Origin of the sequence: Amycolatopsis sp. La24 (genome assembly GCF_029087445.1) — a bacterium.
Taxonomy (GTDB): Bacteria; Actinomycetota; Actinomycetes; order Mycobacteriales; family Pseudonocardiaceae; genus Amycolatopsis; species Amycolatopsis nivea.
The window spans coordinates 1-114,322 of record NZ_JARACH010000023.1 but is presented as its reverse complement, the minus strand read 5'-3'; the positions used below and the strand labels follow the sequence as shown (position 1 = coordinate 114,322).

Annotated in this window: 107 protein-coding genes (1 of these 107 cut by a window edge); 55 read left to right on the top strand and 52 right to left on the bottom strand. The window is 67.6% G+C overall.

Translation table 11 applies throughout. From position 1 onward, the window contains the following. Both PUT80_RS22615 and PUT80_RS22610 read left to right on the top strand, forming a co-directional pair. Positions 1-390, top strand: partial view of a PadR family transcriptional regulator gene (locus PUT80_RS22615; protein WP_037716279.1) — the 3' portion only. The gene continues 168 nt to the left of window position 1, outside the view; only the last 390 of its 558 coding nucleotides appear in the window; the start codon falls outside the window, past its left edge; its stop codon occupies positions 388-390. 66 nt (positions 391-456) lie between these two features. Beyond that, on the top strand, positions 457-1,545 hold the full coding sequence (locus tag PUT80_RS22610; RefSeq protein WP_037809059.1) for an inositol-3-phosphate synthase: 1,089 nt from the start codon (positions 457-459) through the stop codon (positions 1,543-1,545). A gap of 64 nt (positions 1,546-1,609) precedes the next feature. Here the strand turns inward: PUT80_RS22610 and PUT80_RS22605 are convergent, their stop codons facing one another. Together PUT80_RS22605 and PUT80_RS22600 are read right to left on the bottom strand one after the other, a co-directional pair. Next, on the bottom strand, positions 1,610-2,467 hold the full coding sequence (locus tag PUT80_RS22605) for an SAM-dependent methyltransferase (protein ID WP_275293349.1): 858 nt from the start codon (positions 2,465-2,467) through the stop codon (positions 1,610-1,612). A gap of 107 nt (positions 2,468-2,574) precedes the next feature. Then, on the bottom strand, positions 2,575-3,213 hold the full coding sequence (locus tag PUT80_RS22600; protein WP_275293348.1) for an HAD family phosphatase: 639 nt from the start codon (positions 3,211-3,213) through the stop codon (positions 2,575-2,577). Between the two features lie 85 nt (positions 3,214-3,298). Here PUT80_RS22600 and PUT80_RS22595 point away from each other — a divergent pair, with 85 nt between their 5' ends. From PUT80_RS22595 to PUT80_RS22570, 6 genes are all read left to right on the top strand, one after another. After that, on the top strand, positions 3,299-3,784 hold the full coding sequence (locus tag PUT80_RS22595) for a MarR family transcriptional regulator (protein ID WP_275293347.1): 486 nt from the start codon (positions 3,299-3,301) through the stop codon (positions 3,782-3,784). Continuing rightward, a complete protein-coding gene (locus PUT80_RS22590; RefSeq protein WP_037809052.1) occupies positions 3,781-5,001 on the top strand; it encodes an MFS transporter in 1,221 nt (406 codons plus the stop codon). The genes PUT80_RS22595 and PUT80_RS22590 overlap by 4 nt, the downstream gene beginning before the upstream one ends. A 160-nt stretch (positions 5,002-5,161) precedes the next feature. Beyond that, entirely contained in the window at positions 5,162-7,243 is a 2,082-nt protein-coding gene (locus PUT80_RS22585; RefSeq protein WP_275293346.1) for a PhoX family phosphatase, read from the top strand. A gap of 54 nt (positions 7,244-7,297) precedes the next feature. Then, entirely contained in the window at positions 7,298-8,695 is a 1,398-nt protein-coding gene (locus tag PUT80_RS22580) for an SdrD B-like domain-containing protein (protein WP_275293345.1), read from the top strand. 79 nt (positions 8,696-8,774) lie between these two features. Next, positions 8,775-10,457 (top strand): hypothetical protein, encoded by a 1,683-nt coding sequence (locus PUT80_RS22575; protein WP_275293344.1) that lies wholly within the window; start codon positions 8,775-8,777, stop codon positions 10,455-10,457. Between the two features lie 52 nt (positions 10,458-10,509). Beyond that, the gene (locus PUT80_RS22570) at positions 10,510-11,187 is read left to right on the top strand and encodes an SDR family oxidoreductase (protein WP_037809047.1); all 678 of its coding nucleotides are present in this window, start codon (positions 10,510-10,512) and stop codon (positions 11,185-11,187) included. 180 nt (positions 11,188-11,367) lie between these two features. Here the strand turns inward: PUT80_RS22570 and PUT80_RS22565 are convergent, their stop codons facing one another. The 3 genes from PUT80_RS22565 to PUT80_RS22555 are packed head-to-tail and all read right to left on the bottom strand — an operon-like array spanning position 11,368 to position 15,158. Next, on the bottom strand, positions 11,368-12,675 hold the full coding sequence (locus PUT80_RS22565; RefSeq protein WP_275293343.1) for an amidohydrolase: 1,308 nt from the start codon (positions 12,673-12,675) through the stop codon (positions 11,368-11,370). Positions 12,676-12,705: 30 nt separating this feature from the next. Then, on the bottom strand, positions 12,706-13,359 hold the full coding sequence (locus tag PUT80_RS22560) for a response regulator transcription factor (protein ID WP_037809045.1): 654 nt from the start codon (positions 13,357-13,359) through the stop codon (positions 12,706-12,708). Continuing rightward, positions 13,356-15,158 (bottom strand): histidine kinase, encoded by a 1,803-nt coding sequence (locus tag PUT80_RS22555; RefSeq protein ID WP_037809044.1) that lies wholly within the window; start codon positions 15,156-15,158, stop codon positions 13,356-13,358. The genes PUT80_RS22560 and PUT80_RS22555 overlap by 4 nt, the downstream gene beginning before the upstream one ends. Before the next feature lie 187 nt (positions 15,159-15,345). Here PUT80_RS22555 and PUT80_RS22550 point away from each other — a divergent pair, with 187 nt between their 5' ends. Both PUT80_RS22550 and PUT80_RS22545 read left to right on the top strand, forming a co-directional pair. Then, complete coding sequence (locus tag PUT80_RS22550; RefSeq protein ID WP_037809043.1) at positions 15,346-16,041, top strand: ABC transporter ATP-binding protein; 696 nt, start codon at positions 15,346-15,348, stop codon at positions 16,039-16,041. Next, positions 16,038-18,308, top strand: a complete 2,271-nt coding sequence (locus tag PUT80_RS22545) for an FtsX-like permease family protein (protein ID WP_275293342.1) — start codon at positions 16,038-16,040, stop codon at positions 18,306-18,308. The genes PUT80_RS22550 and PUT80_RS22545 overlap by 4 nt, the downstream gene beginning before the upstream one ends. A gap of 747 nt (positions 18,309-19,055) precedes the next feature. On the opposite strand, the gene trmB is transcribed toward PUT80_RS22545, so the two are convergent. The 8 genes from trmB to PUT80_RS22505 form a co-directional block, all read right to left on the bottom strand. Further along, positions 19,056-19,763 carry a tRNA (guanosine(46)-N7)-methyltransferase TrmB gene (gene trmB / locus PUT80_RS22540; RefSeq protein WP_081684824.1) on the bottom strand — a complete coding sequence of 236 codons (708 nt, stop codon included), beginning with the start codon at positions 19,761-19,763 and terminating at the stop codon, positions 19,056-19,058. Between the two features lie 20 nt (positions 19,764-19,783). Further along, positions 19,784-20,278 carry a hypothetical protein gene (locus tag PUT80_RS22535; RefSeq protein WP_220507610.1) on the bottom strand — a complete coding sequence of 165 codons (495 nt, stop codon included), beginning with the start codon at positions 20,276-20,278 and terminating at the stop codon, positions 19,784-19,786. Positions 20,279-20,496: 218 nt separating this feature from the next. Further along, entirely contained in the window at positions 20,497-21,240 is a 744-nt protein-coding gene (locus tag PUT80_RS22530) for a hypothetical protein (RefSeq protein WP_275293341.1), read from the bottom strand. Beyond that, positions 21,237-22,145, bottom strand: coding sequence for an ATP-binding cassette domain-containing protein (locus PUT80_RS22525; RefSeq protein ID WP_037809036.1), 909 nt, complete (start codon positions 22,143-22,145; stop codon positions 21,237-21,239). Before PUT80_RS22525 ends, PUT80_RS22530 begins: the two co-directional genes overlap by 4 nt. Before the next feature lie 155 nt (positions 22,146-22,300). After that, positions 22,301-23,047, bottom strand: coding sequence for an ABC transporter permease (locus tag PUT80_RS22520; RefSeq protein ID WP_037809034.1), 747 nt, complete (start codon positions 23,045-23,047; stop codon positions 22,301-22,303). A 28-nt stretch (positions 23,048-23,075) separates the two neighbouring features. Beyond that, complete coding sequence (locus tag PUT80_RS22515) at positions 23,076-24,011, bottom strand: ABC transporter ATP-binding protein (RefSeq protein WP_037809032.1); 936 nt, start codon at positions 24,009-24,011, stop codon at positions 23,076-23,078. A gap of 235 nt (positions 24,012-24,246) precedes the next feature. Next, positions 24,247-24,903, bottom strand: coding sequence for a response regulator transcription factor (locus PUT80_RS22510; RefSeq protein WP_009085178.1), 657 nt, complete (start codon positions 24,901-24,903; stop codon positions 24,247-24,249). Then, on the bottom strand, positions 24,900-26,108 hold the full coding sequence (locus PUT80_RS22505; protein WP_275293361.1) for a sensor histidine kinase: 1,209 nt from the start codon (positions 26,106-26,108) through the stop codon (positions 24,900-24,902). Before PUT80_RS22505 ends, PUT80_RS22510 begins: the two co-directional genes overlap by 4 nt. Positions 26,109-26,274: 166 nt before the next feature. Between PUT80_RS22505 and PUT80_RS22500 the strand changes: the two genes are divergently transcribed. From PUT80_RS22500 to PUT80_RS22440, 13 genes are all read left to right on the top strand, one after another. Then, positions 26,275-27,819: a dynamin family protein gene (locus PUT80_RS22500; protein ID WP_037809030.1), complete on the top strand. Its 1,545-nt coding sequence runs from the start codon at positions 26,275-26,277 to the stop codon at positions 27,817-27,819. Between the two features lie 32 nt (positions 27,820-27,851). Further along, complete coding sequence (locus PUT80_RS22495) at positions 27,852-28,445, top strand: hypothetical protein (RefSeq protein WP_037809029.1); 594 nt, start codon at positions 27,852-27,854, stop codon at positions 28,443-28,445. A 79-nt stretch (positions 28,446-28,524) separates the two neighbouring features. Further along, complete coding sequence (locus tag PUT80_RS22490) at positions 28,525-29,004, top strand: hypothetical protein (protein ID WP_275293340.1); 480 nt, start codon at positions 28,525-28,527, stop codon at positions 29,002-29,004. A gap of 7 nt (positions 29,005-29,011) precedes the next feature. Beyond that, positions 29,012-29,614 (top strand): TetR/AcrR family transcriptional regulator, encoded by a 603-nt coding sequence (locus tag PUT80_RS22485; RefSeq protein WP_275293339.1) that lies wholly within the window; start codon positions 29,012-29,014, stop codon positions 29,612-29,614. Between the two features lie 69 nt (positions 29,615-29,683). Next, entirely contained in the window at positions 29,684-30,148 is a 465-nt protein-coding gene (gene grpE, locus PUT80_RS22480) for a nucleotide exchange factor GrpE (RefSeq protein ID WP_275293338.1), read from the top strand. After that, on the top strand, positions 30,145-31,971 hold the full coding sequence (locus PUT80_RS22475; RefSeq protein ID WP_134664224.1) for a dynamin family protein: 1,827 nt from the start codon (positions 30,145-30,147) through the stop codon (positions 31,969-31,971). The genes grpE and PUT80_RS22475 overlap by 4 nt, the downstream gene beginning before the upstream one ends. A 7-nt stretch (positions 31,972-31,978) precedes the next feature. Further along, positions 31,979-32,530 carry a hypothetical protein gene (locus PUT80_RS22470; protein WP_275293337.1) on the top strand — a complete coding sequence of 184 codons (552 nt, stop codon included), beginning with the start codon at positions 31,979-31,981 and terminating at the stop codon, positions 32,528-32,530. 96 nt (positions 32,531-32,626) lie between these two features. Beyond that, positions 32,627-33,325 carry a hypothetical protein gene (locus PUT80_RS22465; protein WP_275293336.1) on the top strand — a complete coding sequence of 233 codons (699 nt, stop codon included), beginning with the start codon at positions 32,627-32,629 and terminating at the stop codon, positions 33,323-33,325. Between the two features lie 437 nt (positions 33,326-33,762). Next, positions 33,763-35,583 carry a phosphoenolpyruvate carboxykinase (GTP) gene (locus PUT80_RS22460; protein ID WP_275293335.1) on the top strand — a complete coding sequence of 607 codons (1,821 nt, stop codon included), beginning with the start codon at positions 33,763-33,765 and terminating at the stop codon, positions 35,581-35,583. An 86-nt stretch (positions 35,584-35,669) separates the two neighbouring features. Next, positions 35,670-36,563 (top strand): TIGR03621 family F420-dependent LLM class oxidoreductase, encoded by an 894-nt coding sequence (locus tag PUT80_RS22455; RefSeq protein ID WP_275293334.1) that lies wholly within the window; start codon positions 35,670-35,672, stop codon positions 36,561-36,563. Continuing rightward, a complete protein-coding gene (locus tag PUT80_RS22450) occupies positions 36,560-37,165 on the top strand; it encodes an ABC transporter ATP-binding protein (protein ID WP_343076896.1) in 606 nt (201 codons plus the stop codon). The genes PUT80_RS22455 and PUT80_RS22450 overlap by 4 nt, the downstream gene beginning before the upstream one ends. Further along, on the top strand, positions 37,159-38,427 hold the full coding sequence (locus tag PUT80_RS22445; RefSeq protein ID WP_275293332.1) for a DUF6297 family protein: 1,269 nt from the start codon (positions 37,159-37,161) through the stop codon (positions 38,425-38,427). Before PUT80_RS22450 ends, PUT80_RS22445 begins: the two co-directional genes overlap by 7 nt. A 46-nt stretch (positions 38,428-38,473) precedes the next feature. After that, positions 38,474-39,049, top strand: coding sequence for an EndoU domain-containing protein (locus PUT80_RS22440; protein ID WP_037809021.1), 576 nt, complete (start codon positions 38,474-38,476; stop codon positions 39,047-39,049). 4 nt (positions 39,050-39,053) lie between these two features. On the opposite strand, the gene PUT80_RS22435 is transcribed toward PUT80_RS22440, so the two are convergent. Continuing rightward, positions 39,054-39,767, bottom strand: a complete 714-nt coding sequence (locus PUT80_RS22435; RefSeq protein ID WP_275293331.1) for an SDR family oxidoreductase — start codon at positions 39,765-39,767, stop codon at positions 39,054-39,056. Between the two features lie 76 nt (positions 39,768-39,843). Between PUT80_RS22435 and PUT80_RS22430 the strand changes: the two genes are divergently transcribed. The 3 genes from PUT80_RS22430 to PUT80_RS22420 all read left to right on the top strand — a co-directional run bounded on the left by PUT80_RS22430 (position 39,844) and on the right by PUT80_RS22420 (position 41,414). Next, positions 39,844-40,689, top strand: a complete 846-nt coding sequence (locus PUT80_RS22430; protein ID WP_275293330.1) for a LysR family transcriptional regulator — start codon at positions 39,844-39,846, stop codon at positions 40,687-40,689. A gap of 135 nt (positions 40,690-40,824) precedes the next feature. Beyond that, positions 40,825-41,040: a hypothetical protein gene (locus tag PUT80_RS22425; RefSeq protein WP_043831689.1), complete on the top strand. Its 216-nt coding sequence runs from the start codon at positions 40,825-40,827 to the stop codon at positions 41,038-41,040. Then, entirely contained in the window at positions 41,037-41,414 is a 378-nt protein-coding gene (locus tag PUT80_RS22420) for a hypothetical protein (RefSeq protein WP_275293329.1), read from the top strand. The genes PUT80_RS22425 and PUT80_RS22420 overlap by 4 nt, the downstream gene beginning before the upstream one ends. A 303-nt stretch (positions 41,415-41,717) precedes the next feature. Here the strand turns inward: PUT80_RS22420 and PUT80_RS22415 are convergent, their stop codons facing one another. After that, positions 41,718-41,987: a helix-turn-helix transcriptional regulator gene (locus tag PUT80_RS22415; RefSeq protein ID WP_037809018.1), complete on the bottom strand. Its 270-nt coding sequence runs from the start codon at positions 41,985-41,987 to the stop codon at positions 41,718-41,720. Between the two features lie 304 nt (positions 41,988-42,291). On the opposite strand from PUT80_RS22415, the gene PUT80_RS22410 reads away from it, so the two are divergent. Continuing rightward, on the top strand, positions 42,292-42,570 hold the full coding sequence (locus PUT80_RS22410) for a DUF3311 domain-containing protein (RefSeq protein ID WP_043831686.1): 279 nt from the start codon (positions 42,292-42,294) through the stop codon (positions 42,568-42,570). Then, positions 42,567-44,231 carry a sodium:solute symporter gene (locus PUT80_RS22405; protein WP_275293328.1) on the top strand — a complete coding sequence of 555 codons (1,665 nt, stop codon included), beginning with the start codon at positions 42,567-42,569 and terminating at the stop codon, positions 44,229-44,231. Before PUT80_RS22410 ends, PUT80_RS22405 begins: the two co-directional genes overlap by 4 nt. A gap of 7 nt (positions 44,232-44,238) precedes the next feature. Here PUT80_RS22405 and PUT80_RS22400 read toward each other — a convergent pair whose 3' ends face one another. After that, complete coding sequence (locus PUT80_RS22400) at positions 44,239-44,889, bottom strand: hypothetical protein (RefSeq protein WP_275293327.1); 651 nt, start codon at positions 44,887-44,889, stop codon at positions 44,239-44,241. Positions 44,890-44,971: 82 nt separating this feature from the next. Between PUT80_RS22400 and PUT80_RS22395 the strand changes: the two genes are divergently transcribed. After that, positions 44,972-45,547 (top strand): peroxidase-related enzyme, encoded by a 576-nt coding sequence (locus tag PUT80_RS22395; protein ID WP_037809430.1) that lies wholly within the window; start codon positions 44,972-44,974, stop codon positions 45,545-45,547. Here the strand turns inward: PUT80_RS22395 and PUT80_RS22390 are convergent. The 5 genes from PUT80_RS22390 to PUT80_RS22370 all read right to left on the bottom strand — a co-directional run bounded on the left by PUT80_RS22390 (position 45,535) and on the right by PUT80_RS22370 (position 49,499). Beyond that, entirely contained in the window at positions 45,535-45,822 is a 288-nt protein-coding gene (locus PUT80_RS22390; protein WP_037809011.1) for a hypothetical protein, read from the bottom strand. The genes PUT80_RS22395 and PUT80_RS22390 overlap by 13 nt on opposite strands. Continuing rightward, on the bottom strand, positions 45,823-46,752 hold the full coding sequence (locus tag PUT80_RS22385) for a bifunctional helix-turn-helix transcriptional regulator/GNAT family N-acetyltransferase (protein ID WP_037809429.1): 930 nt from the start codon (positions 46,750-46,752) through the stop codon (positions 45,823-45,825). A 261-nt stretch (positions 46,753-47,013) separates the two neighbouring features. Then, on the bottom strand, positions 47,014-47,163 hold the full coding sequence (locus PUT80_RS22380; RefSeq protein ID WP_162836041.1) for a hypothetical protein: 150 nt from the start codon (positions 47,161-47,163) through the stop codon (positions 47,014-47,016). A gap of 256 nt (positions 47,164-47,419) precedes the next feature. Continuing rightward, the gene (locus PUT80_RS22375; RefSeq protein ID WP_275293326.1) at positions 47,420-48,610 is read right to left on the bottom strand and encodes an ATP-binding protein; all 1,191 of its coding nucleotides are present in this window, start codon (positions 48,608-48,610) and stop codon (positions 47,420-47,422) included. A 130-nt stretch (positions 48,611-48,740) separates the two neighbouring features. Continuing rightward, a complete protein-coding gene (locus PUT80_RS22370) occupies positions 48,741-49,499 on the bottom strand; it encodes a MerR family transcriptional regulator (protein WP_275293325.1) in 759 nt (252 codons plus the stop codon). 185 nt (positions 49,500-49,684) lie between these two features. Here PUT80_RS22370 and PUT80_RS22365 point away from each other — a divergent pair, with 185 nt between their 5' ends. Further along, positions 49,685-50,191 (top strand): DoxX family protein, encoded by a 507-nt coding sequence (locus PUT80_RS22365; RefSeq protein ID WP_009085133.1) that lies wholly within the window; start codon positions 49,685-49,687, stop codon positions 50,189-50,191. 54 nt (positions 50,192-50,245) lie between these two features. Here PUT80_RS22365 and PUT80_RS22360 read toward each other — a convergent pair whose 3' ends face one another. Next, positions 50,246-51,535 carry an acetyl-CoA C-acetyltransferase gene (locus PUT80_RS22360; RefSeq protein WP_037809004.1) on the bottom strand — a complete coding sequence of 430 codons (1,290 nt, stop codon included), beginning with the start codon at positions 51,533-51,535 and terminating at the stop codon, positions 50,246-50,248. A gap of 95 nt (positions 51,536-51,630) precedes the next feature. On the opposite strand from PUT80_RS22360, the gene PUT80_RS22355 reads away from it, so the two are divergent. Further along, the gene (locus tag PUT80_RS22355) at positions 51,631-52,965 is read left to right on the top strand and encodes a 3-oxoacyl-ACP reductase (RefSeq protein ID WP_037809002.1); all 1,335 of its coding nucleotides are present in this window, start codon (positions 51,631-51,633) and stop codon (positions 52,963-52,965) included. 3 nt (positions 52,966-52,968) lie between these two features. Next, positions 52,969-53,808, top strand: a complete 840-nt coding sequence (locus PUT80_RS22350; RefSeq protein ID WP_275293324.1) for a MaoC/PaaZ C-terminal domain-containing protein — start codon at positions 52,969-52,971, stop codon at positions 53,806-53,808. Between the two features lie 233 nt (positions 53,809-54,041). On the opposite strand, the gene PUT80_RS22345 is transcribed toward PUT80_RS22350, so the two are convergent. After that, complete coding sequence (locus tag PUT80_RS22345) at positions 54,042-54,698, bottom strand: TetR/AcrR family transcriptional regulator (protein ID WP_134664251.1); 657 nt, start codon at positions 54,696-54,698, stop codon at positions 54,042-54,044. Between the two features lie 121 nt (positions 54,699-54,819). Between PUT80_RS22345 and PUT80_RS22340 the strand changes: the two genes are divergently transcribed. Together PUT80_RS22340 and PUT80_RS22335 are read left to right on the top strand one after the other, a co-directional pair. Next, positions 54,820-55,464: an SCP2 sterol-binding domain-containing protein gene (locus tag PUT80_RS22340; RefSeq protein ID WP_037808997.1), complete on the top strand. Its 645-nt coding sequence runs from the start codon at positions 54,820-54,822 to the stop codon at positions 55,462-55,464. 29 nt (positions 55,465-55,493) lie between these two features. Beyond that, a complete protein-coding gene (locus PUT80_RS22335; protein ID WP_205673037.1) occupies positions 55,494-56,072 on the top strand; it encodes an SCP2 sterol-binding domain-containing protein in 579 nt (192 codons plus the stop codon). On the opposite strand, the gene dcm is transcribed toward PUT80_RS22335, so the two are convergent. From dcm to PUT80_RS22300, 7 genes are all read right to left on the bottom strand, one after another. Continuing rightward, complete coding sequence (dcm, locus tag PUT80_RS22330; protein WP_275293323.1) at positions 56,069-57,184, bottom strand: DNA (cytosine-5-)-methyltransferase; 1,116 nt, start codon at positions 57,182-57,184, stop codon at positions 56,069-56,071. The two genes, PUT80_RS22335 and dcm, sit on opposite strands and share 4 nt — an antisense overlap. 10 nt (positions 57,185-57,194) lie before the next feature. Beyond that, on the bottom strand, positions 57,195-57,623 hold the full coding sequence (locus PUT80_RS22325) for a very short patch repair endonuclease (protein ID WP_107050910.1): 429 nt from the start codon (positions 57,621-57,623) through the stop codon (positions 57,195-57,197). 13 nt (positions 57,624-57,636) lie between these two features. Continuing rightward, positions 57,637-58,104, bottom strand: a complete 468-nt coding sequence (locus PUT80_RS22320; RefSeq protein ID WP_037808993.1) for an FxsA family protein — start codon at positions 58,102-58,104, stop codon at positions 57,637-57,639. Positions 58,105-58,285: 181 nt separating this feature from the next. Continuing rightward, entirely contained in the window at positions 58,286-60,082 is a 1,797-nt protein-coding gene (locus PUT80_RS22315; protein ID WP_275293322.1) for a DUF1998 domain-containing protein, read from the bottom strand. Then, complete coding sequence (locus PUT80_RS22310; RefSeq protein WP_275293321.1) at positions 60,063-63,236, bottom strand: helicase-related protein; 3,174 nt, start codon at positions 63,234-63,236, stop codon at positions 60,063-60,065. Before PUT80_RS22310 ends, PUT80_RS22315 begins: the two co-directional genes overlap by 20 nt. Then, on the bottom strand, positions 63,233-64,753 hold the full coding sequence (locus PUT80_RS22305; protein WP_275293320.1) for an NERD domain-containing protein/DEAD/DEAH box helicase: 1,521 nt from the start codon (positions 64,751-64,753) through the stop codon (positions 63,233-63,235). Before PUT80_RS22305 ends, PUT80_RS22310 begins: the two co-directional genes overlap by 4 nt. Continuing rightward, on the bottom strand, positions 64,750-69,456 hold the full coding sequence (locus PUT80_RS22300) for a DEAD/DEAH box helicase family protein (protein ID WP_275293319.1): 4,707 nt from the start codon (positions 69,454-69,456) through the stop codon (positions 64,750-64,752). The genes PUT80_RS22305 and PUT80_RS22300 overlap by 4 nt, the downstream gene beginning before the upstream one ends. A 372-nt stretch (positions 69,457-69,828) precedes the next feature. On the opposite strand from PUT80_RS22300, the gene PUT80_RS22295 reads away from it, so the two are divergent. Beyond that, positions 69,829-70,914: a DNA cytosine methyltransferase gene (locus PUT80_RS22295; RefSeq protein WP_275293318.1), complete on the top strand. Its 1,086-nt coding sequence runs from the start codon at positions 69,829-69,831 to the stop codon at positions 70,912-70,914. 63 nt (positions 70,915-70,977) lie between these two features. Here PUT80_RS22295 and PUT80_RS22290 read toward each other — a convergent pair whose 3' ends face one another. The 8 genes from PUT80_RS22290 to pdhA form a co-directional block, all read right to left on the bottom strand. Next, complete coding sequence (locus PUT80_RS22290; protein WP_275293317.1) at positions 70,978-71,475, bottom strand: DNA topology modulation protein FlaR; 498 nt, start codon at positions 71,473-71,475, stop codon at positions 70,978-70,980. Between the two features lie 11 nt (positions 71,476-71,486). Continuing rightward, the gene (locus tag PUT80_RS22285; RefSeq protein WP_275293316.1) at positions 71,487-72,677 is read right to left on the bottom strand and encodes a hypothetical protein; all 1,191 of its coding nucleotides are present in this window, start codon (positions 72,675-72,677) and stop codon (positions 71,487-71,489) included. Beyond that, positions 72,674-73,258 (bottom strand): ATP-binding cassette domain-containing protein, encoded by a 585-nt coding sequence (locus tag PUT80_RS22280; protein ID WP_275293315.1) that lies wholly within the window; start codon positions 73,256-73,258, stop codon positions 72,674-72,676. The genes PUT80_RS22285 and PUT80_RS22280 overlap by 4 nt, the downstream gene beginning before the upstream one ends. A gap of 31 nt (positions 73,259-73,289) precedes the next feature. After that, the gene (locus tag PUT80_RS22275) at positions 73,290-75,224 is read right to left on the bottom strand and encodes an ABC transporter ATP-binding protein (protein WP_343076895.1); all 1,935 of its coding nucleotides are present in this window, start codon (positions 75,222-75,224) and stop codon (positions 73,290-73,292) included. A 20-nt stretch (positions 75,225-75,244) separates the two neighbouring features. Beyond that, positions 75,245-75,817, bottom strand: a complete 573-nt coding sequence (locus tag PUT80_RS22270) for a TetR/AcrR family transcriptional regulator (protein WP_275293359.1) — start codon at positions 75,815-75,817, stop codon at positions 75,245-75,247. Between the two features lie 106 nt (positions 75,818-75,923). Next, positions 75,924-77,303 (bottom strand): dihydrolipoamide acetyltransferase family protein, encoded by a 1,380-nt coding sequence (locus PUT80_RS22265; RefSeq protein ID WP_134727728.1) that lies wholly within the window; start codon positions 77,301-77,303, stop codon positions 75,924-75,926. Between the two features lie 16 nt (positions 77,304-77,319). Further along, positions 77,320-78,312 carry an alpha-ketoacid dehydrogenase subunit beta gene (locus PUT80_RS22260; RefSeq protein WP_037808984.1) on the bottom strand — a complete coding sequence of 331 codons (993 nt, stop codon included), beginning with the start codon at positions 78,310-78,312 and terminating at the stop codon, positions 77,320-77,322. Beyond that, positions 78,312-79,517, bottom strand: a complete 1,206-nt coding sequence (gene pdhA, locus PUT80_RS22255; protein ID WP_037808983.1) for a pyruvate dehydrogenase (acetyl-transferring) E1 component subunit alpha — start codon at positions 79,515-79,517, stop codon at positions 78,312-78,314. Before pdhA ends, PUT80_RS22260 begins: the two co-directional genes overlap by 1 nt. Before the next feature lie 360 nt (positions 79,518-79,877). Between pdhA and PUT80_RS22250 the strand changes: the two genes are divergently transcribed. Further along, positions 79,878-81,299 carry a M20/M25/M40 family metallo-hydrolase gene (locus tag PUT80_RS22250; protein WP_238603755.1) on the top strand — a complete coding sequence of 474 codons (1,422 nt, stop codon included), beginning with the start codon at positions 79,878-79,880 and terminating at the stop codon, positions 81,297-81,299. A 94-nt stretch (positions 81,300-81,393) separates the two neighbouring features. Here the strand turns inward: PUT80_RS22250 and PUT80_RS22245 are convergent, their stop codons facing one another. After that, positions 81,394-82,407: an ABC transporter substrate-binding protein gene (locus PUT80_RS22245; protein ID WP_275293314.1), complete on the bottom strand. Its 1,014-nt coding sequence runs from the start codon at positions 82,405-82,407 to the stop codon at positions 81,394-81,396. Between the two features lie 62 nt (positions 82,408-82,469). Here PUT80_RS22245 and PUT80_RS22240 point away from each other — a divergent pair, with 62 nt between their 5' ends. Together PUT80_RS22240 and PUT80_RS22235 are read left to right on the top strand one after the other, a co-directional pair. Next, complete coding sequence (locus PUT80_RS22240) at positions 82,470-83,486, top strand: iron chelate uptake ABC transporter family permease subunit (protein WP_037809425.1); 1,017 nt, start codon at positions 82,470-82,472, stop codon at positions 83,484-83,486. Then, positions 83,483-84,463, top strand: a complete 981-nt coding sequence (locus tag PUT80_RS22235; RefSeq protein WP_051728647.1) for an iron chelate uptake ABC transporter family permease subunit — start codon at positions 83,483-83,485, stop codon at positions 84,461-84,463. The genes PUT80_RS22240 and PUT80_RS22235 overlap by 4 nt, the downstream gene beginning before the upstream one ends. Here the strand turns inward: PUT80_RS22235 and PUT80_RS22230 are convergent, their stop codons facing one another. The 3 genes from PUT80_RS22230 to PUT80_RS22220 are packed head-to-tail and all read right to left on the bottom strand — an operon-like array spanning position 84,464 to position 87,926. Continuing rightward, positions 84,464-85,306, bottom strand: a complete 843-nt coding sequence (locus tag PUT80_RS22230; protein ID WP_037808975.1) for a transglutaminase family protein — start codon at positions 85,304-85,306, stop codon at positions 84,464-84,466. Beyond that, positions 85,303-86,250 carry an alpha-E domain-containing protein gene (locus tag PUT80_RS22225; protein ID WP_009085091.1) on the bottom strand — a complete coding sequence of 316 codons (948 nt, stop codon included), beginning with the start codon at positions 86,248-86,250 and terminating at the stop codon, positions 85,303-85,305. The genes PUT80_RS22230 and PUT80_RS22225 overlap by 4 nt, the downstream gene beginning before the upstream one ends. Before the next feature lie 14 nt (positions 86,251-86,264). Beyond that, positions 86,265-87,926, bottom strand: coding sequence for a circularly permuted type 2 ATP-grasp protein (locus PUT80_RS22220; protein ID WP_037808973.1), 1,662 nt, complete (start codon positions 87,924-87,926; stop codon positions 86,265-86,267). Positions 87,927-88,092: 166 nt separating this feature from the next. Here PUT80_RS22220 and PUT80_RS22215 point away from each other — a divergent pair, with 166 nt between their 5' ends. The 3 genes from PUT80_RS22215 to PUT80_RS22205 are packed head-to-tail and all read left to right on the top strand — an operon-like array spanning position 88,093 to position 90,760. After that, positions 88,093-89,007 carry an ABC transporter substrate-binding protein gene (locus PUT80_RS22215; RefSeq protein ID WP_043831651.1) on the top strand — a complete coding sequence of 305 codons (915 nt, stop codon included), beginning with the start codon at positions 88,093-88,095 and terminating at the stop codon, positions 89,005-89,007. 23 nt (positions 89,008-89,030) lie between these two features. Then, entirely contained in the window at positions 89,031-89,990 is a 960-nt protein-coding gene (locus PUT80_RS22210) for an amino acid ABC transporter permease (protein WP_037808969.1), read from the top strand. Continuing rightward, positions 89,987-90,760 (top strand): amino acid ABC transporter ATP-binding protein, encoded by a 774-nt coding sequence (locus tag PUT80_RS22205; RefSeq protein WP_037808968.1) that lies wholly within the window; start codon positions 89,987-89,989, stop codon positions 90,758-90,760. The genes PUT80_RS22210 and PUT80_RS22205 overlap by 4 nt, the downstream gene beginning before the upstream one ends. A gap of 126 nt (positions 90,761-90,886) precedes the next feature. Here the strand turns inward: PUT80_RS22205 and PUT80_RS22200 are convergent, their stop codons facing one another. Genes PUT80_RS22200 through PUT80_RS22185 form a run of 4 tightly spaced genes read right to left on the bottom strand, consistent with a single transcriptional unit; the run spans position 90,887 to position 94,265 of the window. Then, positions 90,887-91,636, bottom strand: a complete 750-nt coding sequence (locus PUT80_RS22200; protein WP_037808967.1) for an ESX secretion-associated protein EspG — start codon at positions 91,634-91,636, stop codon at positions 90,887-90,889. 27 nt (positions 91,637-91,663) lie between these two features. Beyond that, positions 91,664-92,893: a hypothetical protein gene (locus PUT80_RS22195; protein ID WP_275293313.1), complete on the bottom strand. Its 1,230-nt coding sequence runs from the start codon at positions 92,891-92,893 to the stop codon at positions 91,664-91,666. Position 92,894: 1 nt separating this feature from the next. After that, the gene (locus PUT80_RS22190; protein WP_238603759.1) at positions 92,895-93,476 is read right to left on the bottom strand and encodes a DUF3558 domain-containing protein; all 582 of its coding nucleotides are present in this window, start codon (positions 93,474-93,476) and stop codon (positions 92,895-92,897) included. Between the two features lie 27 nt (positions 93,477-93,503). After that, positions 93,504-94,265 (bottom strand): hypothetical protein, encoded by a 762-nt coding sequence (locus PUT80_RS22185; protein WP_275293312.1) that lies wholly within the window; start codon positions 94,263-94,265, stop codon positions 93,504-93,506. Positions 94,266-94,382: 117 nt separating this feature from the next. Between PUT80_RS22185 and PUT80_RS22180 the strand changes: the two genes are divergently transcribed. Both PUT80_RS22180 and PUT80_RS22175 read left to right on the top strand, forming a co-directional pair. Continuing rightward, positions 94,383-96,686: a hypothetical protein gene (locus PUT80_RS22180; RefSeq protein ID WP_037808961.1), complete on the top strand. Its 2,304-nt coding sequence runs from the start codon at positions 94,383-94,385 to the stop codon at positions 96,684-96,686. A 17-nt stretch (positions 96,687-96,703) separates the two neighbouring features. Beyond that, on the top strand, positions 96,704-97,159 hold the full coding sequence (locus PUT80_RS22175) for an SRPBCC family protein (RefSeq protein ID WP_275293311.1): 456 nt from the start codon (positions 96,704-96,706) through the stop codon (positions 97,157-97,159). Positions 97,160-97,162: 3 nt separating this feature from the next. Here PUT80_RS22175 and PUT80_RS22170 read toward each other — a convergent pair whose 3' ends face one another. After that, entirely contained in the window at positions 97,163-97,735 is a 573-nt protein-coding gene (locus PUT80_RS22170) for a hypothetical protein (protein WP_037809419.1), read from the bottom strand. Positions 97,736-97,904: 169 nt separating this feature from the next. Here PUT80_RS22170 and PUT80_RS22165 point away from each other — a divergent pair, with 169 nt between their 5' ends. Genes PUT80_RS22165 through PUT80_RS22155 form a run of 3 tightly spaced genes read left to right on the top strand, consistent with a single transcriptional unit; the run spans position 97,905 to position 101,931 of the window. Continuing rightward, a complete protein-coding gene (locus PUT80_RS22165) occupies positions 97,905-99,734 on the top strand; it encodes a thioredoxin-like domain-containing protein (RefSeq protein ID WP_275293358.1) in 1,830 nt (609 codons plus the stop codon). Between the two features lies 1 nt (position 99,735). Then, positions 99,736-100,068 (top strand): co-chaperone GroES, encoded by a 333-nt coding sequence (locus tag PUT80_RS22160; RefSeq protein WP_037808959.1) that lies wholly within the window; start codon positions 99,736-99,738, stop codon positions 100,066-100,068. 24 nt (positions 100,069-100,092) lie between these two features. After that, positions 100,093-101,931 (top strand): VanW family protein, encoded by a 1,839-nt coding sequence (locus PUT80_RS22155; RefSeq protein WP_275293310.1) that lies wholly within the window; start codon positions 100,093-100,095, stop codon positions 101,929-101,931. On the opposite strand, the gene PUT80_RS22150 is transcribed toward PUT80_RS22155, so the two are convergent. Further along, the gene (locus PUT80_RS22150) at positions 101,921-102,253 is read right to left on the bottom strand and encodes an MmcQ/YjbR family DNA-binding protein (protein WP_134727717.1); all 333 of its coding nucleotides are present in this window, start codon (positions 102,251-102,253) and stop codon (positions 101,921-101,923) included. The genes PUT80_RS22155 and PUT80_RS22150 overlap by 11 nt on opposite strands. A gap of 92 nt (positions 102,254-102,345) precedes the next feature. Next, a complete protein-coding gene (locus PUT80_RS22145; RefSeq protein ID WP_275293309.1) occupies positions 102,346-104,034 on the bottom strand; it encodes a bifunctional UDP-sugar hydrolase/5'-nucleotidase in 1,689 nt (562 codons plus the stop codon). Positions 104,035-104,138: 104 nt separating this feature from the next. On the opposite strand from PUT80_RS22145, the gene PUT80_RS22140 reads away from it, so the two are divergent. Both PUT80_RS22140 and PUT80_RS22135 read left to right on the top strand, forming a co-directional pair. Beyond that, the gene (locus PUT80_RS22140; protein ID WP_037808952.1) at positions 104,139-104,330 is read left to right on the top strand and encodes a hypothetical protein; all 192 of its coding nucleotides are present in this window, start codon (positions 104,139-104,141) and stop codon (positions 104,328-104,330) included. Positions 104,331-104,433: 103 nt separating this feature from the next. Further along, positions 104,434-105,075 carry a VanZ family protein gene (locus PUT80_RS22135; protein WP_134727715.1) on the top strand — a complete coding sequence of 214 codons (642 nt, stop codon included), beginning with the start codon at positions 104,434-104,436 and terminating at the stop codon, positions 105,073-105,075. Between the two features lie 248 nt (positions 105,076-105,323). Here PUT80_RS22135 and PUT80_RS22130 read toward each other — a convergent pair whose 3' ends face one another. Further along, positions 105,324-105,869 (bottom strand): class I SAM-dependent methyltransferase, encoded by a 546-nt coding sequence (locus PUT80_RS22130; RefSeq protein ID WP_275293308.1) that lies wholly within the window; start codon positions 105,867-105,869, stop codon positions 105,324-105,326. Positions 105,870-105,898: 29 nt separating this feature from the next. On the opposite strand from PUT80_RS22130, the gene mug reads away from it, so the two are divergent. From mug to PUT80_RS22110, 4 genes are all read left to right on the top strand, one after another. Then, entirely contained in the window at positions 105,899-106,477 is a 579-nt protein-coding gene (gene mug, locus PUT80_RS22125) for a G/U mismatch-specific DNA glycosylase (RefSeq protein ID WP_134727713.1), read from the top strand. Between the two features lie 275 nt (positions 106,478-106,752). Beyond that, positions 106,753-107,511 (top strand): response regulator transcription factor, encoded by a 759-nt coding sequence (locus tag PUT80_RS22120; protein WP_238603767.1) that lies wholly within the window; start codon positions 106,753-106,755, stop codon positions 107,509-107,511. A 159-nt stretch (positions 107,512-107,670) separates the two neighbouring features. After that, complete coding sequence (locus PUT80_RS22115) at positions 107,671-109,515, top strand: acyl-CoA dehydrogenase (protein WP_134727712.1); 1,845 nt, start codon at positions 107,671-107,673, stop codon at positions 109,513-109,515. 158 nt (positions 109,516-109,673) lie between these two features. Continuing rightward, positions 109,674-109,949 (top strand): hypothetical protein, encoded by a 276-nt coding sequence (locus PUT80_RS22110; RefSeq protein WP_037808945.1) that lies wholly within the window; start codon positions 109,674-109,676, stop codon positions 109,947-109,949. Between the two features lies 1 nt (position 109,950). On the opposite strand, the gene PUT80_RS22105 is transcribed toward PUT80_RS22110, so the two are convergent. Continuing rightward, positions 109,951-110,481 carry a GNAT family protein gene (locus tag PUT80_RS22105; protein WP_037808942.1) on the bottom strand — a complete coding sequence of 177 codons (531 nt, stop codon included), beginning with the start codon at positions 110,479-110,481 and terminating at the stop codon, positions 109,951-109,953. A gap of 12 nt (positions 110,482-110,493) precedes the next feature. Beyond that, on the bottom strand, positions 110,494-110,871 hold the full coding sequence (locus PUT80_RS22100) for a nitroreductase family deazaflavin-dependent oxidoreductase (protein ID WP_037808940.1): 378 nt from the start codon (positions 110,869-110,871) through the stop codon (positions 110,494-110,496). A gap of 114 nt (positions 110,872-110,985) precedes the next feature. Here PUT80_RS22100 and PUT80_RS22095 point away from each other — a divergent pair, with 114 nt between their 5' ends. From PUT80_RS22095 to PUT80_RS22085, 3 genes are all read left to right on the top strand, one after another. Beyond that, complete coding sequence (locus PUT80_RS22095) at positions 110,986-111,654, top strand: hypothetical protein (protein ID WP_199817328.1); 669 nt, start codon at positions 110,986-110,988, stop codon at positions 111,652-111,654. 2 nt (positions 111,655-111,656) lie between these two features. Further along, entirely contained in the window at positions 111,657-112,307 is a 651-nt protein-coding gene (locus tag PUT80_RS22090; RefSeq protein ID WP_275293307.1) for a hypothetical protein, read from the top strand. A 128-nt stretch (positions 112,308-112,435) separates the two neighbouring features. Further along, positions 112,436-113,818: an amino acid permease gene (locus PUT80_RS22085; protein WP_037808936.1), complete on the top strand. Its 1,383-nt coding sequence runs from the start codon at positions 112,436-112,438 to the stop codon at positions 113,816-113,818. Positions 113,819-114,322: the final 504 nt, after the last annotated feature.

Here is a 114,322-nt window from a genome sequence, read left to right as displayed (position 1 = left end):
GACGAGGCGGACGACCGGGCGTGGTCCCGGCGCGGCCGCCGCGTCTACAAGCTCACCGCCGAGGGCAAGGAACGCTTCGCCGAACTGCTCGGCGACGCGGGACCGCAGACGTGGGACGACGAGGGATTCGGCGTCCACCTGGCGTTCTTCTCGCGGACACCGGCCGACGTCAGGATGCGAATCCTGGAAGGCCGCCGCCGCCGCGTCGAGGAGCGGCGCGAAGGCTTGCGGGACGCGCTGGCCAGGGCCGAGGAGAAGATCGACCGCTACACCCGCGAGCTGCACCGGCTGGGGCTGGAGTCGAGCGAGCGGGAGGTGCGCTGGCTCAACGAGCTGATCGCGCACGAACAAGCCGAGCAGCGCGGCCCGGAGCAGCCGGGACCGAGTTGAGCGGCGGGCCGCAACGGGGCGGCAGACCTGCAGATGCAAGTGAATGAGATTGAAGGAGAAACCGGCATGGGCGAGAACCGCCGCGTTCGGGTGGCCATCGTGGGCGTCGGCAACTGCGCCTCGTCGCTGGTCCAGGGTGTGCAGTACTACCGCGACGCGGATCCCGGTGCGCGCGTCCCCGGTTTGATGCACGTCCAGTTCGGCGACTACCACGTGCGCGACATCGAGTTCGTCGCCGCGTTCGACGTCGACGCGAAGAAGGTCGGCCGGGACCTCTCGGAGGCGATCTCCGCCAGCGAGAACAACACGATCAAGATCGCCGACGTGCCGCCGCTCGGCGTCACCGTCCAGCGCGGGCACACCTTCGACGGCCTCGGCCGCTTCTACCGCGAGACCATCGAGGAGTCCGACGAGGCTCCGGTCGACATGGTCGCCGCGCTGCGCGACGCGCGGGTCGATGTGCTCGTCTCCTATCTTCCCGTCGGATCCGAAGAGGCCGACAAGTTCTACGCGCAGGCCGCGATCGACGCGAACGTCGCGTTCGTCAACGCGCTGCCGGTGTTCATCGCCTCCGACCCGGAGTGGGCGAAGAAGTTCGAGGACGCGGGCGTCCCGATCGTCGGCGACGACATCAAGTCCCAGGTCGGCGCCACCATCACGCACCGCGTGCTGGCGAAGCTGTTCGAGGACCGCGGCGTGCAGCTCGACCGCACGATGCAGCTCAACGTGGGCGGGAACATGGACTTCCTGAACATGAAGGAGCTCGAGCGGCTCGAGTCGAAGAAGATCTCGAAGACCCAGTCGGTCACGTCGCAGGTGGACCGCGAGCTCGGCAAGGGCAATGTCCACATCGGACCGTCGGACTACGTGCAGTGGCTCGACGACCGCAAGTGGGCCTACGTCCGCCTCGAGGGCCGCGCGTTCGGCGACGTGCCGCTGAACCTGGAGTACAAGCTCGAGGTGTGGGACTCCCCCAACTCGGCGGGCATCATCATCGACGCGGTGCGCGCGGCGAAGATCGCCAAGGACCGCGGCATCGGCGGCCCGATCCTGTCCGCCTCGTCCTACTTCATGAAGTCGCCGCCGGAGCAGTACGACGACTCGACCGCCCGCGACGCGGTCGACGCCTTCATCCGCGGCGACGTGGAGCGCTGATCCCAGCCTGACCGTCCGTGAAGGACTCCTTGCGGGAATGCCTGCAGGGAGTCCTTCTCGGCGTTTAGGGCAGGTCGGCGGTGACCAGTTCGGTTTTGGTCATGGCGTCGCCGAGCGGGTCGGGCAGGTGTTTGCCGTAACTGGCGGCGAGATCGCCCGCGCGGTCGACGGTCGTCTGCCAGCCTTGCCGGGCGAGCCATTCGACCGGGTTGCGGCGCGGTTCGGTCGAGAGCACGTCGTTCACGTCGAGGCCGAGCCGCGCTCCGGCGTCCGACGACCGGATGGTGTCGAGGATGTCGGTGCTGCCGAGGTCAGGGATGTGCTCGATGCCGATCCGGCTGCCCGGCGCGCTGCGGGCGTGCACGAGGTCGAACAGCAGCTCCTCCGCCCGCGGGGGCAGGTACGGCAGCAATCCCTCGGCGATCCACACTGCCGGGCGGCCGCGGTCGAATCCGGCGTTTTCCAAGGCGGCGGGCCAGTCCTCGCGCAGGTCGGCTCCGATCGCGTGGCGGCGGCAGCGCGGGGCCGCGCCGAGTCCGTCCAGGACGTCCTGTTTGAACGCGAGCACTCGCGGCTGGTCGACCTCGAAGACGTCGCGGCCGGACAGGTCCAGCCGGTAGGCGCGGACGTCGAGCCCGGCCGCGAGGATCACGACCTGCGGTGCGTCCGTGCCGGTGACCACCTCGTCGAAGAACCGGGACCGCACCGCGAGATACGCGGCCATCGCCGTCCAGAGCGCGTCGTCGACCGGTTCGACCGGCATCGGCCGCGGCGGGTTCGCGGCGCGGACGAACTCCGCCGCATACGGGTCTTCGATCAGCGGATCCGGGGACACCGTCGCGATCGCCCGGCCTGCCGCGACCCCGAGCGCGGTCAGTCCGACGCTGCTGACGATGTCCCAATCCTGGTCCGGTGCAGCCATTTCCACCCCTTGTGCCGATCTTGTTGGCAAGCGTTCAGGATGGCACTGCGCGACCGGGCGGATACCGGCTGCGACCGATTTGGGGTTATTTGCCGCTGTGGGCTGCGTCACTCACGGAGCGCGGCGGGCAGGGCGGCCAGATTCGGCAGCACCGTGGCGTCCCGCAGTGCCTCCGGGTCCGGCGGGAAATGCGGGTTCGGCACCGCGAACACCTTCATGTCCGCCGCGAACGCCGCGCGCAGGCCGTTGGTCGAGTCCTCGACAGCGGCGCAGCGGGACGCTTCGACGTTCAGCAGCATCGCCGCGCGCAGATAGACGTCCGGCGCCGGCTTGCCCGCAGCCACTTCCTCGCTCGACACCGCGACCGGGACCAGCGACGTCAGGTCGCACGCGGTCAGGAACGAGTGGATCAGCACCGGCGGCGACGAACTGGCGATCGCGACCGGCCAGTGCCGGGAGATCTCGCGCACGACCTGGTCCGCGCCGTCGATCACCGGCGGCCGGTCGGCGTAGCGGGCGGCCATCTCGTCGATCACCGTGCGCGCGATCTCGTCCGGGGTGAGCTGCGCACCCAGCGTTTCCACCAGGTAGTTCGCCCATTCCGGCGTGCTCATCCCCTGCTGGGCGCGGGTCGCCTCGGGCCGCCAGGTACCGCCGTGCTCGGCGACTACCGCGCGGCGCACCTCGTCCCACGTCGTCTCGGAGTCCACCAGTACGCCGTCGAGGTCGAAGATCACCGCATCCACTGGTCCAGCCTAGGGGCCCTGGACTGGACCACCTTGTGAGCCGAATTACTTCGCCACCCTAAATAATTTTTGTTAGCCTAGCTAAGTGACTTCCTCGATGGGCGATCTGGCGCACCGGCTGCGGCCGGTGGTGTTCCGGCTGTACTACCTGGTGCGCCGCGAATCCGCGCAGCTGCTGACCCTGACCCAGGGGTCGGTGCTGTCGGAGCTGGTCGGCCGGGGACCGAGCCGGATGAGCAGGCTCTCGCGCCTCGAGCGCGTGCGGATGCCGTCGATGACCGACGTCGTGCGCAGGCTCGAACGGCTCGGCATGGTGACCCGCCGTCCCGATCCCGACGACGGGCGCGCCGTGCTCGTGGAAGCCACCCCGGAAGGCGAGCGGTTCTACGCCGAGATGATCGCGGGCCGGGAGGCGGAGCTGCGGGCGCGGCTCGACCGGCTCGACCCGGACGAGCGCGCCGCCATCGACGCCGCGCTCCCCGCGCTCACCAAGCTGATCGCCGACTTCCACCGTGACGACCCCGCCGCGGAACTCGCTGTTATGTCTGAAGGAGGAACTGATCCGCGATGAGCGCTGAGCACCACTCGAGCCTGCTGGACGCGGTCAAGGGCCAGCCCAAACAGGTGTGGATCACCGCGTTCGCCGCGGTCATCGCGTTCATGGGCATCGGCCTCGTCGACCCGATCCTGCTGTCCATCGCCAAGGGGCTGAACGCTTCGCCGTCCCAGGTCACGCTGCTGTTCACGTCGTATCTCGGCGTGCAGGTGATCGCGATGCTCTTCACCGGCGCGATGTCCGCCCGGTTCGGGGCCAAGCGGACCGTGCTGGTCGGGCTGACCCTGATCGTCGCCGCGACCGCGCTGTGCGCCGCGGCGGGTTCGATCGAACAGCTTGTCGGCCTGCGCGCGGTGTGGGGGCTGGGCAACGCCTTCTTCATCGCCACCGCGCTGTCGGTGATCGTCGGCGCGGCGACCGGCGGCCAATCCGGCGCGATCCTGCTTTACGAGGCCGCGCTCGGCGTCGGTCTCGCGGTCGGCCCGCTGCTCGGCGCGCTGCTGGGCACGATCTCGTGGCGCGGTCCGTTCCTCGGCACCGCCGTGCTGATGATCGCCGCGCTGGTGCTGTGCTCGATCTTCCTGAAGAGCGACTCGCACGAGAAACGCGAACCGATCAAGCTGCTCGACCCGATCCGCGCGCTCAAGCACCCCGGTCTGCTGCGGACGTCGATCGCCTCGGCGCTCTACACCGCCGCGTTCTTCGCGGTGCTCGCCTGGTCCCCGTTCGTGCTCGGCTGGAACGCGATCGCGGTCGGCCTGATCTTCTGCGGCTGGGGCCTGTGCGTGGCGATCGCCGGCGTGGTGCTCGCGCCGAAGATGGCGGCCCGCTTCGGCGAACGGCACGCGGCCGCGCTGGCGGTGACCGGGTACACGGTGCTGATGCTGGTCCTCGCCATCCCGAGCAAGCCGGTGGTGGTCGTCGGGATCATCGTGTCCGGGCTGGTTTCCGGGCTGTTGAACACGCTCTTCACCGGGACCGCGATGTCGATCAGCGACGCGCCGCGGCCGGTCGCGAGCGCCGGGTACAACTTCTGCCGCTGGTTCGGCGGCGCGATCGCGGCGACGCTCGTCGGGCACGTCGCCGAGTGGATGGGCTGGGAGCAGGGTCCGTTCCTGGTCGCCGCCGTGCTCTGCGTGATCGCCGCCGTGCTGCTTTCGCAGCGCGAGAAGAAGGCCGACCCGCACACCGTGCCGAAGGAGGCCGCGCTCGTCGGCGACGAGGAGTTCTGAGCCGTTTCGCGACACTCGGCGATCGCCCCCGGACTGTCTGTTCGGGGGTGATCGCCGTCTTTGCGCGAATACATCCGCCGTTAACCTTTTGGTCTGATTCAGGGGGTTTTCGCCGCATACGGTCGCCGGGTTCCCACCGAGAAGCGACCCTGGAGGCCCCGTGTCCCTGGAGCCCGGACGACTGCTGCCCTTGTTCACCGCGCATTCCGGCGGCCGGTCACCGATCACCTGCGAGTACCGCTGCGGCAACGCGTGCGCGCACGAGGCCCCGAACCCGACCGGCAACGAATACTTCGGCGACATCGCCAAGGGCGTCTCGCGGCGCGGCGTGTTCAAGGCCGGCGCGGTGATGGCCGCGGCCGCGGGCGGGTTCGCCGCGCTGTCCGGCACCGCCGCCGCGGCCACGCCGAGCAAGGCTCCGGCGCCGTTGGCGAAGGGCCGCACCGTGCCCGGCACCGACTTCACGCCGGTGCCGCCGAACAAGCTCGACGCCGTCAGCATCCCCGACGGGTACGCCCAGCACGTGGTGATCCGCTGGGGCGACCCGGTGGTCCCCGGCGCGCCGAAGTTCGATTTCCGCAAGCAGACCGCGGCCGCGCAGGCCAAGCAGTTCGGCTACAACAACGACTTCGTCGGCCTGATCCCGCAGGACCCGCTCGGCCTGCGCAATCTGCTGGTGGTCAACCACGAGTACACCACCGAGGTGCACCTCTTCCCGGCCGATCAGTACGACCCGGCCAACCCCACCGAGGAGCAGGTGAAGATCGCCTGGGCGGCACACGGACTGTCGGTGCTGCAGACCCTGCGCGACCCGATCGGCGGCGCGCTGCGCACCGTTCCGAGCCCGCTGAACCGGCGGATCACGCTCGACACGATTTTCGAGGTGCGCGGTCCGGCGGCCGGTTCGAAGTACCTCAAGACGTCGGCCGACCCGTCCGGCAAGCGCGTGCGCGGCACGCAGAACAACTGCTCCGGCGGCGTCACGCCGTGGGGCACCGTGCTGTCCGGCGAGGAGAACTTCCACCAGTACTTCGCGCACGCGGACAAGGTGTCCGACCCGGCGCAGGCCGCGCGGCTCAAGCGGTACGCGATCGGCACCGGCGAGAGCACGCGCAAGTGGGAGCGCTTCGACCAGCGCTGGGACGTTTCGCGCGAGCCCAACGAGCCCAACCGATTCGGCTGGGTCGTGGAAATCGACCCGAACGACCCGCATTCGACGCCGGTCAAGCACACCGCGCTCGGCCGGTTCAAGCACGAGGCCGCGAACGTCAAGATCACCGCGGACGGCCGGGTCGCGGTGTACTCCGGCGACGACGAGCGGTTCGAGTACATCTACAAGTTCGTGTCGAAGGGCAAGTACAAGAAGGGGCATTCCGCGCTCGCCCGGCGGCACAACTCGGCGCTGCTCGACGACGGAACCCTGTACGTCGCGAAGTTCTCCGGCGACAGCCCGGGCGAGATCGACGGTTCCGGCAAGCTGCCCGCCGACGGCGAGTTCGACGGCACCGGCGAGTGGATTCCCCTTGCCAGCGGCGACAAGTCCTTTGTGGACGGATTCACCGCGGAGGAGGTCTACGTGTTCACCCGCCAGGCCGCAGACCGCGCCGGGGCGACCAAAATGGACCGTCCGGAGGACATCGAGCCGAACCCGGTCAACGGCCGGATCTACGCCGCGCTCACCAACAACTCCGACCGCGGCGCGGCGGGCAAGGCCGCACCGGACGAGGCGAACCCGCGCACCCGCAACAAAAACGGGCACGTCCTCGAATGGGACGAGGACCGCGGCGACGCTGCCTCGACCCGGTTCTCCTGGCGGCTGCTGCTCGTCTGCGGCGACCCGGCCACGGCCGACACCTACTTCGGCGGTTTCCCGAAGGACCAGGTCAGCCCGATCTCGTGCCCGGACAACGTGGCCTTCGACCCGCACGGCAACCTGTGGATCTCGACCGACGGCAACACCCTCGGCGCGAACGACGGCCTCTTCTCGGTCCCGGTGGCCGGGCCGGAGCGCGGGCACGTGAAGCAGTTCCTGTCCGTGCCGGTCGGCGCCGAGACGTGCGGTCCGGTCGTCACCGAGAACCTGGTGCTCGTCGCGGTGCAGCACCCCGGCGAGGACGCGCCGAGTTCGGCGAACCCGACCTCGCACTGGCCGGACGGCGGAAGCGCCCAGCCGCGGCCCGCGATCGTGTCGGTCTGGAAGAAGGGCGCCTTCGGCTTGCCCGGTCGGATCGGGCGCCGGTAACACTTTGGGGTGTTTCTTACCGCCGATCGGGCTTGCTGGGTCTAGCTTCACCGCGTGAGGCGGGCAAGGAAAGTCGCGATCGGACGCACGGCGGGCGCGGCGGCGGGCACTGCGATGCTGGTCGGCGCGCTCGCCGTCGTCACTCCCGGGTCGGCTCCCGCCGAGGGGGCTCCGGAGTGCGGCGGCATCGCGGCCAACCCGAGCGTGGAGGACGCCGGTTCGCCCGGCGGAGCGCCGAGCGGGTACCTGTTCAGCCCCGCCGCGCCGGTTCCGCGCAGCACCCCGCCGGACCGGGTGCCGAAGCTCGTCACCAGCACCGCGCACGCGGTCGACGGGCACGTCAACGCCCAGATCCAGACGCCGGACGGCCGGGTCAGCTCGGCTGCCCAGCAGGTGAAAGCGGTGCCTGGCGGGCAATACTCGCTGTCGGTGTGGGCGGGGACGGCGCAATCCGGCCTCGGTTCGCGCGCGAGCGCGACCACCGGGCTGCGCTTCGCGGACCGCACTGGGCGCGTACTGGCGGAAAAACCGCTCGCGGTGACGCACGACGTCGCGTCCGACGGCAGGCTCGCGCAACAGCAACTGCCGCCGTTCACCGCACCGGACGACACCGCGGCGGTCTCGTTTTTCGCCAGCACCAACCACAACTGGGTGCTGTGGGACTGCGTGCACGTGGCCCTCGCCGCGTTCGCGGTGAAGATGGAGGTGCGGAATCCGGCGGACGGAACGTGGGGCCCGTCGGCTGCCATCCCGGCCGGCGACGCCGCGCACTTCCGCATTTCCGTCTCCAACACCGGGTCCCAGCCGCTCACCGGATTGCTCGTGAAGGACCCGTGGTGCTCCGGTCTCCCCGGCGCGTTCGACCTCGCCGCCAACGCGTCGCGGGAACTCACCTGTGACCACCCGAACCTCACCGAGGACGACAACGGGCACGTCAACACCGCGAAGGTCACCGGCACCGGTCCGGGCGGCCCGCTCGCCGAGCAGAAGGCCACCGCGACGGTCACCGTCACGCCGCAGCCCGCGGTCGGCAAGATCGGCGACCGCGCGTGGAAAGACCTGAACCGGAACGGCACGCAGGACGACGACGAACCCGGCTTCCCGGAGCTGCCGGTCACGCTCAAGGACGGCGCGGGCGGCACCGTCGCCACCGCGCGCACGAACGCCGACGGCAGTTACCTGTTCGATCAGCGCAAGGACGGCACCTACCAGGTGTGCTTCGACATCTCGAAGCTGCCGGACGGGCTCACCGTCACCCAGCGCGGCGCGGGCGCACCGGGTCTGGACTCGGCCGTCGACCCGGCGACCGGCTGCACCTCGCCGTTCACCCTCGGCGGCAAGGAACGCGAGCGGATGGACCTGGACATCGGCCTCGCCCCGCCGGCGCCGACCGTCCCGCCCGCGCCGAGCCGGCCGCCGATGCCGACCGCCTCCGCCTCGGCCGACCGCTGACGGCGACCGCGCGGCGTCGCTTCCCGGCGGATGCGAGACTGTGGCTGCACGTCACGTCTCGGGGAGGTCTGGACCAATCATGACCGCGGCCGCCGGCCTGCCCGCCGACCCGCTCCCGTGGTACCGCCGCCCGATGACCTGGACGTGGGCCGCCGCCGGGGCGGTTCTCGTGCTGTACATGGTGCTCGCCTGGCAGCGCCGGTGGATGAGCGACGACGGGCTGCTCGTGCTCCGCACCGTCCGGCAGATCCTCGCCGGGAACGGTCCGGTGTTCAACGTCGGCGAGCGCGTCGAGGCGAGCACGAGTCCGTTGTGGACCTGGCTGCTCGCCGGAATCGGCACGATTCCCGGACCGCCGCTCGAATGGATCGCGGTGATCACCGGCCTGCTGTGCGCCGTCGGCGGCCTGTTCTTCGGCCTGGACGGCGCCCGTCGGCTCTACGCCGGACCGGTGGCTCCCGCCGGTGCGCTGATCGTGTGCGCGCTCCCGCCGTTCCGCGATTTCGCGACTTCCGGGCTGGAAACCGGACTGGTGTTGCTGTGGCTCGGACTGAGCTGGTGGCTGCTGGTGCGCGGCAAAACGCCGGTCGCCACCGCGATCGTGCTCGGACTCGGCCCGCTCGTCCGGCCGGACCTGGCGTTGTTCAGCATGGTCGGCTTCGTCGCCCTGGTGCTTTTGCTCCGCCCGCGATGGCTTGCCGCACTGGGCTGGCTCGGCGCGGGAATCGCGATTCCGGTGGCGTACCAGGTGTTTCGGATGGGCTACTACGGTCTGCTCACGCCGAACACCGCGCTCGCGAAGGAAGCGGCCAACAGCGACTGGCCACGAGGCTTCGCGTATCTGGCTGACCTGATCAGCCCGTACGTGCTGTGGATTCCGTTGCTGCTGCTGGTGATCGCCGCGGTACTGGTGCGCCGGTCGCGGATCCTGTTGCTGACTCCGTTGATTGCCGCGCTGTTGCTCGCGCTGTACGTCGTGCGCGTCGGCGGAGATTTCATGCACGGCCGGATGTTGCTGCCCGCGTTGTTCGTGCTGCTGCTTCCGGTCATGGCGATCCCGCTGACCCGGAAGACCATCGCGTTCGTCGCCGGGGTCGCCGCGTGGTCGGTAGTCGCGGGCGGCTGGCTGCGCGTGCCGTACGAAGGCACCCACCAAGCGGTGAGCGTCACCGACGAACACGGCTACTGGGCCTGGGCGACCGGACACGAACATCCGGTGCTGGCGACCGATTACCTCGGCCAGGACATCATCCGCCACGCCGTCGACGCGGTGCAGGCGACGAAGCAGCCAGCCGTGCTCGTCTACAGCTACGGCGACGTGAAGCAGTGGTTCCGCTTCCCGACCACCCGGCCGTACGTGACCATGGCGGCCGACAGCATGGGTGCGATCAGCAACATCGTGTCCCTCGACGTGCGCATCCACGACGGCTACGGCCTGGCCAGCGACCTGGCCGCGCACTCGTCGTCGATCCCCAATGGCCGTCCTGGGCACTCGAAGTGGCTGGTCGCGGCCTGGGAAATCGCCGAAGCCGGGTACGGCGACTACGCCACCGACGGCGAGATCCGGATGTTCCAGCCCGCCGAAATCGACGCCGCCCGTGTAGCGCTTCGCTGCCCCGACGTGCAGAACGTTCTGGCCTCCACCCGCGAACCGCTCACCTGGAGTCGGTTTATCGACAATTTCACCGGCTCGTGGGACCGAACGGAGATCCGCTACCCGCGCGACCCGTGGGCCGCGGTTTCCTGCGCCCCGGCGAAGTGATCGCCGACTCCCCGGGCTGGCGATTCAGCGGCGGACGCCTACCGTGGCCGGTATGACCGACCTTCCGCTCGCCCTGATCACCGGTGCCTCGCGGGGCATCGGCGCGGCTATCGCGCATCAGCTCTCCCCGACGCACCGTCTTCTCCTCGGCGGCCGCGACACCGACGCACTCGCGAAGGTGGCCGAGGAACTGCCCGGCGCCGAGCCATGGCCGGTCGACCTCACCGACGCCGCTTCCCTGGAAGCCGCGGCCAGCAAGATCGACCGCCTCGACGTGCTGGTCCACTCCGCGGGCGTCGGCAAGATCGGCACGGTCGCCGACGCGCCGTCCTCGGTGTGGCGCACGAACCTTGAGGTCAACGTCATCGCGGTCGCCGAGCTGACCCGCCTGCTGCTGCCCGCCCTCCGCAACGCGAACGGCCACGTCGTGGTGATCAACTCCGGCGCGGGTTACACCGCCCGCCCCGGCTGGGGACCTTACGCGGCAAGCAAATTCGCCGTCCGGGCGTTCACCGACTCACTCCGCGCGGAAGAACCGGACCTGCGCGTGACGTCGGTGTTCCCCGGGCGCACCGACACCGACATGCAGCGCGAGGCCCGGGCCCAGGAAGGCGGCGAGTACGAAGCCGACAAGTACCTGCGCCCGGACTCCGTGGCGACGGCCGTGCTCACCGCGGTGACCGCCACCCCGGAAGCCCACTTCACCGAGATCCAGGTCCGTCCTCGCTGACCGATTCTGTGGGCAGAACCCTCAGGGTCGGCGGCTGCAAGGGACCGGGACGCCCGCGCTGGCCCTTTGGCGAGACGCTCGCTGTCCATAGAGGACACAGGTCGTGAGGGGAACCCTGAGGGAATCAGATTCCCTCAGGGTTCCCCTCACGACCCGCGATGTGCGAGGCACGAGCCGAGGTCAGGCCCGCAGCCGGGCGGCGGTGTCGGCCACCGCCGCCTGGACCTCGCGGCGGTCGACCCGCGTCGGTTCGGCGTCGGCGACGACCTGCTCGCCCGCGACCCACACGTCGCGCACCCGGCGCGACCCGGCCGCCCACACGAGGTTCGCCAGCAACTGCTCGTCCGGCACGTCGAGACCGGCGGCGAAGGCCGGGTCGTCGAGGTCGACGTGCACCAGGTCGGCCCAGCGCCCCGGCTCCAGCGCGCCGAGGTCGGGGCGGCCGAGCGCTTCGGCGCCGCCGCGGGTGGCCATCAGGAACACGTCCTTCGCGGTCACCACGGTCGAATCGTCGTTGGCCAGCCGAGCCAGCATCGCGGTCAGCTGAAGCTCTTCCCACAGGTCGATGTCGTCGTTCGACGCCGGACCGTCGGTGCCGAGCCCGATCGCGACCCCGGCCGCCCGCAGATCCTTGATTCGCGCGATCCCCGAAGCCAGCTTCGCGTTCGACCCGGGACAGTGCGCCATCCCGACCCCGCGGGCGGCGAAGATCGCGATGTCCTCGTCCGACAAATGCACCGAATGCGCCGCCAGCGTCCGTCCGTTGAACATGCCCAGCGAATCCAGCAGCTTCGGCACCGACCCGTGCTCCTTGCGCTGCTCCAGGTCCTCCGCGGCCGCCTCGGCCACGTGGATCTGCACCAACGCTCCCCTGGCCGCCGCGGATTCCGCGGTAGCGCGCAGGCCGTCCGGGTTCAGCATGTACGCCGAATGCGGCCCGTAGCCCAGCTCGATCCGCTCGCCGGGACCGAACCGCAGCCCGTCGGCGTCGATCCACCGGTCGATCGCCGCGAGCGTCGAGCGCCAGTCCAGCCCGGGCAGTTCGATCACCGGCGGCGCGACGAGCACCCGGCCGCCGGTGGTGAGCACCGCGTCGACGAGCTGCTCGCCCTCGAAATACATTTCCGCGCTGGTCGTCACGCCGTGCCGGAGCATTTCGACCGAGCCGAGCAGCATGCCGGTGCGCACGTCCGCGGGCTTCAGCTTCGCCTCGGTCGGCCAGATGATCTCGCGCAGCCAGCGCAGCAGCGGCAGGTCGCCGCCCATGCCGCGCAGCAGCGTCATCGGGCTGTGCGCGTGCGAGTTCACCAAGCCGGGCAACAGGATTCCGGTCAGCCGGGTCACCTCGCCGGCGAACTCCGGCGCGGTCGAAGCCGGTCCGACGAACGAAATCCGGCCCTCGTCGTCGACATCGACGACGGCGTCGCGGAGCAGCGAGCAGGACGGGTCGGCGGGCAGAACAACCGGGGCGTGGAATCGACGCGACATAACGAGATAGTACGGGCGTCCCAGTAGCGGTTAATCGACTACGCCGCTACGCCAGGCCCAAGCCGCGATTTCCACTCGGTTGCGCGCGCCGACTTTGCCCTGCACCGAAGCCAAATGCGTCTTGACCGTCGACAGCGACAGGAACAGCTCCGCGCCGATCTCGGTGTTGGTGAGCCCGCGGGCGGCCGCCTTCACCACGTCCAGTTCGCGCGCGGTCAGCGGCTCCGACGGCGCCGGGGCCTCGCGCTTGGCGGTGGTCCCGCCGTCGAAATGCTTCAGCAGCCGCACGGTGATCTGCGGAGACACCAGCGCGTCGCCGCGGTCGGCCGCGCGCACCGCCTCGATCAGCAGGGCCGGTCCGGCGTCTTTGAGCAGGAAGCCGCTCGCGCCGTTGCGCAGCGCGGTGTGCACGTATTCGTCGAGGTCGAAGGTGGTGACCACGACGACCTTCAGCGGGTCGGCGACGTCCGGGCCGGCCAGCTGGCGGGTGACCTCCAGCCCGTCCAGGCCCGGCATGCGGATGTCGAGCAGGCAGACGTCCGGGCGCAGTTCGCGCGCCTTGGCGACCGCGGAGATCCCGTCCGGCACGTCCGCGACCACCTCGATGTCGTCCTGGGCGTCCAGGATCATGCGGAAGCCCATCCGCACCATTTCCTGGTCGTCCGCGATCAGTACCCGGATCACCTGTCTGTCTCCCCGTTCGCCTCGAGCGGCAGCCACGCCTCGACCCGCCAGCCGCCGTCCGGCTCGCGGCCTGCCGAAAGCCTGCCGTGCAGCAACGCGACGCGTTCGCGCATGCCGACCAGACCGTATCCGCCCGACCCGCCCGCCGGACGGTGAGTCTGCCCGGTGCCGTTGTCGGTCACCCGCAAGTGCAGTTCGCCGTCGACGACCTCGGCCAGCACGAGCGCCTCGGTGGCGTCCGAGGCGTGCTTGCCGACGTTGGTGAGCGACTCCTGGATCAGCCGCAGCGCGGACCGGCCGACCTCGTGCGGCAGGTCGGCCGGAAGGTCGAGCCGCAGCTGCGTCGGGATGCCGTGGTTGCCCGCGTCGACGAGTTTGCGCAGGTCAGCGGCCAGGTCCGTGGTCGCCTGCTCGTTGAACTCGCCGGATCCGGCCTGTGCGTCGCCGCGCATGCTGCGGACCAGGCGGCGCATCGCGGCGAGCGCCTCGACGCCCGCGTTCTCGATCCGGCCCATCGCCTCCAGCGCGAGCTCCGGGTTCTTCTCCCCCATCATCCGCGCGGCCTGCGCCTGCACGACGATGCCGGTCACGTGGTGCGCGACGACGTCGTGCAGTTCCCTGGCCAGCGCCATCCGCTCGGACGTCTGCGCGTCGGTGACCGCCGATTTCACCACCTGCGCGCGCTCGGAATCGCGCGAACGCAGGTAGAGGCCGATCGCGATGGCGATGCCGAGCAGCAGGACCGCGACGGTGGCGAGCATCCCGAGCGTGATCGGGTCGGTGAGCAGCCGTCCGGTGCGGTACTGGCTGAAGTTCAGCACCGCGCCGACCGCGACCACGCCGGACAGCAGCACGATCCGCGGCCAGGCCCGCGCGAGCGGCACCGCGCGCACCACGTTCACCACGACGCCGAACGCGGCCACGATCTGCGTCGGCGGGATGCCGCCGAGCAGCTGGTAGCTGTGGCTGGGGTGCAGGAACGGCGTCGCGAGCGCGGAAAGCAGCAGAAGCCCGGCCACCACCAGGATCGAATCGCGTGGCCGGCGCGGCGACAGCGTGGTCACCGCGGCGGCACCGATCGAGCAGGCCAGCAGCGGGAACCCGCGGCTGCCGCTTTCGTAGGTGTAGCCGAATTCGATCAGCACGCCGATGCTGAGCATGCCGATCAACGGCCACTGGCCGCGCACCAGTTCGGTGAACCGGTGCATGCTGCGCAGGCGTTCCGCCGTCGCCGGATCCCGTTCGCGGCGCGGGCGGCCGACCACCCCGGTGAGCACCGCCGCGACGAGGAACAGGAAACCGAAAAGCAGCGCCTGCACGATGGCGCTGCCGTAGAGCCTGCCGTCGTATTCGCGGCCGAACACCGCGGTGAGCGCGCCCATCACCAGCGCGCAGATCACCGCGAAGGCGACCCCGGGCCGGGCCCGGCGGGCGAGGAAGTAGACCATTTCTACCCCGGCCACGACCTCGGTGATGGTGAGGTTCGCGAGCACGCTGGAGTAGGTCGGGATGTGCAGATAGCGGATGGCGAAGGTACAGAACATCAGCGTCAGCGCACCGAATACGCCCGCGACCGCCGCGCGTTTGCGGGCCCAGAACGCGCACGCCGCCATCACGAAAATGCCGGGGAAAAGACCGAGATCGACGAACCTCGGGCCCACGTTGTCGAGTGCCGCGTCGGTCACGAACACGAGGTCGAACGCCAGTGCGCCGAACAACACGAGCACGGACATGTCGAGGCGGCGGGCGAGTTCGGTCGCCCGCGCGGCGAACGTTTTCGACGGCGGGGTGTGCGGCACACCGTGACGGTAGATGATCCGCGGCCTCGCGCACCTTGGCCACGTGGTTCGTCGCCATCGGCCGATCGGCCGATGGCGGGCCCGCGGGTACCGGCCGTCTGCCTGAAGTGGACACCCGCCCGGATCCGCGAAGCTGCTTTCCGTCGCAGCCGAAGACGCATGACGGAGACAGGGAGAGAGCTGGCGGATGACGAATCCACAGTGGAGCGCCGGACCGGTGTTGTCGGGGCGCGGGCTGGTGAAGCGCTACGGGCAGCAGCACGCGCTGGCCGGAATCGACATCGACGTCCAGCCGGGCGAGGCGATCGCCATCGTCGGCCCGTCCGGCTCCGGCAAAACGTCGCTGCTGCACGTGCTGGCGGGCATCCTGCGCGCCGACAGTGGCGAAATCTGGTTGCAGGGACAGCGGATCGACCAGTTCGGCGAAAAGCGGCGCAGCGAACTGCGGCGCACCGAATTCGGTTTCGTGTTCCAGTCCGGAATGCTGGTGTCCGAGCTGACCGCCGAAGAGAATGTCGCACTTCCTTCGCTGCTGGCCGGCGGAACTCGTGGCGAAGCCATTGCCGCGGCACGGGAATGGCTCGGCAAACTCGGCTTGGCAGGCAAGGAAGCGCGCCGTCCAGGAGAGCTTTCCGGCGGCGAGGCGCAGCGCGTGGCGATCGCCCGCGCGCTCACCCACCGGCCGAAGGTGATCTTCGCCGACGAGCCGACCGGTGCCCTCGACACCCGCACCGGCCGCGAGACGATGGACGCGCTGCTGGCCGCCGCGCAGGCGTCCGGGGCCGCGGTGCTCGTGGTGACGCACGACCGGGAACTCGCCGAATCGATGCCGCGCACCGTGGCGATCCGCGACGGCCTGATCGCGACGAGGCTCGCGGCATGAACCCGTTCCAGCTCGCCCTGCGGGTGCTGCGCGGCGACCGGCGGACCCGCACCTCGGCGATCCTCACCGCGGTCGGCGTCGCCGTCGCGACCGGGCTCGTCCTGCTGCTGGCGACCCTGCCGTACGCCACCCAGGCGCGCGAGCAGCGGGCGCTGTGGCAGAGCAGCGGCCGCTACGACTCCGGCCAGCAGAACGCCCTGCTGGTCAACTCGTCCAAGGACTACTTCGAGGGCAAGCAGGTCGCCCGCGTCGACATCGCGGTCACCGGCCCGGCCGGCTCGCTGCGCCTGCCCCCGGGCATCCCGCAGCTGCCCGGCCCCGGCGAGACGATCGTGTCGCCCGCGCTCGGGAAACTGCTCAACACCACCCCGGCCGACCAGCTCGGGAACCGCTTCGGCAAACCGGTCGCCGCGTTCGGCGACGAGGCGCTGCGGTACCCGGAACAGCTCGTCGCGCTCGTCGGGCACAGCCCGCAGGAGATGCGCCCGTACGGGCACAAGGACCAGCCTGGCCAGGACGCTTTCCCGGCCACGGCCTTCCCGACCGGGCAGGGGCATCCGGACGGCCTGCTGACGGTGTTGTCCTGGGTCGGCATCATCGTGCTGCTCGTGCCGAGCCTGGTGCTCGTCGCGTCGTCCGCCCGGCTCACCGCCGCCCGCCGCGAACAACGGCTCGCCGCGATCCGCCTGGCCGGTGCGACCCCTGGTCAGGTGACCGCGATGGTCGCCGCCGAGACCGGATTGTCCGCGGGCGTCGGGGCCTTGCTCGGCCTGCTGCTGAGCCCGGCACTGCGCGGTTTGGCCACGTTCGTGCCGTGGGACGGCGGAACCTGGCTGGCCTCGGACTTCGCCCTGCCGGTGGGACTGACCGTGCTCGCCGTGCTGCTGGTCCCGCTGCTCGTGGTGCTCGCCGGGGTGCTCGGCCTGCGCCGGGTGGTGCGCACGCCGCTGTTCGCGACCGGCGGGCACACGGTGAAGCCGTTGCGCTGGTGGCGGCTGCTCGCACTGCCCGCGGCCGGATTGTTCTTCTTCTACACCGTTTTCGGCGCACGCAGCGGCGGCAGCGGCAACCTGGTGCTGTTCGGTCTGCTGCTGGTGGTCGCCTCGGCGATGGTGGTCGGACCGTGGGTGACCTCGGCGGTCGGCGGCACATTCGTCCGGATCTGGCGGCGGCCGTCGTCGCTGCTGGCCGGACGTCGGCTGCGCAACGACCCGAAGGGTTCCTACCGGGCCTCGGCCGGGATCGTGCTCGCGGTGTTCACCGGGTCGATGGCGCTCACCCTGCTGCCGTCGATCGAATCCCTCGCCGGCGGCGGACGCCAGTACGTGGACTCGGCGCTGTACGTCGACGTCACCGCGGACCGGGCCCCTGAGGCGATCGAGCGGACCAACGCCACGCTCTCGAAGGCGGGACTGTCCGAACGCGTCATCCCGGTGGCCAGCGTCTACGTGATGCAGGGCGAGGGGAACTACCAGTCGATGCAGCGTGCATACGTCATGACCTGCGCCGACGCCGCCAAGCTGACCCGGCTGGGGATTACCGAGCAGGACTGCAAACCGGGCGTCGGCCTGTACGCCCCGTACCAACTGGACACGAACAACCTGCGAGTCGCGCGGTACGGCGGCGAGGACAGCACGGGCACCCCGCTCGGCGCGGTCAACCTGAGCACGTATCACCCGGAACGGCACAACAACTTCGGCGAATACGTGATCGACCCGTCCGCGGTGCCGGCCGGGGTCAAACCGAGCCAGGTCACCCTGGTCGTGCCGACCGCCGAGACCAACCGCGAGAGCGTGCGAACCGCACTGGTGCCGAACGCGGTCGGGGCGGAGATCGGCAGCCGCGAGCAGCACCTCTACGGACAGCAAGTGCAGCTCAGTGACCTGCGCCGGGTCACCGTGATCGGCCTCATCGCAGCAGGCATCCTGGCCGGCTGCAGCGCCGCGGTCGCGACGGCGGGATCGGTCATGGACCGCCGACGGACGTTCGGCGCCCTGATGGCGGCTGGTACGCCGGTGCGAGTGCTGTCCCGCGCGCTGCGAATGGAAGCCGCCCTGCCCGCGCTCGTGGCGACCATCGGCGCCGGCGTGGTGGGCGTCGCGGTCGGACTCGGGTTGTTCATGGCAACCATGGAACGGGGTTCGGTCGTGTTCAGTCCGTGGATCGCCGCGCCGGTGGTGCTGGGCATCGGGGTCGCTCTGCTCGGTGCGTCGGTCTGCACGCCCGCGCTGAAGCGAGTGCAAGCGGAGCCACTGGCCGACGAATAGCTGGCCGCCGCCCCTCGTCGGGGGAGGGGCGGCACCGGGGGTGAAGGAAACGAAGGGCCGTCACCGGGGATGGGAACCCGGGGGCGGCCCTTCGTCGCTTCCTGTTGCTTCGCTCGGTGAGCTGGCTACGGCTTGCTTGACCTGCTGCACTGGCTTCGCCTGCTTCGCTGCTTCGCGGTTCTCGGGCGCGTGACCGCACAGCCGATGCTCGCCAGCGTCGCGTGCGTCGCTGCTTCGCCGCCGGGGTCGTTTCGCCGCTTCACCAACTCGGCGCGTTTCGCCGCTTCGCCAGCCTCGCGGCGTTGCGGGTGTTTGCCCGCCGGGCTTGCTTCGCTGCTTCACCCGCGCGGCCCGGTTCGCTGCTTCGCCCTTCGCTGCTTCACCCGCGCGGCCCGGTTCGCTGCTTCGCCGTTCTCGGGCGCGTGACCGCACAGCCGATGCTCGCCAGCTCCGTCCGCGCGGCCGACTTCGCCTCGCAGTCCGCCCCAATGCCGCATTGGGTGCGCTCAACGCAACGAACGCCACATTGGGTGCATGCGACGCACCCAATGTGGCATTGGGGCGCTTCGGACCCAGCCAGCCCCGCCAGCCTCAGCCCCCCGCCAAGACTCGCCAACCCGAGCCCAGCCCCGTCCGCGCCCAGTAGAAAGACCAAGCCGAGCTCAGCCCGGCGCCCAGCTGAAAGACCGACCCGAGCCCCGCCCGGCACCCAGGCGAAAGACCAACCCGGGGCCAGCCCCCAACGAATCAGCGCTTCTCAAAGATCAAATCGTGCGAAACCCGCCCCTCCCGGTCCGCTCGTTGTTCGAACTTCGTCACCGGCCGCCATTCCGGCCGAGGGGCCCACCCGCCAGGCTCGTCGGCATACCGGTTCCGCAGCGCAGGCTCCGCCGAGCAAACCTCCAGCATCTGCTCCGCGTAGTGCTCCCAGTCCGTCGCCATGTGGAACGTCCCACCCGGAGCCAGCCGGGACGCGATCAGCGCCACGAATTCCGGCTGCACGATCCGCCGCTTGTGGTGGCGTTTCTTCGGCCACGGGTCCGGGAAGAACAGCCGTACGCCGGATAGCGTGTCGGGCGCGACATGCGACGTCAGCAGGACCACCGCGTCACCGTGCATGAGCCGCAGGTTTGTCACTCCGAGCTTCTCCGCGCGCAGCATCAGCTGCCCGAGCCCGGGGTCATACACCTCGGCGGCCACGTAGTTCAGCTCCGGCGCGGCGGCGGCCAGTTGCGATGTCGTCTCGCCCATGCCGGAACCGATCTCCAGCATGACCGGCGCTTCGCGGCCGAACCATGCCGTGAAGTCGACTGGTCCGGGCGGCAGTTCCGACACCGTCCGGCCGAGTCGCGGCCAGTGTTCTTCCCAGGCTCGCTGCTGGCCGACGGTCATCCGCCCGCCGCGTTTGACGTAGCTGACCACGCTGCGCAGCCGTGGCTGGTCCTCGTTTTCCACCCGGACAACATACGGGCGCGTCAGCGGACCGCTTCGAACTCCCCGAGCCGGGAGCGCAGTCCGGCGAGTCCGGCGACCGCGACCGGCTCCGGTGCGCGGGCAGAGTGCGCAGGCAAGACGTCGATCCAGCCGTCGTGCCGGTCCGTGTTCAGCACGGTCGTCGGGATGGAATGGCCGGACTTGCCGCGTTCGGACGGCATGAACTCCCAGTACCCGGATTCGCCGTCGGCCGCCCACGGGACGAACTCCCAGCCCATCCGCTTGCCGAGCAGCTGCGCCACCCGGTCTTCGATGCGGAAGCCGAGTTCGCGCGATTCGAGCCGTCCGCTCGCGACCGCGCGCAGCCACCACGGTGCGGGCAGTGCGTCGTCGGCTCCGCTCGCCCGCCGGTACAGCCCGAGCACCGCGTCCTCGGGTGCGCGGTGCACCCACGCCTGGCGCAGTTCGGCGGGCCGGGTCGCGGGCAGCGCGAACCGGGGCAGTTCGATCGCCTGGGACCATTCGAGGTCCAGCATCGGCTCGAGCCGAGGGGTTGGTACCGCAGCGTCGCGGGAAACGAGATTCTGATCAACGTCCACCGTCACGGTTCACCTCCGGAGAGCTGAGACGGGGCTCTGCTGTGAATATCCGTGGCTTTCCGACAGTATGTCCGCTCCCTGTGAGAGAAGCCACACCGGTTTACGCGAATTTAATCCGATTGCCTGCCGCGCAATCGGGAATGTGCACGTGCAGGTCAGGCGTCGCGCCGATTCGCGGTCGCCACGCCCGCGGCGAACAACACCACGCTGATCGCCGCGAAATACGCGAGATAACCCCCCGGTCCGAAAGGCGGCGACAGTTTCAGCGTCGTCCTGGTGAAATCGCCACCGGCGAACTGCGAGGCGGCGTAGAACGGCATCCACTGGTAAAGATCGCTGCCGATCTTGGGGATCAGCAGCACCAGGCCCTCGACCAGCTGGGTCCACACCAGCACGATCGCCAGCGCCAGCGCGGAACTGCGCAGCAGCAGTCCGACGCCGACGCCGAGCAGTCCGGTGAGCGCGAAGGTCAGGATCTGGCCGAACACGATGCGCCAGTCCGCTCCGGAGTGCAGGCTGAGGTCGGCGTCCGGGCGCACGAGATGTGCCATGCCCCACGAGCCGACGCCGGCGAGCAGGCCCAGCGCCGCGCACGTCGCGAACGCCACGGCGCCCTTGGCGAGCAGCGCGGGCGTCCGCGTCGGCACCGCCTGGAAGGTGAGCCGCAGCGTGCCCCAGTTGAAGTCGGCCGTCGCGGCGAGCACCGCGAGCACCAGCGCGACCGTGCGGCCGGTGCTCGTGGCGAGCTGGGTATTGCTCACGTCCGCGGTGATTTCGGCCCCGGAAAGCCCGAGGAACAACGCGGTGAACGCGATCGGCGCGGCCACCGCGATGAGCGCGCACCACCACGGCGCGCGAGTGCTGAAAAGCTTGATCCGTTCCGCCCGCAGCACATTCACCGCGCACCTCCACTGGTGAATTCGGCCGCCTGGCCGGTCAATTCGAGGTAGGCGTGCTCGAGCGAACCGGCCAGCGGGCTCAGCTCGTGCAGCGTGGCGCGCGCGGCGAAAGCGAGTTCGCCGATCGCGTCACTGTCCATTTCGGACACCAGGAACGCACCGGAATCCTCGGTGAAAACCGCGCGCGCTTCGGTGAGCGCGGTGCGCAGCGCGTCGGCGTGCGGCGTGCGCACCCGGACCCCGCGCGATCCGGCGCGCTCCACGAAATCGGCCATCGTGCCCTGATAGATCAGCTGGCCGCGGCCGATCACCACGAGATCCTGCGCGGTCTGCTCCATTTCCGGCAGCAGATGGCTCGACACGAACACCGTGCGGCCTTCCGCGGCGAGCCCGTGCAGCAACTGGCGGACCCAGTGCACGCCTTCCGGGTCGAGGCCGTTGACCGGTTCGTCGAACAGCAGCACGCGCGGGTCGCCGAGCAGTGCGCTCGCGATGCCGAGCCGTTGCAGCATGCCGAGCGAGAAGGTGCCCGCGCGTTTGCGTGCCACCGCGGACAGTCCGACGAGCTCCAGCACCTCGTCGGCACGCCGGTCCGGCAGCCCGTTCGTCGCGGCCAGGAAGCGCAGGTGCTGCCGGGCGGAACGACCCGGATGCCGCCACGTCGCGTCGAGCAGCGCGCCGACCGTGCGCAGCGGATCGGACAGCTGCCGGTACGGCTTGCCCTCGATGTGCGCGGTGCCCGCGGTGGGCGCGTCGAGCCCGAGCAACAGCCGCATCGTGGTGGATTTGCCTGCCCCGTTCGGACCGAGGAATCCGGTGACGCGACCGGCCTCCGCGGTGAATGTCAGGTCCCGCACCGCGACGGTGTCGCCGTAGGACTTGGTGAGTCCAGTCGCTTCGAGCACGCCGTCCCCCTTCTCGTGGCACCGAACTCTACCGAAACGGAAAGATCCGGGCCGCCCCCCGAATGGCGACCCGGATCTTGTTCCCCTTTTCCCTTTTTCCCCTTGTTCGGCTCCGCCGGCCCCCGCCTGACTCGCCCGAACGCCCCTGTGGGTCTTTACGCGTCGCGCTTCTTCGCGACGCCGATCGCGATGGCCAGCAGCACCACGGCCACCCCGGCGAAGTAGGCCAGCGAGCCCCACTGCGACAGGACCGCGTCCGGCATGCCCGGTCCGCGCGAGGAAGCCGAACCGCCGAGGAAGCGTTCCGCGACGTTGAACGGCATCCACTGGTGGATCTTCGGGCCGATGGTCGGGATCAGCTGCACGAGGCTTTCCACCGCCAGCACGTAGATCAGCAGCAGCGAGAGCGCGCCGGCGCTGTGCCGGATCAGCGTTCCGACGGCGACCGCGATGACCGCGGCGAAGGCGAACACGACGCCGACTCCCGCGACATTGATCCAGTCCGCGGAGGTGTGCAGCGCCACCGAGTCCGACGGGCGGATCGCGTAGCCGAGCGCCCACGCGCCGAAGGCGGCGATCTCGCCGATCACGAGCGACAGCAGCGCGACGACGGTGGCCTTGGCGACGAGCACCGAACCCCGGTGCGGCACCGCCTGGAACGTGGTGCGGATCGTGCCGAAGCGGTACTCGGTGGTGACCGACAACGCCGCCAGCACCATGATCACCGCGATGCCGAACTGGTGTCCGGCCTGGGTGTTGGCGACCGAGATCGTTTCCCCGCTCGGCAACGCGGTGGCCATGAGGCCGGCGAAGCCGACGGTGAGCGCGACGGCGATGAGGGCGCACCACCACGGCGACCGGGTGGTGAAGAGCTTGATGCGTTCGACCGCGAGCAAAGTCATGAGTTTTCTCTTCCCAACGAGAGTGTGGTCAGCGGATGGCCGCGGCCTGCTGCGCCTCAGCTTCGAGCCCGGTGTGGTACTCGACGGAGTCGCCGGTGATCTGCATGAAGGCTTGTTCGAGCGAGCCGGTCTGCGGGCTCAGCTCGTGCAGCACGAGGTTCGCCGAAGCGGCGATCTCGCCGATCTTCGCACTGTCCATTCCGGACACGATGAGCGCTTCGCCGGAATCGGTGACCTGTGCGCTGGCGGAGATCAGCTGCTGGCGCAGCGCCGGAAGCTGCGGCGAGCGCACCTTCACGGTGTTTTCCGCGGCCCGCGCCACGAATTCCTCAGTGGTGGACTGCGCGATCAGCTGGCCCTTGCCGATGACCACGAGGTCGGTCGCGGTGAGCGCCATCTCCGAAAGCAGGTGGCTCGACACGAACACGGTCCGGCCCTCGGCGGCGAGGCGCTGCATGAACTTGCGGATCCAGAGGATGCCCTCCGGGTCGAGGCCGTTCACCGGCTCGTCGAACAGCAGCACCTCCGGGTCGCCGAGGAGTGCGGCGGCGATGCCGAGCCGCTGCGACATGCCGAGCGAGAACCCGCCCGCCCGCTTGCCCGCGACGCTGGTGAGGCCGACGGTGTCGAGCACCTCCTCGACCCGCGAGGCCGGGATCCGGTTGGACCGGGCCATCCACTGCAGGTGGGCCCGCGCGGAGCGGTTGGGGTGCACCCATTTCGCGTCGAGCAGCGCGCCGACCGTGCGCAGCGGGTCCTTCAGCTCGCGGTAGAGCTTCCCGCCGATCCGGACCTGGCCCGCGGTCGGGTTGTCCAGGCCGAGGATCATGCGCATGGTCGTGGACTTGCCGGCGCCGTTCGGGCCGAGGAATCCGGTGACTTTCCCCGCTGCCACGCTGAACGACAGGTTGTTCACCGCGAGCGTGCTCCCGTAACGCTTGGTGAGACCTGTTGCCTCGATCATCCCCTGCTCCCTCTACGGCGGTGCTAACGGAATCCATCCTGTCTCAGCGCGGCCGTTTTCGCGTCATCCTGTGGATCGAACCGGCTACCCGACCTGAGTAGTACTCAATCGTGTCGCAGGGTGGAGCGCGATGGGGGATGCCCCTGAGCCGACCCTGAACTTTCCCCCGTACGCGCGGACCCCGCTGCGAAATCCGCGGCGGGGTCCGGTGTGGACAGTGTCCGAACGGGACGGTTCAGCCGATCCCCGGCCGGGCGAGCCCGGTCTCGTACGCGAGGACGACCGCCTGCACGCGGTCGCGCAGGTCGAGCTTCGACAGGATCCGCCCGACGTGGGTTTTCACCGTAGCCTCGGAAAGGAACAGGGTTTCGGCGATTTCGACGTTCGACATGCCTTTCGCGATCAGCACGAGCACTTCGCGTTCGCGGTCGGTCAGCACGTCGAGTTCGGCCGGATCGCGCATTTCCGAACCGCCCGAGCCGACGAACCGGTCGAGCAGCCTGCGCGTGACCGACGGCGACATCACCGCGTCGCCGTCGGCGACCGAACGCAGCGCGGACACCAGGTAGTCCGGCTGGGTGTCCTTGAGCAGGAAGCCGGACGCACCGCCCTGCAGCGCGGCGTAGACGTACTCGTCGAGGTCGAAGGTGGTCATCACGAGCACCCGCGCGGTGCCTGCCGCGACGATCTGTTTCGTCGCCTCGACGCCGTCGAGCACCGGCATCCGCACGTCCATCAGCACGACGTCGGGCCGCAGTTCGGCGGCCATCCGCACGGCTTGCGCGCCGTCGCCCGCCTCGCCGACCACGTCGATGTCGGCCTGCGCGCCCAGCACCATCCGGAACCCGACGCGCATCAGTTCCTGGTCGTCGACGACCACCACTCGGATCACGAGTTCAACCTAACCGGCAGCACCGCTCGCACCTGCCAGCCACCGCCGGCGGCGGGGCCTACCTCCAGTGTCCCGCCGTACACGTGCGCCCGCTCCCGCATCCCGATCAGCCCGTTCCCGCCCGCGACCGACAGCCGCGGCGTCGGCTGCCGAACCGTCGCCGCCGTCGCCGACCCGGTCGCTCCATTCGCGCCCACCTGTTCCAGCCGCCGCGCCCGGCCCGCGCCGTCGTCGCGCACGAGCACTTCGACCTGGTCGCCGGTCCGGTGCACCCGGACCGCGGCGCTCGCCCCGGCCCCCGCGTGCTTGAGCGTGTTGGTGAGCGATTCCTGGACGATCCGGTAGATCCCGAGCGACACCCCGGCGGGCAGTTCGTCCAGTCCGTCGCCGAGGGCGAGGTCGACCGGGACGCCCGCGGCGCGCATCCGCTCGGCGAGGTCGCCCAGCGCGGTCGCGTCCGGCTGCGGCACCCGGGGTTCGTCGTCGCCGCGGTCGTTGCGCAGCACGTCGAGCAGCCGGCGCAGTTCGCCGAGCGCGCCGCGGCCGGTTTCGGAAATCGTCCCGAGCGCGCGTCCGGCCAGCTCCGGATTGGACTTCAGGGCGAGCGCCGCGCCGTCGGCCTGCACGACCATCACGCTCACCGAATGCGCCACCACGTCGTGCAGTTCCCGGGCGATCCGCCCGCGCTCCTCGGCCACCGCGATGCGCGCGGCCTGGTCGCGTTCGGTCTCCAGCAGATGCAACCGGGCCTCCAGTTCGCGCTGGTAGGCGCGGCGGGCGTACATGAATTCGCCGAGCAGCCAGCAGAAGGCGATGGTGAAGGCGCTGAACACCAGCTGCGCCAGCATCGACGGCTCGGGCTTGACGATCGCGGTGACGATCATGGCCACCACGAACGCGCCGCCGTAGAGCAGGCCCTGTTTGCGTCCGACGTAGACCTGGACCGAGTAGAGGCTGATCGCGAGCGCGGCCAGACCGGACACTCCGAGGTCCAGCGCGCCGTGCGCGTACGAAATGACGTACACGATGTACGCGGCGAGGACCGGCCGTTTGCGGCGGAAGACCAGCGGCGCGACCACGGCGAGGTCGATCGGGATCGCGAGGTACCACTTCGGGCCGGGCAGTTCGGGGTCGAGGCTGTTGGTGGCGAACACCAGGATGTCGAACGCCGCGAGGAACAGCGCGAGCAGCGAGTCCCCGACCATCGGGTGAGCACGCATCCAGAGGCTGAGCCGTCGCACGACTCAACAGTAGGTCGCGTCCCGGGCGGCCGCGTCGGTCCCGGGTAGCACCTTCGGTGCGACCGAAGGATGACCGGCATGCGACGATTCCTGCTCGGGTGAGCGAACGAGCCGGAAGGGGGCCGGGGCGGTGACGGCAGCGGCGGAACGGGGACGACTCGCCGGCCCACTGTCCGCGTCGGTGGCGGAGCTGTGCCACCGGCTGCGGTCCCAGGTGTCCCCGCGCACCGCCGCCGGGTTCGCCGAGGTGCTGCGCAGGCTCGGTGCGCCGTTGCAGGTCGCGGTCGCCGGGCGGATCAAGTCGGGCAAGTCGACGCTGGTCAACGCGTTGATCGGGCGGCTGGTCGCACCCACCGACGTCGGCGAGTGCACGCGGCTGGTCACGCGGTTCCAGTACGGCACCGTCGACCGGGTCGAGGTGGTGTTCCTCGACGGCCGCAAGCAGGTGCTTCCCTTCGCCGCGGACGGTTCGATCCCGGCCGAGCTCGGCGTCGACATCGCCGAGGTCTCGCATCTCGAGGCCTACCTCACCAACGCGGTGCTGCAGGACATGACGGTGATCGACACCCCCGGCCTCGGCTCGCTGGACGCCGCGTCGGTGTCGCGGACCGAGCAGCTGCTGGGCGCGGCCGAGCAGGACGAGGGTTCCGACGACCTCGACGACACCTCGCGCAACGCCGTCGCGGGCGCGGAGGCCGTGCTTTACGTGGTGACCCAGGGCGTGCGCGCGGACGATCAGCAGGCGCTGGCCGCGTTCACCGCCGCGACCGCGAGCCGGGACGCCGGGCCGGTCAACGCGATCGCCGTGTTGAACAAGGCGGACACGGTCGTCGCGGAAACTGTCGAAGGCTCCGGCGGAGACGTCTGGAAGGCCGCGCAGCTGCTCGCCGAGAAGCAGGCCGCGACGCTGAAGCCGCGTGTCGCGGACGTGCTGCCGGTGATCGGCCTGATCGCCGAATCGGCCGAGTCCGGCGGGTTCACCTCCGCCGACGCCGAAGCGCTCGGCCAGCTCGCCGCGCTCGACGACGACGTCCTCGAAACCATGCTCATCGCGGCCGACATCTTCACCAGCTGGGAGTGCGACATCCCGACCGGAATCCGGTTGCGGCTGCTGGAGAAACTGGATCTCTTCGGAATCCGCTGCGCGGTCGACGCGATCCGCGCGGAACCGGAGATCACCGCGGGAGCGTTGCGCCGCAAGCTTCTCGACATCTCCGGACTCGACGCGGTCCGCCGCCGGCTGTCGATCGTCTTCGCCGCGCGCGCGGACGGGATCAAGGCCGCGGCCGCGCTGGCGTCGGTGACCGCGCTGGCGCACGCGTCCGGCGACCCGGGCGAACGGCAGCGCGTGCACGACGCGATCGAGGTGCTGCTGGCCCGTCCGGAAGCGCATCAGCTGCGGCTGCTGGAAGCGTTGACGCTCGTCGCCTCTGGCGCGGTCGAGATGCCGGAAGACCTGGCGGAAGAGGTGCTTCGGGTCGGCAGCAACGCCGACCTCGGCGCGCAGCTCGGCCTTCCCGGCGCCTCGCGGCCGGAGCTGGCGGCGCACGCGCTGGAACGCGCGGGCTGGTGGCGGTCTTTCGCGTCGTTCGGCGCGACTCCGGCGCAAAGCCGCGTGGCCCACGTCGTGCACCGCGCCTATTTCCTGATCTGGCAACAGATTCGCGAACAGTAAACAACCCGTCCGCGACGCGTAGGCTGAATGTCGTGCGGCTGGAGGACACCACCTCGTGGCGGGTGAACTGGGGGAGCGACCACGACGTCGACGTGGCGTTGTTCCTCCGGGACGTGCTCGCGCTCTCGATCGCCGACGGCCAGCTGCTGCCGCCGGTCGAACCCGCGGTGCCGGTGCACGTCCCGCCCGCCCTCGACCGCGCGGCGGTGCAGGCGCAGTGGGAACCGTGGTGGAACGGCCTGCTGACCTTCCTCCGCGAACGCGGTTCCGCGCGCACCCGCCGGAAAAGCCCTGCTCCCGGCGACGGATCGGCGATCGACCTCGCCGCGCAGCACTTCGCCCCGGCCGCCGCCGAACACTTCGCCGCGGCCCGCCGACCGGTCTCGTCCGGCTTCCACCGCCGCCAGATCCTCGCGAGCGAACGGATCGGCCGGCTCGTCCGCGAAACCGAGGTCGAGCTGGGCCGCCGCGCGCGACCGTTCCGGCTGTCCGTGCTGGAGATCCCGGTCGCGGGCCGGGTGTGGCTGCGGACAGCTGAGCACCAGCTGCTGGTCTCGTCCCAGCTGGCGGCGGACGTCCCGGCGCTCGACCAGGCGATGCGCTCGCTGATCCACGAACTCGCCTGACCCTCGCGCAAACGCTTGCCCCAGGGGTTTCGCGCACCCTGTTTTGATAAACCGAGCACTCGGTCTAATAATAGTCCTCATGGAGACAGTGGTCGACGAACCGGCGTGGGTGCGCCGCGGGTCCTGGCTGGTCTGCCCGGTCGCCGGGGCACTGCTGGGTTGGGGCGTGCAGGCGCTCGCCGACTGGATCACGTCCTTGCCGTGGTTCCCGGTGCAAGGCCCGTTCCGGCTGCTGCATTCGGTGCCGCAGCCGTGGCGGCTGGTCGGCGCGGTCGTCGTCGGCCTGCTGCTCGGGGTCGCGTTCGCCTGGTTCTGGGCGTGGGACCGGCTGATCGTCACGGTGTCCGCCACGCGCGTCACGTTCGAACGGCGCGAGCGGCGCCGGCGCATCGACACTCCCCTCACCTCCGTGTTCGTCGACGACGGCAAGCTCGTGCTGCTCGGCGAAAACGACCGGGAAATCGCCAGGGAGAAGACAGACCTGTCGCGGCGGCAGTTGGCCGAAGCGTTCACCGCGCACGGCCGCCCGTGGCTCGACGAACCGCCGCCTGAGCGATGATGTTCTCGTGGTGAGGACCGTCGATCCGGAAAAGCGCGCGGCGAAACGACGCGCGATTCTCGACGCGGCAGCGGGATGCTTCGCCCGCGACGGGTTCGAAAAGACCTCCACCGCGGACATTTGCCGCGCCGCCGGGATCAGCTCCGGCAGCCTGTTCCACTACTTCCCCAGCAAGCGTGCGGTCTTCGTCGGCATTTTCGAGGCGGACACCGCCGACAACGAGGAACTGCTCGCCACCGCGGTGGACATGGCCGACCCGTGGGAAGGCGTGCTCGCGGTCGTCGAGCGGATGACGGTGGCGATCGTGCTGCCCGGCGTCGTGCGACTGATCCTCGAAGCGGCCGCGCAGGCCGCGCGCGATCCGGAGTTCAACGAGCTGATCCGCAGCAACGACGACCGCATGCGCGTCGGTCTCGCGGACTTGATCGAGCGCGGGGCCCGGACCGGCCGGTTCTCCCCCATGCTGTCCCCCGTCGACGCGGGAAACTGGGTCGTCGCGCTGGTCGACGCCCTGCTTTCCCGCGCGAGCCTCGACCCCGACCTGGACGTCGAGCACGAGCAGGCGGTGCTGCGGCAGTTGCTGACCCGGATTCTCGGCCCGTCTGAGTGATCCGCCCCCGCCGCGCACCGCATTGCCGCAAACTGGTGAAATCACCCGGACGACCAGGGGAGGGTCTCAATGGCGTGGTTCGGCCACGAGGAACCTGCCGACGCGGCCGAAGCGCCGACCGGCGAGATCAGCGCGGAGGCTCTCGCGCGGATCATCGCCGAGGCGGACGGAACCGCCGCCGCGGCGGATGCGTCGGATCCCGATGTGGACCTCGTAGCTGCCCCGGGTGACCTCGAACGCGCGCTTTCCGACCGGCAGGCGCTCATCCAGCTGTGCCTGTACGCGCTGGACCGCGCCCGCAGCAGCGGCGTCGTGGAACGGCTCGAACACGGGCTCGCCGACATCGGCGTCACCGCGTTGCGCGCCGAGGGCGAACGCTTCGACCCGTCTCGCCACGAGGCCGGCGGCGCGGTGCCCACCGACGATCCGGAGCTGGAAGGCGTGGTCGCGGAGACCGAGGTCGTCGGGTTCGCCGACCAGGACCGGCTGTTGCGCGCGCCGATCGTCACCGTCTACGCGAAGCGGGCGCAGTGACCGCACCGACGCTTCCCGCTCAGGTCCAGGCCGCTCGCGAACAGCTGCTCGGCGTCGTCCGCGAGGCCGATCCGCAGGCCGCCAAATGGGTCGAGGACCAGCGCAAGGCCCGGTCGGAGAAACCGTCCGTGGTGGTCGTCGGAGAGACGAACCGCGGGAAGAGTTCGCTGGTCAACGCCCTGCTCGCGACCCCGGGACTGTCCCCTGTGGACGCTGACGTGGCCACCGCGACCTACCTCGTTTTCGAGCACGCGCAGCAGTGGGGCGCGCAGGCCTGCTACCCCGGTCAGCTGGCGTCGGTGCCGTTCGACCTGACGCAGCTGGTCGACTGGGTGTCCGCCGCGCACGAGCTGCCGCCGGGACAGCTGCCGCCGCGCTACGTCGAGGTGTCCGGCCCGGTCCCGCTGCTGGAACGGCTGACGCTGGTCGACACCCCGGGCGTCGGCGGGCTCGATTCGCTGCACGGCGAGCTGGCCAAGGAAGCCGCCGCGGGCGCGACCGCGCTGGTGTTCGTGGTCGACGCGTCGGCCCCGTTCACCTCCACTGAGCTGCAGTTCCTGCGCGAGGTCGCGGACCGCGTCGAGACGGTGGTCTTCGTGCTGGCCAAAACCGACGCCTTCCGCGGCTGGCGCGAGATCCTGGAAGCCGACCGGCAACTGCTCGCCGAACACGCGCCGCGCTTCGCCGACGCGGTCTTCCACCCGGTGTCGGCGCGCGTGTTCGAGACCGCCGCGAAGGCGCCGAACGCGCAGGTCGCCGCGATGCTGCGGGAGAAGTCCGGCATCGCCGCGGTGCAGGTGGCGCTGCAGGAACTGCTGGTCGGCCGCTCGATGATGCTCAAGGAAGCCAACACGCTCCGCTCGCTGTCGAGCGCGCTGGCCGGGATCAAGGCGAAGCTGCAGGGCGAAAGCCGGGCCCTGTCCGCGGGCGAAGCGGAAGCCGAACAACTCCGCGCCCGCCGCGACGATCTGCAGTCCCAGCGCCGCACCTCCACCCGCGGCTGGCAACTGCGCCTGCGCGGCGAAATCCAGCGCACGCGGGTCGAGGTCGGCCACGAGAGCAGCCGCGAAATGCGCGAGGCGCAGGCGCATTTCCGCCAGCGCATCGACGCGGCCAAACGCGACGAACTGGCCGCGCTGCCGCAAGAAGTCGACATCGCGCTGCAGACCGCGTCGCAGCGGGTGTCGATGCAGTTGTCGAGGCGGCTGAACCAGGTGACGAACACGGCGCTGTCGGAGCTGTTCTCCGCCGAGGAACTTGACGTGATCCGCGCCCAGTTCGCCCGCGCCGGCGGCCCGCCGGTGGTGCTGCGCCCGCCGGACAAGAAACCGCCGACCGCCGAAGACAAACTGCTGGTGTTCATGGGCATTTCCGGCGGCGTCGGCGCCGGGAAGATCGCCGCGTTGCCGCTGGCGGGCGTCGCGATCCTCAACCCGGTCGTGCTCCCGGCGACAATCGTGATCGGCCTCGGCGCGGGCTGGTGGATGGCCCGCACCCGCAAACACGCCTCGGACAAACAACATCTGAAGCAATGGCTGGTCGAAGCGATCGCGGACGCCCGTTCGACGCTCGACCAGCTGATCGCCGAACAGCTCATCGAGGCCGAGCAGCAACTGTCGCTCGCTCTCGACGAGGCACTCGGCCGCCGCATCGAGGCGATCGAAGCGGAGCTGAAGGAGGTGGACCAGACGATCAAGATGAGCGCGCAGGAGCGGGCGAAGAAGATCGCGATCGTCTCGAAACGCCTCAAGGACGTGACCGAGGGCCATACCCGGGCCGAAACTCTGCTTTCCCGCATTCGCACGGTCCGCGATCGGGCATGATCAGCGGGTGACGTACGGACCTGGATCGCCGCAACCACCGCAGTGGGGTGCACCGCCGCCCGCTCCGCAGTGGGGCGGCCCGCCGCCGCAACAGTGGCAGCCACCGCAACCGCCGAAGAAGCGCCGCCGGATCGGGCTGATCATCGGGATCTGCCTGGGTGCCGTCGTGCTTCTTGCTGGTGGCGGCGTCGCTGTCTTCATCGTCGCGACCGACGACAGCGTCGAGGTGCACCGCCCGGCAGGCGGGCCCGAGGTCGTGGTCAAGGCGTACGTCGACGCGGTCAACAGGCGCGACCCGATCGGCCTGCAGAACGTCGACTGCCACGCCTCCACTGAGTATCCGGCGACCCGGTCGGTCCAGAGCTTCGACGAGGACAACGTCCGGATCCGCCTCGGCAAGCCGACCACCGGCCCCGGCGACGGCGCGTTCTTCGAGGTCGAGGTCACCCGGAACGCCCATCCGGCGACGACCACGCGGCTGGATCTGAACCGCGAGGAAGCCGGGACCTGGTGCGTTTTCGTCACCGGCGGCGGGCTTCCGGCCAACCTGCCGCCGTGAGCACGTGATCGGCTTGTGGACGGGAACCGAACCGGCCTAACGTGAGTCATACCGAGCGAGAAACGGCAGACCCGGCGTACTAAGGGGGACCAACCCATGTGGGTCGACGAGAGCGGCGGCACCGACGCGACCGGCCCGGAGGCCTTGACCGTCCACGTCGACGGCCAGGAGTACCAGGCCGAGGTCAACTACGACACAGACCACGACGGGGTCTCCGACACCGCGGTCGTCGAGCACGACGACGGCTCCGCGCAGGCGTTCGCCGACACCGACCACGACGGCGTCGCCGACCACTACGCGGTGCTCGATTCGACCGGGCACGTCGTGGACCAGGCGGTTTACGACGAGCAGAGCGGCAGCTGGGTCGAATCCGGCCACGGCCAGTCCGGCTCCGACGGCACCGACACGCACTCGCAGGACACCTCGACCACCGGGCACATCCACGCCGACCTGCCGGACGGCAACGTCGACGCCGGGGTCGCCACCATCGACACCGACCACGACGGGCACAACGACACCGCCGTGGTCGAGACGAAGTCCGGCGGCACGATCGCGTTCACCGACACCAACGGCGACGGCCAGGCCGACGTCGCGGTGCAGGTCGGCGCGGACGGCTCCACCCACACGTTAGAGCACACCGGCCAGGGCCAGTGGACCGAGGCCGACGGCGGCTCGAACCACGCGGCCGCGGCCGACCCGGGCAGCGACTCGGCCTGGGGCGGCGAGGGCGCCCAGCTGCTCAGCGGCGTCGCGAAGATCGACAGCGGAACCGGGCAGTGGATCAGCCCCAACTGAGCACTCGGTAACTGACGTCACACGAACGGGTCCGGCCGCGCGCCGGGCCCGTTTCGCTGTCTCCGGGGCCGCCAAATCCCGACGCGATCCGCCCGGCTCCAGCGAACCGGCGCCCGGCAGCGTCCGCGCAAGATCGGAACTGCTCAGCCCCTCTCCCGGCATCCGGCACGAATGCGACGCGGGCCACGCGGAAAGATTTTCGGCGCTGGCCCGTTCCGGTGAAACTGAATCGATTCCCTTATCGTTCTTGTGAGAGAACCGACAGGTCAGCTCTCGGTTACCTGCCGTCCATCCGGCTACAGTCGGGGAATCCCAAAACCCGCACACCGGTCTTCCGCCGGTGTGCGAAGCCATTCGGTCGCCGGCAACGAAGCCCGCACCAAGAACACTGTCGTTCGCGGTGTGGGCTCTTTTGTCGTCGGAAGTCAGGAGTAGAGATGACCGCAGTCGCCATCCCCGGACTGGACAACGCGCCGACGACGCACAGTGGCGTGCTGTCCTGGGTCCGGGAGGTCGCCGAGCTGACCACCCCGGACCGCGTGGTGTGGGTCGACGGGTCTGACGAGGAAGCCGCCCGGATCAACCAGGAGCTGGTCGACGCCGGCACCTTCGTGAAGCTGGACGCCAAGCCGAACTCCTACTGGGCCACCTCGGACCCCGACGACGTCGCGCGGGTCGAGAACCGCACCTTCATCTGTTCGAAGGAAGAGAAGGACGCGGGCCCGACGAACAACTGGGTCGACCCGGCCGAGATGAAGGCCACCATGACGGAGCTGTACCGCGGCTGCATGGCCGGGCGCACGATGTACGTCATCCCGTTCTGCATGGGCCCGCTCGGCGACGAAAACCCCAAGCTGGGCATCGAAATCACCGACTTCGCCTACGTCGTCGCGTCGATGCGCGTGATGACCCGGGCAGGCAAGGCCGCGCTGGACAAGTTCATCGCGCCGGACGGTTCGGAGCGCGAGTTCGTGCCCGCGCTGCACTCGGTCGGCAAGCCGCTGGCCCCGGGCGAGAAGGACGTCGCCTGGCCGTGCAACGAGACCAAGTACATCTCGCACTTCCCGGAGGAGCGGCTGATCTGGAGCTACGGCTCTGGCTACGGCGGCAACTCGTTGCTGGGCAAGAAGTGCTACTCGCTGCGCATCGGCTCGGTCATCGCCCGTGACGAGGGCTGGCTCGCCGAGCACATGCTGATCCTCAAGCTGATCTCGCCCGAGGACAAGGTCCACTACGTCGCGGCGGCGTTCCCGAGCGCCTGCGGCAAGACCAACCTCGCCATGCTGCAGCCGACCATCCCCGGTTGGCGCGCGGAGACCCTCGGCGACGACATCGCGTGGATGCGCTTCGGCGAGGACGGCCGCCTGTACGCGGTCAACCCGGAGTACGGCTTCTTCGGCGTCGCGCCGGGCACCGACAACCACACGAACCCGAACGCCATGCGCACGATCGAGAAGGGCAACACGGTCTTCACGAACGTGGCGCTCACCGACGACGGCGACGTGTGGTGGGAGGGCATGGAGAACAAGCCCGCGCACGCCACCTCGTGGAAGCACCAGGACTGGACGCCCGACTCGGAGGAGAAGGCCGCCCACCCGAACTCGCGTTACTGCGTGCCGATGTCGCAGTGCCCGATCCTCGCGCCGGAGTGGGACGACCCGAAGGGCGTGCCGATCTCGGCGATCCTGTTCGGCGGTCGGCGCAAGACGACGGTGCCGCTGGTGAACCAGGCCCGCGACTGGCAGCACGGTGTGTTCATGGGCGCGACCATGTCGTCGGAGACCACCGCCGCTGCGGTCGGCGTGGTCGGCAACGTGCGCCGCGACCCGATGGCGATGCTGCCGTTCCTCGGCTACCACGCCGGCGACTACTTCAACCACTGGCTGGACCTGGGCAAGAACGCCGACGCGAACAAGCTGCCGAAGATCTTCTACGTCAACTGGTTCCGCCGCGGCGACGACGGCCGCTTCCTGTGGCCGGGCTTCAGCGAGAACTCGCGCGTGCTCAAGTGGGTGCTCGAGCGCGTCGAGGGCAAGGGCAACGCGGTCGAGACCCCGATCGGGTTCGTGCCGAACGCCGAGGACCTCGACCTCGAGGGCCTTTCCGAGCCGGTCGAGGACATCCAGGCCGCGCTGGAGGTGCGCAACGAGGAGTGGCGCGAGGAACTGCCGCTCATCGAGGAGTGGTTCGCGAAGATCGGCGAGGTGCCGTCCTCGCTGCGCGACGAGCTGGACGCGCTGGCCCAGCGTCTGGGCTGACGCCACAGCCGCGCCTGAGAAGGGGACGTTCGCACCGGGCGCGGACGTCCCCTTCTTCGTCGCCGGGAAACGGTAGCGTGGGCCGCATGGCCTCTGTTGGGGAGAAGACTTTCCGGTTCGGCGTGAACCTGGTGCGGCCGGGCCCGCGTGACGAGTGGGTCGTGAAATGCCGCCGGGTCGAGGAACTCGGCTACGACGTGCTGAGCGTGGCCGACCACCTCGGCATCGCGCCGCCGTTTCCCGCGCTCGTGCTGGCCGGTGCGGTCACCGAACGGGTGCGGCTCAACACTTTCGTGCTCAACGCGCCGTTCTACAACCCGGTGCTGCTCGCGCGCGAGGTCGCGGGCACCGACCAATTCGTGTCCGGACGGCTCGAACTCGGGCTCGGCGCCGGTTATGTCAAAGCGGAGTTCGAAGCGGCCGGAATGCCGTTTCCCAGTGCGGGTGCCCGAGTCGATCACCTCGAACTCGCGATCAAGGAACTCGCGCGGCTGTACGCGGATTCGGAATACGCGCCGAAACCCGTGCAGTCCGGCGGTCCCCCGTTGATGATCGGCGGCCGCGGCGACCGGTTGCTTTCGCTCGCCGCCGAACACGCGGCGACGATTGCCTTCAGCGGCATGGCAAAGGTGCGCGACGGTGCGCCGCTGATGCTGGCGACGGCGGACGCGGTGGAAGAACGCACGCGGTTTGTCACTGAGCGGCTCGCCGGCCGCGACGCGGAATTCAACCTGCTCGTGCAATTCGTCCAGATCACTGATGATCGCGAAAGCGCGCTGCGCGAAATCCATGCGCGCCTCAGCGACACGCTCACGCTGGACGAATTGGCTGAAGTGCCCACAGTCCTGGTCGGCACCGTCGAGGAAATCGCCGAGCAGCTCGTCGCGCATCGCGCTCGGTTCGGTTTCAGCTATTTCACTGTCCTCGAGCCGAATCTCGAAGTGCTGGCCCCGGTGGTGGAGCTGCTGTGTCGCCGATAGTGGACGCGCGCGGGCTCGGCGTGAAGGCCGGTGACCTGTGGCTGTTGGAGGATCTCGATTTCTCCGTCGACCCCGGCGAATGCGCCGTGCTCGTCGGGCCTAACGGCGTCGGGAAATCCACCTTGATGCGGTGTCTGTACGGGATGCAGGAACCGCAGCGGGGCCGGGTGCTGATCGACGGAGCCAAACCGGACGAACGCAGTGTTTCCTTCCGTCGCAAGGTTTCCGTGCTCTTCGACGATTCCGACTTCTTCGCCGAACTGACTCCGATGCAGCACCTGGAACTGCTCTCCGGCTCGTTCGGCGAAGACCTCGGCGATTACGACGAACTGCTCGCGGACGCGGGGCTCGGTGAACGCGCCCGCGTCACCGCCGGGCATTTCTCGGCCGGGCAGCGTCGCCGGTTGCTGCTGCTCGGCGTCACCGCGCGGCCGCATCGCGTGCTGTTACTGGACGAGCCGGAACGCGCGCTCGACACCGCGGGCAAGGAATGGCTGGTCAAGCTGATCGGCCGCTCCACCGCGGCGGGGGCGGCAGTTGTCGTTGCCACGCATCATCAACCGTTGCTGGACACGGCAGACAGCGTGCTCGAACTGTGGTGACCCGGTTGCGTGTGCCCGGCCGTAAACGGTTCGGTGGCATTTTCAGCGGTGACAGTCCTACGTTCGTGCTGATCTTCGGGGTCGGCTTCCTGTTCACCGCCTTTTTCCGCACCGACGCCTGGCATCGAGTCCTTTTTGGACCGTCCGCAGTGGACTACTCGGCGGTGCTCGGCCTGGTCGCGTTGTGCGCCGCGGTGGGCTGGCGAAGCCTGTTGCGCCGCGGGTTCGTCTGGGCCGAACCGGCCGAGCTGACCTGGATGGATTTCGCGCAGGTGGACCGTCGCCGCGTCGTGGCGACCCGGCTGGCCGGCGTGCTCACCGGATTCGTGGTGGTGATCGGATATCTCGCCGCGCTGATGCTGGCGGTCGGCGGCAGTTCGGTCGACTGGTGGCGGGCCGCCGCGGCCCTCGTCGCGGGCGGCACGATCCTCGCGTTCACCACCGCGCGGCGCACCGCGTTCCTTTTCGAAGCCGCTGGACCGCTGCTGCTCGCGGTGGCCGGCGTCGTCATCGCCGCGGCGAGGCTCGACGCGATGGCGGTGCAGTACGTCGGCGCGGCGCTCGCGTTGTGCGGGCTGTTGCTGGCTTTTGGCGGCGAAGCGGTCAGCGGCGCCGGTCGCGCGGTGCTGCTGGACGGCTGGAACGCGCGGGTCCTGCGCGCGATGGCGGTGACGTTCCTCGACCCGATGATGATGCTGCCGGAGTCCGCGTCCGCCGGTTCGTGGTCGCTGCGCCCGCCCACCGCGTTCCGGCTCGCGTGGGTCGGAATCGTCGGCCGTTCCCGGTACGCGGGCGCGGTTTTGTTAGTGGCTTTCGCGGTAGCCGTCGGACATGTTGCTGTTCCCACTCTGCCGGGACCGGTGCTCATCGGCATCGGCGCGTACGTCGCGCTTACTCCTTTCGGGGCCGGTCTCGGCGTGCTGTGGCGGAATCCGGGTCGGCGACGGTGGCTGGGCTCGTCGTCGCAGGAGCTGGTGATCGCCCACGGTGTCGCGCTGACGGTGGTCGCCCTGGTTTGGTGCGTTCTGCTCTCAGTGGCGCTTTTGGCTTTGGGCACCGCGTTTTCGCCGCTCTCGTGGGTGACCGTCGCCCTGGCGGTGCTGTCGGTGTTGCGCACCGTCACGCGGCAACCGGTCGACTACAGCAGCGCGGGTTTCGTCGACACCCCCGCTGGCCCGATGCCGGCAAACCTTATGCGGCAACTGTTCCGCGGTCCGGACCTGCTGGCGGTCGGAATCCTGGTGCTGGCACAACTCGGCTGAACGGCGTAGTCCGGGTTAGGCTCCGTGCCGACGAGAGGAGCCGAACGTGGGCGGTGGACACGCTTCCGGCATCGGACGCAGGGCGACGTGCGAGTTCCCGCCCGGATGGAGCGACGAGCAGATCATCGCGGTGGTCAAGGACGTCGCCAACGATCCGGGCGAACCCCGGCGGCAGCAGTACAACGGCCGCTGGCGCTGCGTCGGCGAACGCTACGGCGTGCGCGTGGTCGTCCTGGTCAACGGCGACGGGAACGTGCACACCAGCTACCCGCTGCCGGGCCCCGGCGTCGTCCGGAACGCGGACGCCGCGCGAGACCCGGCGAACCCGACCGTCGACGACCGCGCGGGCAACCGGATCAGCTACTTCGTCGACAGCGTCCTGCGCCTGCTCGCCGACCGGATGCCTGCCGAAGACCTCGAGCACTACCGCGATCTGCAGTGGTCCGGCGAATGGGAGGAGCTGGCCGACACCCTGGCCGCGCACTTCGAGGTGACCGGCATCCAGCTCAACCCGGACGAGTACGCGGACTTCGAGAAGCTGCTGAACTCGTTCGAACTGCCGGTCCGCGACTGCCGCTACCTCAACGACCGCGAACGGGTCCTCGCCGACCTGCGCGGCTGAGGCGTCACCAGGGGACCTCACCCGCGTCGTCGAAGAATCCGCCGCGCGGCCCGTCGTCCGGCAAGGTCGCGAGTTTGACCGCGATCGCCGCGCCCTGCTCGGGCGTCCTGGTTCCGGCGTAGCCGTTGAAATCCGTTGCCACGTAACCGGGACACGCGGCGTTGATGATGACGTTCGTGTCGGCGAGCGCGCGGGCGTACTGCACGGTGATGCTGTTGAGCATCGTCTTCGAGGGCGCGTAAGCGGCGAGGATCGGTCCGGTTCGCAGCTTCAGCGAACCCATGTTGCTGGACAGGTTGACGATGCGCGGCGACTCGGCGCGGCGTAGCAGCGGCAGCATCGCGTTCGTGACCCGGACGACGCCGAAGACGTTCGTGTCGAGGACCGTGCGGAGGACGTCGAGGTCGAGTGTCGTCGGATCCTGGGCACCGCCGTCGAACGGGCCGCTGATGCCGGCGTTGTTGACCAGGACGTCGAGCCGTTCGATGGACTTGGCCGCGGCGGCGACGCTGTCGTCGGAGGTGACGTCGAGCGCGACCCCGAACGCGTCGATGCCCGCGCCGCGCAGCTCTTTGACGGCCTGCTCGCGGTTGTTTTCGTCCCGCGCACCCACGGCGACGGTGAAGCCGATCGAGCCGAGGCCGTGCGCGATGGCGAGGCCGATTCCCTTGTTCGCGCCGGTGACCAGCGCGGTCTTCGTGTCGTTCACTCCTTCCATGGTCGGCGCGGGTTCCTGTCGCGTCCAAGATCAAGTGAGTCCGCTGTGATACCCGCGGGGTATTACGCTGGCGCTGGTGGATGACCTCGAGACCCGCGAACTCCGCTACTTCGCCGCGGTCGCCGAAGAACTGCACTTCGGCCGCGCCGCCGAACGGCTCGGGATCGCTCAGCCGCCGCTCTCGCGCGCGATCGCCCAGCTGGAGCGACGGCTCGGCGTCCAGCTCCTCGAACGCAACCGCCGCGGCGTCGCGCTGACCGAGGCAGGCCGGGTCCTGTTGCGCGAATCCCGGCTGGCCCTCGCCGCCGTCGCGGCCGCTGCCCGGCGTACGCGTCGAGCCGGGAATCATCCGCTGGTACTGGCGACCAAAGCCGGAGCGTCGCACGACCTCCTGCAGCGGCTCTTGGCCGCGGCTCCGCCGGTCGAGATCCTGCTCTGCGAGGTCGGCGAGCAAGCCGGACTGCTGCGCGACGGTTCGGCGGACGTGGCGATCATGCACCGCCCGTACGACGACCTCGCCGGCTTCGACACCGAGGATCTCCAGGTCGAGGGCCAGGTCGCGATCCTGCCGGCCGCCCATCCGCTCGCCGCGCGGGAAACGCTGACCCTGGCCGAGGTCAGCGACGTGCCGGACCTGCCGATCGCCCGCTGGCCTCGCCTCGACGGCAGCTACCCGGACGGTCCTGGCCCGGAGGTGCGCACCCAGTCGACGCTCGCCCAGCTCGTCGCGCTCGGCCGGACACTGCTGGTAATCCCCGCGTCGAGCCGGGCCTGGCAGTGGCCGGAACACGTCGCGGTCCCGGTCGTCGACGCCCCGGACGTCACCACGGTGATCGGCTGGCCGCCGAACAGCCGCTCCCCCGAGGTGGCCGCACTCGTCCGCGCCGCGGTGGCGCTACGCGAGGAGTCGCCGGTCAGCTGAGCTGCCGGACTTGTCCACAGGGGAATCGTCCGGCCAGCGGTTGCCTGTTCTCAACACAGTGACAACTTCACTCGATCAAGTTGATCGTCTAGCCCGCCCTTGATGCTTGCCTCTACCCCGGGCTAGACATACGATGTGAAGAGGCGTGAAGTCATCAAGAAAATCGCTGCTGCGGCCAGAAGGCAGGAGGCGGAGTGGATCTTGGCGCGAGAAGGTGCCAATCACACCGTCTACACGCTGAATGGCGTGGTGGTGCCGATCCCGCGCCACAACGAGCTGGGCGAGATCTTCTCGGTTGACATCTTCAAGGAGTGCGAGTGCGTCCTGGGGAAGGGATGGTGGAAGAAATGAAGACCTACCACGCAGACGTCACCCGTGACGGAAAGTTCTGGCTCATCCGAGTTCGTGAGATCGACCGATCCACCCAAGCTCTCCGTTATAGGGACGTCGCAGCGATGGCGAACGACCTCATCGAGATCATGGAAGACCTTCGCGGCGACGAGTACGACCTTCATCTCACGGTGCATCTGCCTAGCTCGGTAAAGGATCACCAAGCTCGCGCCGAGGTGCTCCGCGCGGAAGCTCAGCGCAAGCAGGCAGAGGCGGCAGCCGAAAACCGTGCAGCGGTACAAGAACTGCTCTCGTTGGGACTTTCCCAGCGGGAGGCAGGCGATGTACTCGGCGTGTCGTTCCAGCGTGTCAGCCAGCTGGCGAAGTCATCCTGAGGCAACCCTGTCACTCGTGACGGACGTCACCAAGTGACAGCGGAGGGCGTGACCGGGCAGTAGCGCACCCGGAACCTCGCGCTACGACGGAGATCAGAACGCTCCCGCGCGGCGCAACGACCGTGCTGACCAGGCCGCACGCCACATTTGCCCGCAGCCGACACCGTGACATGGACTAAGCAACTATCACTTCTCATTTCGAACTTCGGTTGCCCGTTCTGCTTGCTGCGCTGCCCTCGACGGCAGGATCCACCCGATCTGCCTCAACCGTCCCGCGGTACTGCCCGATCAGCCTGGAAAACCTCAGCTGGCCTGCGAAAACGCCGCCGCGTCGCCCTCGCACGCGACGCGCACCCGGTCCAGCGGCATCCCCACCGCGTCAGCGATCGCGGCGACGGTGAAGAACGCGGGCGTCGGGATCCGTCCGGTCTCGATCTTGCGCAGGGTTTCGACCGAAATGCCCGCTTCTGCGGCCACGTCGACCATGCTGCGTCCGGCCCGGGCGGCGCGTAGCACCAGGCCGAGCCGCTCGCCGCGGGAGCGTTCTTCGTCGGTGAGGGGCACGCGGACCATGCCGTTCAGTTTAGCCACAGAGTTGTCCACTGCCTGTGGATAACTCTGTGCACAAGCTGCCCAACCCCGTGGACAACCGCCGTCTGGCACAAGCTCTTGGGGCATTCGGGGCGGCCCGGTCCCGCCGATAGGGGTAGCGAACGGCTCGAAGGGGCCGCGCGGAAGCGGGTTGTCCCCGAGGTTGTCCACACCCTGGAACGTGTTCGTAGTGCTGATCGAATCGATATCGAACTCGTATGACGGCGGGATGACCGGGGTCTAGGGTCAGGCGGTCGCGTGTCACGTGAGTGTTAGGTGAGGTTCGATGTCCACTGCCAAACCGGGCGGTCGGGTGCGCGGGTTCCAGTTCAGTGCCTGGAACCTGCTGTTGCTGATCCCGTTGCTGATCCTGGTCACGCCGCTGTTCAACTTCGACGGGCCGCGGCTGTTCGGCCTTCCGTTCTTCTACTGGTTCCAGCTGGCGTTCGTGGTGCTGGGCGTGCTGTGCACCGGCATCGTCTACCTGGCCACCAAGAACAAGCCGCGGGGCGGCGGCCGGGACGAGCTGAGCGTTGACGACCTGGACGAGGGGGACGCCCGATGAGCAACATCCAGTGGGTCGAACTCATCGTCTTCGCGTTCCTGTTCCTCGTCGTCACCGTGCTCGGCTTCGTCGCCTCGCGGTGGAAGGCCGGCGGCGGCCTCGACCACCTCGACGAATGGGGCCTCGGCGGCCGCAAGTTCGGTTCGTGGATCACCTGGTTCCTGCTGGGCGGCGACCTCTACACCGCGTACACCTTCGTCGCCGTGCCCGCGCTCGTGTTCAGCGCCGGCGCGCTCGGCCTGTACGCGCTGCCTTACACGATCGTCGTCTACCCGATCGTCCTGCTGCCCGCGCTGCGCATGTGGTCGGTCAGCCGTTCGCGCGGCTACGTGACCCCCGCCGACTTCGTCCGCGGCCGCTTCGGTTCGCCGACGCTGGCGCTGCTGGTCGCGATCACCGGCATCGTCGCGACCATGCCGTACATCGCGTTGCAGCTGGTCGGCCTGGAAGCCGTGCTGCGCACGATGGGCATCAACGGTTCCGGCATCGTCGGGCACCTGCCGCTGCTGATCGCGTTCGTGATCCTGGCGCTCTACACGTATCAGTCCGGCCTGCGGGCCCCCGCGCTGATCGCGTTCGTCAAGGACATCCTGATCTACATCGTGATCATCGTGGCGGTCATCTACCTGCCCTCGAAGCTCGGCGGCTGGGACCACATCTTCAACACCGCCAAGGAAACGCTCGCCAAGCCGAATCCGAAGACGGGCAAGCCGTCCGGTTCGATCCTGCTGACCTCGAGCAACCAGCTGCAGTACGCGACGCTGGCGCTGGGTTCGGCACTCGCGCTGTTCCTGTACCCGCACTCGCTCACGAGCGTGCTCGCCTCGCGCGGCCGCAATGTGATCAAGCGGAACATGGTGGCGCTGCCGGCTTACTCGTTCGTGCTGGGCCTGCTCGCGCTGCTGGGCTACGTCGCGATCTCGGCGGGCGTCAAGCCGCTGACGAACGCCGCCACCGGAAAGCCGGACGGCAACACGATCGTCCCGCTGCTGTTCGACTCGCAGTTCGCGAACTGGTTCGCGGGCATCGCCTTCGCCGCGATCGGCATCGGCGCACTGGTCCCCGCCGCGATCATGTCGATCGCCGCGGCGAACCTGTGGACGCGCAACATCTACAAGGAGTACATCCGCAAGGACGCGACGCCGAAGCAGGAGGCGAAGCAGGCCAAACTGGCGTCGCTGGTGGTCAAGCTGGGTGCGGTGCTGGTGATCATCCTGATCGACCCGCAGTTCTCGATCGACCTGCAGCTGATCGGCGGCGTGCTGATCCTGCAGACCCTGCCCGCGGTGGCGATCGCCCTGTACACGCGCTGGTTCCACAAGGCGGGCCTCATCGCCGGCTGGATCGTCGGCATGGGCTGGGGCCTGATCATGCTGTACGGAATCCCCAACCCCACCAACGGAAAACTCCACTTCGGCGGTTCCGCGCTGGCCATGGGCAACCTGTCGATCTTCGGCTGGCACCCGTTCAGCGGCACCGCCCTGGCCGTGGTCCAGATCTACCCCGGTTTCGTGGCCCTGATCGCGAACATCGTGGTGGCCGCGGTGGTCTCGGTCATCGCACGGGCCCTGAAGTGGAGCCCGGGCAACGACGAAACCGCGCCCGAGGACTACCACGCCGACGAACACGACAAGGACCTGCGCCCGATCGGCGCGCACTGAGTCCTTTTTAGACAGAGGCCTCCGCGTCGGTTTCCGGCGCGGGGGCCTCTTCTGTTTTGCCGATCATCGCCTTCGCGACGACGTACAGGACGACCGCGTTGAGCAAATGCCAGAGGAAATGCGTGCCCGCCGGGAAGTCTCCGCAGATCACCCCGTCGACAGTCCGGAAGGACAACGACAACGCGAACACCGCGGCGGCCATCGTGAAGTGCAGCCAGTACGGATCGCGCTTTACCGCCAACGCGATCGCGAACCCAGCGAGCCCCGCGAGTGCGGGCAGGTACAGCCCGCCGCCGAGTGCCGCCGACGCACCGGTGACGGCCAGGAACGCCGGTGCCCCCAGCCAGGACCACTTGGCTTTCGCCTGCAGGAACACCCGGGGAAAGGCCGCGGCGTAGAACAAGGTGAAGACCAGGATGGCCGCGGAGTCGGCGACCGCTCCCCACCGCGTGGCGACGAGGTGGAACACGCTGCTGGCAACGAAGATCAACCCGATCAGCGCAGCGAGCACCCGCCCGATGCGCTGCCCGCCGGCCCGCCACCAGACCATCCCGGCGGCCACGAGAAAGGCCAGGTTGGCCAGGTCGTTGAGCGGCTCTCCCCAGAGTCCGGGCGCGGTGCGCTCGCAGTAACCGTCCACGTACGCGGTCCAGTTCACGGGGTAAGCAAACCCCTTCCGGGTGAACGGGGCGCATCCGGCCCCCTCCCGTACGCGAACCGCGCGGGTTAGCGTGGGCGGCATGACCAACCCCGTGAGCCGGTTCCCCGTGACGGAACTCGAAGACCTTCCCGACGATCTCCGCGAGCGCATCGGCGCCATCGCGGAGAAATCCGGCTTCACGCCGAACATCTTCCGCGCCTTAGGCCACCGCCCGGCCGAACTGCGGGCCTTCCTCGACTACCACGACGCGCTCATGGAACGCGAAGGCGGACTCACCAAGGCCGAACGCGAGCTCGTCGTCGTAGCCACCTCCGGCGCGAACCACTGCACTTACTGCATCGTCGCGCACGGAGCGATCCTGCGGATCCGCGCCAAGGATCCCGAACTCTCCGACCAGGTCGCGGCGAATCCGTGGCAGGTCGAACTCGACGAGCGCGGCCGGGCGATCCTCGATCTCGCGTTGGCGTTGTCCCACGAGTCCGCGCTGTTCGGCGAGGGCGACCTGGAGGCGGCCCGCGAGGCGGGGCTGACCGAGGACGAGATCTGGGACGTCGGCGCGATCACCGCGTTGTTCGCGATGTCCAACCGGCTCGCGCATCTGACCGCGCTCAAGCCGAATCCGGAGTTTTACTTGATGGGGCGTCAGAAGCGATAGAACGGGCCCGGCAGGTCGCGGCTCATCTGGAACCTCGTGCGCAGCCAGCCGCGCAGGCGGTGCACCGGTTTCGTCCACACTCGCGGCGCGGGCCCGAAATACCTCGGGTCCGCGTGCGGGGTGAACGCGTCGCCGGTCAGGATGACCGCGTCGTGTCCCAGCGGGCAGTGGCCGGACACCGAGATCACGCCGCGCGTCAGATTCTCGACCCAGTCGACCTCGTCGACGCCCAGCAGCGTCCGGCGATCGCACACGGCGCAGTACAAGACGAACATCTATAACTCCCGCCGCCAGGTCTCGCCGGTCACCAACGGCCCGAACGCGTCCGTCTCTTCCTCGCCGACAAGTTCGAACCCGGCACTGCGGTAGATCCCGCGCGCGGCGGCGAGCAGCGACAGCGTCCACAGCTCCATCGACCGATACCCCTGCGCGCTGGCGAATTCGACGCATTCCCGCACCAGTCGTTTGCCGACACCGTGTCCGCGCGCGGCCGGTTCCAGCAGGAGCAACCGGAGCTTCGCGGTGCCTTCCTCGTCGCCGGGGGTGCAGAAAATACTGCCGACTCGTTCGCCGTCGAGTTCGGCGATCCAGCCGGCTTGGCGCGGGTCGCCGCGGTGGTCGGCGAAGTCGGCGATCACGCGCGCGACGAGGGCTTCGAAGCGTTCGTCGAGGCCGTACTCCTCGGCGTACAACGCACCGTGCCGGTGCACCACCCAGCCGAGGTCGCCCGGGCGTGGGGCGCGCAGGGAGATCGTCGGTTCCGGCGCCGATTCGCCGACGAGTGCGGTGATGGTCCCCATCGCGCGGAGCAGACGGCGCTGGTCGGCGTCCGCGAACTGGTCGAGAAGGCTGCCGATCTGGCTGGCCGAACGGTGGTCGAGATCGGCGAAAGCGGCGCGGCCCTCCTCGGTGAGCGTGACGAGCTGGCGGCGCGCGTCGTCAGCGCAGCGTTCCCGGGTGACGAGACCGCGGGTTTCCAGCCTGCCGAGCAGCCTGCTCGCGTAGCCGCCGTCGAGGGACAGCCGTTTGCGCAGATCACTGACCTGCAGCCGGTCCTGTTGGGCGAGTTCGAACAGCACCCGCGCTTCGCTCAGCGAGTATTCGGCGTCGGCGGGTCCCTCGTCGAGGACACCGATCACGCCGGTGTAGAGCCGGTTGAATGCGCGAACCGTGGCAACGCGTTCGGTGAGGACGGAATCCGGCATGGGGACCACCTTGACTCGATCGTTGACTGAGTCAAGCATCGCCCCGCCGTCCGCTCGGGGCAAGGGAATTCCCCCGGTGGTGGGCGAGCGTCCGAAATGGTCCAGACATATGGAAACCCCGTGATGCTGCCAGGTCGGGGGTCCGCCAGCATCACGGGGTCGTAGTGGGTATCGACGCGGCTCTCCGCGGCGTTACACCCAGGATTCACTGTGGTCTAGATCACTCACGTGAGTGACCCACCAACAGGTTATCCGTGCAGGTCAGCGCATGAACGGCTGACGCGCCTGGGCGAGGGCGATGAGCTCCTGGCGGACCGTCGAGGTGGCCGCGGTGTCGATCGCCCGGTTCAGCGCCCGGCGAGTGCGAGCCTCGGCGCGACGGGCACGGAGCTTGGCGGCGATGTTGCTCATTGTCTTCTGCATCCCCTTCAGAGGTCTTCGGTGGCTGTGTCTCTAGTATGCACCTTTTTTCACAAGGAAGCCAACGAATCTACGGTGATATGGGGCACTTGCCGAATAATCATCGGCAGCCACCTGGACTTCACCGGACAGATCTCGTGTTGGCGGTCACAAACCGCTAACGCGCTAACTTCTTCTACGGATATCTAGCAAAATCGCTAGAAACAGCTAGGCGGTCGCATAGACCGGTAGCGAAGGGAAGATCCGCTCAGTCGCGGCCGAGCAGGTAGTGCCCGAAGTGCGGCACGGTGAAGGCGATCTGCCCGCGTTCGGCGGAGTAGACCAGGCCTTTCTTCATGAGACTGTCGCGCGCCGGCGACAGCGACGACGGCTTGCGCCCCAGGTAGACGGCCACATCGGCGGTGCCGGCGGCCTCGTCGCGGCCTTGGGTCAGCTCGGCCATCGCGAGCAGGTACTCGCGTTCGGCGGGCGTGGCGCGTTCGTAGCGCGATCCGAAGAACCCGACCGCCAGCTCCGACTCCGCCTCGGGCGCGGCGACCTGCACGTCCTTGACCGTGATCGGGTCGGCGGGCGCGGCGTCCCAGGCGGCCTTGCCGTAGGCCTGGATGAAATACGGATACCCGCCGGACGCGTCGAACAGCGCGTCGAGCGCCTCCGGTTCGATCCCGGCGTCCTCGCGTTCGATCGGAGCCATCACCGCGTAGTCGGCGTCCTCGCGGCTGAGCCGGTCGATGCGCGAGTAACGGAAGAGCCGCTCGGAGTACGACTTCGACGCCGACAGCACCGCGGGCACGTGCGGCAACCCCGCCCCGACCACGACCAGCGGCGCGCCGGACTGCGACAGCTCATGGCAAGCCGCGCACAGCGCCGAGACGTCGTCCGGCTGCAAGTCCTGGATCTCGTCGATCAGCAGCGCGACGCCGGTGCCGACGTCCGCAGCCAGCTCGGCGACGTCGGTGAACAGCTCGACCAGGTCGATTTCGATGTCGCCGGAATCCGCCCGGCCCTGCGCGGCGGGCACGTCGATGCCGGGCTGCCAGCGGTCGCGCAGCTTCGCGTCCGGCTTGTTCGCCTTGAGCGCGAACGCTTTCAGCACCCCGAGCACTTCCTCGACCCGTTCCGGCGCGCGATGCCGCACGGCGAGGTCGCGGATCGCCCGGTGCAACGCCGCCGACAAGGGACGCCGCAGTTCCGCGTCCGGCCGCGCTTCGATCTTGCCCGCGCCCCACCGGTGCCGGACGGCCATCGACCGCAACTCCCCCAGCAGCACCGTCTTGCCGACCCCGCGCAGACCGGTCAGCACGAGACTGCGCTCCGGCCGTCCGCGAGCGACGCGTTCGAGGACGACCTCGAACGCCTTCAGCTCCCTTTCCCGGCCAGCCAGCTCGGGCGGCCGCTGCCCGGCGCCGGGCGCGAAGGGGTTGCGGATGGGGTCCACTCTGTCACCGTATCGAGGTATCTAGAGCTAGACCGATATTCCGCCATATACAGCTAGTGCGTGTCGCCGAAGGATGGCCGGGTCTGCAGCCCCGTCCATCCTTACCCCCAGCGCCCACTCTGACGGAGCGTTAGTCCGTCAGGTTCCGCTCCGCGTAGATCTTCATCGCGTCGCGGATGTACTCGGCCGTGCCGGGGCCGTGCTTCTCGTCGTACGAGCCGTACCGCGGGTCGTCGACATACATCTGCCCGAGACCGGCGAAGTAGCACTTCGAGATCTCCATCCCGGTAGCCTTCAACCACTCGTGCAGCCGCGCGGTGACCGCCTGCGTTTCGGCCGAACCGGCGGCGTGACCAGCGTCGCGAGCGGCTCCGAACGCGAAGCCGATGTCGACCTGCTCCTGCTGGTGGGCCTTCTTCTCGGCCTCGGACAGCGACCGCCACCACCGGTCGCCCTTGCGGTAGGCGTCGGCGCCCCAGCGCTGGGTGACCTCTTCCTTGTACTGGGTGTGGTCGAACCCGTCGAACATTTCCTCTGCCATGAGTTGTTCACCTCCCTTCAGTTTCCGGAGCGTGGTCCGCACGGACTCGATCTGCCGCCCGATCCGCTGCCGCTCCTTCTCCAGCAGTGCCAGGTGCGTTTCGAGGGCCGCGGCACCGTCGCGTTGGCCGTCGAGCACCTCGGCGATCGCGGGCAGACCCAGTCCCAGTTCGCGCAGCAGCAGGATCCGCTGCAACCGGACGAGCGAGTTCTCGTCGTAGTAGCGGTAACCGTTGCTGCCGATCCGCGTCGGCGGCAGGAGCCCGACGGCGTCGTAATGCCGCAGGGTCCGGCTCGTCGTGCCCGCGGACCGGGCGATGTCCTGGATCGACCATTCCGTCCTGACCACGGCTTCGACGGTAGAGGTTGACGTTGCGGCAAGGTCAAGCACGAAGTCCGCTAGAACTGTCTAGGGTAATCTAGAATAAAAGCAATATTCTCCTAGGTATCGCTAGCTCGGTTCGGCGGGGAGCGTGGCGGGCAATCCCGGTTGTAGGTTCATCTCCAGGGATTCCCGATCAGAGAGGCGAGACCGTGATACTGCGCCGGGTGGCACGTCCACTGCTCGCGTCGATCTTCGTGTTGGGCGGCATCGGTGCCCTGCGTGACACCCAAGGCCACGCGAAGGCGGCCGAACCGTTCCTCACCGAGACCTTCGACAAGGTCGAGGGCCTGGTTCCGGACCAGGTCCCGCGCGATCCCGCCACGCTGGTGCGGATCGACGCGGCGGTCAAGATCGGGGCCGGGCTCGCGCTGGCGAGCGGCAAGGCCCCGCGGCTGGCGGCGGTGGCGCTGCTCGGCTCGCTGGTGCCGACGACGCTGGCCGCGCACCGGTTCTGGCAGCTGTCCGATCCGGGCGAGAAGCAGGCCCAGCAGATCCAGTTCTTCAAGAACGCGTCGCTGGCCGGCGGGCTGCTGCTGGCCGCGAGCGACACGGCGGGCAAGCCGTCGCTGGGCTGGCGGGCCCGGCGTGCGGCGAAGAAGGCGGGCAAGCGCGCCGACAAGCTGGCCAAGCGCGCGGAGAAGTCGCTTACCGACTGAGTGCACGAACAAGGCCGCCACCCGGGTTTCCGGGCGGCGGCCTTGTCGGCGTGCTTACTTCTCCAGAATCGCGGTGACGCCCTGGCCGCCCGCCGCGCAAATGGAGATCAGGCCGCGCCCGGAACCCTTCTCGTTCAGCAGTTTCGCGAGCGTCGCGACGATCCGGCCGCCGGTCGCGGCGAACGGGTGCCCGGCCGCGAGCGAGGAGCCGTTCACGTTCAGCTTGGTGCGGTCGATCGAGCCGAGCGGCGCGTCGAGGCCGAGCTTCTCCTTGGCGAACGCCGGGTCCTCCCACGCCTTGAGCGTGGCGAGCACCTGCGACGCGAACGCCTCGTGGATCTCGTAGAAGTCGAAGTCCTGCAACGTCAATCCGGCGCGCTCGAGCATCCGCGGCACCGCGTACGCCGGGGCCATGAGCAGGCCCTCGTCGCCGTGCACGTAGTCGACAGCCGCGGTCTGGCTGAACGTCAGGTACGCCAGCACCGGCAGTTTGTGCGCCTTCGCCCACTGCTCAGTCGCGAGCAGGACTGTCGACGCGCCGTCGGTGAGCGGGGTCGAGTTGCCCGCGGTCATTGTTCCGTCCGGGCCGCCGTAGACCGGCTTGAGCTTGGCGAGCTTTTCGACCGAGGAGTCCGGGCGGAGGTTCTGGTCGCGGGCGAGCTTGAGGTACGGCGTGACCAGGTCGTCGAAGAAGCCGCGGTCGTAGGCGGCGGCGAGGTTGCGGTGGCTGGTCGCGGCCAGTTCGTCCTGCGCCTCGCGGGTGATGTCCCAGACCTGCGCGGTGAGGGCGGCGTGCTCCCCCATCGACAGTCCGGTGCGCGGTTCGGCGTTGCGCGGGATCTCCGGCACGATGTGGCCAGGGCGGATCTTCGCGACCAGCTTGAGCCGGTCGGCGAGCGTCTTTGCCGCGTTGAGCTGCACGAGGATCTGGCGCAGGTTGGCGTTGACCGCCAGCGGGGCGTCACTCGTGGTGTCGACGCCACCCGCGATCGCCGAATCGATTTCCCCGAGCGCGATCTTGTGGGCGACGTTGATGACTGCCTGCAATCCGGTGCCGCACGCCATCTGGACGTCCGAGGCCGCCGTCGCGGGCGAGAGCTTGCTGCCGAGGACGCTTTCGCGTGCGAGGTTGAAGTCCTTGGAGTGCTTGAGCACCGCACCGGCGGCGACCTCGCCGATCACCTCGCCCTGCAGCGAAAACCGGCTGACCAGACCGTCCAGCGCGGCGGTGAACATGTCCTGGTTCGAGGCCCGGGAGTACGGGCCGTTCGACCGCGCGAAGGGGATCCGGTTCCCGCCGACGATCGCGACCTTGCGCACCGCCGGGGTTTTCCTGGTCGCCATGCCGTCCACCTCTCTGGAGTCGTGCCTTTCACACTGTAACCTACTAGCGAGTAGGTTAGACTGCGACGTGACGCAGACTGCACGGGAGGCACGTGATGGCGGACAGGTACCAGCAGTTCACGAAGACCCCGCTGGGGAAGTTCGTGGTGCCGAAGCTCGGCCTGCCCAACCCCGCGACGTTGCGCCGGTACCGTCCCGGCCAACCCGCTCTTGAGGGTCCCGCACTTCTCGGGGCCGCGCCGGGCGGACGGCTGGAGAAGACTGTCCGGGCGCAGCTCACCGAGGCGGGCATCGAGGTGATCAGCGCGCCCGCCGACCGGAACGCGGCGCTGGTGTTCGACGCCACCGGAGTGAAGGACCCGGGCCAGCTGCGTGAGGTCTATCGGTTCTTCCACCCGGTGATCCGGAAGGTCGGTTCATCCGGCCGGGTGGTCGTGCTCGGCACGCCGCCGGAACTGGCCGAGGGCCGCGAGCGGATCGCGCAGCGCGCGCTGGAGGGGTTCGTCCGCTCGGTCGGCAAGGAGCTCAAGCGCGGTGCGACGGCGCAGCTGGTGTACGTCGCCGAAGGGGCGGAGGACGCGGCCGAGTCGACGCTGCGGTTCCTGCTGTCGGCGAAGTCGGCGTTCGTGGACGGCCAGGTCATCCGCGTCGGCACGCACGCCAAGACCGCGCCGACGCCGGAGAACTGGGAAAAGCCGCTGGACGGCAAGGTCGCGCTGGTGACAGGTGCGTCGCGGGGCATCGGCGAGGCAATCGCCGAAACGCTCGCCCGCGACGGTGCGCACGTGGTCGCGTTGGACATCCCCGCGCAGGGCGGCGATCTGTCCACTGTGGCCAATCGAATCGGCGGTTCGGCGCTGCAGCTGGACATCACCGCCGCGGACGCGCCCGCCAAGCTCGCCGAGTACCTGACCTCGCGCCACGGCGGGGTGGATGTCGTGGTGCACAACGCCGGCATTACCCGCGACAAGACGCTCGGCAACATGACCGAGGGCGGCTGGGATTCGGTCATCGCGGTGAACCTCGCCGCGCAGCTCGCGGTGAACGACAAGCTCCTCGGCGACAAGATCCTGCGCGAAAACGGCCGCGTCATCGGGGTTTCGTCCATCGCGGGCATCGCGGGCAACGTCGGCCAGACGAACTACGCGACGTCGAAGGCGGGCGTGATCGGGATGGTGAACGTCGGCGCGCCGCAGCTCGCGGAGTACGGCGGAACGATCAACGCGGTCGCGCCCGGGTTCATCGAGACCAAGATGACCGCCGCGGTACCGCTGTTCATCCGCGAGGCCGGACGGCGGCTGTCGAGCCTCGGCCAGGGCGGGCTGCCGGTGGACGTCGCGGAAACCATTGCCTGGTACGCCAACCCGGCGTCGGCCGCGGTCAACGGGAACCTGGTCCGCGTGTGCGGCCAGGCGCTGCTGGGGGCGTGAGGGATGGCTGTTCGTGAAGTGACGAGCGCGCCCAGCCTGGCGACGCTGTACCCGAAAGCCCTGCTGCGCCGAGGCGGCGGCTCGACCCTGCCCAATACGGAGTTGGTGCGCCCCGAGGTCGTCGTAGACCCGGCACACGTCGCGGCCTACAACGAAGTCTGCGGATTCCGCTTCTCGGACGAGCTGCCCGCGACGTATCCGCACATGCTGGTCTTCGGACTGCAGATGGCGTTGATGACCGAGCCGGGGTTCCCGTTCCCCCTGCTGGGTTTGGTGCACGTCGAGAACCGGATCACGCAACACCGTCCGCTGCTGCTGGGCGAGACGTTCCGGGTGAGCGTGCGCGCGGAAAACCTGCGCCCGCACGAAAAAGGCAGCCAGTTCGACATGGTGAGCGAGGTCCACTCGGGCGCGGACACCGTGTGGAGCGAGGTGTCGACTTATCTCCGCCGCACCGGCTCGGGCTCGGGTTCGTCGGGTCCGCGCACCCAGCTGACGCCCCCGAAACCGTCCGCGCTGTGGCACGTCCCGGGCGACATCGGCCGCCGCTACGCCGAGGTTTCCGGCGACCGCAACCCGATCCACCTGCACCCGCTGACCGCACGCCTGTTCGGCTTCCCGAAAGCGATCGCGCACGGCATGTGGACGAAGGCGCACGCGCTGGCGTCCTTCGAGGGCAGGCTGCCGGACGCATACAGCATCGCGGTGCGGTTCAAGCAGCCCGTGCTGCTGCCCGGCCGCGCGGCATTCACGACCTGGCAGACGGACGACGGGTGGGCCTTCGAGCTGTGGCACGCCCGGAAGCCGAAACCGCACCTGGACGGGGTGATCTCAGCCCTCTGAGGGCTTCTCGTTCTCCCAGCACCACGACGCGGAGATCTCGAACAACAATCGGCAGCGCACCAGTGTTGTGGAGAACCAGCGGGATGAGCACCGACTGCCCGCCGTCCCGCTCTGGGCCGGAGGCAACGGTGTGCGGCGGGAAGGTCTTCAGCCGACCCGGTCGCGCGTTGAGCACCAGAACGAGAAGCCCGCGAACACCAACGCCCAGATCGAGACGGGCAGAGCCGCGCCGCTCACTCTGAGGGCTTCCAGACCTGCCCCTCGACGAGGTCGTTGAACCCGAGCCACACCAGGTTCATCAGCCAGGACGCGAGCACGCCGTCGGAGATCTCCGGGTGGTCCAGTGCCCAGTCGGCCAGTGATTCCGCCGCGCCGACCAGCGCCGCGGCCAAGCCGGGTCCGGAGAACTCCGTCTGCTCGCCGAGGCCCTTGCGGGTGCCCGCGGCCACCACGAGCGCCGCGACCAGTTCGATCGCGCGCGTGCGCATCGCGGTGATCTCCGCCGCGAAGCCGCCGCCGACTGTCAATGCCTGGCGGTGCAGCACCGTCCAGGACTCGCGGTATTCGGCGACGAAGCGGTAGAACGAGCGCAGGCCGTGCCACAGCTGCATGTCCGGCGGCAGATCGGGCTGCACGCCTGCCTGGATGGCTTCGAGCAGGCGGGTCGCCTCGCGCTGGATGCTCTTGCCGAAGAGGTCTTCCTTCGAGCCGAGGTAGGTGTAGATCATCGGCTTGGAGACGCCCGCGACCTCGGAGATCTCGTCCATCGACGCCGAGTGGTAGCCGTGCTGGGAGAACACCTGCACCGCGGCGTCCAGGATCTGGCGTTCACGGACCGCCCTCGGGAGCCGCCTCGCTCGCTCGGGTGGGCGCTGATCTTCGTCGGACACGGTGACTGTTTCCTCCCTCTCGCTGGCACGGACGGTACCCGTCCCCAGGTCGGCGGCGTTGCTTGCCGCGCTACCTACTCACCGGTAGCCTTACGGCGGAAAGTTCCGGAAGGGGTGGAAGATGGCCGACAACCCGGAGGCGACCAGCTCTGACCTGGCCGGCCTGCGCGGGGTCGCGCTGCTGGACGCGCTGGACCGCACCGAAGCCGTCGACGCGAGCGCGCTCGACGTCAACGCGGTCGCGGACGCCATCGACCCCCGCGAACTGGGCCGCTCCGACATGAACCGGCTGCTGGCGGCGCTGATGCGGCTGTCGGAACAGGTGCCGGCGTTCTCGCTGGACAAGGTCGACCCGACGAAGTTCGCCACGCTGGTCGCGCGGGCGTCGCGGGCGCAGTTGGAAGCCGTGGTCGCCGAACGTCCGCTGCGCGAGCGGGTGCTGGACGAGATCTTCGCGCGCATGGGAGCGCACATCCGTGCGAAGTCACTGCGCGCGGTGGTCCACTGGCGGCTGTCCGGCGGCACCGGCGAAGGTGGCTACGACCGCTACGAGACAGTGCTTTCCGACGGAACCTGCACGGTGTCCCGCGAAATGCGCGAGAAGGCCCGCGTGACGATTACGCTTTCGCCCGTGGACTTCTTCCGCATCATCACTCACCAGGCAACGCCCGCGGTGCTGTTCGTGACCGGAAAACTGAAGGTCAAGGGCGACCTGGCCTTCGCAGCCGGGCTGGTCGGCCACTTCGACCTGCCCCGACCGGCCTGAGCCGCTCCGTGTCCCGCTGGCGTTCGAGCATGCGTGCCGCGCACTCACCCGGTGAGCACGCGGTGAACGGTTTCGCCCGCTCTCTCGAGGTGGGCAAACTGACCCCGGAGCAGTTCGTGCAGGTCCTGGAGACGCTGCACATGCTCGGCACCGCCGGAGCCGGCATCGAAATCGCTTCGCTGACCACACAGTCGTTGGTGGATGTCGTCGCGGCGGCTTCGCGAGAGCAGTTGAAAGGCATCGCCGACCACGACGAACTGCGCGCGGTCTTCCTGGACGAGATCTTCCGCCGGATGTCAGAACACTTCCGCCCAGACCGAGCCCGGCACGTCGACGTCGTGGTCTCCTGGCGCTTCCCCGCCGGGGACGACTTCGACCGCTACCAAACAGTCATCGAGGACGGCCTGTGCGTGTCGAGCACCGACCTGGCCCGCACCCCGGACACGACGATCACGGTGGCGGTTGAGGACTTCATCCGCATGGCGACCGGGAATGCGGCTGTGGCGGCGATGTTCGTGACGGGGAAGGTAAAGGTCAAGGGCGAGTACGCGCCGGCGGTGCGGTTGTCGGGGTATTTCGACATCCCCAAGCCGACTGGGGCGGACTAGCCCGCGGCTTCGAGGCTCATTTCCCCACGAGCCAACGGCATCAAGTAATTCTCCGACAACCACCGCACCACCGGTACGCACACCGCGTCCCCGAAGCCGAACAGCGCCTGGTTGTTCCGCAGCCCATCCAGCGCGTACTTCCCCGCCCCCATCAGCCGCGCGTACTCGCGCGGCGTCATCCACCGCACTCGCACCGAGCCGCGGCCAGCTTGTACGACGGCTTGTTTGGACGATCCGCCGCGGGCTGTGCGCAGGCAGCCCGAGATGTCGTCCGGCCGGACTTCCCACACTGGTTTTCCGTTGCGGGTGCGCCGGTAGGCCGTCCGGTACACCAGCTTCTTTCCTGCCTTGAGCTGCGACAATCGCTCCAACTGGAGCGGCGACAGCGACCCGATGAACGCGTCAGCGCGCGGTGCGGTCCACCAGCGCTCGTCATCGGGCGAGAGGCGTTCGACGGCGGCGGACAGCCCGGTGACCAGCAGCGGGGGCGGCGCGGGCAACGCGGCGCGATGTGTCCGCAACGCTGGGTCTAGCGCGAGCCAAGGCGGGCGGAGGGGCGACGGCGCGGGCGAGTCCGAGGGCGGGTTTTGCGCGCCGACGATGAACAACCTGGGCCGGGACTGCGGGACGAACCGCCGGGCGTCCAGGGTGAGGACATCGGCGGAGTAGCCGAGGCGGTTGAGTTCTCCGATCGCCGCGCGGAGGTCGTCGCCGCCGTGGCTGGTTGCCAGGCCGACTACGTTCTCCAGTGCGACTACCGGCGGACGGTCTTGGCCCAGTTCGTCGAGGATGCGGGTGAATTGCCAGAACGTCGACGAGTGGGAGCCCGCCAGGCCGCGGCGCCAGCCGGCCAGCGAGAGGTCTGTGCAGGGGAACGACGCCCAGGCCAGGCTGAGGCCGGCGGGCAGATCGGCGCCGCGGAGGGCGGCGACATCGCCTAGTACGTACTCGTGTGCGCCCTGGTCGTTGAAGTGTGCCTCGTACATTGCCTGCTTCGCCGGTTCGATGTCGTTGGACCACGCGACGTCGAAGCCGGCCGGTTCGAGGCCTAGGCGCACGAGACCGATGCCGGCGAAGAACTCCGCGGCGGTGGGCTGACCCGGTTGAGGCATGGCGCCAACATTAATGGGGTCGGCGTTCCTTCACGGTCTCGATCACCCGCGACGCGGCGACATCGGTCGCCTCGTGTTCCCAGATTCGCACCGACAGCCAGCCCGCTTCGTGCAGCAGTGCGTCGGTATTCGCGTCCCGGCGGCGGTTGGTTTCGATCTTGGTCCGCCAATAATCGGCATTGTTCTTCGGCCACGTGCCGTGTTCCGGGCAGCCGTGCCAGAAGCAGCCGTCCACGAAAACCGCTACTCGCGCGGGGCCGAACACCAGGTCAGCCTCGCGGCGGACGCCTTTCACCGGACGGCGGTGCACTCGGTAGCGGTACCCGGCGGCGTGCAGGATCTTGCGCAACGCCATTTCGATCCCGGTGTTGCGCGACTTCTGTTTGCTCATGCGGGCGCTCACCGCGGAAGTCGTTTCCAACCGCTCCACGGGAGCCATTGTGGCGCGCGGTTCAGCCCTCGACGATCCGGCCTTCGATCACCGGGTGATTCTTCGCCTGCCGCGGTTCCTCCGCGACAACCTCGCTGTCCACCACCATCACCGGACCGCGGCGCTGGTTGGCGTACCGGATGGCGCGCTTCTCCGCGCGGCGCAGCCAGAACCGCCGGGCGATCGAGCGGGTGGGCGGCAGCAGGAACAGCAGGCCCAGCACGTCGCTGACGAAGCCGGGGACCATGATCAGCACGCCGCCGAGCGCGACGAGCATCCCGTCGGTCAGCTCTTTCTCCGGATTGCGGCCGGACTGCGCGGTCGCCATGAAGGCGCGCATCGCCTTGCCGCCCTCGCGACGCGCCAGCCACGAACCCACGAACGCGCCCGCGATCAGCAGACCGATCGTGCCGAGCACACCGACGACCGAGCCGACCGCCCAGATGGCGGCGACTTCAGCGATGACGTAGAGCAGGAACACGACAGCCATATCCAGTGAACGAACGAGTGCCGCGATTTGCTCCCGGGATCACATCGTCCCAGGTCAGAGGGGTAGGAAAGTCTTGAGCAGTGTGAAGAGCCGGGTTGCAGCAGCTGCCCAGCCGGCAGGCTGGCTCGTGCCTTGCGCGCAGGACTGTCGCCAGCCGCGCGGGGACCCTCCTCGAGGATGCCTACGCGCGAACTTCCTCCAACAAACGGTCGAAGAGGCCGGGCACAGACCCCCCTCCCAGAACCAGCTGACGATCTAGGAGTCGGTTGCCAGTTTCGCATGAGGTCTCGCTGATGAGTGCGCAGCCATGGCAAGCCGAGAGATTCAGTGCAGAAGAGCCTTGACGGTCGCTCTCGATGCAAACTGGATCGTTTGAGCAGACGTCAGCATCCCCGAGCGCAGCCATCAGCAGGGGGAGAAGCTTGTCAGGATGGCCGAGACGGACGAGTCCGCCTAGCGTCCCCTGGGCATCTCCCGCTGCTGTATAGATCAAGATTCCCGCAGTGCGGTCGGGGCGATCAGAATGTGCGTAGACACGCTCCTGCAGGGATGCCGAAGAGTAGCCGCTCGCGAAGGCGAGGCGTCGAATGAGGAAGTGCGCGACAGTGTGCAGCGCGACGAACCGTGGCTCAGGTTTGGGCAACCGACTGGCCCATTGGATGGAGGCGCGTCGATCTTCTAGTATTGCGGCGCGCCCGACAACTTCAGGAGTTCTTTCCCACTCGGAAAGGGTCTCCTCGTTGAAACGAATGAATATTCCCTCGCCAAACATTTCGATTGCTGGATATATTGGCCTGCGGTTACCGTCTGGGCCGAGGTCTGCTTTGATGAGGTCGGCGTCGCCATCGTGCCTCCGAAAACCTTTGAGTGCCCGCACTTCCCGCACGCGGCGTACCTGTCCAAAACTGGTCAATGCGCGAGTTAATGCGCGCGGCCAGGTGGACTCGTCGGAGATCGACCAGCCGTCGACGACAAAGTTGCCACCACTGTCATCGCGCCCGTGCTCAAGTTTCTTGAGAAATGCGGCCCACTCGCCGTCCTTCAAGTCCAGAACTGTGTCGTCTTCGACCTGATTGCCGCCACTTGCCATAGCAAGTACTTCGGTAGCGGTGGTCCCGACCTCTTCGGCAATCCACCCGGCCACCATCTCAGCCTGGGGGCCGCCATTATCGGCGACTACCTTTTCGAAGTAGACGTGACTACGAATTTTGTTGGCTAGTTCGGCAGATCTTGGAACTTCCTCGGGTATGTCAAGTGCAGAGTGTTGCTCGGAAATATAGTTACCGGTCGCGCCTCGTTGAACGGCCGTCAATTTATGTTCGCAAGCGGTTTCACGTGTTGGATCCTGCCAAGGCTGAGTTCCGTTGCAGCGGATTCCGTCGCGGTGGAGTGATTCCGAGCCAACCAATTCGGAAAGCGGGCGAGTCCGTTTGCATCCGGTGCAATGAATGTTCAGAGAGGCCAAACCTTCACCATGTCGTGAAGATCGCGTGAACCTCAGCTCTGTATAGGCGCGACAGAATCGCACGCTGTCTGTGACATCTGTACTATGGCCGCGGTGGGCCCATTTAAACCAGGGTATATCCTGGATATGGCTGCCCTTCGCACATGTGGCGACATAGCGCATTGGAACGAGCTTCCCACCGCACTCGCACCTGTTGACCCAGCGACCTTTGTTTCGGTTTGTGATCTGAGAAAGTTTTGTGCACTGCTCACAGAATCGCCAGGCGGGAAAACGCCAGTAGAGAAGGTATGCGGTTTCCCGGGCTGCGCGCCCGGCATGGGCGGGCGGTTGACGAAGAACGCCTGGGCCAAGCCGACTCAAGAGCCGGTCGCAGCTGATCTCCGGAGTGTACTTTCGGTTCCACCATGAAGTGTCGGGCGCAATCAGTGATTCACCTAGGACATCGACGATCGCCCCCACGCCGAATGGTGTGATCGTTTCGGAAAGCCGGAGTTCATGGACGATTCGTTCCACTGGTGCCACCTTCTTGCGGTTCGCGTACGTGGACAGCAACGTTCGGCTCGACAGACCTCATTGAATCAGCCACGAGCCATCCCTCGCCTTTCTCGCCGAATCTTTTGAGAAGGGAATTATCGTCCGTGTTCAGACGGTCGTAAACCAGGATAGTTCCGCTATCTCGAGCGGACTTCGCGCGGTGATCCCAATCCCTCAGGAGGCGCCACGTCTCTGCTGTAGTTTCATCTAGTTCGATATTGTCGGCACACCCTACTAAGTCAAGGAATTGTGCTATAAGCTTCTCGACATTGGTCCGCAACCTATCGTCGTCGAGATCCAATCTCGCCGCAGCATCATTTGGCGCGAGTTGGGGTAGTGAGTGTCGCAGCAACGCGACCAGGCCACCAGCCAGTGAGCGAGCACGGGACGACAGGGACCACGGCGTCACGCTCGTTGGCTCGACGTTGCGGTAGAGCGCCTCGTGGTAGGACCGAAAACTCTCGAAATGCGAGCGATCACGTGCGCGGTTGGACCGGAACAAGGTGGTCACGATCCCGTTGTTCCGGCCGCGACCGACCCGGCTGGTAGCTTGAATGTATTCAGCAGTCGTCTTGGGCTGACCCACCATCAACATCAGGGCCAGACGAGGTATGTCAATACCAACTGACAGCATGTTCGAGGATAGGACGATGTCGATCGCCTCACTCGATTCGTCAATGCTCAGGCTCAGCTCACGGAGGTCGTTGGGCAGTTCATCCGGCCCTCGGCGACTTGTGAGTTCCAGAATCCGTTCGGCACGGACCGGTCGAAGAGGCAAACCAAGTCGATCTGATCGCGGTTCCAGCCGACCGTTAACGTCGTCGACTACCAGTGTTCCAGTTCGACCTAGCTCGCGGAGGCTGTTGTGATACATCACCAACGTCCAATACGAGTCCCCGGTTGTGCTGACATTTCCGCCTTCGGCGAGCGCCGCCGGCACCTCGATCAAGGGCGCAGTCGCAGCTACGACTGCTGACACTTGGGAGATTGACTGCGGCATCAGTCCGACGTACAGACGGCCTTCACCGCTGCTCACGGGTCGGGAGAAGAACGTTCGATCACCGTTCAGGCCTGCTGGCGGGTACAGTGCGACCGTTCGTCCATATAGGCCTTGGACCTGCTCACCCGAGGCTCGGATAGTCGCAGTAGAAGCCACAATCTTGGGCGGGGGGCCGCTTAGCTTCAGAAGTACCTGTATGACGGCGTCGAAGACGGCGACCGTCGTCCCGAGCGGACCGGACAGCAGATGGAGCTCGTCCTGGATGATCAACGACGGTTGGCGAAACGGAGTACCAATCCCGAGCAGCTTGCCGGCATCTGGCAAGAACTGCAATCGGGCGAACTTGTCCACCGTAGCCAGAAGAATCGTGGGTGGGTTCTCGTACAGAACCTCATCGACGACCGTGATCGGTAGTTCGGTGTAAAAAGGACAATCCTGACAGGTGCAATGAATGATTACATCATTGCCAGCCCTGAGGAAACCATAGCAGCTCTGGTTGGCTGACCAGTCAGAAGGAAGAAGTGCAGTGCCGCACCATGGACAGCTCTCTATTTGGAATTGGTTAGCTTCTGCTGGGTGGCCAGCCTGGTGGAGACGCTTCAGCGCTGCTCTGGCGTCTCTCCTCGTGCGCGGAGTTACTTCATTTCCTACCCATAAACCGATGGAGAATGGAGCCATTCCCCGCGCGCGACGATCTTGGTTCCGGAGCAACTCCATAGCGCAGACGAGGGATGCCGCCCGCTGAAATTGCTGCGAGGTCAGCAGGCGGAGGGTGTACCGCGTGAACACGGCAGTTCCCGCGCCTGATATGCCGTGAGTGATGCGGCGCCGAAAGATCTCCACGGCCGCGAGACCGAGATAAGCCTCGGTCTTCCCTCCTCCAGTCGGAAACCAGATCAGGTCAACAAGCTCTCGGTCATCATGCTGCTCATTGACCGTCGATGCCAACGACACCAGGAGAAAACCAAGTTGGAAGGGTCGCCATTGTGGTGGCTTGATGGCATCCGGATCGATACCCTTTTTGACCTCGGACTGGTGAAATTGCAGCCGCATCGCGGCCATGCCCAGGGCGAACGCGGTCCTCAGCGCGGCCTGGTCGGGCGCACGGAGGAGGTCGACACCGTCTTTCATCCGATGCAGCGCGTGCCGGGCACGATCGGTGATGCGCTCTGCTACTGGCGCATCGACGCCAAACTGGTCGATGCTGTCGACCTGGTCCGAGACCCAGCGGGAGAATGCGTCGACGAACGCGTCGAGAACCGAGGTGACGCGATCCGGTTCGCTGTCGATCAGAGACAGAATGTCGAGGCGGAGAGCCTCGGACTCGACAGTGCCGGCGTCGAAGGCGGTCGTCTCGATCGACGGAACGACGTGAGAGGGCACCGGGTCAATGAAGACTCGTTTGCAGGTTCCGTTGACGAGATCCCAGCTGGCTGCCATTCCATGGCCGACCGCGTAGACCTTTTGCTCTCGATACCGGAGTCGCAGCTCTGCTGCCTCAGGATCCGAGTCGAAAGCATTGGACCGGGCGTATTCCAGGATCTGGCCGTCCGGTGCAGGGCTGGCGCTGAGCGCCACCTGGAAAAGCGTATGGGCGATGTTGTGTCGGTCGTCTTCGGTCGCCGTGGTCGACACTCGAGCATGCACTGTCACGAGATGACCGTCACCGTAGGAACGCCACCGCGACCCTACTTCGAGCAGGACCTCTCCCACTGTAAGAACGTGCGGAGCACGGTCCCGCACAAGTTCGAGTCCGGTCGTTCGGAACGGCGCACGTCGCCAGCGCGGAGGACCATCGTCTTCGACAGGTTTGTAGGTCGCTGCGGAGAAGTCGCATGAAACACTTGGTCGGTCGGTGACGAACGAAATCGCAACAGAAGAAGGACGCCAGTCTTCGGCCAGCGGTACTCCGGCACCCATCTCTTCCACTTCGCCTGTGGCGACTTCCGCATCGATGTGCTCTTCTTCGACAGAGTTCTCGCTAGACGCAGATGTTGCTGCAGGGAATAGAATCCCGACCGCATACTGGCGATCGGGGAGATTGAAAACGACCTCGTGATCACCACTATCGGGCCCGACGTAGGCCCGACGGAGGTGGCGCAGTGCGATCTCCTGGGCCCTGGTGAGAGTCATTTCTTCTCCAGTTGCCGTCGGACCAGCTGTTGGACGCGTCGCTTATCTGCTCGAGAAAGGACAATGTCCAGTGAAACCCGCGCCCGGGTCACGGCGACGTAGAAAGCCGCAGTTCCGACGTCGTCGAACGACTTGGGGAGCTCGCAGACGATTACGTGCTCTGCCTCAAGTCCTTTAGCGTATCGGGGGCTGGTTACGGTAATGCCTGAATCAGTTATATTTTGGGCCGCGGTTGAGCTGGCACGAATGATCCAGATATTGTCCGCATGCGCCCCGGATGCGACCAAATCCGCAGCTACCGATTCGGCCTCAGCCATATCGGAAGCAGAGTCAGTCGTTCGCCAGCGGACTTTCGCTCCATGGACAATTCCTGGATCTCCTACGTCTGCCCCGAGATACTCCTGTACTGTATGCACGATCGCCTGTGTGTTGCGTACGTTAAGGCTCAGATCAACAGGAAGGGCCTCTGCGGCGACGAGTTCAAGGACATCTCGGTCGAACTGCCCGTCGACGTGTGCCTGATTATTCATGTCGAGGAACATTCGCCATCGCCCAGCTCCGCGCCCACCGGTGATTACCTGGTCGAACGTGTCCATGCAGCCAGGAGTCATCAGGTCCTGCGCTTCGTCAACGAACACGACATCGTAGGACTTTCCTGGAACCAGATCCTCGAACGGGGAGACATCGATCTCATGGCCGGTGACGTGAGGCGCGAAGAAGTTCCGAAGGGCGGGCGAGCGGAACGTGATTAATACGGACTTTCCTTGGTCCGATTCCTGCTTGGCTGCTTCCGCAAGAACTAGTGACTTACCGGTACCGGCGCCGCCGTGGACCAGTATTCGCGGGTTTCGTGCCAGCGACGCGATAACTCGCGCTTGTCCCGCCGTCGCGCGATTCTGCTCTTCGATAATCGCGCCGCGTTGAGCGTCGATAACCGGCATGCGGGTGAATTGACCGAAAAGGCGAGTCCGAAGTTCTTCGATTTTCGCGATCTTCCGGTCGGATGGGGGTTCCTTGGTGTTCTCCGAAATTTTATTGAGAGCCGTGGTCAAGGCGGCGATACTCATATCTTCGCGCCCCAGCCAATGAGTCGGTTGCCATTCAACTGATCGGGGTGGAGTTTCGATGTCAGGTGTGATTACGGCAGCTTCTTGCGCGAACCAGCCAACCCCGTCTTGCCGGAGGATGCTCCGTAGTGCGTACATCGCGGACTGCGCTTGCTCCATCGGCGAGGTGGCGAGTTTGTGCCAGTCGCCGCGCCTATCGATGCTGTACCAGACCCCGTCGTGCTTTTTGATTCCGCCGCCCTTGGCTTCGATTACGATTGCAGTCTTCTTCCACAATACAACGAAGTCGGCCTCGGCTTGTTGCTTGTAGGCGTGAGTGCGCAATTTGACCGAATGAAAAGCGACGGCGTCCAGATCGTCGTTGACTTCTCGGAGCAGACGTGCGATTCGTCGCTCTGCATCGCTGGTGGCATTCTTCTCGATGTCGGATAGGCTTGGTACGAGGATCATGAACGTGGCTCCTGCCAAAGGGGTTCGTATTCACGATATCCGAGCCAATCGGTAAAAGCTCCGAAATTGTCGGCGATGTCCACGATCAAACACTTTTCTTTGCCGCCGTTTTCGGGTCCGCGAAGGCCGCGGCCGGCCATCTGAATGTAGGCATTGGGACTGAATGTGGGCCGTGCGATGTAAAGCGCTCGGACACCGGGAGCATCGAATCCTTGGGCGAGTAGATCGCAATTCGTCAGAACGCGGATCTCGTTCCTTTTAAACTGCTCGATGATGTCCCGACGCTCTTGTCGGCTGGTTTGCCCGCTTACCGCTTTCGCCGCCACGGCTCGGTACCGCAATGTTGCCGCAAGTACCTGGGCGGAAAGAACGTCAGGGGTGAAGACCAGTACGGGCCAGCTCTTATCCAGGCTGAGGATATGCTCAACTAGAATTGACATCCGAGCCTGGTCGGCCCCAATTCGACCCATCACCCGCGACGGAATCCTGCGCTTTTCCTCTGCTTCGGCAATTTCATCCGGCGCAAGTACGAACTCGATGCCAGGGAGAACTTCATGCTCGACTTGCGCCAAGACCCGGCGTTCGGTAAGTGCGCGATATGCACTAACGGTGTCGAATATATTGATCTTTCGATCGCCGAATCGACTGGAGAGTGCGGCTGTCGCCGCTTCGGAAGTTCCTTTGAAAGGTGTTGCGGACAGACCGACTAGCGGACGTTCCCAGCTTCGTCCCGCGACGCCGAGCCAGTTCAAGATGCGGGTATAGCGCTCCGAGCCTCCAGCTCGGTGTCCCTCGTCGATGATGACCGCCGTAGCCTCCTTCAGCCACATGTATTCCGGACTTTCCAGAATGACATCCAATTTGGCGTCAGTTGCGACGATGACGGAGAAATCAGTGTCTGGTTCGTGAACGTTGTTCGTGTCCCACAAGCGACAGACTGTGAGCGGGCGGTCGTCCCCAAGTCCCCGCCACACCGTGCTCCACGTTTGAACAGCCTGTTCGCACAGTTCCTGCGATTGCGCTATCCACAGGACCGGGCCGCGCATTCCGCCGTCGATGAAGAGCCGGAGGACAGTTTCAGCTGCTACGCGGGTTTTGCCCGCGCCGGTCGGCAGTTCGACCATCGCCTTGAGATGATGTCCGTTCGCTTCGCGGAGCGTCAGGACGTCCTTGAGTTGCTGGCTGATCTTCTCCTGGAAGTCGTGGAGGGGGCTGAGCTTTACGGCCCCTGGGACGATGAATTCGCCCTCTTGGCGCTCGGTGTGGCGGCCAGCGTACTTGGCTCCGAAACCCATCTTTCGCAACCAAGAGATAGTGGCCGCACCACCTGCCCACGATCTTGGAACGTCCGTGAAACCGTCATTCTGGAACTGATCGGCAAGTTGGCTGATCGCATCTGAGCCATACACGGTGAGGATGAGCTCGCCTGCGGAGGTCGAGTCATCGACGAGCCCTTGAGACGCGAGTGCGTGCCAGAGACCCTTTGGTAGCGCCTCGCGTAGGTCATCCGGGCCGAAGTAGATATCGAGTCGCTCCGCGTCGGTGGAAGCAGCCTTGGCTTCTTGCCGAAGCCTCTCAAGACGGTGGTCGATGCCTGCTTGTAGTACGTCATCGAGCTCTGCGTTGGTAAGGCGCAGGTTGAAGGCTTCATTCACTATGTTCAGCAACCGACGCTCGTCTGCGTCGCCGCTGACCGTCAGTCTCGACCCGTCAAGATGCCACTCGAGCGATTGGTCCTCGACACCGTCTTCGGTGGTCACGCGCTTGACGATTTGGAGTGCTCGCGTGACGGTGGCGCTCGTTACAATATTCGGGATGTGCGGTGCGCGAAGCCCGCTGAAGAGGTCAACAACCCGCTCGCTCTTCTGTTCTCCGTCGATCACTACGGAGAACGCGAAGCTCTCTTCGAACCGACGACACCCCATCAAGGTTGTGAATTCGCCTTCCTGCTCCTCTGTGACTCGCAAGTAAGGACGCTGGCGCGACGATAGGAACTCTTCTTGCTCGTCTGTGGTGGCGAGATAAACTGAAGCGGGCGAGCGTGCCTCGATCGCCCGCTGAACCCTGGCGGGGATTGTCTCTGGTCGGCTGTCGGGGTAAGCGATACGGCGTGCGGCGGTAATGAACTCGGCAAGCGCGGTATCGTCCAGCGACGACGGGAAAATTTGAGCTTCAAGGGCTTCCTTGAGCACCGAAGGTGGTACCGAACTTAGCTCGTCGGGCATCTCCAGCGCGTCCGCGACCTGGCGGGGCCCTTGAAAGATGGGAAGGAGGTTCCGATACTTAAGCATGGACGGAGCAACGAGCTCGCCGGGCGGGCGAAACCCTCGGTTGGATTCCAACAAGCCAGCGCGATCGGCCGCCCAGCGTACTGGCGACATCACCGGTTGGGAGGCCCCCGTGTCTAGGTCCTCGCAGATCCATTCACCGTCAGATTCCTGCAGCAGCTTGGCAGTCCAGGCAGCTCGGATTCGATCGGACGCTTTGGCATCTTTCAGGAAGAACAGCACAGAGAAAGGGCCGGGCCCGTCGCCTGGATACAGTTCGATCCGTTCTACAGGCCGTTCGCCGGGACCTCGGCGCGAGTTGATCGTGGTCAGCACCCATTCGCGGTACCGATCGAGAAGTGGCTCGTCTTCTAGGGCGTATTTGCCAACCGGCCTATGCACCACCCCGATTTGGTGAGCCACGACTGGCATGCATCGCTGATGGTCCAGCAGCCTGGTTGCCAGGTTGTCACCTAACGGTTCGTCTAAGTCGAAGACCTGTGTAGGCCATGCCCAGTTGCCATCTTGTGTCGGTACTTTGACGACTGCTCGATGGTTGGCCAGGGTTTTGGCCGCGACGGTCACAGGGACGTCGAGGATGGCCTCCCAGAGCTTCGTGAGTTGCTCAGTGTTTGGATCGGCCGTGAGTTTGGCCAAGCGCGCGTTGAGGATGGCGAGCGGGTCGAGATCACGGAACCCGAACTCTCGAAGTGCGCTCTCGACACCCGACCTGGCCAGTAGTTCGGGATCGACGAACACCGCACGCTCGATCTCGACGCCATCCTCCTGGTGGAGGAAAACGATGTTCTTGTCGCGCAGTGCCCGCATGCCGTCGGTGGTCGGCACGACTCTGGCCTGGTCGACGTCGGGAAGGTTCCGGTGTAGGAGCACGAACTTGATCGCGTCGGCCGCGGACGCGACGTCATCGCCTTCGGCCCATTCTCGGAGCCAGGAGAGCAGCCCGCGTTTCGGTATGGAGTCAAGGGCTCGCTTGGCGTCCCGGTCGCTGTCAAGAAGATCCGGAGACGCTGCTGCGGTGAGCAGCTGACGCAGGCGCATGGCCCGCTGCGTTGACGCGTAACAGCGCCAATGCGGGACGTCGTCGGCAGTGTTCGGGGAATCGGCCCACGCAAGGTGATCGCTTTCCTTGATGCCGACAATGCCCAGGTCCAGGGGCCGAAGGCTGGCCGAGGGCTTCAGTGTCCCGGTGGCATCAGGTACCAAGGGAACCTTCGCCGACATACGCGGGACATGTGCGCACAGGAGTTCATCACCGAACGACAGTGGCTCTCTTCCTCGCGCGGGCATGTAATCGAGGTGCGCAGCAGGGTCTTCGGCTGTGCTCACAAGTGGGAGCAAGCTGACGAACATCCCGGAGAGCGTCCTGACCATCTCTCGGTTGTAGTCGTTCCTGAGCAGCGTTGTCCGGTCGTCGTTAACACTCCACGGGGCGTTGAACAGGGCGGATGCGGAGGTTTGATCCTGGAGGGGAAAGTATGACCAGAACTGTCCGATTCGTTGTCTAGCTTGTCGTCGCGGAACAGCGACGGTGACCTTGACTTGTTCTCGTGAGACGGCTTCGCCGACCTGTCGGCGCGCCTCGGCGGTTGGTGTGTGCATCCGATTCTGGACGATCCACTCATCGCCACTGCCATCTGGACGCTCGATCTTAAGGATACCGTCGCCGAGATCACGTGATACGTGCGTGGTTTCGAAAGAGTCTGTACCCAGCACACGCAGCGTAATCTCCCGCACGGTCCCGACAAACAGCAGGAACTCCGAAGGGAATCGCTCGATATCACTGCGTAGTCTTGCGAGTCCTCTCGCCCGGGGCAGCTTGACGATCGTGGTCGCCCACTCCGCCATCCCAGCGAGTATCGGGTCGGATTCGAAAGCTGCCAACGGGTCGAGGGCGGTTGCCGTGCGGAGGATCGGGTAGCGCTTAGCGGTTGCGGCGACACTCGAGATCGCGGACCGTGCTTGCGGCGAGTTGAACTCGAAGGAAACGGACCGGCTGAAGACTTGCGGCGCATCAGACACCGCGAGCACGGACTTGAAGCCTAGACCAAAGCGACCGATTTCGTCGCCGCGCTTGTCGCTGAGGTGCGCGTGCATGATCGTGACGAGCCCGTTTTTCGAGAACGGTCGCCCTGTGTTGGCGCAGTAGAGGGTTTGTGATTCTGTATCGAGGACTATCTCGACCCTGCCAGCGGTCCGCTCCGGGTTCGCGACGCCGGAGAGGGCGTCGGCAGCGTTCTGGACGAGTTCGAGCAACGTTCTGTCCGAGTAGCCTCCGACTCGGATCGATTCCTCGTGATTGGCATGCTCCGAGATGAGGTCGGGATTTGCCGTGTACACGGAAATTGCAGTCGCGAGTCGACTCCTGACCTCGTTGACCAAGGTCGGGTCGGGTCCCCACGCTTCCGGCCTGGTCACCACTTCTGCGCGCTCCTCACCGCCGCCGTGGGGCCCGCGTGCTGGTGCTGCTGGTGGTGGGACTTGTCGGTCACCGATCCCCCATCTGCCTGTCCTGGCGTGTCGACGGACGATCTTCGTCGACGCGATCCACCGTAGGACGTGAAGCGCATGCTCGTCAGGTTTTCGCGCCGAACGATCGTCTACTGGAGTCTTTTTCTCGCGCCTCGCCGCGTTCCGTGATCGTTCACGTCGCTCAGGCAGCCTAGAGTGTTACGCCGTATGGTCACGAATATGTCACGCCAGGTCGTGTCCATGAGAAGCGCCTAGTAGTCCGTGTCGGACTTGGCCAGTACGCGTTTATGTCGGACCTGCCTTATACACTCCGGTCTCATGACCGACGGACAACCACTCTCATCTTCGTCTGAGCAGGTCGAGATGGTGGATCTGTTCGCTGGTCCAGGCGGTCTCGACGTGGCTTCTCACTGGCTCGGCCTGTCAACGGTCGGGATCGAGTGGGATGCCGATGCGTGTACCACTCGCGAAGCAGCTGGGTTGCGGACCAAGCAAGGTGATGTGCGCTCTTCCAAGCCGCTCGACTACCCGGATGCTCGAATCTTGGCTGGAGGCCCGCCCTGCCAAACTTACACCGTAGCGGGGCGGGGAGAAGGGCGGAAAGCTCTCGACCAGGTGTTGTCCTTCGTCGACGATGTTGCCTGCGGCAAGGATCCGGACTTTTCCCAGGTTAAGGACGAACGGACTGGACTGGTCGTCGAGCCTCTGCGATGGGCGGTAGACGCTGCGGATCGAGGCGTCCCTTACGAAGCGATCGTTCTCGAACAGGTGCCCGCGGTACTGCCGGTATGGAAGGCGTTCGGACAGGTCCTTGAGGCGCGTGGGTACGGCGTTGCGCACGGAATCCTCCATACTGAGGAGTTCGGCGTTCCGCAGACTCGTCGCCGCGCGATACTTGTCGCCCGTCTCGGTACTGATGCGGAGCTGCCGAGACCGACCCATCGGAGGTATCGCAAAGGACAGTCCCGTAAGGAGGGCGACCGGCACCTGCGCCAGTGGAGGACCATGCGCGAAGCGCTCGGCTGGCCGGCCGGATTCACTGTGGTATCCAATTATGGGACCGGCGGAGATCCGAAGCTGCGAGGAGAACGAACTTGGAACGAACCCTCCTTCACTGTCACCGGCAAGATCTCTCGTAACCGACTGCGTGATCGGCCCGTTGGCAAGCCAGATCGCTTCACGGATCACGAGGCAGGCAGACTGCAGACGTTTCCTCGCGACTACCCCTGGTCCGGACGAGCCATTGCACAGCAAGTTGGCAACGCAATCCCTCCTCGGCTGGCTGCGCACGTCCTCGCCGCCGCGCTCGGCAAGGAACTTGACGTGAAGCTCCTCGATCGGTGTGTCCGGAAGAGCTGGCAGGACACCCGCTACGGGGTCGAAGGGTTGCTAAAAGAAGTCTGAGTTCAGCGGCATCTCTACGATGTATGCCAAACACTTCTTCGGCAGTGTTTGGATTTGCGCAGGTCAGAGGGTCTGCAGGAACGCCGACACCTCGCGCGGCGAGCGCAGCAACACCTGCCGCGCGGTCGGGGCTCCCTCGGCGATCCGCTGCAGCATCAGCGGGCGCCGGGTCGGCCACTTCCAGATCCACTGGACCAGCTCGGCGTCGATCTTCGACTCGCATCCGGCGGCCTGCGTTTCTTGGCCCCATTCGCGCAGCTGCCGTCGCACGGCGCGGAACAGGCAGGTGTAGCGGGACGCGTCCAGCAGCACGACGGTGTCGGCGAACGGCAGGCGCAGGTCGAAGGTCTTGCTGTAGTTGCCGTCGATCACCCAGCTGTCCGTGCTGGCGGCTTCGGCGACCGCCGCGCGGAACTCCGTCGGCGGGGCCGGGACCCAGCCCGGTCGCCAGTACAACCGGTCCAGATGGGTGACCGGAATGTCCAACGCCGCGCCGATCTGCCTGGCCAGCGTGGATTTTCCGGCCCCGGAGCATCCGGTGACCATGATGCGTCGCCCCATGAGCGGGGAGCCTAGGGCCAGACCGGGAGGAAGCTCGCGGCAATTAATCCCAGCACGAGGAGCTCCGGCCCCCGGACCAGCTGCCGTACCAGGCCGGCAGGGATCAGGACTCCCTCGTACAGCACCATTCCCATCGAGCTGAAGTCCAGCGGCCCGCGGGTCACCGAGCGCACGGCGGACAGCGCCGCGATCAGGGCCGCCGCGAGCGCGCCCATCGACGCTGGGATGCCGAGCAGCAGGACGACGGCGGTCCAGAGCAGGGCGAGGACGCAGAGAAAAGCGCAGGTCACGGCATGCAGGTGCAGGTCGGACGCGGCCAGCCAGCGCCGCAGCCCGGGTACCCGGTGCAACTGCGCGATCGGGGCGGTGAACGGCAATAAACCCAGGTAGCCGCCGATGCCGATCAGCCAGACCGATGTGACGGCCGGGAAGGTCGCGTGGGTCGCGACGACGGCGAGTGCCAAGAAGACCGGCAGGCCGAGTGCGGAGCGCCGGGCGAGGACTCCGGTGAGGACGTATCGGGTGACGACGAACCGGCTCGCGAGCGCATTCCGCCACGGAACTGGGCGGCCCGCCGGGAGAAGCGCCCAGACGTCCAGGAAGGCGGCGGATGTCCGGCGCACCATGCGCTCGGTGTAGTGCCGGATCAAGGTGTCTCGAGAAGCCGTGTGCGGCAAGGGAGAGGACCGGAGCAAGGCGATCGCGGCGAGACCGGCGGCGACCACGTAGGTCCACAGTGGAATGACCAGCGGCAGCGCGAGGGTGAGCGGGAGAAGGGATTCGCCGGGAAACGAACGTCGGCGGCCCAGCACCAAGGCCAGTGCGGCGACGACCACGAAAAGCGCGACCGGACCGACCAGCGAGCTGGGAAAGCCGATGAGCATCCCGGACACCGCGAAGAAATAAGCCGCCACGGCGAACCGGGCGGCCCAGTCCAGTACGAGCCGCCGGGTGAGCACGGCGGGGCGCTGGTCGTCGAAATCGTCCCAGGTCAGCGTGGCCGGATGGGCCCAGACGTACCCGCGGCGCAGCGTCGCCCGCCAGGCAAGGGCGAGGCCGGTGCACAGCACGAGCACGCTGCCGAGCGCGCCCACCGGAGCACCGCCGATCAGCTGGCTGCGCACTAGTTCGGTGTTGTAGAAGGGCGATCCCAGCAGGCCGACCGCGATGACCAGCGCCAGGACCAGGTCCGGGCGTTTCACAGGTCCACCACGTAATCCGCGACCTCGTCCGCGAGCGGCGGGTGATGGCTCGCCACCACGACCGCCGCGCCGCGCTGCGTACTGGTGGTGACCAGGGTGGACAGCCAGGCCCGGCCCTCGGCGTCCAGGGCGCGTTCCGGTTCGTCCAGCAGCAGTACCTCGTGCGGACGCGCGACCGCGGCGTGCAGCAGGAGCCGACGGCGTTGTCCGGCGGAGAGTTCCGCCGCGGGCACATCGGGAGCCGGGAGCGGGCCTTCGGCCAGTTCGCCGCCGAAGGAATTGCGCAGCAGATCGAGATGCTGGCGCGGGGTGAGTTCGTCGAAGAGCGCCGAATCGTCGAAAAGCACGGAAACCCGGCGGCGGAAAGCGGCGGACCGCTCGTCCGGCGGCCCGCCGCAGACGGACACGGAACCGGACGTCGGCGCCTGATTCCCGTAAAGACACCGCAGCAACGTCGATTTGCCCGCTCCGTTGGCACCGCGGACGACCAGGCATTCGCCGGCGTCGACGGCCAGGTCGAGACCGCTGAACAGCGCCGTCTCGCCCGCGGTGACCCCCAGGTCTTGAGTGGTGATGAGCACGAAACCCCCTCGGCTGATCACCCCAAGATAGTCACTTCAAGTACGCCTCCGCTTGCAGCGTGAACAATTCCGCGTACCCGGCATCGGCCGCCATCAGCGCTTCGTGCGTGCCGTATTCCGCGACCTTCCCGTGGTCCAGCAGCAGAATGCGCTCGGCTTGGCGGACCGTCGAGAACCGGTGCGAGATGTACAGCGTCGTCCGTCCGCGAGACAACGTGTGCAGCCGGTCGAACAGGTCGTGCTCGGCCTGCGCGTCCAGTGCCGACGTCGGCTCGTCCAGGATCAGGATCGGGGCCTCGCGCTGGAAAGCCCTGGCCAGCGCGATTTTCTGCCATTCCCCGCCGGACAGCGACACGCCCTGGTCGAACCACCGGCCCAGCGGGCTGTCGTACCCGGTCGGCAGCCGGGCGATGCGCTCGTCGGCTCCGGCGCGGCGGGCGGAGTCCTCGATGTGCTCGCGGTCGGTGAGCCGGTTCAGGTCGCCGAGGCCGATGTTCTCCGCCGCGGTTCCCTGGTACGTCACGTAATCCTGGAACATCGCGCTGATCTTGGTGCGCAGTTCCGCCGGGTCGTACTCGCGGATGTCGACGCCGTCCAGCAGGATCCGGCCCGCGGTCGGGTCGTAGAGCCGGCACAGCAGTTTGAACAGCGTCGATTTGCCCGCGCCGTTGCGGCCCACCACGGCGACCGTTTCGCCGGGACGGATCTCGAAACTCACCCCGTGCAGCGCCGGTTCGTCCGCGCCCGGGTAACTGAAGCTCACCGACTCGAACTGGATGTGTCCATCCACAGTGGACGGAAGCGGGCGCGGTTTCGCCGGTGCGGTGATTTCCGGTTTGGTGTCGAGGAATTTGTACAGCGTGTCCAGGTAGAGATTGTTCTCGTACATCCCGGAAAACGCGGTGAACAACCCGGTCACCGAACTTTGCACGGACGTCGCGGCGGCCGTGTACAGCGCCAGATCGCCCAGCGTGAGCCGTCCGCCGACCGCTTCCAGCGCGATGTACAACGCGATCGCCGAGCCGACCAGCGTGCTGAGCAGTCCCCACGACGTCGAGCTGACATTCCGTTTCACCGTCAGCTTCCGCTGCCGTTCGTAAGCCACCACGCCGAGCTTCCGGAACCGGTCCACGAAGTACGGGCCGAGGCCGAACAGCTTGGTCTCCTTGGCATACGTGTCCGTTGTGACCAAAGAGGACAGATAGTCCATCCGCCGTTTGATCGGCGACATCATGAACGTGAGCCAGAACGCCCGCGAACCGTACTTCGACTGCGAGATGAACGCCGGGATCGGGGCCAGCAAAGCGACCATCGCGAGCAGCGGGCTGATCGACACCAGCAACGCGATCATGCTGGCGAAGGTGATCAGCGTCCGGATCAGGCCGAGCGCCGAGGTCATCATCGACAATGGACGCGTCGGCGCTTCCTGCGCGGCCTGGCGGAGCATGTCGTACGAGGTCGAACCTTCGAAGTACGCCAGGTGCAGATCGCTCGCGTGCCGCATGACCTGGTGCCGGATGGTGAGCGTCATCCGTTCCTGCAGCAGGGATTGCGCGATCGTGGTGAGCGAGCTGCTGATCGCGGTCGCCGCCAGCACGCCGAACTGGAACAGCGTGATGCGCACGATGTCCGTGGTCGACCCGCGGTGCTGGATCGCCGCGACCACCGAATCGAGCAGGATTTTCGCGATATACGCGGTGACCGTCGGCAGCAGGCCGGAGGCCAGCGTGATCACCGCGAGCACGATCGTCAGCGTCGGGCTGGCCTGCCAGGTCAGCTTCGCGACCTTCGGCAGGCCGCGGACGGTGCCCGCCACCGAGGTACGCATCCGCGAAAGGCGCGCCCGCACGCCTTTCGGTTGTTCCGGCTGCTCCGGTTCCGGGATGTCGACCGGCCCGGTGAGTCCGCTGTCCGGCACGGATTGCGCCATCCTGCGGCGACCGCGGCGGCCGAGGGCCATCTCGATCCCGCCCCCACCGCCGGGGATCACGCCAGCACCGAACCGTGCAGGAAGACGTCGATGACCTCGTCAGTAGTCGGGGAACCGGGCATCTGGCGGGATTGCGTGAACAGCAGCGCCAGGAACAGCGAAGCGGCCTTGTCGACCGGCAGCCGCAGCCGGGCGGCGTCCGGGACGAACAGCTCCCGCACCGCGCGCTGCATCGCTTCGAGCGACTCGCGGCGGCTGTCCCCGGTGACCGACTTGCGGTTGCGCGCCGCCTCCGCCGCCGCGCGCGGCCGTCCCTTCATCGTCGCGGCCATCACCGCGCCCATGCGCTGGAGGTGCGCGTTCATCGCCTCGGCGGCCTCCGCCAGCCGCTTCTCCAGCGGCAGCTCGGCCGGGATCTCCCCGATCATCTCCAGTGCCTCCGCCGGATCGAGCGCGGCTTCCACACACGCGTCGAACAGTTCGTCCTTGTCCTGGAAAACCCGGAAGATGGTGCCCTCGCCGATCCCGGCGGCGCGGGCGATCTGCGCGGTCGTGACCCCGCGGCCGTGCTCGACGACCAGCGGAAGCACCGCGCGGACGATCATCCGCCGCCGGTCGTCCGGCGCCATCCCGGGCGCTCTTTTTCTTGTCTCCATGCGCTCCACGGTACGGAGTGAGTGCTCACTCCGTCAACGGATTAAAACGAAGGGGCCGTGCGCACACGGCCCCCTCGGCTCAGTACGTGATCGCGACCGCCGGATCGGCGAGCAGCGCACCGACGTCGGCGAGGAACTCCGACCCCTGCTGCCCGTCGACCACCCGGTGGTCGAAGCTCAGCGACAACTGCATCACCTTGCGCACCTTGATCTCGCCGTCGACCACCCACGGGGTGTCGCGGATCGCCCCGACCGCCAGGATCGCCGACTCGCCCGGGTTGATGATGGGCGTGCCGGTGTCGACGCCGAACACGCCGACGTTGGTGATGGTGAACGTGCCGCCCAGCATCGCCGCCGGCGTCGTCTTGCCCTCGCGCGCGACGTCGGTCAGCTCGGTGAGCGCGACCGCGAGTTCCTTGAGCGACAAGGAATCCGCGTCCCGGATCTTCGGCACCACGAGACCGCGCGGGGTCGCCGCCGCGATGCCGAGGTGCACGTAGTCCTTGTAGACGATCTCCTGCGCCGCGTCGTCCCACACCGCGTTGACGTCCGGCGTGCGCTTCGCCGCGAGGCACACCGCCTTCGCCGCGAACGCCAGCGGAGTGAGCTTGACGCCGCTGAACTCGCGCGACTTCTTGAGCTTCTCGCGCAGTTCCATCATCGGCGTGACGTCGATGGTGAGGAACTCCGTGACGTGCGGAGCGGTGTACGCGCTCTGCACCATCGCGGCCGCGGTCGCCTTGCGGACCCCCTTGATCGGCACGCGCCGCTCGCGGGTCGCCGGGTCGTAGCCGGAATCCACAGTGGACACTGCGGGCGCGGCGGAACCGTTGGCGGCCCGGTGGACGTCGTCGCGGGTGATCACGCCGCCGTCCGCGCTGCCGGTGAGCGAGTGCAGGTCGACGCCGAGGTCCTTGGCCAGCTTGCGGACCGGCGGTTTGGCCAGCGGGACGTAACCGCCACGCGATGCCGCCGATCCTGCCGGTGCCACGGGGGCCGGGGATCGCCCCAATGTGGCATTGGGTGCATGTGACGCACCCAATGTGGCGTTCGGTGCATCTGAGGCACCCAATGCCACATTGGGGTGCTTGCGCGCCCGCCGGGTAGTCCCGGCCGCCTTGGAGCCGTAGCCGACCAGCGGCTTCATCTCCTCCTCGGCCGGAGCGGCGGGCTCGGCGGAAGCGGCCGCGGGAGCAGGAGCGGCTTTCCCGTCCGGATCCACGTCCATGGTCAGGATCGGCGTCCCGACCTCCACCGTCTGCCCCGGCTCCACGTGCAGCTCGGTGACCACACCGGCCCACGGGATCGGCAATTCGACGGCGGCCTTCGCGGTCTCGACCTCGACCACGATCTGGTTGACCGTGACCGTGTCGCCCGGCTTCACGCGCCAGGCCAGGATGTCGGCCTCGGTGAGCCCCTCCGCCGTGTCCGACAAGGGGAACTGTTTGTACTCAGGCATTTCTGCGGGAACCCCCTTACCAGGCGAGCGAACGGTCGACAGCGTGCAGGACCCGGTCGAGGTCGGGGAGGTAATGCTCCTCGAGCTTCGCAGGCGGGTACGGCGTGTCGAATCCGGTCACGCGCAGGACGGGGGACTCAAGGGAGTAGAAGCATTCCTGCTGGACCCGGGCCGCGATCTCCGAGGTCAGCGAGGATTCCGACGGCGCTTCGCTGACCGCGATGAGCCGTCCGGTCTTGCGGACCGATTCGAACACCGGTCCGAGGTCGAGCGGCGAGAGCGTGCGCAGGTCGATGACCTCCAGCGACTTGCCCTCGGACTCGGCGGCCGTAGCGGCTTCGAGCGCCACCTTCACCGACGGGCCGTACGCGACCACCGTGGCGTCCGTGCCCGCGCGCACCACCTGCGACGCGAACACCTTCGACGGCGCCGTCGAGGTGTCGACCTCCATCTTCAACGCACCCGAGTGGTACAGCTTCTTGGGCTCGAAGAAGAGGATCGGGTCGTCCGAACGGATGGCCTCCTGGATGCCCCAGTAAGCGTCCACCGCGTTCGAAATCGACACCACCTTGAGGCCGGCGATGTGCGAGAACAGCGATTCCGGCGATTCCGAGTGGTGCTCCACCGCGCCGATCCCGCCGCCGAACGGCACCCGGATCACGACGGGCATCTTGACCTTGCCCTGCGTGCGGTAGTGCAGTTTCGCCAGCTGCGAGGAGATCTGGTCGAAGCCGGGGAAGATGAAGCCTTCGAACTGGATCTCGCACACCGGCCGGAAACCGCGCACGGCGAGGCCGACCGCGGTGCCGATAATGCCCGATTCGGCCAGCGGCGTGTCCAGCACGCGCTGCTCGCCGAAGTCCTTCTGCAGGCCGTCGGTGATCCGGAAGACGCCGCCGAGCTTGCCGACGTCCTCCCCCATGATCAGGACCTTCGGATCCTCCTCCATCGCGCGCCGGAGACCGAGGTTGAGCGCCTTGCCGATCGTGAGCTTCTGCAGATCAGTCATCAGTGCTCACCTGCCGCGGCGAAACCGTCGAGATAGGACAGATACTCCTCGCGCTGCGCTTCCAGCACCGGCGAGGGTTCTGCGTACACCTGGGAAAACACCCGGTCCGGCGGCGGCTCGGGCATGTTGAACGTGTAGTCGCGCAGGTCCGCGGCGAACTGGTCCGCCTCGGCCTGGACGCTGTCGAAGAACGCCTGGTCGGCGTGCCCGTTCCGAGCCAGGAACGCACGCACGCGCTCGATCGGGTCCTTGAGCTTCCACTCCTCCAGCTCGTCCGAGAGCCGGTAGCGGGTGGGGTCGTCGGTGGTGGTGTGCGCGTCCATCCGGTAGGTGAACGCCTCGATCAGCACCGGACCGTTGCCGTGCCGGCATTCCTCCAGCGCCCACCGGGTGACGGCGAGGCAGGCGAGGACGTCGTTGCCGTCCACGCGGATGCCGGGGAAGCCGTAACCGCGGGCGCGCTGGTACAGCGGCAGCCGCGACTGGCGTTCGGTCGGCTCGGAAATCGCCCACTGGTTGTTCTGGCAGAAGAAGACCAGCGGCGCGTCGTACACCGCGGCCCAGACGAAACCTTCGTGGACGTCGCCCTGCGAAGTCGCGCCGTCACCGAAGTAGCAGATGGTGGCCTCGCCACCCTCGTCGCCGACCTTGCCCTCGAACTTCTGGCCCATCGCGTAACCGGCCGCGTTGAGCACCTGGTTGCCGATGACGATCGTGTACGGGTGGAACCGGTGGGCCTGGTAGTCCCAGCCGCTGTGGTCAGTGCACCGGAAAATGCCGATCAGGTCGCGCATGTCGACGCCGCGGGTGTACGCGACGCCGTGCTCGCGGTAGCTCGGGAACGCCATGTCCCGCGGCTGCAGCGCGCGGCCGGACCCGACCTGCGCGGCTTCCTGGCCGAGCAGCGGCACCCAGATGCCCAGCTGCCCCTGCCGCTGCATCGCGTTGGCCTCGCGGTCCGCGCGGCGCACCAGCACCATGTCGCGGTAGAGGTTCTTCAGCGTTTCGTCGTCGACGTCCTCGACGTAGCGGTCGAACCGCTCGGACGGGACCCGCTGGCCCTCGGGGGTGAGCAGCTGAGTGAGCTCAGCGCCACCTTCGCTTGTCGCTCGCAAACCGGCGATCACCTGTTCGGGGGAAGGCTGGGCCGCTACGGCGGCCGGCCCGTCTCCAGGTTCCGGGTGCGTCCACTGTTCGGACGGCATGAGCTGTTCTCCTCGGTGTCGGCGCCGCGAGCGGCCGCTTGTGGCGGCCACAGCGACTGCACCGGCGGGGACCGGCTCCTCGGGTCCGAGGCTCCCGGCCACCGTCGGCGTTGACGGTTCGTGGCCACATCCTGGCACGAGAATTGCTCCGATGGAGAGCGGCAGTTGCTGATTTGTTGCTGAGAAAACCTCGCTGAACAGGGGAAACGCTTGGAAGCCCGAGTATGGGAGAGGCGATGGTCGGGCGGCCATCCCGCGTCCTACCTGCCCTCGCGGGCGACGGCGGCCCGGCTATGCGGACTGAGCACTCGAGACGTTCACTCGTGCCGGTGACGTCGGTCACCGTGGCAAGATGGCGCTGTGGAACAAAAATCCGTACGCGAATCCGTGGTCTCGACGTGGATCAACGACGTCACGCCGAGCCTGTCCGGTCTGGTCGCGATCCCCGCGCTGTCCCCGGCGTTCGACGCGGACTGGGCGTCGACCGGGCATCTCGCCGCCGCCGTCCAGCACGTCAAGACCTACCTCGAGGGGCGCGACCTGCCGGGCGCGCGGATCGAGGTCGTCGAGCTGGAAGGCCGTTCCCCGCTGCTGTTCGTCGACGTGCCGGCCACCCCGGGCGCGACGAACAAGGGCACCGTCCTGATGTACGGCCACCTGGACAAGCAGCCCCCGGTCGGCGGCTGGTCCGAGGGCCTCGACCCGTGGACGCCGGTGATCCGCGACGGACGGCTGTACGGCCGCGGTTCGGTGGACGACGGCTACTCCGGGTACGCGGCCAGTGCCGCGCTGGAAGCGGTGCACGCGGCCGGCGGCGAACACGCGCGCATCGCGCTGCTGCTGGAAACCGGCGAGGAATCCGGCAGCCCGGACCTGCCCGCCTACCTGGAGCACCTGAGCGCGCGGCTCGGCGAAGTCAGCCTGGTCGTGTGCCTCGACGCGGGCGGCATGGACTACGAGCGGTTGTGGCTCACCACGAGCCTGCGCGGCATGGTGCACCTGACGGTCAACGTCCAGCTGCTCGCCACCGCGCAGCACTCCGGCCTGGCCAGCGGTGTCGTCGCGAGTTCGTTCCGCGTGCTGCGGCAGTTGCTGGAGCGGATCGAGAACTCGGAAACCGGCGAGATCAAGCTGTCCGAGCTGAACGTCGAGGTGCCGGCCAGCCGCCGCGCCGAGATCGAGGCGGTCGCGGAGGTGGCCCCGGACGCGCTGCGCACCGCGTTCCCGTTGGTGAGCGGCGGAAAGACGGTGTCCGAGGACGCGCTTGAGCTGCTGCTGAACAACTACTGGCGGCCGACGCTGTCGATCATCGGCGGCGAAGGGCTCCCGCTGCCCGCCGAAGCGGGCAACGTGCTGCGGCAGAGCACCACCCTCACGCTGAGCTTCCGCCTGCCGCCCACAGCGGTCGCGGACGACGCGCTGGCGGCGATCAAGCGGGTGCTGACCACGGATGTTCCATACGGCGCGAAGGTCACCATCGCCGAGGACCAGCAGGCGGAGAACGGCTGGAACGCGCCGGAGGAAGCCGCGTGGCTCACCGACGCGCTGCGCCGGGTCGACGACGAGGTGTTCGGCCGTCCGCACCGCGCCGCGGGCATGGGCGGGTCGATCCCGTTCATGGGCCTGCTCGGCGAGAAGTACCCGGAGGCGCAGTTCCTGGTCACCGGCGCGTGCGGGGCGGACTCGAACATCCACGTGCCCGACGAGTGGCTGAACCTGGACTACGCCCAGCAGGTCACCGAAGCGGTGGCGCACCTCCTGGACGCGCACGCCCGCAGCTGACCTGGCGCGCGCCCCAATGTGGCATTGGGTGCATCTAACGCAACCAATGCCACATTGGGTGCGTCGCATGCACCCAATGCCACATTGGGGTGCTTTAGGCGAACTTGGCCAGCGCGTCGGCGACCCGGGTCTGCTCCGGCGCGAACCGCTGGTACGAGAACGGCGTCTCGTTGTTCCACGGGATCAGCTTGCCCGCCTTCACCGCGGGCAGCTGCTGCCAGGTCGGGACGCCGCCGAGGCCGTCCGGGCCGAGCGACAGCGAACCGCCGCGCGAGTCGTACATGATCACGTCGGCCGAGTATTTGCCGACGTTCTCCCAGCTCACCTGCTCGTAGTAGCCGCCCTGGCTCTCGTCCGGCTTCTCCGGCAGGACGAAGTGCATTCCCTTGTCCTGGTAGTGCTTCGAGGTCGCGAACTTCGAAGGATTGGCCACGTACACCGTGTCCTTCTGCGCGGACAGCAGCACGACCTTCAGCCCGGCCGTCTTCTTGACCGCGTCGGCGAACTTGGCGTCCGCGGCCTCGTACTTCTCCTTCGCCTGCTGGATTTCCGGCGTCGCGACGTTCGCGCCGAGCGCCTTCGCCAGCGCCTCGAACTTCGCGATCCCTTGCGGCATCGCGATGTCCTGCAGTCCGATGCCGACACTCGGCGCGGCCTTGTCCACCTTGTCCGCCAAGGTGTCCGGCACGTACCACATCTGCTGCTTCAGATACATCACGCTGACCAGCAGTTGCGGGTTCAGCGACACGAACTTGTCGAAGTTGAACTCGTTCCAGACGTTGCCCAGCGAGGTCACCGTCTTCAGGTCGACGCCGCCCGCTTGCGGATCGGTCTTGCCGTCCGGCAGCTTCGACGGGCCGAAGATCCCCACCGATTTCACGCCGAAGTCCCACAGCGCGGCCGCGGCGGTCACCTGTGCGACGATCCGCTGTGGACGTTCGCCGCTGAGCTTGCGGCCGCGGTCGTCGGTGAAGGACCACGTCGCGCCGCCGCCGGCAGCGGGCTGGTCGTCTTTGTACCCGCAGGCGCTCAGCAGGCCGAGGGTGCCCGCGGCGGCGGTGCCGGCGAGAAAACCGCGGCGGGACAGCCGCGCCGGTGAGAGGGTCATCGGAACTCCGGAGGATCGGGTGAGGTACCGCCTGAGGTTAGCCTTGCCTTAGGGTGAACGCCATGGTCCTGCTTGGGGAGCGCGTCACATCCCGGCGCTGGGGCGTCCGCGCGACAGTCCTGGTCGCGGCGCTCGTCGCCCTAGTCGCGGTCGTGGTGCTGTCCATCGCGTTCGGCTCCAACCGGTTGCCGCTCGGCAGCGTCTGGCACGCCTTGTTCTCCTACAGCGGCACGTTCGAGGACGTGGTGATCCGCGACGACCGGCTGCCGCGGACGCTGCTCGGGCTGGCCGTCGGCGTCGGGCTCGGGCTGGCCGGCGCGCTGCTGCAGGCGATCACGCGCAACCCGGTCGCCGACCCCGGCCTGCTCGGCATCAACCACGGCGCGGCGGTCGCGATCGTGCTGGGCGGCGCGGTGTTCTCGGTGTCTTCGCCGCAGCAGCTGGTGTGGTTCGCCTTCTTCGGCGCATTGGCCGGAACGGTCCTGGTCACGGTGATCGGCGGCTCGGTGAGCCCGCTGCGGCTGGTGCTCGCGGGCGTCGCGGTGCAGGCCGTGTTCGTCGGGATCAACCAGGGCATGCAGATGATCAACACGCACAGCCTCGACCAGATGCGGTACTGGCTCGTCGGCTCGCTGGTGAACCGGAACCTCGACAGCCTCGCCGGGCTGCTGCCGTTCTTCCTGGCCGCCCTGGTGGTCGCGGGAGTGCTCGCCCGGCCGCTCAACGCGGTCGCGCTCGGGGACGACAGCGCACGCGGGCTCGGCGCGAATCCGGTGCTGACCCGCGCGGTCGGCATGATCGCGGTCGGCCTGCTTTCCGCGACCGCGACCGCGGCGTGCGGTCCCATCGCGTTCGTCGGGCTGATGATCCCGCACGTCGTGCGCGCGCTGGTCGGCCAGGACGAACGGTGGGTGCTGCCGTTGTCCGCGCTGCTCGGGCCGGTACTGCTGCTCGGCTGCGACGTGCTCGGCCGGCTGCTCGGCGGCAACGGCGAAATCCAGGTGGGCCTGATGACGGACGTGATCGGCGGCATCGCCTTCGTGATCGTGGCGCGGCGGTTGAAGGCGGTGCGGCGATGAGGACGTGGGTGGTCGTCGGACTGCTGACGCTGGTGGCGGCAGTGCTTCTGGTGCTCGCCGTGGGCACCGGCGATTACGAGATGTCGCCGCTCGAAGTGCTGCAGACGCTCGCCGGATCCGGCACGAAGGCGCAGTACCTGGTCGTCACCGGTCGGTTGCCGCGTGCGTTGGTGGCGATCTTCGTCGGCGTCGCGCTCGCGCTGGCGGGCACGGTCTTCCAGACGGTGACCCGGAATCCGCTCGGCAGCCCGGACATCATCGGCTTCACCACCGGCTCGGCGACCGGCGGGATCATGATGATCCTGCTGTTCGGCGCGGGTCCTGGCCTGGTGTCGGTCGGCGCCGTCGCGGGCGGCCTGCTCACCGCGTTGCTGGTCACCGCGCTGTGCGCGCCGCACGGTTTGCTCAGCTCACGGCTGGTGCTGCTGGGCATCGCGGTGAGCGCGGTGCTGGCCGGGGTGAACGGTTACCTGCTGGTGCAAGCGAAACTCGAAGCCGCGGCACAGGCGGTCGGCTGGCTGACCGGCGATCTCGCCGGTCGTGACTGGAACTACTTCATCCCGCTGTGCCTGGCCGTCGTGGTGCTCGCGCCGTTCATCTTCGTGCACCAGCCCGCGCTGCGGATGCTGGAAATGGGCGACGACGCCGCGGTCGCCGTGGGCGTCGCGGTGCCGCGAGTGCGTGCGGTGGTGCTGCTGGCGGCGGTCGCGTTGGCCGCTTCCGCGACCGCGGCGGCCGGGCCGATCCCGTTCGTCGCCCTTGCCGCGCCGCAACTCGCCCGCCGCCTGACCCGTCGACCGGGACCGAACCTGCTCGCCTCCGCGGCGATGGGCGCGGTGCTGGTGCTGGCGGCGGACTTCGTCGGCCAGCGTGTTTTGGACGCTTCGCTGCTTCCGGTGGGCGTGGTCGCGGCGGCGCTGGGCGGCGGGTATCTGTTGTGGCTGTTGACAGTTTCCCGGCGCCGCCAGACCGCGTGATCAAGCCATCCGGGTCAGTTCCACCGAGACATCCAAAGTGGACTGACTGGCCCCGGTGAAGATCCCCTTCAACGGAGCCACGTCCGCGTAATCGCGGCCGGTCGCGACCCACACGTGCCGCGGCCCGACCGGGATCGCGTTCGTCGGGTCGTGCGCCCACCAGCCGCCGGTCCACACGTCGACCCAGGCGTGGCTTTCGCCCTCCACCTTCTCACCGAGCTTGGCCTCGGGCTTGGTGTGCAGGTAGCCCGAGCAGTACCGCGCCGGGATGCCGATCGCGCGCAGCATCACCAGCGAGACGTGCGCGAAGTCCTGGCACACGCCCTCGCGCGCTCGCCACGAATCGGTCGCCGTGCTGTGTACACCAGTGGTGCCGGGCTGGTATTTCAGCTGCTCGTTCACCCAGCCGCAGATTGCGAGCACCGCGTCCGCCGGGTCCAAGCCCTTGCGCAGCGCTCGGGCCTGTTTGGACAGTTCCTGGTCGTTCGGCGTGTAGGGCGTCGGCGTCAAATACTCTGTGCGCTGATCGCGGACGGTCTCGCTCTGCAGTTCCTTCCACGTCGCCGAACGCACCGGTTCCGCCTCGTCCGCGGTCTCCACAACCGAGGTCGCGAGCACGGTGAACTCGGTGTGCGGCGCGTGCAGGTCGAACGAGGTGACGTCGGTGCCCCAGTAATCGGTGTAGCGATAGGCCCGGGTGGCCGGGGAGGTTTCGATGCGAGTGGCCAAAGTGGTCTGCCGCCGGTCGGAGCGCGGGGTGAGCCGGGCTTCGTTGTACGACTGGGTGGCCGGGGTCGCGTACCGGTAGCCGGTCCGGTGTGTCACCCGCAGTTGCCAGCTCACAGGGACACCTCCGCACCGCTCCACGCCACCCACGGCGACGTGTGGAAGTACTGAATGGACACTGCTTCCCCGACTTCCTTGATCGCTTCCTGCAATCCGCGCAGCCGCCGGGGCAGGTCGTCCAGCAGTGCCGCGGGGTGGAGGAATTCCAGCTCGCTGCGGGCACGGCCGAGCAGCCGGACGGCCTCGGACTTTTCGTTGCCCCGGGCGTTGATTCCCGGATCGAGCTGGCGTAAACAATCCTCCGCCTGGCGCAGCGCGTGGAAGACCGAACGCGGGAACAACGTGTCCCTGAGCAGGAATTGCACCACGCGGGCCGCGTCGAGCGCGCCGCGGTTGGTGCGCAGGTACGTGTCCTGCGCGCCGGCTGAGCGAAGCACGGTCATCCACCCCGGCGACGACGCGCGGTCGGAAACGCGCGAAAGCAGCAGCCGCACCACCATGTCCGCGCGTTCGACCGATCGGCCGAGCACCAGGAACAGCCAGCCGTCGTCGCGGCTCATCGTGGAATCGGCGAGCCCGGCGAACATCGCCGCCCGTTCCTCCACAAAGGACAGAAAGGCGTGCGGTCCGGCGCGGCGGGCGTAACGCTGCCGGTCCGGCACCGCGTTCCAGGTCGCGTTCAGGCATTCCCACAGCTCGGTCGAAACGACCTCGCGCGCGCCGCGGGTGTTCTCTCGCGCGGAGTTGATCGAACCGACGATGGACGACGGATTGTCCTTCGCGTAGGCGACCAGTTCGGTCAGCTTCCACACGTCGAGCGCGTCGCCCGCGTCGAACGGGATGCCGAGCACGGCGAGCAGCTGCCGGCTGACGTGGTCCGGATCGACGCTCGCGTCTTCCAGCAGCTGATGCACCGAGACGTTCAGGATGCGGGAGGTGTCGTCGGCGCGTTCGACGTAACGGCCGATCCAGTACAGCGACTCCGCGTTGCGGGCCAGCATCATGTTTCCCTCCCTCAGCTCTGTTGCTGCTGTTGTTGCTGCTGCGACGTGGACAGTTCCGGACCCTGTTCCGCGGCGACACCGTCCACAACGGACACGTCGCCGAGCGCGGGACGGTCGAGCTCCTGCTCCGACGTCGAGGACCGCGAAGCGAGCACCCAGGTGTCCTTCGAACCGCCGCCCTGCGACGAGTTCACCACCAGACTGCCCTCGGGCAGCGCGACCCGGGTGAGCCCGCCGGGCAGCACGAAGATTTCCTTGCCGTCGTTGACCGCGAACGGCCGCAGGTCCACGTGCCGCGGCGCGAGCCGGTCGTCCACCTTGGACGGAACGGTCGACAGCTGCACCACCGGCTGCGCGATCCAGCCGCGCCGGTTCGCGCGCACCTTGCGGCGCAACGCGTCCAGCTCCTTTTTGGACGCGTCCGGTCCGAAGACGATGCCGTATCCGCCGGAGCCCTCGACCGGTTTGATCACCAGCTCGTCGGCGTGCTGCATGACGTGGTCGAACTCGTCGGGCAGCCAGCAGCGGAACGTGTCCACATTGGGCAGAATGGGTTTCTCGTTCAGGTAGTAGCGCACCATTTCCGGCACGTAGGTGTAGACGAGCTTGTCGTCGCCGACGCCGTTGCCGACCGCGTTCGCCACCACCACGTTGCCCGCGCGGGCCGCGTTGAGGATGCCCGCGACGCCGAGCACCGAATCCGGCCGGTGGTGCACTGGGTCGAGGAACTCGTCGTCGATCCGCCGGTAGATCACGTCGACCTGGCGTTCGCCCTCGGTGGTGCGGAGGTAGACCACGTTGTCGCGGCAGAACATGTCGCGGCCCTCGACGAGCTCCACGCCCATCAGCCGGGCGAGCAGCGAATGCTCGAAGTAGGCCGAGTTGTAGACGCCGGGGGTGAGCACGACGACCATCGGGTCGGCGACGTTCGGCGCGGCCGCCGCTCGCAGTGCGCGAAGCAGGTGTGACGCATAGTCACCGACCGGCCGGACCCGGTGTCGCGCGAACAGGTCCGGGAACACGCGCGCCATCGTGCGCCGGTTCTCCATCACGTAGGACACGCCGGACGGGTTGCGGAGATTGTCCTCCAGGACCCGGAAAGTGCCCTCCTCGTCGCGGACGAGGTCGACGCCGGAGACGTGGATCCGCACGCCGTTGGGCGGTTTGATCCCGTAGGCCTCGCGGTGGAAGTGCTCGCACGAGGTGATCAGCCTGCGCGGCAGGACGCCGTCGCGCAGGATCTGCCGGTCGCCGTAGACGTCGGCGAGGAACGCCTCCAGCGCCCGGACACGCTGGGTCACGCCGCGTTCGAGCCGGGACCATTCGGTCGCCTGGATGACGCGAGGCACGAGGTCGAGCGGGAACGGCCGTTCCTGGCCGGACAGCGAGAACGTGATCCCCTGGTCCACCATCGCCCGGTCGAGGGCCTGCGAGCGGTTGGTGAGGTCGCTGGCGTCGAGGGCGGCGATCGAGCCGTACAGCGCTCGGTACGGCCCGCGGACCGTGCCGTCGGGCGCGAACATCTCGTCGTACGCGCCGGCGTGCGGCCGCTCCGGGGCGAGGTATCCGTCGAACTGCGCGCCGGGCCGGGCCGCGCGGCGGCCTTTCACCGTTCGCGCACGTCGTCCGGCTGGCGGCAGCCGGGGACCGGGGTTGCTGTTCATGGGAGACATCCTGACTTACCGCGCCGGACGGCCGTGACACCCGTCTTCCGGCAAGTCCTGTGCGAAACTTCCCCGTGACGCAGCAGTGCTGTGCATACCCGCTTCCGGGTGGCAATATGCCAGCTCTCAGCCCTTGAGAACTACGAGGAGTGACGAAGTGGCCCGAGGACAGCAAATGAAGGCGCTCGCCCTTCTCCCCGCTTTCGCGCTGGTCGGCATGACGATGGCGTGCGGCGCGGGCGGCAACGGAGCCGGCGGCACCGACGCCGGCGCCAGCCAGGCTCCCGGCGGCGAAGCGGCGCCGACCGCGCAGAAGGACGCTGCGCTGGCCGCGATGGTGCCCGCCGACATCAAGGCCGACGGCAAGATCGTGATCGGGCAGGACCAGACCTACCCGCCGAACGAATTCGTCGAGAACGGCAAGGCGACCGGCTTCGACGTCGACCTCGCCACCGCGGTCGGCCAGGTGCTCGGCGTGCAGACGGAGTTCCAGAACTCGGCGTTCGACGGCATCATTCCCGGTATTTCGGCGAAGAAGTACGAAATGGGCATCTCGTCGTTCACGATCAACGCCGAGCGGATGCAGACCGTCGACATGATCTCGTACTACAGCGCCGGCACCTCGCTCGCGGTGCTCAAGGGCAATCCGGACAAACTGTCGGTGGACGACCTGTGCGGTAAGAATGTGGCCGTGCAGAAGGGCACCACGCAGGTCGACGATCTCGGCAAGCGCAACACCGCGTGCACCAAGGCGGGCAAGCAGCCGATCAACATCACCCAGTTCCAGGCGCAGACCGACGTGAACCTGGCGCTGACCGCGAAGCGCGTGCAGGCCGAACTCGCCGACTCGCCGGTGATCGACTACGCGGTGAAGCAGACCGGCGGCCAGCTCGAGTCCGCGGGCGCACCGTACGACACCGCGCCGTACGGGATCGTGCTGCCGAAGGGCAGCGGCGAGTTCGGCAAGGCGATCCAGGGCGCCGTGCAGAAGCTGATCGACAGCGGAATCTACAAGAAGATCCTCGACAAGTGGGGCTTGTCGGGTTCCGGTGCCATCACCAAGTCGGAGATCAACCCGTCCGCTTCCTGACGAAACTGAGGACTTAGTTACTCGTGTCCACTCCCCCCGGCCCTGCCGATTCCTGGCAGGAGGTCGACACCACCCCGATCAAGGCGGTCCCGGTCCGGCATTACGGACGCTGGATCGCCGGCGTGATCATCGTGTTCGTCGCGTTCATCGTGATCCGCAGCGTCGTCACGAATTCCGCGTTGCAGTGGCCGGTCGTCGGCGAGTACCTCTTCGACGGCCGGATCATCAACGGCCTGCGGAACACGTTGCTGCTCACGGTGCTCTCGATGCTCATCGGCATTGTCGGCGGCGTACTGCTCGCGGTGATGCGACTGTCGCCGAACCTGCTGATGTCGGGCGCGGCGTCGATTTACATCTGGTTGTTCCGCGGCACGCCGTTGATCGCTCAGCTGGTGATCTGGAACTTCCTGGCGCTGGCGTACCCGAAGATCGGACTCGGCATTCCGTTCGGGCCGACCTTCATCAGCTGGGACACGAACACGCTGATCAACCAGTTCGTCGCCTCGTTGCTGGGCCTCGGCCTGAACGAGGCGGCGTACATGGCGGAAATCGTCCGCGGCGGTCTCCAGTCGGTCGACAGCGGTCAGCTGGAAGCGTCGTCGGCGCTGGGCATGAGCCGGGGCAAGACCTTGCGCCGGATCATCCTGCCGCAGGCGATGCGGGTGATCATCCCGCCCACCGGCAACGAGACCATCTCGATGTTGAAGACCACGTCGCTGGTCGTCGTCATCGGATACTTCGAGCTGTTCGTGTCGGCGCAGACGATTTATTCGCAGAACTACAAGACAGTCCCGCTGCTGATCGTCGCGGCGACGTGGTATTTGTTCATGACGTCGGTGCTGACGATCGTGCAGCTTTACATCGAGCGGTATTTCGCCCGCGGCACTTCACGGGCGACCGCACAGCGGAACAAGTGGGGGTCGCGAATGCTGGGCTTCCGCTTCGGCAGCGGCGGCAGCGGAAGCGGAGGTAGCGTCCAGTGACTCCCGTCGTTTCCGCGCAAAAGGTGTGCAAGAGCTTCGGCTCCCTGGACGTGCTCAAGGGCATCGACCTGGAAGTGCACGACCGAGAGGTGCTCTGCCTGATCGGCCCGTCCGGTTCCGGCAAGTCCACCCTGCTGCGCTGTATCAACCACCTGGAGAAAATCGACGCGGGCAGACTGTATGTCGACGGAGTGCTAGTCGGCTACCGCGAACGCGGCGGCCGGTTGCACGAGCTGCGAGACAAGGAAATCGCGGCGCAGCGCAAGAACATCGGCATGGTTTTCCAGCGGTTTAATCTGTTCCCGCACATGACAGCGCTGGAAAATGTCATGGAGGCCCCGGTCCAGGTCCGCCGGGAACCGAAGGCACAGGTCCGGGAGCGGGCCTTGGAACTGCTGGACCGAGTCGGCCTGGCAGACAAGGCCCGTTCCTACCCCGGCCAGCTTTCGGGTGGCCAGCAGCAACGGGTCGCCATCGCACGCGCGCTGGCGATGCAACCGAAGCTGATGCTCTTCGACGAACCAACGTCCGCTTTGGACCCAGAACTGGTGGGCGACGTCCTAGGCGTCATGCGCCAACTGGCGAAGGACGGCATGACGATGGTCGTGGTGACCCACGAAATGCAGTTCGCCCGCGAGGTAGCCGACAAGGTCTTCTTCATGGACGGCGGGGTTGTCGTGGAGTCCGGTTCTCCTGATGAGGTGATCGGGGATCCGAAGCATGAACGGACGAAGTCGTTCTTGGCTCGGGTGTTGAATCCGAACGCTTGAGGTTTGCGGAGGCCGCCCGGAGATTCTCCGGGCGGCCTTTTTTATGAGCGGTGTGCGGACTTCAGGTGGCGGATTTCCGGTGTCCAGCTGGGCAATGTAGAGAAGCTGTCAGCGGTGACGGGCGGGTCACCGTCCAGAACGCAGCTCGTTCTCCAACTGCTGCACCTTCTTAGCCATCTCCTGCGGCCCAGCCCCGGCCAAGCTGATCCATCCGGATTTGTCCACCCCGAACAGGATCCGCCCCTCCTCCATATCCGCCCACCCCGGCGGATTCTCGTTACGCCGCCGCTTCCCGCGACTGTCCCGGACCGCGACGTACAGCCGCCCAAAGTACGTATGCGGCTTATCTAGCCACTGCAATACCTGCTTGGCGTCCCGAACACTCGGACTCGTCCGCCCAGACGGCTGGCTGCCGCTCTTGACCAGATTGAGGTCCTCGTCGGAGCAGTTAAGCGAAAGAACCCGCGCAGCCGGAGCCTCCGGCAGCAGCGCGATGAACTCCCGAACCAACGTATCCGCCGAACACGGCGCGATGTACAACTTCTGGTTCACCGCAACAACAGTCGCCGCGTCCCGACCGCTCGCGGCGGCGCGCACCGTCCGCTCGCCACGCTCCGATTTCACCCACGAGTAGTACTCGACACCCGGCCGCTGCAACAGATGCATCGTCTCGACGAACTCGTCGCTGAGCCGTCCGCGCTGCATCAGACCGACATTGTGCAGCTCGCGGTCAGTGTCAGCCGCCAGTTGCCGCCTTTCCTCCGGCGAGTACCACAGAGCGCCGCGGACGAGCGTCGGGTGGATGTCGCCGAGGTTCAGGCGTTCCAGCAGCACTTCGAAGGTTTGCAGGCTCAGCTCAACGGGCTTGCGCAGCACCGGCTTTCCCTCCCCCTTGCCATTCCGCTAAGCCCCGATCACCGGCGGCGTAGGCCGATTGCCGTCGTAACCCCCGAAAATCGAATCCGGGTCTTCTTCGGCCAGCAGGATTTTGCGCTGGTGTTCCTCGTCCTCGGGGCCTTTGCCGCCCTTGCCGCCGCCGCCCATGCCGCCCATCCCGGGCTGCCCTTTCGCTCCAGCCGCACCAGCACCGCTCGCACCCGGCCGGGCCGCCCCTGCACCCTCGCCGAGCGCCCCGGCACCGGTACCGCCTCCGACACCCCGCGGTCCGGCACTGCTACCCGCGCCACCGGAACCGGACCCACCGGGCCCGAACCCGCCACTGCCACTCCCGCCAGCTGTCGGCCCGAAGCCACCACCGAACCCGCTGACCGGGCCGAAACCGCCGTTGAACCCGCCAGTCCCAGGATTCCCGCCGCCCGGCACCGAGGACGGCGGCTGCCAAGTGGGAGGCGTCGACGGAGGCGGCGTGGGATCGGCCCAAGCCGCCCTGGTGCTGTCATTCGGCGGCGGCGTAACGGGCGGAGTCACGACCCCGCCGTGCCCGGGCGGCGGAGGTGCCTGCATGCCAGCCGCGCCGGGAGGAGCGGAGTAGGTGCTGGGCCCGCTGCTGTAGCCACCGCCGTAGTTGTGCGACGAACCGCCACCGGACGAATGATGACCGATCCCGGAGCCGATCCGCCCGGTCGCGGTTCCAGGCGTCGAGGGATCCGGAGTGATGCCGGTCGCCGACACATTGGGATCATGCGCGGCCGGATAATCCGGAGCCAACGTGCTCTTGCGTGGCTGCGTGCTCTGGTAATAAGGCTCGTACAGTTCGACGTTGAACTTGGTGTCCGAATCGAACTGCGCCGCAGCCTTCTCGTCGTCGCTGGCACCGATCGAGACATAGTCAGACAGCTTCTGGTCGTCCGGCCGATCCTTGGCGACCTGCCGGGCATTTTGCTTGACGTACCTGAACGCGTCGGACTGTTCCTGCATGGAGCGGTGCGCCCGGTCCATGTTTTCCGCGGCGATCTGCGAACTCTGGATCAACGGCGTCAGCCCGGCGGCACCGGTCTCCGCGGCCTGTCCCTTCCAGAACGCGTTGAGCTTCGCCTGGCTCTCGGTCAGAGTCCGGACGACGTTTTCGTGGATGGTCTTGAGCCCGCTGGACGCGTCACGAGCACCGTCCAGAGTCGAAGTGTCGCCCGGTTCATGAGTCTTGGTGTAAATTTCCCATCCGCTGTAGGTCATGTCATTGACCCTTCAGATGCGTGATGGCGGCAGAGGCGATCTTGGTCGCCATGCCGCAGGAATCGCTGTAAACGGGACTATCGTGGCGAAGCTGAGCGATAACCGTGTACGTCACGTCGTCTCGGATGCCGACCGCGAGGTTGCAGGACCCCTCGGTTTCTCCGCCGTTGGCATAGACCACGGCGGGGTAGCCCAAGATCGGTGGCTGCGGTTTGAAAGTGGTGAGGCCGCCCCGGGAGTTCTGGATGTAGAGGGCGTTGACGCCTTGCTTGTTCGCGGTCACCACGCCGGCGCTGACGTTCCCGCCGCTGTTTTCGAAGATCCAGACGCAGGTGTTGCCGAGATTCGAGGTGTTGGTCCGGGAGTTCTTGACTTTGCTGGCGGCGCTTTCGACGGTGGCGGTGCTGACCGCGGAGCACGGATCGGTCTCGACTCCAGCGGTGTTGCTGATCGGCTGGTCGACCTTGGGAGCGAGATTCGCCGAGGAAGCGGGAGCGGTATCTGAAGGCGACGACGGTGCCGCGGTGCCGTTAGTCGGCCCGCCGCACGCTGTGATCGACGCGAGGGCGCCTGCGGTGATCATCGCTGCCAGGGAATTGCGGGGGCGCATTTAGTCAACCTTTCCAGCAGCACGGAGCTGGTCCTTGGCGTTCTGGTCGTTGTTCTGGTAAGCGGTGCGGATCTGCTTCAAGGTGTCCACATACGCTTGGATGTACTTGACCGCCCCGGTCAGAAAGTTGCTGTACGCCACTCCTGACTTGTTCGCCACGTCGGCATAGCCTTGACTTCCGACTTCTGCTCCTGGCGGGATGATCTGCGTCAGCATGCTGGCTTTTTCACTGGCGATCTGATGGTCGCCATCAAGGCTGTCTTCCAGGCTCTTGATGACCTCGTCGATCGCGGCCGGGTCGAATTCCCAGCCCTGGTTGCCGGACGCGGCGGCGAAGTCGGCCGAGGCCTGCTTCTTGCCCAGCGCCTCGTAGTCCGGCGGCGGAGGCGGCGGCGCGGCCGCGTTGGCTCCCGGGATAAACCCTGATCCGGGCGGAGGAGCGGTCGGGGCTGTCGAGATGATCTGGTTCTGGACGCCCTGCAGTCCGCTGTTCGTTCCGTCTGGCATGTCGTGCCTCCCCGCACGGGCCGCGGTTTCCTGGGTGCGGCCTACCCTCTGTTTCTGGTCAGCTTCGGGAAGTGACTCTAGCAGGCACGAACCGCTCAGGAAGGGGGTTCGGGCAAGATCGACCGATACGGGCACCCGCTTGCCGAATAGGACCTCGACCTGGGCAATCAGCCCGCGGCGTAGCCAAGAGACCGCTCCCTGGCGGATGAGCCCGACAGAGTGGACCACACCCCAGTGGATCAATTCGGTAATCATCCGCAAGCAGTCAGTGACCGCCAACAAGGACGACCGGGCACTACTCCGCCCGGCCCCTTGCCCATCCGCCGTTGATCCGATTCCCTGAGGGCCGACGATCGTGGGGAGAAGGGGCTCGTGCCGACCGATACGACCTTGCCGCCGCTTGATCCGTTTGCCGGGGTTCCCGACAAGCGGTACGAGGTGAAGGCCGCGGACCTGCTGAAACCTGGCAGCAGCGGCATCCTTCGCTGGAGACGGCAGGCCACCAACGCGCCGATCGTGCTGGTCGAGGACGCTTACATCACCGGCACGCTCGATCTTCGCGCCGCCGATCTCAATTTTCTCTTCCAATTCGAGCGCTGCCGGTTCGAGCATCCGCCGGACGTGCGCGAGGCGACGCTTCTCGGGCTCGTTTTCCGGAAATGCTGGCTTCCCGGACTGCGCGCGCGCAATTTGCGCAGCCGGAATGATGTGCGGCTCATTCGCAGCACCGTGGAAATCGCGGCGGACGAATTCGAGGTGGAGACGACCACCGTGCAGCGCGGGGACGATCGCGAGCGCGGGATGCCCAATGCCGCGGTCAATCTCACCGACGCGGTGATCGACGGGTCGGTCGTGCTCACCCGGACCACGATCAGTCATCCGCACGGCAAGGCGATCCAGGGCGACCGCCTGGTGATTACCGGGGCGCTGCTGGCTTATCGCATGGTCGCCAAGGGCGAGGTGCGGCTGCCGGGCATGCGGACCGGCGGTAACGTGAACTTTTCCGGGGCGACGTTCGACAATCCGGACGGCTTCGCGTTCAACGGGAACGGGCTGCATATTGGCGGCAGTCTGCTGTGCGAGGTCGACAATTACGGTCCGGCGAGTGAGCGGAAAAGGTTCTCCGCCAAAGGAGTTCTCTATCTGCCGAGCGCCACTGTGGACAGTGACATCGTCTTGCGCGAGGCGCGGCTGGAGGTAGACCAGCGGGGTCCGATCGTGATGGACGCGTGGAAGTCCGGGGATCCGTACCTCGATCCGCGACCGGCGTTGGTCGCGGATCGGCTGAAGGTCGACGGCAATCTCGAGTTGTCCGACGGGCTCCGGGCATTCGGCACCCTGCGGATGGTCAACGCGCGCATCGGCGGATCGCTCAGGCTCGCGGGCGCGGAAATCACCATGGTGCGCGGCCGTGCGACGCCATATTACGACCGCGCGCTCCACCTCGACGGGTCAACCATCGGCGGCGACATCGAGGCGACCAATCTCCGCGTGCCGATCGGGCAGTTGCGGCTCGCGGACATCACGGTCGGCGGCAACTTCCTCGCCTGGAATTCGATGTTCCTGCACCCGGGACGAGATGCGTTTTCCGCGCGCAGGGCCAAAATCTCCGGGAATTTTCAGCTGACGGACGCCACCGTGAAGGGCACACTGCGGCTTCAGGGCGCGGAAGTCGGCGGCAGCGTGAATATGTTCGGCACGTTGCTCACCGAGCCAGGGCAACGGAAATCGAGCAGTTTCTCCCTCGACATCCGTACCGCGCGGATCGGCCGCGACCTGGTGCTCACCGAGGACAAAGACCGTCCGTTCCTCGCTGAGGGCGGCGTGAACCTCGACGGCGCGCAGATCGCGCGAAGGCTCGACATGAACGGCGCGAAGCTCGGATCACTTGCCCCGCACGACATCGCGCTCGACGCCAGCGACGTCACTGCGGACGAATTCATCCTGTCTCCAGCCGAGCCGCCGACCGGTTCGGTGCGGTTGCGCAGGGCGCATTGCGGTGCGCTCGCCGACAACGAGGAGATCTGGAACGCCACCGACGGTCTCGAACTCGATGATTTCCGTTACGACGCCTTGAAACACGGCATCGCCCTCGATGACGACAAAGCGCTGGACCACCGGATCGAGTTGCTGCGCAAGGCAATGCGCGGCTACCGCCCGGGCCCCTACGACCAGCTCGCCGCGACCCTGCGCGCGGCCGGAAACGAAGAGCACGCCTCGACGGTCGCCCTGCGAAAGCAGCAGTTCCGCTACGAAGCGCTCGCCAAGGGCTTCAAGTTCTTCGGACCCGGCGTCCGCGCGTGGAGCTGGCTGCAACGGTCGATGGTCGGCTACGGCTTCCGTCCGGTGCGCGCGCTCGGCTGGCTGTTCACGCTGCTGGTGCTCGGCAGCCTCTGGTTCGGCCTCGGCAAGGACGACTGCGTCAACGACCACACCGGCCGCTACATGACCAGCGGTCCGCGCTGCCTGGTCAACCAGCAGGACTCCGGCCTGCAATGGAACCCGGTCATCTACACCGCCGACCTGCTGGTGCCGATCGTCGACTTCGGCAATAAGTCGCGCTGGTACATGCACGGCGCGGACAACTGGGTCGCGGCCGGGTTCACCGCGTCCGGCTGGATCCTCGCGACGACGGTCGCGGCGGGCGTGAGCCGGATGCTGCGCCGGGAGTCCTGATCGCATACTCTGGGTATGTGAGTCCTGATGCGACCGGTCAGATCGAGGTCAGCGCCGCTCCGGCGAAGGTGTACGCGCTGGTCAGCGACCCGGGCGCGCTCGCGGGGGCGGCCACCGAGTACTGCGGGCACCGCTGGCTCGGCGGCGCGACCGGCCCGGCCGTCGGCGCGAAATTCCGCGGCAGCAACCGGCGCGGGGTGCGCCGGTGGTCCACGACGGTCGTCATCACGGCCGCGGACGCGGGACGCCGGTTCGCCTTCGACGTCAAGCTCGGGCCGATCCCGGTCTCCCGCTGGGAGTACGTGATCGAACCCGTCGGCGACGGCTGCGTCGTCACCGAGAGCATGTGGGACCAGCGGCCCGGCTGGTTCACACCGTTGACCGTGGTGGCCACCGGGGTCAAGGACCGTTCGGTGACCAACCGCGTCAACATCGAGGAGACGCTCGCGCGGCTCAAGAGCGCGGTCGAGTAGCGCTCACTCCACGAACCGGGACCAGAACTCCACGACCTTGACGTTCGCGGGTTCCTCCCCCAGCGGCTCCCCGCCGAACTCGTGCCGCAGGTAACTGCGCAGGTCCCAGCCGTAATAGACCACGTCGGTCTGGTACACCGACAACACCGGATACCCGGATTCCCCCGCCGTCGCGGGCAGATACCGATGCCCGCACACCGGCACCAGCTGCGGCACCGTCGCCAGCTGCCGTCGCGCGACCGCCAGCGCGTTGCACATCGACCGCGGCCGGGCGCCCCATTCGGGCAGCCACAGGTCGTTGTTCTCCACGTCGTACAGGACGCCGTCGACCGGCCAGTCCAGGCGTTTGCGCAGCTGGTCCGGGTCGCCGTGGCGCCAATCGGGCCAGCGGTCGCCCACTGGCACCCCGGCGGTGAGGAAAATCCGGTGGTCGTCGGAAAAGGTGAACCCGAACTGGTCCTCGACGTCGCTCAGTTCGGCGGGCGTGAGGCCAGGCCGCAAGGGCTCGCCGAGATTCTGCTGCAGGATGCGGGCCTCCTCCACGGTGAAGGCTTCGGCCGGCTGAACGTGTGTCATGCCCGAAGCGTACGTAGCGCCGGCCCGCGTCCGCGCGCCCTTTTTCGCCGGAATGAACTCCCTCGCCGGGGTGAGGTTCTTCTCTCCAGCCGTGGTTGACGGAACACTGCGTGACCGAATGTAGTTCACTCCTCCCGTGACTTCCTCACCGCAAGCCCGGCAAGCCCGCGTGCGCGCGCCCGAGCTGACCGGCGACGTCTGGCTCAACACCGGCGGCCACCGGCTGACTCTGGCGCAACTGCGCGGACGCGTGGTGCTGCTGGACTTCTGGACCAGCGGCTGCATCAACTGCCTGCACGTGCTGGACGAACTCCGTCCGCTGGAACAGGAATTCGCCGACGTCCTGGTCACCGTCGGGGTGCACTCGCCGAAGTTCAGCCGCGAGGGCGAGCGCACGTCGATCGAGGCCGCGGTGCGCCGGTACGAGGTGCACCATCCGGTGGTCAACGACCCGAAGATGGAGCTGTGGTCGCAGTACGCCGTACGGGCCTGGCCGACGCTGGTCGTCGTCGACCCCGAGGGCTACGTCGTGCACGTCGCGGCGGGCGAAGGCCACGGCGAGGCGCTACGCCGCGTGATCGCCGACCTCGTCGCCAAGCACGAGGCGAAGGGCACGCTCCGGCGCGGCGGCAGCCCGTACGTGCCGGTCGAGGAGCAGCGCACGGAACTGCGTTTCCCCAGCAAGGCCGTGGTCACCGCAGGCGGGCGGATTCTGGTCGCGGACACCGGACATCACTCCATCGTCGAGTTCGCTTCGGACGGCGAGACCGTCATCCGCCGCTTCGGCAGCGGCGTGCGCGGGACGCAGGACGGGCCGTTCGACCTGGCCCAGTTCGCCGAACCGTCCGGAATCGCCTTGCTGCCCAACGAAGTCGCCGAGCGCGCCGGGTACCACGCGATCGTCGCCGACACCGCCGGACACCGCCTGCGCGGCCTCGACCTCAACACCGGCGAGGTGAAAACCGTTGCCGGAACCGGGAAACAGTGGCGCGACGGCACCGACACCGGCAAAGCGCTGGACATCGACCTCACCAGCCCGTGGGACGTCACGTGGTGGGCCCCGGCGGGCGGCGTGGTCGTCGCGATGGCCGGCAACCACACGCTGAGCGTCTTCGACCCGGTCTCCGGCGCCATCCGCCGGTTCGCCGGCACCACCGTCGAGGGCCTCCGCGACGGCGACGTGCACGAGGCGTTCTTCGCGCAGACGTCCGGATTCGCCGTGGACGGCCAGAAACTGTGGCTCGTCGACGCGGAAACCTCGGCCCTGCGCTGGATCGAACCGGCGGGCGAGTCGTTCACCGTGCACACCGCGGTCGGCACGGACCTGTTCACCTTCGGCCACGCCGACGGCCCGTCCGACCAGGCGCTGCTGCAGCATCCGCTCGGCCTCGCCGTGCTGCCCGACGGCCGGGTCGCGATCGCCGACACCTACAACGGCGCGATCCGCCGCTACGACCCGTTCACCCGCGACGTCACGACGCTCGCGACCGGGTTCGCCGAACCGCAGGGCCTGGTGCGCCACGACGGCGAGCTGTACGTCGTGGAGTCGGCGGGCAACCGGGTTACCCCGCTCGGGGGCAATGGCCAGGCGACCGCCGTCGCCGGCACGCGGCAAGCCGTGCGGCGGCCGCCGACCGTGCTCGCGCCCGGCGAGATCGAGTTCTCCGTCGTCTTCACCCCGCCGCCGGGCGAGAAGCTGGACGAGCGTTACGGGCCTTCGACGCGGCTGGAGATCACCGCGTCGCCGCCGGAACTGCTCGCCGACGGGGCCGGGGTCGGAACTGATCTCGTTCGGCGGATCAAGTTCGCCGAAGGCGCGACCGAAGGTGTCTTGCAGGTAGTGGCGCAGGCCGCGAGCTGCGACGACGGCGGCGAGCACCCGGCGTGCCGGATCACCCGGCAGGACTGGGGCGTTCCGGTGCGGTTCGAGAACGGAGGGGGGAAGTCGCTGAGCCTGATGATGGCGGGCGAGCCCAAGGCTCCGGCAACCGGTCAGTAGCATGGCTGGCGTGCCGGACACGCCCAAGCTCGAGATCCAGATGCTGCACGACCGCGTCCTCGTGCGGTTGTCGCAGGAGGAAGGCGAGCGCCGCAGCAGCGGCGGCATCGTGATTCCCGCCACCGCGCAAGTCGCGCGCAGGCTGGTGTGGGGTGATGTACTGGGTGTCGGCAACAGCGTGCGGAACGTCAAGCAGGGAGACCGGGTTCTGTTCAACCCGGAGGACCAGCTCGAGGTCGAGATCCAGGGCGAAGGCCATCTGGTGATGCGCGAGCGCGACATCCACGCGGTGGCCACGGAGCGGACCGAACACGGCACGGGGCTTTACCTGTAGCTCCCGTACCAGGGGAGGCAGGCGTTGCGTGAAGAAGACCGTTCGTCGGCTTTCGCCGACGACCTGCTGAGCGACGAACTGCTGAACGACCCCGCCCTGGTCAGCGAAGCCGATCTGGCCACGGAGATCTTCGCGGTGGCCGACGCGCCCCCGCCGCCGGACACGCCGTTCCGCCGGTTCCGCAAACGCGTCGGCCGCACGTTCATGATCGTCGGCTGTCTGCTCGGATTGTTCGTGCTGCTCTACACCGTCGACCTGATGACCAGCGCCGGCGACGTGCCGCGCGGCGTGCAGGTGGCCGGGATCGACGTCGGCGGCCTGTCCTATGCCGAGGCGGAAGCCAAGCTGCACACCGAACTCCAGCCCCGGCTGACCCGTCCGGTGGCGGTGCACGCCGGGGACGTCACCGGGACGCTCGTTCCCGCGGATTCCGGGCTCGGCCTCGACTGGCCGGGCACGCTCGCCCAGGCCGGGCACCAGCCGTGGAGTCCGCTCACCCGGCTGCTGTCGTTCTTCACCACCCGCGAGGTGGGCGTCGTGACGCGCAGCGACCAGCTCGAGGTGACCGACGCGGTCCAGCAGCTCGCCGGCAAGCAGCTCAACCATCCGCTGGTCGAGGGCAGCATCGGGTTCACGCCGAAGGAAAACAACGGGGTCACCGCGTATGCGGTCGAGCCGCGCCAGGGCCAGGAGCTGTCCGACGTCCCGGCCGCGGTGCAAGCCGTGGTCGCGGACTGGCTTTCGCCGCGCGGGGTCACGGTGAAGATGGCGGTGACCCCGCCCCAAACCACCTCCGCTGACGTGCACCGGTTGCTGGACACCGTGGTCGCGCCCGCGGTCGCTGCGCCGGTGGTGCTGCACGGCGAGGGCAAGGACAGCACGCTGGAGCCGTCCGCGATCGCGTCGTCGTTCCAGTTCCAGCCCAACGGGGGCGGCGGTCTCGAACTGCGGATCGACCAGGAGAAGCTGCGCGCGGCCGTCCAGCCGGACCTGGCGTCCACCGAGGCGAACGGCAAGGACGCGCAGATCACCCTCGACTCCGGCGTCCCGGCCGTCACCCCGTCCGAGGACGGCCGAAAGATCAACTGGGCCAACACTTTCAAGACCCTCACCGCGGTGCTCGCCAAGCCGGCCGGCCGCGATCTGCCGGTCGCCTACGACCAGAAACACCCGACCCTGACCACCGACGGCGCGAACGCGCTGGGAGTCAAGGAGGTCATCGGCGAGTACACCACCGGCGGGCTCAGCGGTCCGGCCGCGGACAACGTCGCCACGCTCGCCGGACGCATCAACGGCGTCCTCGTGAAGCCGGGAGAGTCGTTCAGCCTCAACGACTATCGCGGCGGCGGGTACGCCTCCGCGCCGGTCGACGAGGACGGCACCGGGCCGTCGGTGACCGGCGGCGGGCTGTCGCAGCTTTCGTCCACTTTGTACAACGCGGCTTACCTGGCCGGACTCGGCGACGGCGGCCACGCGGCGCACGACCACTTCATCGACCGCTACCCAGCGGGTCGCGACGCGGCGGCTGTGGACAGTTCCGGCAATGCCGTGGACCTCAAGCTGGCCAACAACGATCCGACCGGTTTCGTGATCCAGGCGAGCGCAAGCGGCGGTTCGGTGACGGTGAAGATCTGGGGCACCAAGCACTTCCGCGTCGAAGGCCGCAGCGGCGCGCCGTCGAACCAGGTGCCGCCGCCGGTGCAGTTGGGACCTGGTCCGGACGGTCAGTGCCACGCGTCGCCGGGCGCGTCCGGGTTCACCGTCAGCGACACCCGGGTGTTCTACGACCTGGCCAGCGGCGGCGAGGTCCGCGAGGAAAGCCGCAGCACGACGTACTCGCCGCAGCCGATCGTCATTTGCTGAGCCGCGCCGGGGCTTTCGACCGCCAGGACTCGGTGAGCAGCTCGCGCAGCTGCTGTGGGTCGACGCGGTCGAGGTGCACGAGGATCGAGCCGTGCCCGTCGTAGTGCGGCGTGGTGAAGAAGGCCGGATCGCCGGACGCGAGCAACGCGGCCTTCTCGTCGAGCCCGACGAACAGCACCAGCCCGCCCTCGGCCTCGGTGCGCAGCCGTGCGTAACCCTTGCCCGCCACCTTGAGCGCGGGCGTGCGGTACCAGGTCGCGACCTCGGTTTCCGGCAGCTCCTCCTGCGCCCACGCGGTCACGTCGTCCCAGGTCATCGTCATGCCCACCATCGTGGCCCGGCAGCGGCGAGTTGTCTTGGAGAAACGAGAGGAGCCCCCGCCCGGGTGGGCGAGGGCTCCTGGAGTGCCGCGGGTTACGGAGTCGCGGTGATCCGGTCCGCGGGCGGCGGAGCGAAGCCCGGGTGCGCGCCGAGGTAGGCGATGAACGCGTCCAGGTCCACCGGCCCGCCCGCGAGGTCGGTGCCCTTGGTGAACTCGGTGAATCCGTCCCCGCCCGCGGCGAGGAAGTTGTTCACCGACACCCGGTACTTGGCCGCCGGGTCGACCGGCGTGCCGTTGACCGTGATGTTCGAGACCCGCGAGCCGACCGGAGCGGCCGCCGAATACGTGTAGTGCAGCGACTTCGAGATCTGCAGGATCTTGGTGCCGCCGGACTGGCCCCACTGCTGTTCCAGCACGTTCTTCAGGTTCGCGCCGGTGAGCGTGATCGTCTGCATGATGTTCGAGAACGGCTGCACGGTGAACGCCTCGCCGTAGGTGACGACCCCGTCGCCTTCGCCTGCCGACGACGACTTGTACGTCAGGTCGGCGCGGATGCCGCCGGGGTTCGTCATCGCGATGACGGCGTTGTTGGACTTGGTGCCTTCGAGTTGGGCGTCGGCGATCACGTCGCCGAGCGGCGATTCGCCGGACGGCCCGCCCGCCGCGGGCAGGTCCGCGGTGATGGTGCCGACCTGCTTGTTCGCGATCGGCGCGGCCTTCGTCTTGGCTTCGTCGACGAGCTTCGTCACGGCCGGGTCCGGCGTGACGTCGCGGGTGACGATCTCGTTGTGCGCCTTGGTCTGCGACCGGACCACGTCGCGCGTACGGCGGTCGATCTTCAGGTCGACGACCGACAGCAGCCGACCGAACGACGCGCCCTGGATCACCGGACGCGGCTGGCCCGCCGGGTCGTTGATGACGCAGTTGTACTGCTGGTGGCTGTGCGCGGTGAAGATCGCGTCGACCTTCGGCGTCACGTTCTTCGCGATGGCCGAGGCGTCGCCGTCCGGCTGCACCTTGCAGTCGTTCGGGCCCGCGCCTGGCAGCGCCTCGTCACCCTGGTGCAGCAGCACGACCTGGGCTTTCACGCCGAGCCGGTCGAGGATGTTCGCGGTGCGGTTGATCGCCTCGACCTCGTCGCCGAACTTGAGGCCCTTGATGGCTTCCGGCGTCACGACCGACGGCAGGTCCTTGAGCGTCGCGCCGATGACGCCGACCGGGACGCCGCCGGAGTACTGGATGCTGAACGGCAGCAGCGCGGGCAGCCCGTTGTCGAAGTACACATTGGACCCGAGCAGCGGGAAGCGCGCGCCGTCGTAGGTCTTGCGGAACTGGCAGCCGTCGGTCTTGTTACAGCCGCCGAACTGCATGCGCAGCAGTTCCTGGTAGCCCTCGTCGAACTCGTGGTTGCCCACCACGGACGCCTTCACGCCGAGTTCGTTGAGGAAGTCCATGGTCGGTTCGTCGTGGAACAGCGCCGAGATCACCGGCGACGCGCCGATGTTGTCGCCCGAGGACAGCACCATCGAATTGCGCACCTGCGCCTCGAGCTGCTTGACGTGCGTCGAGAGGTAGGCCGCGCCGCCCGCGTCCACCTTGCTCCCGTCCGGGAGCGTGATCTTCCCGCTCGACCCGGACGGCGGTTCGAGGTTCCCGTGCAGGTCGTTGAACGCGATGATCCGGACGTCGGCGGTCTGCGCGGCCTCGGCGGGCGCGCTCGTGACGGCCACGGTGGCCAGTGCGGCCGCGGCGGTGGCCGCGAGCCGGGTGAAGAGCTTCATGTTTCCTCCGGTGTTCGCGCCCGCCTGACCCCTGATGCGGACGCCCGGCGAAGCAGTCTGCCCAAATCGGACGGTCCTGACCAGGGCGGAACGGCCGGTACCGGGTGAAAGTTTCGGTAACGTTCGCCCGCGCCGCGCCGATCAGTGCGTTGGGTGCCGAGGGGGACAAAATGGAACTGCAGCTCGTCGTGCTGACGCTCGCCGTTGTGCTCTTGCTGATCGCCGGCACCGTCTTCGCGGCCTGGCGCTCGGAGCGCGTGGACCAGGACGACGAACCGCCTTCGGGCGAGCGCTGACCGATCGGTCGGCGCGCACTCGGCCATCTGGCCGATCCGTGGTCCAGACCCTCCGGCTCTTCGACCGAAGTGCCGCGGCGGCAAGATCAATAGCGTTCTCGGTATGACGAACGCACAGGTCACCGCCCTGCAGTACGGGTTCATCGGGTTCCTCGCGGTATGGGCGACGATCCTGGTCCCGCAGCTCGTGCTCCAGTTCGCGCGCCACGGCCGCCCGCGGCTGCGCGGCCTGGCGACCACGGCGGCGGTCGTGTTCTACGCGTGCATGGCGCTGGCGGTCGTCTTCCTGCCGCTGCCCGGCCCGCACAGCAGGCGGCTCGAGCAGACGGTGCAGCTGGAGCCGTTCCAGTGGATCGCGGACATCCACACCGAGCTGGTGAAACACGGTCTGTCGGCGGCGGACTGGTTCACCACGCAGACGTTCCAGCAAGCCGCGATGAACGTGCTGTTGTTCGTCCCGCTCGGCTTCTTCGCCCGGGTGCTGTGGCGCCGCGGCCTGGTCGGCGCGCTGGCGATCGGTTTCGCGGCCTCACTGGCCGTCGAGATCACCCAGCTCACCGCGAACTTCGGGACCGCGCCGTTCGTCTACCGGATTTTCGACGTCGACGACCTCATGACCAACACCTTCGGCTCCGGTCTCGGCTGGCTGGCCGGCGCGCTGCTGCTCGCGCTCCGGCCGATCTCTTCAACCCTCCGCGTGGAGCCTGCCCGGAGCGAGCGGATCGACCTCGCCGAGACGCGCTAACCGGGCTCGTCTCGCGATCGCGGCTTGGCGCGCGGCGCGGCGGTCTTCCAGGATCACGATCAACGAGGCGATGGCGATGATCAGTGCTACCAGGCCGAGCACTAGCCACAGTTGCATGTGCTCTCCTCATCGACGCCGTTGTGCGAGAGATCACACAGGCTACCGAGCCCGGCGCCGGGTTGGCTACCCCGCGTTCGAAGGTCGTGCGGAGAACCAATCCCGCTCAGCGGTGACCCAGCGCCCGAACTTCAGCCCGGCTTGTCCGAGTGCTGGTTCGAGAGGGAAGTTTTCGCAGGTGAAGGGCTGTTTCCAGGTTCGGTCGCCGAGGGAGTACGCGACGGTGGCGGAGAGCCGGTCGCCGTCGCGGCGGACGTCTTCGAGGGCGATGCGCACGTCGCCCAGCTGCCCGCCCGAGCCGTCGGCGACCTGATCGAACCAGGCGGGCGGATGCCATTCGACCAGCAACTGCCCGTCCGGAGCCAGATGCCGCCGTGCCGCCGCCAGCAGCGCCTGCCGAGCACGACGACGGGGAACCGCCGGTCCAGCTGAAGCTCATCGATGCGGGCGCGGACGGTCTCCGCGCCCACGACGTGCGCGAGCATCTCCGCCGATTCGTCGACCGCGACCACCGGATGTCCGAGCGCGAGCAGCGGATGCGTCACGCGGCCCGTTCCGCAACCGAGTTCAAGCACCGCGGCTCCCGCCGGGATCGCACCGTGAATCACCTCCGGCTCGCCAGCGGCGGGCAGCTCCAGATACAGGTCGACCGGGCAGCCGTCAGGCGTCACGCTCATGCCGTCCAGCTTGCCGGGAAACTGGACCCATGCCCGCCAAACCCACCAAGGCCGAACAAGCCGCCGCGCACGGGACCACCATCCCGGACGTCCTGGCCCCGAACCTGAACGTGCTGTTCTGCGGCATCAACCCCGGCCTCTACTCCGGCGCGCTCGGCCTGCACTTCGCCCGTCCCGGCAACCGCTTCTGGCCCGCGCTGCACGCCAGCGGGTTCACCCCGCGCCTGCTGGACCCGAGTGAGCAGGACGAACTTCTCGACCTCGGCCTCGGCATCACCAACGTCGTGGCCCGCACCACCGCTCGCGCCGACGAGCTGACCGACGACGAACTCCGCGAGGGCGGCCAGATCCTGACCGAGAAGGTCGAGAAGTACCGTCCGCGCTGGCTGGCAGTGGTGGGAATCACCGCCTACCGCGTCGCGTTCGGCGATCGGCGGGCCGCGGTCGGACCGCAAGACCGGACAATCGGGACGACTCGAGTCTGGTTGCTGCCCAATCCGAGCGGTCTGAACGCCCATTGGACCCCGAAAACGCTCGCCGGGGAGTTCGGTCGGCTGCGCGCACAGGCGGTCATCGGAGATTCACCCGAGCAGGTAAACCCTCAGTAGAGCTAACCCAGTCGGGCGGACCCTCGCTGCGCCGTTCCCCCGTATTTCCCGGCCGATTTTCTACTCAGAGTTTGCCGCGATCAGCCGTTACGGCCATGAGGGGGAAACCGCGTCACAAGCTGCTCTCGGCGGAGTCGAACCAGGGACAAGGTGTCGTTCCCGGCCGGTTCCGGCAGGGGGACCGGCGGGCACGCCGAGGGGGCGTGCCGGTCACCGGGAGCGACCGAGATGGACGGAGGCCCGAGATGCGTGGCATCGAGCCCCACCGAACGCCCATGTCGGCCGGTCAGCCAGCCGGCGGTCGAAGCCTGGGAGTCGCGGTCGTCGACCCGATCCCGATTTTCCGCGAGGGCATCGCGGCGATGGTGCACCGCACGCTGGGCCTGCACTGGTCCGGCCAGGCGGCGAGCCACCACGCGGCGATGCAGTTGTGCGAGCAGGTCCGTCCGGACGTCGTGATCCTCGACTCCGCGCTGGACCCCAACTGCCATCTCGCGAAGCTGCTCAACGCGGGCGACCCGGCACTCGTGCTGGTCACCCTCGTGCGCGACACGAACCGCACCCAGCAGTACCTCGCCGCCGCCATCGGGGCGGGCGCGCACGCCATCGTTCCGCGTGCGGTCGATTCCCGGCGGCTCGCCGAGGCGGTCCGGCGCGCGCACCACGACCGGCGCTACATCGACCCGGCGCTGTCCGCGCTCACCGCGCGGCCCAAGCGCGAGCCGTCGCCAAGAGCCGCTCCGGTCGACGGGCACCTCGTGCAGCCCAAGGGCGCCATGCCGTTGTCCCGGCGCGAGTACCAGGTTTTGCAGCTCGTCGCCGAAGGGCTGGAGAACTCGGGGATCGCGAAGCTGCTCTTCCTGTCCGTGGAAACCGTGCGGACCCACGTGAAGAGCATTCTGCGCAAGCTTTCCGCCCGCGACCGGACACACGCGGTGACCATCGCGTTCCGCAGCGGCATCCTGGTCCCCCAGCTCGACGACAGCGCCGGGCCGCCGGCCGTGCAGGAGGCCGTGGCGCGCGGCACGCGGTGAGCCCGGGCCCCTGGTCGACCTGTCATTCCGAGCGAATATCCACCCCCTGGAAGGGCGGATTCGCTTGCTCTGGTTACTGGTAGGTAATATCCTGATGTTACCGGCGAGTAAGGGAGCCAGTGCCCGGCCGGAAAGCCGAACACGACACGGAGTGACGACATGGGCCACTACAAGAGCAACGTCCGAGACCTGGAGTTCAACCTCTTCGAGGTACTCGGCGTGCAGGAACGGCTCGGGAAGGGCGTGCTCGCCGAATCGGACGAGGAAACCGCCCGCGGCGTGCTGTCGGAGCTGAACAACCTCGCCACCGGCCCGCTCGCCGAGTCCTACGCCGACGCGGACCGCAACCCGCCGGTGTACGACCCCAAGACGTTCAGCGTGACGATCCCCGACTCGTTCAAGAAGAGCTACAAGGCGCTCGTCGACGGCGAATGGTGGCGGCTCGGCCTCACCAACGAGCTGGGCGGCTTCGGCCTGCCCCCGACGGTGCAGTGGGCCGCGGCCGAGCTGATCCTCGGCGCGAACGCCCCGCTGTTCATGTACCTGGCGGGTCCGAACTTCGCCATGATCGTGGACAAGAACGGCACCGAAGAGCAGAAGCACTGGGCTCAGCTGATGATCGACCGCGGCTGGGGAGCCACCATGGTGCTCACCGAGCCGGACGCCGGTTCGGACGTCGGCGCCGGCCGCACCAAGGCGGTCAAGCAGGAGGACGGCTCCTGGCACATCGACGGCGTGAAGCGGTTCATCACCTCGGCCGAGAACGACATGGTCGAGAACATCATGCACCTGGTGCTGGCCCGTCCCGAGGGTCCCGGCATCGAGACCAAGCCGGGCACCAAGGGCCTGTCGCTGTTCCTGGTCCCGAAGTTCCACTTCGACTCCAAGACCGGCGAGCTGGGTGAGCGCAACGGCGCCTTCGTCACCAACATCGAGCACAAGATGGGCATCAAGGTGTCCACCACGTGCGAGCTGACCTTCGGCCAGCACGGCACCCCGGCGAAGGGCTGGCTGCTCGGCGAGGTGCACGACGGCATCGCGCAGATGTTCCAGGTCATCGAGTACGCCCGGATGATGGTCGGCACCAAGGCGATCGCCACGCTGTCCACCGGTTACCTGAACGCGCTGGAGTACGCCAAGGAGCGCGTGCAGGGCGCTGACCTGCCGAACATGCTGAACAAGGCCGCGCCGCGCGTCACGATCACGCACCACCCCGACGTGCGTCGTTCGCTGATGCTGCAGAAGGCGTACGCCGAGGGTCTGCGCGCGATCTACCTGTACACCGCGTCGTTCCAGGACCAGCTGTGGACCGGCGAGGGCGACGAGGCCGCGCTGAAGCTCGCGCACGGCGTCAACGACCTGCTGCTGCCGATCGTCAAGGGCGTCGGCTCCGAGCGGGCCACCGAGCAGCTCGTGCAGTCGCTGCAGACGCTGGGCGGTTCCGGCTTCCTGCAGGACTACCCGATCGAGCAGTACATCCGCGACGCGAAGATCGACTCGCTGTACGAGGGCACCACGGCGATCCAGTCGCTGGACTTCTTCTTCCGCAAGATCGTCCGCGACAAGGGCCAGGCGCTCGCGTTCGTCGCGGGCGAGATCACCAAGTTCATCGAGTCCGAGGCGGGCAACGGCCGGCTCAAGAACGAGCGCGCGCTGCTCAAGCAGGCGCTCGAGGACACCCAGGGCATGCTGGGCTCGCTGATCGGCTACCTGACCTCGTCGCAGGAAGACCCGCAGAACATCAACAAGGTCGGCCAGCACACCGTGCGGCTGCTGATGTCGGTCGGCGACCTGCTCGTCGGCTGGAAGCTGCTGCAGGGTGCCGAGGTCGCGCTGGCCAAGCTCGACAACGGCGCGTCGGCCAAGGACAAGCCGTTCTACGAGGGCAAGCTGGCGGTGGCGTCGTTCTTCGCGAAGAGCGTGCTGCCGGAGCTGACCTCGCGCCGCGCCATCGTGGAGGCCGCGGACAACGCGCTCATGGAGATCGACGAAGCCGCGTTCTGATCGCACTGGCTGGAAAAATGCCCCGCTCCGCACCCGGACCGGGGCATTTTTCGTGCTTCCGGTGGCGGTGGCCCCATGCGGGCGGTAAGCCGGGTTTGAACCCACGGGTTCCGGGCTAAACCGGTCGGGCCCGGTCCTCTCGGCAGAAGGAGTTCGGCATGGCGGTTTCCGGCATCATCAGCGCGGTCGTGATCGGCCTGATCCTCGGCCTGCTCGGCAAGCTGGTCGCACCCGGCAAACAATCCATCCCGATCTGGCTGACGATCATCGTCGGCATCGTGGCCGCGTTCGTCGGCACCGCGATCGCGCGCGGCATCGGCTACGCGGACACCAAGGGCATCGACTGGCTGGAAATCATCACCCAGGTCGTGCTCGCCGCGATCGGCGTGACGCTCGCCGCGAGCCTGTGGGGCAAGCGGCAGGTCAAGAGCTAGCTCAGTCGTTCAGTTCCGGCTCGAGCAGGCTCATCAGATACATGTCGTGGTACTGGCCGTCGGGCCCGCGATGGCATTCGCGGTGCCTGCCGTCCTCCACGAACCCGACCTTGCGGTAGACGTGCCGGGCGCGCTCGTTCTCGGCGACGACCCAGAGCGCGATCAGGTGCAGCCGCATCACGTTGAACCCGTAGCGGCACATGAGTTTCAACGCCTCGGTGCCGTACCCGCCGTCCCAGTGGTCGGTCTCGCCGATGTAGATGTCCAACTCGGCGCGGCCGATCTCTGGGCGCGCGTCCCGCAGGTCGACGACGCCGATCAACTTGCCCGCTTCGAGGGATTCGATGCCGAGCACGACGTTCTCGTACGTGTTCACCGGGCGGTCCTCGCCCCGTTTGCGCAACTGCGCGAGGGAACGCGGGTAATCGGCGGTCATGTACCGGCCGATCTCGGGGTCGTGGATCCAGCGGTAGATCGATTCGGCATCCGACGGTTCGATCGCCCGCAGCCGGACCAGCTTCCCCGTGAGCATCCGCGCTCCCCCTCATTCTCGTTTCAGCACAAGGAAATCCGTGACGCCGACCAGTCCGAGGAACTGCCGCACCCCGGGCGGCATCGGCCGGCGCGATTCATCATGCACGAGTTCCGGATCGCGCACGCGGTATTTACGGCCGCGCGTGATCAGCTCCGCCTCGCCCGCGGCGCGGACGTTGCGGACCCAGTCCGCGTCCGGTCCGTAGGTGAGCGCGACGACGAATCCGTCGTCGGTGCGGAAGACATTGAGCGGGGTGCGGAATTCGCGGCCGGACTTGCGGCCGCGGTGCACGATCACCCCGAATCCGGGCAGTTTGTCGGCGAAGGGTTTCGTGACCCGGTTGGTGACCACGCGGTTGAACCGGGCGAGACGTTCGGGCAGCACCATGTCGCCAAGCCTAATCCAACGTGCGTGGAATTTCCTGCCGGAGACGCGCTGTGCACCTGAGCGGGCGGGTCTGGTGGGATGGGCGCGCACGTGGACACGAGGTGGGGAGCGGGTATGTCCGAGGACTGGCCGATGGGGCAGGAACCGCACGCGGCGGTGCTCGTCGCGCGCGGGCTGATCGAGCATCCGGAGCAGCTCGATCACGTGCTGCTCGACGACGAGGAAGGCTGGTTCGTCAGCGACGGCACGGAGTTCGGCGAGGATCCGGAGCTGGACGAGGAACAGTTCGCCACGATGTGCCTGCACGACGTCGTGGAGCTGCTGCCGCAGCTGTCGGCGCTGGGGAAGCTGCCCGCCGGGATGGGCGCGGAGTGGGACGCCGGCAACGCGTCCTGGGTGCTGATTTCGCCGCTCGTGCCGAGCGATGACGACGAGGCCCGCGCGTACCGGGAGGCTCGCGCCGCCGCTTGGCCGCACGCCGGGTCGCCGATGGACGAGGTGAACCTCAGCCTGGGGTTGATGGAGATCAGCACCGCGCCGGACGCACCCGCGCGCGGCGTGCGGTACGTCAGCCGGGAAGAAGACGGCACGTGGATGTTCGTCGGCTTCGAGGTGCCGGATCCCGACGAGCAGACCGAGGTCGAGGTTGACACCCTGGAGCTCGGGCACGTGGCGCAGCTGTACCCGGAGGTGGTCGAACTGCTGGACGCGGAACCGGGCGAGGTGTTCTTCCGCGAGGCTCCGGATGCCGAGTGGCTGCACGTAATCGACGACGGGGAGTGAGCATGTCCGAGCAATGGCCGCTGCGACAGGACCCGGAATCCCCGGTGATCATCGCGCACGACCTGGTGGATCACCCGGAGAACCTGGCCTTTGTCGTCCTGGACGATGACGACGACTGGTTCATCAGCGACGGCGCCGAGTTCGAAGAGGACATGGAGGTCAACCGCCAGCTGTTCGGCGCGACGGCCCTGCGCGCGGCGGTGACCCTGTTGCCGCACCTGGTCGCGCTGGCCGACGTGCCGCCCGGGATGGCCGCGGACTGGGACCCGGACCGCCGTACCTGGCTGCTCAGCTCGGTGTCGGACTCTGACGACGTGGACGAGGATCTCGTGCACCAGGAGGCCCGGATCGCCGCCTGGACGCACCCCGGGTCGCCGCTGGAAGAAGTCCAGCTGAGCACCGGGTTGACCGAAATCGGCACGACCGCCGACGCGCCGTCGCGGGCAGTCCGCCAGGTCGTGCGCGAGCAGGACGGCACGTGGCTGTTCGTCGGCTTCGAGGTCCCCGAGGCGGAGGATTTCGAGGTGGAGGGCCTGGAACTGGAACACGTCGTGCAGCTGTACCCGGACGTCGTACCGGCCTTGCTCGCCGCGCCGGGCCAGGTGTTCGACCGCGCGGAGCCGGGCGCGCCGTGGGAATTGGTGGAAGGCTGACGTCCTTTGTGGACTGTCTGAAATCGCAGACGCTTTCCGGGAGTCGTTGGTTGGGCGGTCCGGGCCGGATCAGTTCTACTGTGCCGACCCGCTCGCACGCGGGCCACTGATTTCGGGAGGTTCCGTCGATGACGACGAAGTCCGGGGACGGGTTGAGCCGCCGGTTGAACGGCAGGCACATCCGGTTCATCGCCCTAGGTTCGGCGATCGGCACCGGATTGTTCTACGGCTCCTCGGACACGATCGCCAAGGCCGGACCGTCGGTGCTGCTCGCGTATCTCATTGGTGGCGCGGCGATTTTCTTCGTCCTGCGAGCTTTGGGCGAAATGGCCGTCAACGATCCCGCGCCCGGTTCTTTCGGCGAATACGCACGGAAGCACCTGGGTCCCTTGGCTGGTTTCCTGACCGGCTGGACGTACGCGTTCGAGATGGTGATCGTCTGCGTCGCCGATGTCACGGCTTTGGCTGTGTACATGGGATTCTGGTTCCCCGATGTGCCGCGCTGGATCTGGGTGGTGCTGACGATCCTGGTCATCGCCGCCGCGAACCTGGTGAGCGTACGGGTTTACGGTGAACTGGAGTTTTGGTTCACGCTGGTCAAGGTAGTCGCCATCGTCGCGATGATCCTCGGTGGTGCGGCAATCCTGATCTTCGGCCTGGGTTCCAGTTCGGGCAGCGTCACCAACCTCTGGTCCCACGGCGGCTGGTTCCCCAATGGGGTAAGCGGTTTCATCGCTTCGTTCGCCTTGGTGATGTTCGCCTTCGGCGGCACGGAGATTTTGGGCCTCACCGCCGCCGAATCCGAAGACCCGCGCACCGCCATGCCGAAGGCGGTCAATACGGTCCCCGTCCGGGTTCTGCTTTTCTACGTGGCGACCCTGGCGATCATCATGATGCTGAACCCGTGGAACACGATCAGCACTTCCGGAAGCCCCTTCGTCCAAATCTTCGCCGGTCTGGGATTGCATTCTGCCGCAACGGTTTTGAACATCGTCGTGGTGACCGCGGCGTTGTCCGCGATCAACAGCGACATCTTCGGTGCCGGCCGGATGATCTACGGCCTGGCTCGACGCGGCCAAGCCCCTGCTGTGATGGCCCGGGTTACGCGTAATGGCATCCCGTGGATGACCGTCCTGGTGGTTGCTGCTGCGCTGAGTTTGGCTGTTGTCCTGAACTATCTGTTGCCGGACAGTGCTTTCCTGCTGATCGCTTCGGTGGGCACCTTTGCGACGGTGTGGGTTTGGTTCATGATCCTGCTGACGCACTACCGTTCACGGCGCCGCTCGTCTGCCGCTGATCTTGAGTTCCCGGTGCCGTTTTGGCCGGTGGGCCAGGTTTTGACGATGGTGTTCATGGTGTTCATCTTCGTGGTGATGGCGTTCGCCGAGGACACCCGCCTGGCACTGCTCGTCGGGGTGGTGTGGCTGGCGGTGCTGTGCGGGCTGTTTTGGTTCCACCGCAGGGCAACGCCGTCGGAGCCGAAGGAAGACGCGATGTCCGAGGCCGGATAACGCGAGCACCGTCAAGTCGGGCGGTGGTGTCGTAACCAGCCAGTAGGGCAACGCTTACGGGGCCCTGACCGTGATCCTCGCCCTGGCCTCCGACCTGGGGCCGAGCCTCTTCCGGTCGATGCGCACGTCGACGCGTAGAGCTGCTCAAGTGCGCGCGCAGTAGCCATTGCGTACTTCGCGTTAGTCGGAATTGTGTGTGGTTCCAGCTAGGACGGTGGCATGACGACTAGCGAAGCCCCTGATCCGGGCGCGCCTCGTGGAGAGGCTCGACGCCTCCTCGAGGCGGTTCCCGACGAACGGGTATCCGCTGCGTTGGCGGCGCTTCGGCAACTGGCGGAGGTGCCACCAGACGCTGAACCGCCACGTCGTCGGTTTCGGGGTCTATCCCATGATCGGTGTTCCGGCGTTGTTGATCAGTAGGTTTCGGCTCCCGGCCAGCGGTCACCGAACGTGATGGCGAATGCGTTGATCACGGGTTTCCAGCGCATCGTCCATCGGGCGCGG

Bases quoted from the DNA above. Each gene is read 5' to 3' on its own strand.
- PUT80_RS22380 (WP_162836041.1), bottom strand. From the start codon at position 47,163: ATGAGCAACATCGCCGCCAAGCTCCGTGCCCGTCGCGCCGAGGCTCGC.
- PUT80_RS22355 (WP_037809002.1), top strand. From the start codon at position 51,631: ATGGCGGACAGGTACCAGCAGTTCACGAAGACCCCGCTGGGGAAGTTC.
- PUT80_RS22240 (WP_037809425.1), top strand. From the start codon at position 82,470: ATGGTCCTGCTTGGGGAGCGCGTCACATCCCGGCGCTGGGGCGTCCGC.
- PUT80_RS22605 (WP_275293349.1), bottom strand. From the start codon at position 2,467: ATGGCTGCACCGGACCAGGATTGGGACATCGTCAGCAGCGTCGGACTG.
- PUT80_RS22435 (WP_275293331.1), bottom strand. From the start codon at position 39,767: ATGGAAGGAGTGAACGACACGAAGACCGCGCTGGTCACCGGCGCGAAC.
- PUT80_RS22130 (WP_275293308.1), bottom strand. From the start codon at position 105,869: ATGAGCGTGACGCCTGACGGCTGCCCGGTCGACCTGTATCTGGAGCTG.
- PUT80_RS22145 (WP_275293309.1), bottom strand. From the start codon at position 104,034: ATGAAGCTCTTCACCCGGCTCGCGGCCACCGCCGCGGCCGCACTGGCC.
- PUT80_RS22110 (WP_037808945.1), top strand. From the start codon at position 109,674: ATGGCGGTTTCCGGCATCATCAGCGCGGTCGTGATCGGCCTGATCCTC.
- PUT80_RS22270 (WP_275293359.1), bottom strand. From the start codon at position 75,817: ATGGCGCCGGACGACCGGCGGCGGATGATCGTCCGCGCGGTGCTTCCG.
- PUT80_RS22260 (WP_037808984.1), bottom strand. From the start codon at position 78,312: ATGACTGATCTGCAGAAGCTCACGATCGGCAAGGCGCTCAACCTCGGT.
- PUT80_RS22305 (WP_275293320.1), bottom strand. From the start codon at position 64,753: ATGATCCTCGTACCAAGCCTATCCGACATCGAGAAGAATGCCACCAGC.
- PUT80_RS22535 (WP_220507610.1), bottom strand. From the start codon at position 20,278: ATGCTGGACCTCGAATGGTCCCAGGCGATCGAACTGCCCCGGTTCGCG.
- PUT80_RS22405 (WP_275293328.1), top strand. From the start codon at position 42,567: ATGAGCAACATCCAGTGGGTCGAACTCATCGTCTTCGCGTTCCTGTTC.
- PUT80_RS22420 (WP_275293329.1), top strand. From the start codon at position 41,037: ATGAAGACCTACCACGCAGACGTCACCCGTGACGGAAAGTTCTGGCTC.
- PUT80_RS22395 (WP_037809430.1), top strand. From the start codon at position 44,972: ATGACCAACCCCGTGAGCCGGTTCCCCGTGACGGAACTCGAAGACCTT.
- PUT80_RS22465 (WP_275293336.1), top strand. From the start codon at position 32,627: ATGTGGGTCGACGAGAGCGGCGGCACCGACGCGACCGGCCCGGAGGCC.
- PUT80_RS22415 (WP_037809018.1), bottom strand. From the start codon at position 41,987: ATGGTCCGCGTGCCCCTCACCGACGAAGAACGCTCCCGCGGCGAGCGG.
- PUT80_RS22195 (WP_275293313.1), bottom strand. From the start codon at position 92,893: ATGACCTACAGCGGATGGGAAATTTACACCAAGACTCATGAACCGGGC.
- PUT80_RS22225 (WP_009085091.1), bottom strand. From the start codon at position 86,250: ATGCTGGCCCGCAACGCGGAGTCGCTGTACTGGATCGGCCGTTACGTC.
- PUT80_RS22550 (WP_037809043.1), top strand. From the start codon at position 15,346: ATGACGAATCCACAGTGGAGCGCCGGACCGGTGTTGTCGGGGCGCGGG.
- PUT80_RS22515 (WP_037809032.1), bottom strand. From the start codon at position 24,011: ATGATCGAGGCAACAGGTCTCACCAAGCGTTACGGGAGCACGCTCGCG.
- PUT80_RS22100 (WP_037808940.1), bottom strand. From the start codon at position 110,871: ATGGTGCTGCCCGAACGTCTCGCCCGGTTCAACCGCGTGGTCACCAAC.
- PUT80_RS22385 (WP_037809429.1), bottom strand. From the start codon at position 46,752: ATGCCGGATTCCGTCCTCACCGAACGCGTTGCCACGGTTCGCGCATTC.
- PUT80_RS22135 (WP_134727715.1), top strand. From the start codon at position 104,434: ATGACGAACGCACAGGTCACCGCCCTGCAGTACGGGTTCATCGGGTTC.
- mug (WP_134727713.1), top strand. From the start codon at position 105,899: ATGCCCGCCAAACCCACCAAGGCCGAACAAGCCGCCGCGCACGGGACC.
- PUT80_RS22350 (WP_275293324.1), top strand. From the start codon at position 52,969: ATGGCTGTTCGTGAAGTGACGAGCGCGCCCAGCCTGGCGACGCTGTAC.
- PUT80_RS22090 (WP_275293307.1), top strand. From the start codon at position 111,657: ATGTCCGAGCAATGGCCGCTGCGACAGGACCCGGAATCCCCGGTGATC.
- PUT80_RS22215 (WP_043831651.1), top strand. From the start codon at position 88,093: ATGAAGGCGCTCGCCCTTCTCCCCGCTTTCGCGCTGGTCGGCATGACG.
- PUT80_RS22295 (WP_275293318.1), top strand. From the start codon at position 69,829: ATGACCGACGGACAACCACTCTCATCTTCGTCTGAGCAGGTCGAGATG.
- PUT80_RS22520 (WP_037809034.1), bottom strand. From the start codon at position 23,047: ATGACTTTGCTCGCGGTCGAACGCATCAAGCTCTTCACCACCCGGTCG.
- PUT80_RS22290 (WP_275293317.1), bottom strand. From the start codon at position 71,475: ATGGGGCGACGCATCATGGTCACCGGATGCTCCGGGGCCGGAAAATCC.
- PUT80_RS22575 (WP_275293344.1), top strand. From the start codon at position 8,775: ATGACCGCGGCCGCCGGCCTGCCCGCCGACCCGCTCCCGTGGTACCGC.
- PUT80_RS22360 (WP_037809004.1), bottom strand. From the start codon at position 51,535: ATGGCGACCAGGAAAACCCCGGCGGTGCGCAAGGTCGCGATCGTCGGC.
- PUT80_RS22545 (WP_275293342.1), top strand. From the start codon at position 16,038: ATGAACCCGTTCCAGCTCGCCCTGCGGGTGCTGCGCGGCGACCGGCGG.
- PUT80_RS22160 (WP_037808959.1), top strand. From the start codon at position 99,736: ATGGCTGGCGTGCCGGACACGCCCAAGCTCGAGATCCAGATGCTGCAC.
- PUT80_RS22170 (WP_037809419.1), bottom strand. From the start codon at position 97,735: ATGACACACGTTCAGCCGGCCGAAGCCTTCACCGTGGAGGAGGCCCGC.
- PUT80_RS22390 (WP_037809011.1), bottom strand. From the start codon at position 45,822: ATGTTCGTCTTGTACTGCGCCGTGTGCGATCGCCGGACGCTGCTGGGC.
- PUT80_RS22505 (WP_275293361.1), bottom strand. From the start codon at position 26,108: ATGGTCGGGGACTCGCTGCTCGCGCTGTTCCTCGCGGCGTTCGACATC.
- PUT80_RS22220 (WP_037808973.1), bottom strand. From the start codon at position 87,926: ATGTCTCCCATGAACAGCAACCCCGGTCCCCGGCTGCCGCCAGCCGGA.
- PUT80_RS22490 (WP_275293340.1), top strand. From the start codon at position 28,525: ATGGAGACAGTGGTCGACGAACCGGCGTGGGTGCGCCGCGGGTCCTGG.
- PUT80_RS22265 (WP_134727728.1), bottom strand. From the start codon at position 77,303: ATGCCTGAGTACAAACAGTTCCCCTTGTCGGACACGGCGGAGGGGCTC.
- PUT80_RS22150 (WP_134727717.1), bottom strand. From the start codon at position 102,253: ATGACGATGACCTGGGACGACGTGACCGCGTGGGCGCAGGAGGAGCTG.
- PUT80_RS22610 (WP_037809059.1), top strand. From the start codon at position 457: ATGGGCGAGAACCGCCGCGTTCGGGTGGCCATCGTGGGCGTCGGCAAC.
- PUT80_RS22590 (WP_037809052.1), top strand. From the start codon at position 3,781: ATGAGCGCTGAGCACCACTCGAGCCTGCTGGACGCGGTCAAGGGCCAG.
- PUT80_RS22085 (WP_037808936.1), top strand. From the start codon at position 112,436: ATGACGACGAAGTCCGGGGACGGGTTGAGCCGCCGGTTGAACGGCAGG.
- pdhA (WP_037808983.1), bottom strand. From the start codon at position 79,517: ATGCCGTCCGAACAGTGGACGCACCCGGAACCTGGAGACGGGCCGGCC.
- dcm (WP_275293323.1), bottom strand. From the start codon at position 57,184: ATGCCTCAACCGGGTCAGCCCACCGCCGCGGAGTTCTTCGCCGGCATC.
- PUT80_RS22185 (WP_275293312.1), bottom strand. From the start codon at position 94,265: ATGATTACCGAATTGATCCACTGGGGTGTGGTCCACTCTGTCGGGCTC.
- PUT80_RS22105 (WP_037808942.1), bottom strand. From the start codon at position 110,481: ATGCTCACGGGGAAGCTGGTCCGGCTGCGGGCGATCGAACCGTCGGAT.
- PUT80_RS22190 (WP_238603759.1), bottom strand. From the start codon at position 93,476: ATGATCACCGCAGGCGCCCTCGCGTCGATCACAGCGTGCGGCGGGCCG.
- grpE (WP_275293338.1), top strand. From the start codon at position 29,684: ATGGCGTGGTTCGGCCACGAGGAACCTGCCGACGCGGCCGAAGCGCCG.
- PUT80_RS22235 (WP_051728647.1), top strand. From the start codon at position 83,483: ATGAGGACGTGGGTGGTCGTCGGACTGCTGACGCTGGTGGCGGCAGTG.
- PUT80_RS22095 (WP_199817328.1), top strand. From the start codon at position 110,986: ATGTCCGAGGACTGGCCGATGGGGCAGGAACCGCACGCGGCGGTGCTC.
- PUT80_RS22455 (WP_275293334.1), top strand. From the start codon at position 35,670: ATGGCCTCTGTTGGGGAGAAGACTTTCCGGTTCGGCGTGAACCTGGTG.
- PUT80_RS22460 (WP_275293335.1), top strand. From the start codon at position 33,763: ATGACCGCAGTCGCCATCCCCGGACTGGACAACGCGCCGACGACGCAC.
- PUT80_RS22120 (WP_238603767.1), top strand. From the start codon at position 106,753: ATGTCGGCCGGTCAGCCAGCCGGCGGTCGAAGCCTGGGAGTCGCGGTC.
- PUT80_RS22340 (WP_037808997.1), top strand. From the start codon at position 54,820: ATGGCCGACAACCCGGAGGCGACCAGCTCTGACCTGGCCGGCCTGCGC.
- PUT80_RS22310 (WP_275293321.1), bottom strand. From the start codon at position 63,236: ATGACTCTCACCAGGGCCCAGGAGATCGCACTGCGCCACCTCCGTCGG.
- PUT80_RS22115 (WP_134727712.1), top strand. From the start codon at position 107,671: ATGGGCCACTACAAGAGCAACGTCCGAGACCTGGAGTTCAACCTCTTC.
- PUT80_RS22410 (WP_043831686.1), top strand. From the start codon at position 42,292: ATGTCCACTGCCAAACCGGGCGGTCGGGTGCGCGGGTTCCAGTTCAGT.
- PUT80_RS22565 (WP_275293343.1), bottom strand. From the start codon at position 12,675: ATGTCGCGTCGATTCCACGCCCCGGTTGTTCTGCCCGCCGACCCGTCC.
- PUT80_RS22325 (WP_107050910.1), bottom strand. From the start codon at position 57,623: ATGGCTCCCGTGGAGCGGTTGGAAACGACTTCCGCGGTGAGCGCCCGC.
- PUT80_RS22320 (WP_037808993.1), bottom strand. From the start codon at position 58,104: ATGGCTGTCGTGTTCCTGCTCTACGTCATCGCTGAAGTCGCCGCCATC.
- PUT80_RS22335 (WP_205673037.1), top strand. From the start codon at position 55,494: ATGCGTGCCGCGCACTCACCCGGTGAGCACGCGGTGAACGGTTTCGCC.
- PUT80_RS22570 (WP_037809047.1), top strand. From the start codon at position 10,510: ATGACCGACCTTCCGCTCGCCCTGATCACCGGTGCCTCGCGGGGCATC.
- PUT80_RS22245 (WP_275293314.1), bottom strand. From the start codon at position 82,407: ATGACCCTCTCACCGGCGCGGCTGTCCCGCCGCGGTTTTCTCGCCGGC.